Source organism: Flavobacterium subsaxonicum WB 4.1-42 = DSM 21790 (genome assembly GCF_000422725.1).
In the GTDB taxonomy this organism is placed as follows: Bacteria; Bacteroidota; Bacteroidia; order Flavobacteriales; family Flavobacteriaceae; genus Flavobacterium; species Flavobacterium subsaxonicum.
The window spans coordinates 165,230-280,572 of record NZ_KE383909.1 but is presented as its reverse complement, the minus strand read 5'-3'; the positions used below and the strand labels follow the sequence as shown (position 1 = coordinate 280,572).

Below are 115,343 nucleotides of genomic sequence, written 5' to 3'. Positions count from 1 at the left end.
CTACGCCACTGCCTCCGGATCAACGAGTTGGCTATGCAGTGGTTGGCTTAGGGCACTTATCGTTAGAAGAAATTATACCTGCCCTGGCCACCTGCAAAAAGTCGAAACTGGCAGCCCTTGTTAGCGGCAGCCCCGAAAAGCTTAAAAAAGTGGCACTGCAATATGGCGTAAAACCCAGTAGCTGTTATAGTTACCAAACATATGATGACCTGAAGAACAACCCGGAAGTCGACGTTATTTACATAGTGTTACCCAACGGTTTACATAAAGAATACGTGCTGCGCGGGGCTAAAACGGGCAAGCATATTTTATGCGAAAAGCCCATGGCCAACACCGCCGCCGAATGCCGCGAAATGATTGCGGCCTGCAACACCGCGGGCGTTAAGCTCATGGTGGCCTATCGTATTCATTACCAACCTCATAACCGCAAGTTACGGGAGATTATTCAGCAAAAAGAGCTGGGTAACACCAAGTTTATAGATGCCTCAAACTGCCAAAGCAGCGCTAACCCAGACCATTGGAGGCATAAAAAAGCCCTTGCCGGCGGCGGCGCCCTGCCCGATATTGGCCTGTACTGCCTTAATACCACCCGCTTTGTACTGGGCATGGAGCCTACAGAAGTGTTTGGTTATCAATACAGTACACCCGGCAACCCGCTATTTACAGAGGTTGAAGAGGTTATGAGCTGGCAGATGAAGTTTGACGGTGGCATAATTGCCAACTGCTCAACACATTACAATACACACGACAGCCGTTACTACCGCGTTTTGGGCGAAAAAGGCTGGGTACATATCGAAAATGCCTATGCTTATAAGGGCCAGCAAATGAGCAAGGGCTATGCCGAGGGCAAAATAACCAACAGGCAAACCCTTCAAATACCTGAAAATAACCAGTTTGCAGCAGAGATGGATCATTTTTCGGACTGTATTATCAACAATAAAAAGCCCTTTTCTACGGGTGAAGATGGCCTCCAGGACCACATAATTATGGAAGCCATTTACGAATCGGCTAAAACCGGAAGGCCTGTAAAGATCAATTCGGGTGTTAACCTTTCACGCGGCCCGGAACCCGAAATTGGCTAAAAAAGGCCTTAATATTTCACTTTTAGATTCTGAGATCGAAGATAAATAGGAGGCTGTTTCCACTCATATGTGACAATTCTCCCTATATCAAATTTATAAAAATCATCCCTTTCTATACCGATCGGTATATTTTTTAAAGCCATTTGAGTGCTTTTTAATTATATACCGATCGGTATTTTTTTTGAGTGAAAATTATGATGTTCACATATTCTTTTAAATCAAAAAATATTGTGGTCGGTCTTCCAAAAAATCTAATCCTAAAAAAAGATTGCTTCGTCGTACCTCCTCGCAAAGACGTAATCGGGTATTGTGTGTTTCAATCTTAACAGACCCTTCTTCACATACCGTCTTTGCGAGGAGGCACGACGAAGCAATCTGTTAACACTGTCTTGCCGCTTAACGACAAAATACAACTCAGTTCTGCATCCCCCTTTCCCAAAAAAAATCCTCAAAAAAAACACCCCCGCCACATTGCCAATCCAAAATTTATAATTTACTTTGCAATTCAAAGTACTTTTGTATGGAAAATTATTTAAAAGATATCCAGGACATCAAGAAGATGATGGACAAGTCTACCCAATTCCTTTCCCTTAGCGGGCTTGGGGGTATTATGGCGGGTGTTTACGCATTGGCCGGGGCGTTTGCCATCAGAGAGATCGTTGCGCGCAACAACGGCCATGTTACGCTGGCCGATAGTTCTTTTAAATTAATACTGGCCATTGCTGCGGCTATTTTGGTACTGGCCGTTACAACTGCCTTTGCCTTAACCATAAAAAAGGCAAAAAAAGAGGGCGATGCCCTGTGGAGCAATACCTCTAAAAGGTTGGCGGTTAACTTTTTAATTCCGCTTGCTACGGGTGGCGTGTTTGCAGTGCTGCTTATGCGCATCCATCATTACGGGCTAATTGCCCCTATAACCCTGATATTTTACGGCCTGGCCTGTGTTAACGCCAGCAAATATACCCTGCGCGACGTACGCTACCTGGGCCTAACCAACGTTATTATTGGCCTCGTGGCTACTTATTTTATAGGTTACGGCCTGGAGTTCTGGGCATTGGGTTTTGGCGTATGCCATATTGTGTATGGGTCGGTAATGTACTTTAAATACGACCGTAAGCAATAACCGGGTGAAAAACATACTGCAACATATCAACAAGGCTTTCGACCATCGTATCCGTTTGGGTATTATGAGCATCCTTATGGTTAACGATTATGCCGATTTTACCACCCTTAAGGAGCTGCTTGGCGTTACCGACGGTAACCTTGCCAGCCATGCCAAAGCCCTGGAGGCCGAAGCGTATATTGCTGTAGAAAAGCAGTTTATAGGCAAAAAACCCAACACGCGCTACATGGCTACCAAAGAGGGGCGCAAGGCGTTTAAAGACCATATTGATGCACTGGAAAAATTAATACAAAAAGGCTGACCCCTTTTTTTTAACCATTTACTTTGAAATGCAAAGTACTTTATAAAACTAAAACTATGAAAACACTGCAAATTACCCTAACCCACCAATTTAAACAGTACTGGCTGCTGTTTGCCCTTGCCGTTTTTTGCCTGGCATTGCTGCTGGTTCGCGCCAAAATTACCCAGGATATCTATTTCTTTTTCCTAATCTGGAATTTGTTCCTGGCCTATACCCCACTCGCACTTAGTGCTTTAATGATGCAGCGCCTTAACCTTATAGAAAAGCCCCTGTACTTTTACCCACTCCTGGCCTGCTGGCTGTTATTGCTGCCCAATGCGCCTTATTTAATAACCGATTTTATCCACCTTAAGCGCGAAGCCGGTATACCTTTTTGGTTTGATGTGCTGCTGCTTATCTCTTTTTCGGCCTGCGGGCTGCTGTTTGGCCTTGCCTCTATGAAGAACATTTACAACATCCTGGCTGTAAAATTCAGCACTAAAATTGCGAGTCTGAGCATGACGGTTACGTGTCTGCTGTGTGGCTTTGGCCTGTACCTTGGCCGGTTTTTGCGCTACAACAGCTGGGATATACTGCAACGCCCTATTGAGTTATCGACAGACATATTCTGGAGCCTTATCGCGGCCGACACCTATCGCGCCGCATGGGGCATAACCCTGGGGTTTGGCACATTTATGTTGCTGTTGTTCAGCCTGTACAACGATCCTGAAAAGTAAAAAAATTTATTAATCTACTTTGAATTTCAAAGTGAAATCTTACCTGATTATGAAAACCATGAAAGAAAAAATTGAGGCCGTTCGCATAGAATTCGAACGCAAAAGAAAAAACCTTACCGTTGCCGACCTGATTACCTACCCCGACGGTACACTGGGCAGGAACCTGGGCAACCACCTGCTTATAAACAGCTACGGCAAGGTAGTGCCCGAAAAAGAGGATATTTATAAACTGCTTATAGCCCACGGCAACTCGCTAAAGCAGGAAATTGCCGTACAGTTTTACCTTTTTGGCAACGGCTGCACCAGTCTTAACATACTGTTTTCTATGGCGGTAGGGCTAACCATGTGTCCGTTTTATGCCGGCTATTTTTATGCCCGCTATAAAGAAGGCAAAAACGCCCTGCGCTTTTATGATGTAGATCATTTTGGGCTGCTGCACCTGCCGGTAGAGCGTATTAAAGATGCTTTTTTAATACGATAACGCCATGATAACCAGACAAAAAACCAACATACCACAATGGCTTATCTCGCTGCCTGTGGTGGTGTGGACAGCCACCCTGCTATTTGGTACAACACTGTTGCTCATACTGCTTAATACCGATAAAGGCAGTCTTTTCGCGGTGCAATTTCACATCTACGTAGCTGTGGCTGTAGTGTTTAACGTAGCGGTACTGCTATTTATGCTGGCGGCGGCACTGCATCATAGCCAAAATAACAGGGTGCTGGTATCGGGCATTGTATTAATGCTAACCAATGTTCCTATTGCTTTTTTCTACCTCTTTTTACTGATGCACTTTGCACGGTTTCTTAACTAATAATCCAAAATAAACAGCAAAATGGAAGAAGTAAAAGATGATATCGAATTGTTTATAAAACAACCCGTAGTAGTGTTTAAATTGTTTTTGAAGGTTGGAACCATAGGCATGCTGCTGGCGTTAACCGGAAACATCATCGCACTATTTTTATATTCTACTTTTCTGCTCTTTGCCCTTGCAATAGTAGTAACACTAACCGTAATAATGTTGATCTGCCTGTTTATGTACACCCGGCATATAAAGCAAATACTTATAAATACGGCCATTTTATGGTTGTCCATTCCTGTAGCAATTACATATAGTTACATAATATCCTTTGTTATTTAATTGTAAAACCAACCCATTATGCATCCCACATACCATTCTCAATCCATGCAATGGCTTTTAAGGGCACCGCTAATTGTTGCCGGAGCATCTTTTGCCATAGGCACCGCATTGCTGCTGTATTTTTTATCCGACCCGCATTTCGAATCCATTATGCCCATCGGTTTATGTTTTGTAGTACTGGCTTTTTTTGTCAACTCGGTTGTGTTTACATCACTCATAATCTGCGGCTTTATATTTAAAGAATATCAAAAAGAAATTTTTACCAGGGCCGGGCTACTGTTAGTAAACATACCAATTGCTGCGCTGTATGTGTACATAGTTTTTAATTCTGACCCTTTTATATTATGAAAACCGATATCGAAATTCCCGAGGAAGATGAACAAGTTGTGGTAACGCGCCTGATGCGAATATCGTTGCTATCGTCCTTGCTATCACTTATAATTGGGTCGGTGATATTCTTTGCATATCAGGCCAGAATTATTGATGAGTGGGACATTATACTTACCTTCTTTATCTACTTTATTATCGCCTTTTTTGTGAATACCATCATCCTCATTAACCTTTTTATCGGCGCATGCCTCTTTAAAGCACACCGAACAAAACTCTTATTGCGTTGCGGCCTGTTGCTACTAAACTGCCCTATAGCTATCTACTATTTTTTAACTGTTATAAATTTTAAACCAATTTAATCATGGAAATCAACCAAAACCAAAATCCGGAACAGGAACAACCTGAATTTCAATACCCTGCGCCACCGCCCCCTCCGGGTTTTATGCAATCCAGCACTGCTAAAATTATTATGGTGGGGCTGCTTACGCTTGTGCTGCTTATTCCGCTGCAATATGTAAAGAGCCTTATTTTAGAAAGGGCTGAACGCCAGGAAAATGTGGTTAACGAAATTAACCAGAAATGGGGCGAAAGCGTTTACCTGTACGGCCCCGTTATTAAGGTGCCTTACATCACTTATACCGAAAATAAGCTTATCGACGAGAAAACCAACAAGGTTACGTACCAGCGTTCTACGGTTACAGATTATGCGTATTTCTTCCCTAACGACCTTACTATTACCGCCAATGTGCCTACAGAGCACAAAAAACGCAACAATTACGAGTCGGTTGTCTACACCGCCGCTATGGATTTTAAGGGCAATTACACCACCCCCGATTTTAGTTCGCGCAATATACCGGCCGAAAATATTAAGTGGGAAAGTGCCAGCATTGTGGTTAAAACCAACAACATTCGCAGTATAAAGGGCGCTGTTGGCATAACCCTTGGCGGGAAGCAATACACCTTTGAGCCTGCCGAAAACCCCGACGATAAAGATACCGTTGCCGCCCTGGAAACGCGCGCCATTAATTTAAGGGATGCCTTTGCCGGCGGAGCTGTAAATTTTGATTTTAAGATTCAATACAAAGGCAGCGAAGCACTTAGAATTGTGCCGATTGGTAAAAACACCCAGGCAAAAATGACGTCTAACTGGGCATCGCCAAGTTTTGAGGGCAATTTTATACCCGATGATAAAACGGTATCTACCACCGGTTTTGATGCCCAGTGGAAGATATCGCACCTAAACAGGCCGTTTGCACAGCAGCATTTTGGGGCGCTGCCCAATTTATCAGACTATAGTTTTGATGTAAAATTTCTCATACCCGTTAACCAGTACCAGCAAAACGAGCGCGCTTCTAAATACGGGTTTCTTATTATCGGACTAACATTTTTAATTTTCTTCCTGATACAGTCGGTCAGCAAAATAAGCATCCATATTTTTCAGTACACCATGATAGGCCTTGCGCTAATAATGTTCTACACCCTGCTAATTTCTATTACAGAGCACAGTAGCTTTAGGCTGGCCTATATAATTGCAGGGCTATCGGTAGTGGCCATGATAGGGCTCTACTCCATCTCAATACTCAAAAATTTTAAATTCCCCGCCTTTATTGCTACAGCCCTTAGCGGACTTTATGCCTTTATTTACGTGATTATCCAGCTCGAAAATTATGCCCTTTTAGTAGGCAGCATTGGGTTGTTCTTAATTTTAGGAGCGGTAATGTATTTCTCCCGAAAAATAGACTGGGGCAATGCGAATGCGTAGCACATTTAAAATTCAAAAATTGAAGATTGAATTGAATCCCCGCTCAACAAGCGGGGATTTTGCTTTTATATACTCATTAAAAAACCGGTAAGGTTTTCTTTTCTGGGCAGGTCTAATTTTTTACGAAGGCGGTAACGCGCCAGCTCCACCCCCCCGTCAGATATATTCATGATCTCAGCAATCTCCTTAGTGCTCATATTCATAAGCAGGTAAGTCGAAAGGTCCATTTCGCGGGGTGTTATGGTAGGATATTTCTCTTTAAGGCGTTTAAGGAAATCAAAATGCACGTTACGGATGTGCTTTTCGAGGTTGTTCCAGCTTTTATCGGTAGTAAGCTCCTTTACAATGGTTTTTTGCAGCTTGCTAAAACGTTGCTTGGCAGCTTCATCGGTAACTTCGGCATCAATATCTTTCAATCTGTGAATGATCCCGTTAAGGAGCTTGTTCTTTTTAACCACCTGCAACGAGTTGTTTACAAGCTCTTTATCTTTGGTAAGAATTTTAACCCTAAGCTGTTCGTTTTTAAGGCGTTCAATTTCTTTTTCCAGTTCGTATTGCTCCTGGCGAATTTTGGTTTCCTTTTCAAGATACAGCCTGCGCTGCTCCAACGTTTCGTAATATTTGCTTTTGCGAATCTTAGCCTGTAGCCGCCTCCGCACATAATACACCCCAAAGGCAATAAAGGCTATATATAAAAGGTAGGCAATGGGGTGGCGGTAAAACGGCGGGGCCACCTCGAACGAAACAGCCGCGGGATCTGACGCTACACCATAACTATCAATTACCTTAACCAGCATGCGGTAGCTGCCCTCGTGCAGGTTGGTATATTCTTTAACCGGCACATTGGTGGGGCTGCTCCAGTTGTCATCAAAACCTTCCAGTTTATAGCTAAAGCGAATGTTTTCGGGGTTATCATACACCGGCGACGAAAACGTGAATTTTACACCGTTAAATTTATACGGCACGCGTATGGCATCTATTTTAGCCATGTTGCCTATTACCAAGGTATCGGTACCATAGGTAAACGACCTGATAAATGCCTTTGGCTTTTGCGGATGCAGGTTTTGCATTTGCGGGTTGTAATGCACCAACCCCTCTGTTATACCTATAAATATATCGCTGTTGTCTATAGTATTAACCGACTCAAAAAAGTACACCAAATTGCCCGTAAGCGGCGAAAAAGACGACCGCACATTACGGTACGTTCCGTTGGCAGCCTTCATCAACATCCCCATAGACGATTCGCCATAAAAATAGCCAATGTTGCCTTTGTTGTCTTCAAAACAATACCTTATAGTAGGCAGCTTTTTAAAGTAGGCACTCAGTTTTTTATCTTCGGTAAAATTATCGTTCAGTGCGTTATAGGTAAAAAAACGGTTATTCGACTGAAAGTACACCACCCCGTTAATTTGCTGCACACTGGTAATGCCTTTCAGCTTTCCGTCGAGGCTATCGTAGGTAGATACGGTGTTAAAGCGGCGCAAATCGGCACTCAGCTTAAGCTTATACGCCACGTCTTTACGAAGCCACACGTTAACACCATCTGTAGTAAATTTACTGTCGGATATATTAAAGCCCTCCACCTGGTTCCTAAACTGCCAGCCGGTAGCTGTTTTCTCGAAAATGGCAAAACCATGATAGTTGGCCCCAATTAAAAAACCTGGTTTGCCCGGAAGGGTACGCACACTAAGGTAGCCCCGCTTATCGTCTAAAAATTTGCCGGCCTTGCCATTAGTAATTGTAAAGAGCCCGCGGTTGTGCGAACAAAACAATTGCCCGTCTATAACCTGCATGTTCCAGGACTGCCCCGCCGTGCCCGGCAAAAGCGTGAACGATTCTTCTTTGAAAGTCTTTTTCCAGTTATGGCTAAACACGCCCTGGTTGGTGCCTACATACAAATTATCATCGTAAATGGCCGACGCATACACTGCCCCAAGCCCGTAACTGGATTCGAGGTACGTAAACGGCGAATTCTCATTAACAAAGCAAATACCGTTATCCAGCCCCAGCCACAGGTTGTTGGTGCGGTCTACAAACGATGTTAGCGCCGTGTTATTCTGTAAGCCCTTTTTGTTATTGATGTGCTGAATAACCTTACCCGATGTATCGCAAATTATAATACCATCCAATACCGAGTTAAGCACTATAAACTTATCCATCAGTACACGGCCGCCCAACGAGTTGTTTTTCTTTACAAAATCGTTGGCCTCGCAAAGCCAAGGGGTCAGGCTGCCATTATCGTAAATGTAAAGACCCTTGTCCTGGGTTACCACTAACAGCTTATCCTGCTCAAAAGGCAACAGACCCCATACCTCGGTATTATTAAAAATTTCGGTGCCGGTAAGCTTAACCAGTTTGTTATCTCTATATTCTAACAGCCCTTCTTCAATATCCTGAAAATAGAGCCGGTTGTTAACCACGAATGAGAACTGAAAACGGTTGGGCGGCTCCAGTATGGTAATTTTTCCGTCCTTATATATATAAGTGCGATAAAACGTCTGGAAAAAAACCTCATCGCCTACAATATGCACCTTCCAAACAAAATCGATAATTTTTTTGGCATTAGGGCCAACCAGTTTAGAAAGGGAATGATAAATAAGCTTACCATTGGCATTGGTATCAAAATAGCCAAACTCGCTATAGCCACCCACAAATATTTTACCGGCACCATCTATTTTTACCGCGCGTACGGTAGCATTAGGTATGCTGTACTTGCTCCATGAGGTGCCATTAAATTGCAGCAGCCCACTTGTATTTGCAAAATACAGGTTGCCGTTTTTATCCTGGGCAATATCCCAGTTTTGAGACCCGCCCCCGTATTCGGTTTTCTTGTAATTTATAATTTTTGGCAACCCAATATCTTTTACCTGCGCCTTTAAAAATTGAGGCATCATAACAAAAAATAAAAGGGTTACAAAATGGGCAACTGTATACAACCAACTCTTCATAAAAATAGTGCTCTTTAAAAAATCTTACAAATCCAGCGACAACGTTGTATTAAACGGTAGCAATTTGCCGTTTGCTCGCGATTTTGGGCTGCTGTTTTAAGTAATTTTGCCAAATATAAGGCAAAAACAGCATTGTTAAACATATAATTTTTGTGCCAAAAACCGTTGAAATATAGGTTTTGTCGAGTAACTTAAACGTTTGATACAGAAATAGCTACAACGTTGTAATTAAAAATAGGCTATTTGTAGGGGTAAATTTATAAAATTAACATAACGGTAACAATACATTTTTTTTATATAAATTTGATAATCAGATATTTATATTATTATTGATGTGTTTTTATATAGTATTTTTTTGCGATTGATGGGTTTTTGTAGCGATTTTAAGTTGCTGATTTATAAAAAAAATAAGTAATATTGCTTATTATTAATAAATAATCAACCCAAATTTTAACGAGTATGAAATTATTAAAATTACGATTTTTTTATTTTGTCTGCCTGTTATCTACGCTCTGCGCATGGGCGCAGGATACTAACGTATCTGGTAAGGTAACAGATGAAAACGGCCTGCCCGTTCCCGGTGCCTCTGTATTAGTAAAAGGTACCTCTAACAGTGCATCATCAGACATAGATGGTAACTACCAAATTATGGCAAGCCCAAGTGCCACTTTGGTAATTAGCTATGTTGGTTATGCCAACCAGGAAATTGCAATTAATGGCCAAACGTCTATTAATGTATCCTTAGCCCCGGAGGCTAAAACATTAGAAGAAGTGGTAGTTGTAGGTTACGGCACACAAAAGAAAAGTGTGGTAACCGGTGCCATATCCAGCGTTAAATCTAAAGATCTGGAAAATTTACCGTTAACAACCGTAGGCCAGTCTTTACAAGGTAGGGCATCGGGTGTATTTGTGGCGCAAAACGCGGGTCAGCCGGGTTCTGCAGCTACTATACGTGTTAGGGGTATCACGTCTTTTAACAACAACAACCCACTTTGGGTGGTAGATGGTGTTATTGTAGACAACGGTGGTATTAACTACTTAAACCAGTCGGATATCGAGTCTATGGAAGTATTAAAAGACGCTGCTTCTCAGGCTATATACGGTGCAAGGGCTGCTGCGGGTGTAATACTTGTAACTACTAAAAAAGGTAAAGCCGGTAAATTTTCTGTAACCTATAATGGTTTTGCAGGATTTTCTCAGGCAGCAAGAAAGCTGGACCTTTTAAACGGTACACAATATGCTACACTACGTAACGAGCAGTACGCCAACGGGTTTACAGGTGGAACTTTCCAATTACCTTACCCTAACGCTGCCAATATTGGTAAAGGAACCGATTGGCAGGATGTAATTTTTAACAAAAGCGCGCAACGTACCCAGCACGAGTTTAGCGTTAGTGGCGGTAGCGAAAAATCTACATTCTATATGTCTGTAGGCCTTACCGATCAGGAAGGTATCGTTATGACCGATATTTCTAACTACCTGCGTAAAAACATCAGGATAAACTCTACGCACAAGCTAAGCAAATACTTTACAATTGGGCAAAATGTGGGTTACTCTCACGAAAAAACAGTAGGTATTGGTAATACAAACGGCGAGTTTGGTGGCCCGTTAGCTTCGGCTATCGCGTTAGACCCTGTTACTCCGCTAACAGTATCGCCTGCCGATGTGGCTAACCAGCCTAACAGCAGCGAATATGGGCAATATGCTGTTAAAGACCCTAATGGAAACTTTTACGGTATATCGAGCGCTGTAGCTAACGAAATGTCTAACCCCCTTGCCTATGCCGCAATACGCGATGGCAACTACGGCTGGGCAGATAACTTTGTGGGTAACGCTTATATAGAGGCTATGCCAATAGAAGGCCTTAAAATACGCTCTACCGTGGGCGGTAAGCTTGCTTACTGGGGTAGCGAAAGCTTTACGCCAATATCGTACCTAAACGGTATTTTAAACAATACTAAAAATAGCCTTTACAGAGAAACTAACAAAGGTTTTGGCTGGAATATAGAAAACACTATATCTTACAACAAACTAATTGGCAGCCATAACTTTACAGTGCTTTTGGGCCAGGCTGCTTATGAAGATGATATTACAAGTGGCGAAGGTGTTACGTATTTTAACCAGCCGGTTAACACGCATGCCGAGGCTTCTTTTAACTGGGCTACACCTGCCGATGATATTAATGCATGGGCAAGCACAGGTAACCGCCACGTTGTAAGCTCTTTATTTGCAAGGGCTAACTACGATTACAAAGAAAAATACCTGTTTACCGGTATTATCCGTAGAGACGGTTCTTCTCGTTTTGGTTCTAACAACAAATACGGTACTTTCCCATCATTCTCATTAGGCTGGGTTCCAACTAAAGAAGATTTCTGGAAAGAGAATACTGTTGTTAACACATTAAAATTCCGTGGAGGTTATGGTGTTGTAGGTAGCGATGCCATTCCTAACTTCGCATACCTGGCATTAGTTAGCGGTGGCCGTAACTACACACTTGGCAACCAAGGTAATGTAGTAGTAGGTTACAGCCCTAATGCTCCATCTAACCCAGACCTTAAGTGGGAAGAAACTGCACAAACCAACGTTGGTTTCGAGGCTACTTTATTTAGAGACTTAAGCTTAGAGTTCGACTGGTACAAAAAGAAAACTACAGGTATACTTCAGGGTATCCAGTTACCGGGCTATGTAGGTGCTACAGGACAGCCACAGGGTAACGTTGCCGATATGGAAAATACTGGTGTAGAGCTAAGCTTAACCTACCGCAAGCAAATTGGCGAATTTAATATTAGTGTAAGCGGTAACGCCTCTACACTTAAAAACAAGGTTACTTATGTAGGCCAGGACCGTGAGTTTAATACAGGCCCGGGCTTCCAGTCTATGGGTGCCCTAACCCGCTACGAAGTAGGCAGCGCATTTAACGAATTTTACGGTTTCCAGACTAACGGTATCTTCCAGAACCAGGCAGAGATCGATTCGTACACCAACTCGGCAGGTATTGTAATACAGCCGGATGCTGTACCGGGCGACTTTAAATGGAAAGATTTAAATGATGATGGACAGATTACAGACGACGATGACAGAAAATATCTTGGCAACCCACTACCTAACTTTACTTACGGTTTAACAATTAACCTTGAGTACCAGGGCTTCGACCTTATGGCATTTGGCCAGGGTGTATCGGGCAACAAAGTATTCCAGGGCTTACGCAGGTTAGATCTTGGTAATGCCAACTGGCAAACTAATGCCTTAGAGCGCTGGACAGGCGAAGGTACATCTAACACCTACCCAAGGCTTTCTACATCAGATAATAACAAAAACTTTACACGTATGTCTAATTTTTACCTGCAGGATGGCGACTACTTCAGGATCAAAATTATACAGTTAGGTTATTCTTTACCAGCCGACCTTATCAAACAGGTAGGTTTGTCTAAAACAAGAATTTATGTAACTACAGAAAACCTGTTTACGTTTACAAAATATACAGGATACGACCCGGAAATTGGTGGCGATGTTGGAGGTATAGACCGTGGATATTATCCTCAGGCAAAATCGTTTATGTTAGGGTGTAACTTAGCGTTCTAATTAAAAAAAAATTGAAAAATGAAAAAAATACATTTTAAACACAGCTTTCTTGCGCTATCGGTAGCCATGTTTATGGCTTCGTGCAGCGACGAATTTATAGAGGTTCAGCCTACAGGTACGTACCTTGAAGAAAACTTTTACCAAAACGAAACCCAGGCATACCAGGGGCTTGTTGCTACTTATGATATTATGAGGAAGCAGGTAGGTGGTTTCGAAAATATGGTTGCCATGTTTAATGCCGGGTCAGACGATTTTTATGCCGGTGGCGGTAGCTCTACCGATGGTGCCGGTATACAGGGTTTTTCTAACTATACCATTAACCCTACCAGCATGCCGGGCAGCTTTTGGAGCGATTATTACCAAGGCATTTTCAGGGCTAACACCCTGTTGGTAAAATTGCCTGATGTGCCTATGGACGACACTACAAGGGCTCGTTTTACAGCCGAAACAAAAGCGTTGCGTGCTTACTACTACTTTCAGTTAGTAACCATTTTTGGCGAAATTCCGTTCTATACAACCAACCTTACACAGGATCAGTTTTATGAGATCGAAAAATCGGCCCCAGCGGTTGTATATGCACAAATAGAGCAGGATTTGCTTGAGGCTATCCCGTCTTTACCTAACACGGTAGACCTTACTACAGAGGCTGGCCGTTTTACAAAAGGTTCTGCACAGGCTGTTTTAGGTAAAGTATACCTTTTTCAAGGTAAAAATGCCGAAGCTGCCGCTCAGTTTGCAGAGGTTAACGGTACACCGGGCCAAACAAGCCAGTACGGTTATAAACTGCTTGCCAACTATGCCGACCTTTGGGTAATTGACAATAAATTTAATAGTGAGTCTATTTTGGAGGCATCGCACACCAGTAAAAGTGATGTTATCTGGGATAACTGGGGTAATGGTGTAGATGAGGGCAATGCCGTAAACATTATGGTTGGCCCGCGTGGTTACAGTGCTATTGCACCTACAGCGCCTAAATACCAAACGGGTTGGGCGTTTAACCCTGTTACTACAGACCTTGCCAACTTTATGGCAGGCGACCCTCGTTTTGCTTCTACTATTGAAGATCTTGGCGCCCTTAAAGCAGCCGGTGCTATTAACTACACCCCTGCTTACATGGATACAGGTTATTTCCTTAAAAAATTCTTACCTCTTGAAGTTGATAAAACTACAGGTGGTGGTAACTGGGAGCTTAACTACAGGCAAAATGGCTATGTAATTCGTCTTGCCGATACCTACCTTATGGAGGCTGAAGCCCTTGGCGGAACCGGCGCCCGTGCACAGGCATTGCTTGATGCTGTTCGTGCCCGTGTAGGCCTGGCATCTGTACCGGTATCGCTACAGGCAATATGGGATGAGCGCAGGTTAGAGCTGGCTGGCGAAGGCCACCGCTGGAACGACCTTGTACGTACCGGAAGGGCTGCTACAGTACTTGCATCAAGAGGCTTTACCGCCGGTAAGCACGAGCATTTACCTGTACCTATTAAAGAAACAGAAAACACAAAAGTTAAACAAAACCCTGCATATAACTAATATTTTTATGAAAGTAAATACAATCTTAAAAAGTTGCTTTTTTGCTGCTGTAGTTACAGCATCGGGGTTATTTATTGGGTGTACGCCAGAAGAAGTAACTTCGGGCAACCCCTTAACCCAGCCTGCCATAGATGCTACATACTCTGCAACAACACCAGATGGTAATCATTACACTGTAGTAGGCACTACAGATGCTAACGTACAATACCACACATGGAAATGGGTAGGTGTTGGCGAATTTGCTATGGAAAATCCTGTTACTGGAGAAGTTATAGGAGATGCTACAATGAACTTTAATTTTGCAACACCAGGTACGTATACGCTACAGCACAGGGTTGTTGGTTTTATTGGTGGTACAAATAGTGTTACAGAACAAACTTTTGTTGTTACAACCTATGCTTTGGGAGATAATTTACTCTTAAGCCCTAATTTTGAAACTGCATCAGACTGGACTGTACTTAATATCTCTAACAACAATGCTGTTGTCTGGACATTTAATAATGGCAGTGCAACGGTAAGTGGTGGAGATACCAACTATAGTGGTAAAGGTATTTATCAGGCTGTAAACCTTGAGGTGGGAAAATACAAAATTGATATGCATGTAGAGGGCCCGGGCTCTACAGATACCTGGTTTGAGGTATACTTAGGTGCTGCCGTGCCTGCACAAGGTAGCGACTACGGCGATGGCGGTACTAAAATTGGCCTTAACACATGGGCTGGTTGTGGTAATACTCCATTTAACGGCCAACTTGCAGCTTTAGCCTGTTCAGGTTCAGGTTCGGATGTAGAAATTAACGAAGCGGGTACTTATTATTTCCTTGTAAAATCAGGAAGTGGTGCCGCAAATGGCGTTAATTCTATAACAATATCAAACGTGTCTCTACGCATGTACGAATAATAATTTTTGGGTTAGTTACTTATAGCCTGTATTCTTTATTGATTACAGGCTATTTTTTAAATAGCCCTCCCCTTTTATCAAAATGGCATATATCATCAATCTGTGCATCCAATACAATAATTATAATGAAGAAAAATAAAATAGCGGCCTGCCTCCTGCTGCTTTGCGGCACACTATGGGCACAACAGGGCGCAAACCAAAAAAATTACTCGGCAAAAGGCAAACAGGTAACCGTTTACACAACTGCCGATAGCATTAACCTACGCATATCTAAAACAGGCAATCTTACTTTTGCTGCATCTAAACAGCCTTTGGAAACAGAGATATCTATTTTTGTAGAGCCTCAAAAAACATTCCAGTCCATTTTAGGTATAGGCGGTGCCATTACCGATGCCAGTGCCGAAGTGTTTGCTAAGCTTACACCGGCCGATCAAAAAGAATTTTTAAATGCCTATTATGATAAAGATAAAGGCATTGGGTACTCTATTATCCGTACCAACATACACAGCTGCGATTTTAGCAGCGGCAGCTATACCTACATTAAAGAGGGCGACAAAAGCCTAAAATCGTTTACCGTAGACCACGATAAAAAATTCCGTATCCCGCTTATAAAGCAGGCTTTAAAAGCTGCCGGCAACACTACTACGGTATACGTTAGCCCGTGGAGCCCACCCGCTTTTATGAAGGATAGCAAAAACATGCTTAAAGGCGGCAAGCTGTTGCCGGAGTACTACCAAACATGGGCAGACTACTACGTTAAGTTTATTAAGGCATACGAAAAAGAAGGCATACCCGTATGGGGCCTAAGCGTGCAAAACGAGCCTATGGCCACCCAAACCTGGGAGTCGTGCATTTACACTGCCGAAGACGAGCGCGATTTTCTTAAAAACTTTCTGGGACCAACAATCAGAAAAGAGTTGGGCGACAAAAAGATTATTGTGTGGGACCATAACCGAGACCTTATGAACCAGCGTGCTAACGTAATTTTCTCTGACCCAGAAGCGGCTAAATATGCCTGGGGTATGGGTTTTCATTGGTACGAAACCTGGGCGGGCGGCAAGCCAATGTTCCAGAACGTGCAAAAAGTGGCACAGGCCTACCCTGACAAGAACCTTATGTTTACAGAGGGTTGCGTAGAGCAGTACGATGCTGCCAAACTACAGTACTGGCCAAACGGCGAGCGCTATGGCGAATCGCTTATAAACGATTTTAATAACGGTACCACCGGCTGGACCGACTGGAATGTGCTGTTAGACGAAAAAGGCGGCCCTAACCATGTTGGCAACTTTTGCTTTGCACCACTGCATGCCGATACTAAAACGGGCAAGCTTATTTACACGCCATCGTACTACTACATAGGCCACTTTTCAAAATTTGTACAGCCAGAGGCTAAACTGGTTAGCAGCGCAGTAAGCCGCAGCCAGTTGCTTAGCGCATCGTTTATAAATAAAGATGGAAAAATGGCTACTGTGGTTATGAATACAAGCGACAAAAAGGTTACCTACAACCTGATCATCGGAACCGAGAAAGTAGTAAATACCATACCGGCTCACGGCATACAAACGTTGGTTTATTAAGCCTAAAACATACTATTATGATAAAAAAATTAATCAGTGTTTTTGTTCTGGCACTTGCCCTGCCGGCTTTTAGCCAGGGGTATTTGCACCAGAGCGGACAAAATATTGTAAATGGCAATGGCGATAATGTACTGCTTCGCGGGCTTGGCCTTGGCGGCTGGATGGTACAGGAAGGCTACATGCTGCAAACCGATGGTTTTGCAGGGCCACAACACAAAATTCGCCAAAAAATAGAGGAATTAATTGGCGCACCTGCTACCGAAACTTTTTACCAGGCCTACCGCGATAACGGCATTACAGAGGCCGACATCGTTATGCTAAAGCAAATGGGTTTTAACTCGGTAAGGCTGCCAATGCATTACAACCTGTACACGCTGCCTGTAGAAAACGAACCCGTTGCGGGTCAGAATACCTGGCTTACCGAAGGTTTCGAGAGGACAGACGAACTATTGCAATGGTGTGCTAATAACCAGATGTACCTTATATTAGACATGCACGCTGCGCCGGGTGGCCAGGGTAAGGATGCTAATATATCTGATTACGATGATACTAAGCCATCATTATGGGAAAGCCCTGCCAACAAGCAAAAAATGATAGCCCTTTGGGCACAGCTGGCCGACCGTTATAAAACAAGCCCGTGGATTGGTGCGTACGATCTTATTAACGAGCCTAACTGGAACTTTACAGGCAGTAACCAAAACGGCTGCGACGAGGGCTCTAATGCGCCCCTGCGCCAGCTTATGGTAGATATTACTGCTGCCATTAGGGCGGTAGACACCAACCACATGATTATTATAGAGGGTAACTGCTGGGGTAATAATTATAATGGCATTTTTCCGCTTTGGGATAATAACATGACGGTTAGCTTCCACAAATACTGGAACAACACCAACCAGAATTCAATCCAGGGTATGCTAAACATCCGTACAGAGCAAAACGTACCGTTATGGCTGGGCGAAAGCGGCGAGAACTCTAACGTTTGGTTTAGGGATGCAATTTCGCTTGTTGAAACCAACAATATCGGCTGGTCGTTCTGGCCGGTTAAAAAGGTAGAGAGCATATCGGGCGTTACATCGGTAACAAAAAATGCCGGCTACCAGCAATTGCTTAATTACTGGAACAATGGCGGCACTGCCCCATCGGCAGCCACGGCTACAGCGGCGTTAATGCAGCTTGCAGAGAATTTTAAGAACGAGAACATTACCATAAAACAAGATGTGGTAGATGCCATGTTCAGGCAGGTGCAAACTTTGGAAACTCTTCCGTATACAACACATACCCTTCCGGGTAAAGTGTATGCTGCCGATTACGACCTTGGTACTAACGGTTATGCTTATAAAGATAATGTTGTGGGCACGTATCATGTAGATGGTGGCTCGTACACAGCATGGAACAACGGCTGGACCGGCCGTAACGATGGTGTAGACCTGCAAGCCTGTACCGATGCTGTTACTAATGGTTTACAGGTAGGCTATATAGAGGCTAACGAGTGGTTGCAGTTTACCATTCCGTCGGCAACGTTAACTGCTTACGATGTAGATATCCGCTACGCCGGCATGGGTGGCGCGCTGCATTTAGAAGATGAGAACGGCTGGATATCTGAAACGATAAACCTTCAGTCAACCGGAGATTACAATACCTGGGCTACCGTTACTTTAACCGATGTTCTGCTTAAAGCAGGCACCAACAAAGTAAGGGTTTATTTTACTCAGGGCGATTTTAACCTCAATTACTTAGACTTTAAAAACCCGTCATCTTCAACTGATGCCGTATTTAAAGTTATCGATGCCGCCACTAATATTCTTGGCGATAAAATAAATGTAACCTTCAACAAAGAGTTGCAGTCGGGCATTAATTTTTCTGAAAGTAACCTATCACTAAAAGTAAACGGTGCTGCTGTGGCAATTACTTCGACCACTATGGCTGAATCCGAAAGCACATTTACTATTACTCCTGCTACTCCAATAAACGCAGGCGATTTAGTTACACTAACTTACGCAGGCACTAATCTTCTGGCTACAGATGCTACATCTCAGGCTGCCTTTATAGATAAGCCGGTGGTTAACAGGATGGGTACTATCTATCAGATAAGCGGCGTTATACAGGCTGAAAACTTTTACGTAAACAACGGCCTTAGCCTGGAAAACACCAGCGATGTTGGTGGTGGCCAAAACATTGGCTATACCGATGCCGGCGATTACCTTGATTACCTGGTTAACGTTAACACAGCAGGCAATTACAAAATTGAGTACCGTACATCGGGCGAAAGCAAAACCGGCGGTATCAAGCTACAGCTTATTAATGCCGATACGCAGGATATTCAAACCGTTAGCATAGCCCCTACAGGTGCTTGGCAAACATGGGCAACTACAGTATCTCAGGCTGAGATGCCGGCAGGAAGGTATTACTTAAGGGTTAATATTACTGCTGATGGCTTTAACCTTAACTGGATCAAATTCACCCAAATGGCCCCGGATGATGATAATGATGGTGTTGCTAATGCTTCCGATTTATGTCCCGGCACCCCTGCTGGAGATGTGGTCGATTTTAACGGCTGTACGCTGTTTACACTGCCCGGTAGTAACTTTAGGGTATTGGCAACCGGCGAAACATGCAGAACGTCTAACAACGGCTCTATTGCAGTTACAGCAACGGCTAATCATAACTATGTGGCTACAGTTACGGGCAATGGTGTTAACCAGACGGCTAATTTTACAGCTAATACAACCTTTAGTAATTTACAGGCGGGCAACTACCAGCTTTGCATTACGCTGCCGGAAGCTCCGTCTTACAAGCAGTGCTTTGACCTGGTTGTAGATGAGCCTACAGATATCTCAGTCCTTTCAAGGATAATCCCTAATGAAAATCAGGTAGAATTAGACCTTTACGGCGATGATATTTATACCATAACGCTAAATAACGACACCTTTACCACTACCCAAAACACAATACAGCTAAGCCTTAAACCGGGCGTTAACAGTGTTGTAGTAAAGGGCCAGAACGATTGCCAGGGCATTTACACCAAAAGCTTTGCCATTGGCGAGAGCGTACAGGTGTACCCTAACCCGGTAAACGATGGTACTGTGTATGTTGCAGTTGCCGCAGCGCAGGAAAATAATGTTTATGTAGAAGTTTACAGCCTGCTGGGCAAACTGATTATTGCTAAAGAGTACAGCAGCAATCAGGAAGTTTTATCGGTAGATGTAAACGCCCTTGCAGCGGGTGTGTATGTTATGAAAATAGTTAGCGGCACTACGGCGTTTAACACTAAAATTGTAAAAGAATGAAAAAGATACTAATGGCATTAGCCTTTTCTGCCGCCATAATTGGCTGCGGAAGCGACGACAGCGGCAGCGGCGGAACCGGCAACAGCGATGCGGCAGCCCTGCTTTTCCCAGAACAGAATTCGGAGTGTACTACGGGTGTAGTGACCTCTGAAACACAAAGCACCGTTACTTTTAAGTGGGATGCAGCACCCGATACGGAGTCGTATTTTGTGTATGTAAAAAATCTGGATACCCAGGCTACGCTGCAATACAATGCGTCTACCAATACGTCTATGGCTATTACGCTTAATAAGGCTACACCGTATTCGTGGTATGTTAGTGCTAATAAGGCAGACAAATCGGTTAACAGCGAAACGTGGAAGTTTTACAATGCCGGCGATGGTGTAACCAGCTATGCTCCTTTCCCGGCCGATCTTGTTGCCCCGGCAATGAGCAGCTCGGTAGGGGGGCCATCAGTAAACCTGCAATGGGCTACTACCGATCTGGATAACGACATTGTAAACCACAAAATTTATTTAGATACCAATGCCAACCCCACTACCCTTTTGGGCACGTATACTACCCAAACCACAACGGCTACGGTAACGGCAGGCAGCACTTATTACTGGAAGGTGGTTACTACAGATGCCCTTGGTAACACAGCAACATCGCCTATATACCAGTTTAAAGTTTTATAAATTATTGAGTTAGTTAGTTTTTGTAAACAAAACGGCCCATGCAAAATGCATGGGCCGTTTTTATTTTCGGAGCTTACACTACTAAAAAATTATCTTGAATAGTTTGGCGCTTCTTTAGTAATGGTAACATCGTGCGGGTGGCTCTCTGCAATACCGCTTGATGTAAGGCGAATAAAACGGCTGGTTTCCTGCAGGGTCTCAATATCTTTAGACCCACAGTAGCCCATACCGGCGCGAAGCCCGCCTACAAACTGAAGCATGCTTTCAAAAAGCTCGCCTTTGTAAGGCACACGGCCCACAATACCTTCCGGTACCAATTTTTTAACATCATCTTCCACATCCTGGAAATAACGGTCTTTAGAGCCTTCTTTCATAGCCTCTACAGACCCCATACCTCGGTACGATTTAAATTTCCTGCCTTCAAAAATAATGGTCTCACCCGGAGACTCCATAGTACCTGCAAGTAACGATCCAAGCATTACGCTGCCTGCACCTGCTGCAAGGGCCTTAGGAATATCGCCCGTGTAACGAATACCACCATCGGCAATAACCGGTATACCGGTGCCTTTAAGGGCAGCAGCAACCTCTAATACAGCGCTAAATTGCGGGAAACCAACACCGGCAACCACACGGGTAGTACAAATAGAACCTGGGCCAATACCAACTTTAACCGCATCGGCACCGTTTTCGGCAAGGTAAAGGGCAGCTTCAGGAGTTGCAATATTACCAACTACCACATCAAGGCCGGGAAAGTTAGCCTTAACCTCTTTAAGTACTTTAACCACACCGGCAGTATGGCCGTGGGCAGTATCTATAATAACAGCATCTACACCGGCGTTTACAAGCGCTTCGGCCCTTTGCACCGCATCGGCAGTAACGCCAAGGGCAGCAGCCACGCGAAGCCTTCCAAACTTATCTTTATTGGCAATAGGCTTTTGGTTAACTTTAGTAATATCCCTAAAGGTAATAAGGCCAACCAATTTATAATCAGCATCTACAACCGGTAGTTTTTCTATTTTATTTTTTTGAAGGATACCTTCTGCCACCTCAAGGGTTGTGCCCTCTCCGGCAGTAACAAGGTTTTCGGTAGTCATTACCTCAAGTATAGAGCGGGTAAAGTTTTTCTCAAAACGAAGGTCGCGGTTGGTAACAATACCTTTAAGCGTACCGTTTTCGTCCACCACCGGTATACCGCCAATACCGTACTCTTTCATAACGCTTTTAGCATCGCCAACGTTAGCCGTAAGTGGCAACGTAACAGGGTCTATTATCATTCCACTCTCTGCCCTTTTTACCTTGCGAACTTCGTTAGCCTGCTTTTCAATGCTCATATTTTTGTGCAAAACGCCAATACCACCTTCGCGGGCCATAGCAATTGCCATAGCGCTCTCGGTAACTGTATCCATAGCGGCCGATACAATTGGAACGTTAAGTGTAATGTTTCTTGAAAATTTAGACTGTATGCTTACGTCGCGGGGTAAAACTTCAGAGTAGTTAGGAACCAGTAGAACATCATCGTAGGTAAGGCCTTCGCCGATGATTTTATCTGTATGTGCTTTCATGTTGCAATTTGTAGTTAAATTGCATGCAAATATAGTGTTTTTTAAGATACTACAAAAATCTAATTTTATAAATTATTTCTATGTTAATATAGGCATAATTTATATTAATGAAATTCCCTGAAAACCTTGGTAGCCTCGTTATAAGCGCTCTCAAAACTAAGGGAATTAAGTCCGCAATCTGCTTTGTTTGTAGTAAAGTACGATAGCATTTTCTCAGTAGGCATGTTGCCTGTAAGCTCATCTGTAGCCATTGGGCAGCCACCAAAGCCCTGTATGGCGCCATCAAAACGCCTGCACCCTGCTTTATAAGCGGCATCTATTTTTTCGAACCACCTGTCGGGCGTTGTGTGCAAATGCGCACCAAATTCTACCTGCGGGAATTTTGGTATCAGGTTAGAGAACAGGTACTCTATAACTTCGGGCGTAGAGGTACCCACCGTATCGGATAACGATAGTATCTTAACCCCCATATCGGCCAGTTTTCGGGTCCACTCGCCTACTATATCTACATTCCACGGGTCGCCATACGGGTTGCCGAACCCCATAGACAGGTAGGCCACCACCTCTTTATCGGCAGCATGGGCAATGTCTAAAATTTCCTGTAACGTAACAATAGACTGCGCAATGGTTTTGTGGGTATTACGCATCTGGAAGTTTTCGGATATCGAAAACGGATAACCTAAATATTGTATGGCAGGTTGCTTAGCTGCGGCCTCGGCGCCTTGGGTGTTGGCAATAATAGCCAGTAATTTACTCTTGGTTGTACTAAGGTCCAGGCCGGCCAGCACTTCGGCAGAATCCTGCATTTGCGGTATGGCCTTGGGCGAAACAAAACTGCCTACATCTATAGTATCAAAACCCACACGCAGTAACGACTGTATGTAGGTAATTTTGCGCTCTGTAGGTATAAATGCCTTAATGCCTTGCATGGCATCTCGGGGGCATTCTATTATTTTTATTTTTTCCATTCTTAGGTACTGAGGTACTTAGTTGCTGCGTTACTTAGAACTTTCTACTATCTAAAAGTCCAACAATCTAAAAATCCTAAAGGCCTAAGTTACTTAGAACCTAAGATCCTTTTATTAATAGCCTTAATAAGCCCCGGGCCTTCATAAATAAAGCCGGTATACAATTGTATAAGGCTTGCTCCCGCCTCCAGTTTTTCAATCGCGTCGTCGGCACTGTGTATGCCGCCCACCCCTATTATAGGAAATGCCTTATTGCTTTTTTCTGAAAGAAAACGAATAACCTCTGTACTGCGTTTAGCCAATGGCTTGCCGCTAAGGCCACCCATCTCTGCCTTATTTTCAGATTGCAGCCCTTCGCGCGATATAGTTGTGTTAGTGGCAATAACCCCAGCAATGCCGGTGGTTTTTATAATATCTATAATATCCAGCAACTGCTCATCAGTAAGGTCGGGTGCAATTTTAAGCAGTATTGGTTTTTGCTTTGGTTTGGCCGCATTTTTATCCTGCAATGTTTGCAGCAATTTAGTAAGCGGCTCTTTATCCTGCAACTCGCGCAGGTTGGGTGTATTGGGCGAACTTACATTCACCACAAAGTAATCTACATAATCGTATAATGCATCAAAACAAATTTCGTAATCGCTTACGGCATCTTCGTTAGGTGTAACCTTATTTTTGCCAATGTTACCGCCAATAAGCACATGGCCTTTGCCTTTAGGGTTGTTTTTAAGGCGCTCTACAGCATCGTGCACACCGCCGTTGTTAAAGCCCATACGGTTTATAATGGCACTGTCTTCGCGCAGCCTAAAAAGCCTTTGCTTAGGGTTGCCCTCCTGCGGTTTTGGGGTAAGCGTACCAATTTCTATAAAGCCAAAACCAAGGGCTGATAGTTCTTTGTACAATTTGGCATCTTTATCCATGCCCGCTGCAAGCCCTACCGGATTTTTAAATTTCAGTCCAAATACCTCGCGCTCCAGTCTTGGGTCGGTTACGTTGTAAACAGACTTAAGCACGCCGGGCATACCCGGTATGTTGTTTAAGAAACGTATAGACGAAAACGTAAAGTGGTGGATTTTCTCCGGATCGAATTTAAAAAGTAGCGGCCTTATGAGCGATTTGTACATAGTTGTGGTGTTGCGTAGTGCAAAAATAGAAAAATTAAAATTAATCTGCTTTTTTTATATTTTTATACAATTGCCCCCTAAAAACTTGCATATTTACTTGTGATGTGTAAATTTGGAATACCAATAAATACAAATAACGCCTTAATGAACCCCGAATTACAAAAGCTGGTAGAATATGCGCTGGCAGACGGTTATATTACCGATAAAGAAAAGCAGGTACTTATAAAAAAAGCGCAAAACCTGGGCTTTGATATAGACGAGCTGGAAATGATACTGGAGGGCAAACTGTACGAAATAAATAAGAGCAGCAGGCCAAAAGTTGACAAATGCCCCAGCTGTGGCGAAATTTTAAGCGGCCTTAGCCGCGTATGCCCATCGTGCGATTATGTGCTTTACTCTGAATCTAAAGTAGACATACAAACGCTGGACGAGATGACGCGCAGCCTGGACAGCAGCATTACGGCGTTACGATCGGTACCAAAAACAGGAGCTTCGGAAATTTTTAAATCGGTACTAAAAATTATTTTTACCGCCGGGTTATATATAATTTACAAAAAACTAATTAAAAAAGAAGCGTTGTTTGACAGGCACGCCTATATAAACGAAAGGATTATTGCCAGCACCGATAGCCAGGCTGCCACACTACGTACTAAATATGGAGACGACCAAAAAATAAATACCTACATTAATAACAAACTGGCCGAAAGGGACAGCATTATTGGTAAAAGGCAAACGGGCGATGCTGTTACTGCGGTTATGATTTTTATATTTTATGGTGCTCTTGGCTGGTGCTTTTATTATTTTGCTACCCTGCCGCCGGGGCCGCCACCACCCGAAACCCCAAAGCAGGCTACACTTCGCCATATTAATGCGGGTAGAATAAGTGAGGCAAAAAAATCATTATCTAAAGTAGAAGATGCCCTGGATAAAGGAACTTTTTTTTCCACAATACGCGATATGGAAATTGACAGCCTTACCAATGCAAAAGATTATGATGGCGCTCTTAAATTAATTGCTACCATACGTTATGATGAATATGTTTCGGGTGTTGTTGAAGGTAAAATTGATGCAGTAGTAGAAAAGCAGGTTAACGATCTTATTACAGATAAAGAATTTACCGAAGCTAAAGAAAAAGCAGGATTAGCAAGCTACTCTACTAAAGATAGATTACTTACATTGATTAAGATATCTGAATCGTCATACAAATCAGAGTTAAAGAAAGAAAAGCTTAAAAATAAAAAATCAAGGAAATAATGGGCATACTAAACTTTTTTAGCGGAAACGAAGGCGGCTTTATGGATGTTATTAGCTGCAACCAAAAAGATTACCTTGTACATAAATGGTCGCCTAACGGAGAGCCCAATACTACATCTAAAGAAAATGCCATTAGATACGGCAGTACGCTTCGCGTAAACGCCGGCGAGGCTGCCATACTTTTTTACGACCAAAAAAACGGCAATGCGTTTGATATTATAACCGGCCCTGCCGACCAGACCATTAAAACGGCCAACCTGCCCATACTTACCAACATTGTTGGTGCTGCTTATGGCGGCGATTCGCCGTTTATGGCGCAGGTGTACTTTTTTAACCTTCAGCAAAACAACCAGATAAAATTCGGCATTCCGTATTTTGATGTTTTTGATAACCGTTTCCCAGATCTGGGCGTGCCGTGCGCCGTGCGGGGGTCGTTAACATTCAATATTACCAACATTGCTAATTTTATAAAGCTGTACCGCCTGGTAAATTTTGAGCTATCTGATTTTAAAGACCAGATAGAAGACTTTTTTACCCGAAAGATTAAGAGCATTGTTTTAAATATTCCGGCGGAGACCGGCCTGCCTGTTATGCAGCTGGAGCGCAGACTGGATGATATTAACACCTACCTGCAGGCAAAACTGGCTACCGACCTTGAACTCGATTTTGGCATTAACCTTAAACGCATAGACATTAACGCCATAGAGCTGGATGATACCGATGCCAACTACAGGCAGCTTAAAGGCGCCACCGTCGACCAGCAAACGCGTTTTACAGGCGCTAAAACCGATGTAGAGATTACCAACATGGGCGACCTTGCCCGCATACAGCGCAAGGATATAGAAATGGGTGTAGAGGGTAAAAACTTTACCGTGCACCAGGTAGACCTACAGGCCGATATTTTAAAAACAGCGGCCAACAACCTTGGGGCTATGGGCAATATAAACCTGGGCAACGGCGGCGGGTTTAGTCCGTTGGGTATAGCAACCGGCATGGCCGTTGGCGGTGCAATGGGCAACCAGATGGGCGGCATGATGGGCAATATTACCAACACCCCACCACCCCCACCGGCAATAACCTGGCATATAGCTTTAAATGGGCAGCAATCGGGGCCATATACAGTAGCCCAGTTGCAGGAGTTTGCGCTGTCGGGCCAGTTTACACCAGATCATTTTGTGTGGAAACAAGGCATGCAAAACTGGGAGGCCGCATCTGCCGCGGCAGGCGTATCACAGGTTTTTGCACAGGTGCCACCGCCACCTCCGCCACCACCGGGTGCTGATGCAGCCACAGCTAAAACCTCTAAAATAAACCTGACTAAAAAACAATAAACTGTTAGCAGGCGTAAAGTTTTACTAATAACTATCAATAATGCTAAAAGAAATATTTACAGCCCTGGTTAGCCGGTATAGCGCTGATATTGTGCTTACCGAAAAACTTTGGGCTGAGATAGAAAAGGCATACTCCGGTAAAAAGCGCCATTATCATAACCTCCATCACCTGGAAAATATGTATAACGAGCTGCTGCCTTTGCAGGATAGTATTGCAGACTGGGATACCCTGTTGTTCTCGCTCTTTTACCATGATATTGTTTATAAGGCCACCAGCAAAGAAAACGAAGAAAAAAGCGCCGATGTTGCCGCGCAACGCTTAGCTGAAATTAATTATCCCGCAGAAAAAATTAACAAGTGTTACAGCCAGATCGTGGCTACCAAACTGCACGAACTAAGCCCCGATGACGACACCAACCTGTTTACCGATGCCGATCTGGCCATTTTAGGAGCCAATTGGGATACCTATTATAACTATTCAAATGCGGTTCGTAAAGAATACAGCATCTATCCTGACTTTTTATACAAACCCGGTCGCACCAAAGCATTGCAACACTTTTGATGGGCGATATCTTTAAAACCACTCATTTTAAGGGTAAATATCAAAAAGAGTCTTATACAAATCTTAAAAAAGAACTAACGTTGCTTATTTAATATTAGAATTTCTTATTTTTGGTTTTAAGCATCCCAAATACTAAATTACCTACTACTAATGAATACCGCTACAGGACATATTCCTGATCAGACAGATACCCTGCAACTTATGAAGGCGGCTTTTAACGCGCCCAATAATCGCACTACTGTTTTTACCGCCGTGAGGGATAAAAACAACAGGGTTGTTGATTTTGAATTTAGCCTGATTAGTAAAGCCAGCCTTGAATTTTTTAACGGTGCAGATTGTACAGGCAAACGATTTACAGAGCTTATACCAGACCAGTATGACCAACTGCAAAGTATGATAAAGGTTATGGAAACCGGCCAGGGCCAAAAGTGGGAACGCAGTATTAAAGACTTTAACGGCGTACAGCAATGGTATAGCGTTAGCGATGCCAAAATGGGCGAATACCTTGTGCGCGTTTGGGAAAACGTAACCGATAGGCGCCTTGCCGAAGATGATGTTAATGCCTCTATCGAAAAAAAAGCCGAAGAAAAATACCTTTCGCTTTTTAACTCTATAGACCAGGGCTTTTGTATTATAGAAATGGTTTTTGATGAAAACGACCATCCTTGCGATTATATTTTCCTGGATTACAACCCGGCTTTCGAAAATCAAACCGGCCTTAAAGATGCCCGTGGCAAAAGCATAAAAGGTATGAACCCGCTCCACGAGCAGCATTGGTTCGACCTTTACGGCGGCATTGCCAAAAACATGGAACCAAAGTATTTTGAGCAGGAGGCCGTACTTATAGACGGTTGGTATGAGGTATCTGCATTCCCTTTAACCAAAAAGCAGGACAATAAGATTGCCGTTATTTTTAACGATGTTACCCTTCGTAAAAAGGCAGAAAAAGAGCTCAACGCTTTTAATTCCCGCCTGGAGCATCAGGTAAAAGAGCGTACTGCCAAGCTTAATATGGTTAATTTGCTTTTAGAGCAAAAAAACCGGGAATTAGAAAAAAGCAATAAAGAGCTGGAATCGTTTAACTATGTTGCCAGCCACGATTTGCAGGAGCCGCTGCGTAAAATTCAGACCTTTTTAAGCATAATTGCCGATCGCAATATGGATGCAGCCACCGCAAAAGGGTATCTGTCTAAAATTAATGCATCGGCCAACCGCATGTCTAACCTTATACAAGATGTGCTTACCTACAGCCGCCTTAGCGCCGAAAGCCAGTTTAGCACCGTAGACCTTAATAATATTGTAGAGAATGTACTTACTGATTTTGAATTGGTTGTAGCCGATAAAAAAGCCGTAATTAAATGCGACATACTGCCTGCCATTAAAGCCAACCCACTGCAAATGCACCAGTTGTTTTCTAACTTAATAAGCAACTCACTAAAATACAATACCGGCCAGCCGGTTATAACCATACAAAGCCGACTGCTTACAGAAAATGATACCAAATTGGTAGAAATCACCCTGAGCGACAACGGTATAGGCTTTGACGAGCAGTACGCCGACCAGATTTTTAAGCTCTTTCAGCGCCTGCATGGCAAAAGCGAATTTAACGGCACGGGCATTGGCCTTAGCATCTGTAAAAAAATTGTAGAACACCACAAAGGCACTATTACGGCACACTCGGTTGCCGGGCAGGGAGCAACGTTTACAATACAGCTTCCCCTTTAATTATTAGGCCGGTTTTGGCATCTTCAAAATATAAATAAATCGTAAATTTGTGCTTTCATTAATTCAACAAATTAAAAATGCAGCACATAATAGACCGTTTTATCAGCTATGTTACTGTTGATACCGAATCTGACCCAAACTCTGATACTACCCCCAGCACCGCAAAACAATGGGACCTTGCCAATAAACTTGTAGACGAACTTAAAGCCATTGGCCTTGATGATGTTACTATAGACGAGAATGCCTATATTATGGCTACCCTGCCCTCTAACGTAGCGCACGATGTACCTGTTATTGGCTTTGTATCGCACTTTGATACCACACCCGATTTTACCGGCGCTAATATAAAACCCCAGATTATCGAAAATTATGATGGCGGCGATATTATACTAAATGCCGATCAAAACATTGTACTTTCTCCGGGCTATTTTAAAGACCTGCTGCAATACAAAGGCCAGACCCTTATTACTACCGATGGCACTACCCTGCTTGGTGCCGATGATAAAGCCGGTATTACCGAGATTGTTACCGCAATGGAGTACCTTATTAAGCACCCGGAAATTAAGCACGGCAAAATTCGAATTGGGTTTACACCCGATGAAGAAATTGGCCGTGGCGCACATAAATTTGATGTAGCCAAGTTTGGCGCCGATTGGGCTTACACTATGGATGGCAGCCAGATAGGCGAACTGGAGTACGAAAACTTTAATGCAGCCGGCGCTAAAATTACCATTAAAGGTAAAAGTGTACACCCGGGCTATGCTAAAGGCAAAATGATCAACTCGATGCTTATTGCCAACAAATTTATATCATCGTTACCAAAAGAAGAAGTACCTGAACATACATCGGGCTACGAAGGCTTTTTTCATGTTACGGGCATTACCGGCAGTATAGAAGAAAGTGTTGTTCAGCTTATAATACGCGACCACGATAGCAAAAAATTCGCCAAGCGTAAAAAGCTTATCAAAAAAATTACCGATAAATTAAACCGCAAGTTCGAAAAACAATTTGGCGGCGATATTATAACGGCCGAGGTTAAAGACCAGTACTATAACATGAAAGAAAAGGTAGAACCGGTTTTTCATATTATTGATATTGCAGAGCAGGCCATGAAAGACCTTGACATTAAGCCGCTTATAAAACCTATTCGTGGCGGTACCGATGGTTGCCAGCTTAGCTACATGGGTTTGCCGTGCCCCAACATTTTTGCGGGTGGGCATAACTTTCACGGCAAGTATGAGTACGTGCCTGTAGAAAGCATGAAAAAAGCTACCGATGTTATTGTACGTATTGCCGAACTTACTGCTTTGCCTAAATAAAATATGGAAGCCCCTAAAAAAACCTGGGACAAGACCAATCAGTGGGGTAATGAGCTCGAAGTTATTAAGGACATTATTAACCGGACTGAACTGGTTGAAACCACCAAATGGGGTGGAACTATCTATACCCTTAACGGCAAGAACGTTTTGGGTATAGGTGGTTTTAAAAACTTTTTTACCATTTGGTTTTTTAAGGGTGTTTTTCTAAAAGACTCCGCGAATATCTTGGTAAATGCCAACGAAGGCAACACAAAATCGTTACGCCAATGGCGCTTTGAAAGCCTTGACGAAATTAACGAAAAGCTTGTACTACAGTACATAAACGAGGCTATTGAAGTAGAAAAAGCAGGCCTTGCCATTACGCCCGAAAAAAAAGAAATTGCCATACCGCAACTACTACAGCAGCAGTTGGATTCGGATACTGATTTAGCAACGGCATTCGCAAAATTTTCGCCCTACAAGCAAAAAGAGTTTAACGAATACATTACCGAAGCCAAACAGGAAAAAACAAAGCTTGCCCGCCTTGAGAAAGTTATTCCTATGATACTGGGTGGAATTGGGCTGCACGATAAGTACAGGGGTTAACGGTATTTAGTAAGCAGTATTATAACAGTAATCAGTTTACAGTGGCAGTTAGCAACGCAATCGCATCACTATGATGGTGTTGAATGAGTTAAAAGCAAATAATAAAATACAAAAAAGCCCCATTAAAATAATGGGGCTTTTGCTTTGTGTTTGCTTGTAAGGTTATGCGGTTTTAGCTGGTGCGTTTAGCTTTTGGCTTAGCTCTAAAGATATAGCGCTACGCTCTAACTTAAGTTTACCCGCCATAGTTTCTATCACTACCGTAGTTTCGGCAAGCTCGGCAATCCTGCCGTGTATGCCGCTTTTGGTAATAATTTTATCGCCTGTTTTTAGCTCGCTTTCAAATTGTTTTTCAAGTTTAGCCCTTTTTTGCTGTGGCCTTATCATCATAAAATACATTACAACAATAATTAGCAAAAAGGGTAATAACGACTGTAACTGTCCCATTTTTTTATATAAATAAAATTAAATTAGTGTGCTGCTCCGCCACCTATTGTCATAGCGTTAGTACCAATACCTTTAGTCTCTATCTTAGCTTTAAAGTTTAGAGTTTCGGTACCTTTTTCTGTATTAAGCGTAAGGGTAACTGTTTTTTGAACATCGCCACTTTTACCTGTAGAGTCAAAAATCACCTGAACTTCGCCTGTAGCGCCCGGTTGTACAGGCTCTTTAGTGTAGCTTGGTACTGTACAGCCACAGCTTGCTTTAGCATCGCTAATAAGCAAAGGGGCAGTACCTTCGTTTTTAAATTTGTAGGTATAGTTTACTTTTTCGCCTGCGTTAATAGTACCAAAGTCGTGATCCATTGTTTCAAACTTTGCAACCGGCAGTTTGCCAGATTCAGCGTGAGCAAGCTCTGCTTTTTTAGCAGTAGCATCATCTATCCTTAAAGCGGCATTTTCTTTTTTGCATGATGCCAGTACCAAAGATGCCATTGCAAGCATGGCGATTGATTTTTTAATCATAATTTAAAATTTAAATTGTTATTACATTAAACCTCTACCGGCTTTAGAGAGCCTGTTTGTACTTTCGTAATCCTTAACCAGGTTATCCAGTATTCCGTTTATAAAAATACTGCTTTTTGGTGTCGAATATTCTTTTGCAATTTCAAGATACTCATTAATAGTAACCTTAACGGGAATAGATGGGAATTTTAAAAACTCGCAAATAGCCATTTTAAGTATTATAGTATCTATCTCTGCAATACGTTCGGTATCCCAATTTGGGGTTTTATCTATAAACTCTTTAGCCAGCTCCTGGTTATTAAGTATTGTTTTACGAAAAAGGTCGCGCACAAAATCTTTATCATCCGTATCTTTATACAACCTTGGCACAAAAAAAGCATCACGCCCTTCGGGCATTATCTGCCTTAGCTGCTTACTTATAAGTGTATTAACTACCGGAATATCGTCTACCCACGTTAGTTTATAATCTTCAAGGTATTCGTATAGCTTTTCGTTAGGGGCAATAACCTCTACAAAAAGGTCGGCAATAAACTCCCTGTCTTCCTCAAAAGTATTTTCGCGCGTTTCCATATACTTAGCATATATCTCGCTACTTTTTACAGCCTCAAGAAGTATAAGTATATAATCGTCGTTACGTTTCCAGTTGTCTATACCGCGCTCTTCGATAGCAATACTAAGCGGATTGCTTTCTTCCAGCAGGATAAGCACCTGATTGTTAATAAATTTGTTGTTGGGGTTTCGCTCTGCAGCTGTGGCAAGGTGCTTTTTTTGCGATTTTTCGATAAAACTTATCTCGCTGTTCCTTAGTTCTACCAGGGCAGATACCATGATAAGGTACAGATCGCGAATGTTTTCTATGCTGTGGAACAGGAATTTTTCTTCCTTTTCCAGGTTATCTGAATCATTTTGGTGCATGGCATAAATAGATTGCATCACCTTAACCCGAATATGTCTCCTGTTTAACATCCGCTTTTTAAGAACATTTTAAAATTAGCAAGGCGAAAGTAAAAACACTTTCGCCCTGCAAAATTAAGAATTATATTTTTTTACCCCTAATTATTTAGCGGTTTCTTTTTTCTTCTCGTCAATACGCTTTTGTGCAATTTGCATTGCAGCCTGATGTGTGGTAATGTTGTTAGCCTCAGCAAAGTGGAAAATTTCTAACGTAGTGTTGTAAATATTCTCAGTCCTTTTAAGGGCTTCCGCTTTATCATAACCTACAATCTCTGCATAAACATTAATAATACCGCCTGCATTAATTAAAAAGTCTGGAGCATAAGCAATACCTTTTTCCATAAGTATTTTACCGTGTACCTGCTCTACAGCAAGCTGGTTGTTAGCCGCACCGGCAATAACTTTAGCTTTTATTTTATTAATAGTAGCATCATTAATGGTAGCACCAAGGGCGCAAGGCGCATAAATATCTACATCGGCACTGTAAAGATCGTCGCCATTAAAAATTTTGGCACCGTATTTACCGGCAATGTATTGCATTTTTTCTTCGTTAATATCAGATATCTGCACTAACGCACCTTCTTTAGTAAGATAGTCAATAAGGGTTTCGCCAACATGGCCTGTACCCTGTACTAATATTTTTTTACCATCAAGGTTGTTAGAGCCAAACTGGTGCATAGCAGCAGCCTTCATACCCATGTACACACCATAAGCAGTAACCGGAGACGGGTTGCCCGATCCTCCACGGCTTTCAGATATACCTGTTACATAAGGAGTAACATCTCTAATAAGGTCCATATCGGCAGTTGTAGAGCCAACATCCTCTGCGGTAATGTATTTACCGCTAAGCGAATTTACAAACTGGCCAAACCTTGTAATCATTTCGGGGGTTTTGTCTTTACTGGCATCGCCAATAATAACTGCTTTACCACCGCCCAGGTTAAGGCCCGATATAGCCGATTTGTAGGTCATTCCCCTCGATAGCCTTAAAACATCGTTAAGGGCTTCCCATTCGTTAGCATAATTCCACATACGGGTACCACCAAGTGCGGGGCCCAAAACTGTGTTATGTATGCCAATTATTGCTTTTAAACCAGTATCTTTGTCATGGCAAAAAACAACCTGTTCATGATCATTAAAAGATGGCTGCCCAAATACAGGGTCAATCTTGGTAAGCTCATTAGCCTTAACAACTTCTGCTATCATAATAGTTGATTTAAATTTGAAGGATGTTCTAAAAATGTTTTACAAATTTACACATTTTATTATTCGAAGATGAATTTACGGCTTTTTTTTGCATAATATATAAAATACGAAAACGTTTTTTAGAGAGTTTGCAATACAGAATGTGCAATATTTTTAACAATTATTACCCGTTTGCTTAACACCGAAGCAATAAAAACATGAAAGAATTACAGTATTTAAATAAATATTTTGCTAAATATAAATTTCAATTTTTCTTAGGAATTTTCATTACCATCGTTGCCCAGATATTCTCGTTGTTTACACCGGGGTACATTGGCCATTCGGTATCAGAAATCGAAAAATTTAGTAACAATACCATTGGCGCTGACGCAGTTAGAAGCAGCCTTACCAACGACATTTTACTAATTGTACTTACAACGCTTGTTGGCGGCGTACTAACCTTTTTTATGAGGCAAACGCTTATTGTTATGTCGCGCCACGTAGAATTCGACCTTAAAAACGAGATATTCAGGCATTACGAAAACCTGTCGCAGGGCTTTTACAAACGCAACCGTACAGGCGACCTTATGAATCGTATTAGCGAGGATGTTAACCGTGTACGCCAGTATGTAGGCCCGGCAATTATGTATGCTTTTAACACCGTAATACGATTTGTGGTTATTATTACACAAATGATATTAATATCGCCTAAGCTTACCTTTTACACCCTTTTACCGCTACCTATATTAGCCTACAGTATTTACTGGGTTAGCAAGCAAATTAATATAAGGAGCACGCTAACACAGCAAAATTTATCGTCGCTGGCCACGTATACACAAGAGATGTTTTCGGGCATACGTGTTATTAAAGCCTACTCGTTAGAAAAACAAAAAGGCGAAGGCTTTATAGAACTTTCCCGCGACAGTGTTAAAAAGAACATGAGCCTTGCTAAAGTTAACGCCCTTTTTGGCCCGCTAATGATTTTCCTTATTGGTATTAGTAACCTGGTAGTGGTATACGTAGGTGGAAGCATGTACATTAACGGCAGTATTGCCGATATTGGTACCATTGCCCAGTTTATACTTTATATTAATATGCTTACGTGGCCGGTTGCATCTTTAGGGTGGATTAGCAGTATGGTGCAGGAAGCCGAAGCATCGCAAAAGCGTATTAATGAGTTTTTAAAAACCGAACCGGATATTAAAAACACAAACCCTAACCATTCGCCGGTTTTAGGCCACATTGCTTTTGACAATGTGTCGTTTACGTATGAAGACACTAATATAACAGCACTTAGAAATGTATCGTTTAGTGTAAACAAGGGCGAGACACTGGCTATTTTAGGCAGAACAGGGTCGGGCAAAAGCACGGTGCTATCACTTATAAGCCGATTGTATGATGCTGATGGCGGTGCTGTTAAGATTGATAACGAAAATGTAAAGGCACTAAACCTGGACGACCTGCGTGGCAGTATTGGCTTTGTGCCACAGGATGCCTTTTTGTTTAGCGACTCTATAAAAAACAACATTCGATTTGGTAAAGAAGATGCCGATGATGCCGAAGTGGTTGCCGTTGCTAAAAAAGCAGTAGTACACCATAATATAGAAACGTTTACACATCAGTACGAAACGGTGTTAGGCGAACGCGGTATTACACTTTCGGGCGGGCAAAAGCAAAGGGTATCTATTGCACGTGCGCTTATAAAAGATGCTCCTATATTATTGCTGGACGACTGCCTTTCGGCCGTTGATACCGAAACCGAAGAAGCTATACTAAATAACTTACAGGATTTTTGCAGAGATAAAACTACAATTATTGTAAGCCACAGAGTATCATCGGCTAAAAATGCCGACAGGATTATAATACTCGAAGACGGCGAAATTATTGAGCAGGGAACCCACAATGAGTTAGTAAATATGCAGGGTTATTACAAAGAATTGTACTTAAAACAACTTTCTGAAAAAGAAATGCAGTAATTTGTTGCATTGTATTGTTTTTTTTTGGATTTTTGGTATCTGCATGAACCAATAAAAAGAACACAGGTTATGAGAGAAAATGATATGCTGGAAAAGGAAGAGATCTTTTCTAAAGTTTTAAGGGCAGGACGAAGGACATACTTTTTTGATGTAAGGGCAACTAAAGCAGACGACTACTATATTACCATTACTGAAAGCAAAAAGTTTACCGAAGAAGATGGTTCTTTTCATTTTAAGAAACACAAGATCTATTTATATAAAGAAGATTTTGCCGCCTTTAGAGATATTTTAGACGAAATGACCAACTATGTTCTTAACAACAAAGGCGAAGAAGTAATTTCTGAAAGGCATCAAAAAGATTTCAGGAAACTGTTTGGCGACAGAGCCGAAGAAACGGTAACCACAGAAAGCTTTACCAACATTAATTTTGACGATATTTAATATATCTACACTATAAAACAGTAAAAAAGTCCGCAAACTATTAGTTTACGGACTTTTTTATTTTATGCTGGTTGCTACTTAACCATTTCCCTTCGCATCGTCATCGCGAGGTACGTGTATAACTGCACTTACGACTATAAACTGCAAAATACACCCTACCCTATCCTCAGTCCGTTCTCCACTTTAAAATCAGGAGCAAGCAATATAACGTCGCCCTCCTGCCCTACGGCACCAAGCACCAGGCATTCGCTCATAAACTTGCCTATTTGCTTTTTAGGAAAGTTTACCACAGCAACTATCTGCCTCCCCACCAAAACCTCTTTAGTGTAGCGTTTAGTTATCTGCGCCGATGTTTTACGTATGCCAATAGCCTCGCCAAAGTCAATGGTCAGTTGATACGCCGGTTTACGCGCCTCCGGAAAATCGTTTACTTCCAGCACCGTACCCACACGCATTTCTGTCTTTTCGAATTCTTCCCAGGTTAGCATTTCAGATTTATGATTTTAGATTTCAGATTATTCAAAACCTGAACATTGGATTTAGTAATTAATTTTAGCACTGCATTACTGAAAACTGAACACTATTCCTTCTCAAGCACCACATCTACCGGCTTGTTCATCTTGCGGCCAAATTTCATCGATGCCTGCTGGCTTTCGTTAGAGCACAGTACATACATATTATAACTGTATAAAGGCAATACAAGTGTTTTATACTTACCACCATTAGCCTTGCCGTCAATATCTTCTATTTTAAAAGAAAATTTATCGGCCTCAAAAGTATTGGCTACCGACAGAAAATAATTGTCTTTAGCATACGGAAAAAAGTAACGTTCTTTTTTAGCTACAGCACCTTCGGCAAGCGGTTTATTTTCATCATCAATAAGATAATTAAAACCAAATTTCATGGGTTGGTTGGCAAATTTAAAGCTGTAAAGGTTATTTACGTTAATAACATCATTACCCAAACTATCTACAATTGTAATCTTAAGGTTCTTAATATTTTCTTTTTTTCCGTCTTCATGAACATCCAACACCACATACGACGTAAAATCATACCCGCAATGCATGGCATTTTGCTGTGCCTTAGCCGATAAACTGATTAATAAAAACGCTATAAGGTAACGCATGTAATTTTTTTTAGCAAATATAAGCAATATTCCAATTAGCAAACCAGGCTTAAAGCAGCATGAAATATGGAAATAATTATCAAAATACTGCTGTTGATGTGTTTTTGATTAGTTAACAAAATGACGATTTGATAATTAAAACCGGTAATTTTAGATTTTCCTTAAACATATATTACTAAAATTTTTAATTATGAAAAAACACCAACCTACCTCGGGCTTTAAGGCCAATTTTTACAACCTGTCATTTTTCTTATTGCTTTTCTATGCTTCATACGGGCAAACCGTAACCCCCTGGATTACTTCGGGCGACCAGAGTAAGCTATTGCAACAACAAGCTACAGTTAGCTTTAGTGCCAACTCCGGCACCAACGCTTCTACAATTACCGTTACGCCCTCTACCACGTACCAAACCATAGACGGTTTTGGATGGACACTTACCGAAGGCAGTGCCGAGGTTATCAACTCGTTAGCAGCAACACAACAAAATAACCTGTTGCAGGAACTATTTAACCCTTCAACAGGGTTGAGTTCATCTGTAGTGCGTATTAGTATTGCCGCATCCGATCTTAGCAGTTACAGCTATAGTTACAACGAATCGTCGGGCGATACGAACATGAATAACTTTAGCCTCTCCGGCCCCGACCTTACCTACCTGGTACCTATCTTAAAAAAGGTACTGGCCATTAACCCCAACATCAAAATACTGGCAACCCCGTGGACGGCCCCGCGCTGGATGAAAACCAACAACAGCTGGGTGGGTGGCAGCCTGCAAACTACCTATTATGCAGCCTATGCACGATATTTTGTAAAATACTTTCAGGCCATGCAGGCACAGGGCATTACTATTTGGGGCATCACACCTCAAAATGAACCCGAAAACCCGTATAACGAGCCAAGCATGCTAATGAACTCGGGTCAGCAGAAAGACTTCATCAACAACCATCTGGGTCCGCAAATGGCAGCGGCAGGATTTGGGGGTATTAAAATTATTGCGTTCGACCATAATTGCGATAACACCGCTTACCCAATAGATGTGCTAAACAACAGCGGCTATGTAGATGGTGCAGCCTTTCACCTGTATGCTGGCAATATCTCGGCCATGACAACTGTTAAAAATGCAACAGGCAAAAACGTATATTTTACAGAGCAGTGGGTAGGCGGCCCGGGCAGCTTTAGTGGCGATTTTGGCTGGCACATGCAAAATATAGTGTTAGGGTCAGTCAACAATTGGGCAAAAGTAGCCTTAGAATGGAACCTTGCCAACAACCCCCAGTACGGGCCAAGAACGCCCGGCGGCTGCACTACCTGCCTTGGTGCCATAACAATTAACAACAGCACCAGCTACACCCGTAACAGCCCGTATTACATTATAGGGCAGGTATCTAAATTTGTAAAAAGCGGCGCGGTAAGAATTGGATCTAACAGCAGTAACGGCAGCATAACAGCATCGGCATTTAAAAATTCAGATGGGTCAACCATATTGGTAATCTATAATTCGGGCGGAAGCAACACCATCAAAGTAGTTTCAGGTGCCAATGCCTTTAATTATACCGTGCCTGCATCATCGGCGGTAAGCTTTAAATGGACAGACGGTTCTACCCCACCATCAGGCTTTCCGGGTTACTACAATATTGTTTCCAAACTAAGTGTAAAAGGCCTTGATGTTGCCAACAACGCCACTACAAGCGGCGCAAGCATACAACAGTGGGAACTTAGCAACGGTGGCGGCAATAACCAACGCTGGCGGTTTGAGAGCGCCGGTAATGGCCAGTATTACATAAGGGTTAAATCTACAGGTATGTATTTGGCACTTGCCAGCACCAGCACTGTCGACGGCATTAAAGTGCAGCAAAAAAGCTTTACCAACGATAATACGTCTAAATGGACGGTTGCCAGTCTTGGTAACGGTTATTACAGGATAGATAATGTGTACAGCGGAAAAGCTTTGGATGTTACCGATGTTTCTACAGCCAATGGTGCACTAATACAGGTTTGGGCTTACGGCGGTGGCGATAACCAGCAGTGGCAATTAAATCAGGTAGAAAGCACTGCTAAACTTAATTCTTTAGGTGTAGCAGAAGTTGATAGCGATATTAAAAGTATATCTGTCTACCCTAATCCTACTAACGGCATTGTTACACTTACAAGCTTAGAAGCCGGTACGTACACCCTTATTGGCCTTACCGGAAACACTATTGCAAGCGGAACTGTTACCAGCGGAGAAAACACAATAGATACCGGCAACCTTTCGTCAGGTTATTACATCATCCGTTTTGAGAATGAGAAAGGCGTAAGCAAAACCTTAAAACTACTTAAAGAATAAAGATATAATTACGAATTTAAAATTACGAATTATGATTAAACCCGATACTTTATTTAGCGTATCGGGTTTTTATATCAAAAAAAAGGCCACCCGTAATGGGCGGCCTTCTATCTTAATACTTAATTCTAAGTACTAAATACTATTTTACGTCCATCAATTCTACATCAAAAATCAGTGTAGCATCCGGTGGTATAACGCCGCCTGCACCACGAGAACCGTAGCCAAGGTGAGATGGTATAACAAAACGGGCTTTATCGCCTACTTTAAGCAGTGCAATACCTTCGTCCCATCCTTCAATAACATTACCTTTTCCTAACGGAAACTCAATAGGCTGCTTGCGTTTGTAAGACGAGTCAAATTCCTGGCCGTTTACCAATGCACCTTTATAGTGTACAGATACTGTTTTGCCTTTCTCAGCCTGTTTACCATCACCTTTCTGGATAATCTGGTAACGCAGGCCACTTTCGGTTTTCTGGAAACCTGCAGCTATTTTATCCAAAGCCTCATCAGCCTGTTTTTTAGCCTCTGCAATACGTTTTTCGCGCGATCCTTCAAAGGTGCGAAAGGCCTCGATAGCATTCCATTTCTGGGCATCTTCGCCAACGCGTATAATTTCTAACGTTTCAATTTTATCGTTCTGTTGTATTGCATCAACAACATCCTGGCCTTCAATAACTTTCCCAAACACAGTATGTTTGTTATCTAACCATGGTGTAGCCACATGCGTAATAAAAAACTGAGAACCGTTGCTACCCGGGCCAGCATTAGCCATAGATAGAACACCAGGTGTATCGTGCCTTAAGTCTGGGTGAAATTCATCATCAAACTGGTAGCCCGGTCCGCCTGTACCTTTACCTTGTGGGCAACCGCCCTGTATCATAAAATCGGCAATAACACGGTGAAAAGCAAGTCCGTCATAATATGGTTTGCCTTGTGGCTTCTCGTTATTTTCCAGGTTACCTTCGGCAAGGCCAACAAAGTTACCTACCGTTCCCGGAGTTTTATCATAAGTAAGCTCAACCAGGATAGTACCTTTGGATGTATTGAATTTTGCGTAAATTCCGTTTTCCATTGTTTTATTTGTTTTGTGAGGTGCAAATTTACGAATTAATTTTAACTCTTATAAGTCCCATTTCATAACAAAAAGGTAAATTTGAAAAGCAAAGCCAACACCATGAACCAAGAAGACAACTACCTTGATGTAAATAAAAAAGCATGGAACAGTAAAACCCAGGTGCACGCAGCATCAGATTTTTACAATGTTGCGGCCTTTCTTAATGGTAAATCATCCTTAAACACTGTAGAATTAGAGCTTTTGGGTAATGTTGCCATCAAAAAAGTGCTGCACCTGCAATGCCATTTTGGTTTAGATACACTATCGTTAGCAAGGCTTGGCGCCGATGTTACAGGGGTAGATTTTAGCGAAACAGCCATACAAAAGGCCGAAGAAATTGCAGATGAGCTACAGCTTAATGCCCGTTTTATTTGCTGCGATGTGTACAATTTGCCTAATGTACTTAATGAGCAATTTGATATTGTATTTACCAGTTACGGCACTATTGGCTGGCTGCCCGATCTGGATAAATGGGCAGGGGTTGTCTCTCACTTTTTAAAACCGGGCGGCAGGTTTGTGTTTGTCGAATTTCATCCGGTAGTATGGATGTTTGACGCCAATTTTATAAAGGTAGCTTACAATTATTTTAAAGACACCGCTATTGTTGAAACTGAAAGCGACACCTACGCCAAAACCAATGCCCCTTTACAAAACACCATGATTACCTGGAATCACAGCCTTAGCGAGGTAATGGGTTGTCTATTAAGCGCAGGCATTACTATAAGCGGTTTTAAAGAATACGATTATTCGTCGTACAACTGTTTTAACGGTACGGTAGAATATGAACCCGGCAGGTACCGCATTGCCCATTTAGATAATAAGATCCCAATGGTATATTCCGTTACTGGAACTAAAACATATTAACAGATTATTCTTATTTTTGCGTAAATATTACACACACAATGGAAAGCCTTTACGACCCTAAGGGGAATCAAAATATATTAGACCGCATAGACCAGCTAAACCCTATGACCCTTTCTCAATGGGGGGTTATGACGGTTAGCCAGATGATGCAGCACTGCCAGGAACCCATTAAAATGGCTTTTGGCATCCTTCATGTTAAACCGCACTGGAAAAGCTACTTTTTTGCAAGCTCGTACCGAAAGAAACTTAACAGCGCAAAGCTGTTTCATAAAGACCAGTCTACCATACAGGAATTTATAATTAAATACGAGCCTAAATTTGATGTAGCCAAAGACGGCTTAAAAGCCCTGGTAGCCACTTTTGCCAAAGATGGCCATGCCGCCATTAAAGCCACCCGACATCCACTTTTGGGCGAGATGACTTACGCAGAATGGGATATCCTGCAATGGAAACACCTGGATTATCATTTAAAACAGTTTGGTGTGTAATAATTTGCAAAGCAAATTATTTAATTAACAATAAACAATTGGCAACTTATTCTCGTTTTAAATTTGCAAATCTCTTATTTAAATTAGATGCTGTCTATTAACGATTGCAAATTGCTCTTTGCCTATTGCTTGTTGCCAATTAAACTTTGTAACTTTGCCACTCTGAAACTCTGAAACCCTAAAAATGCGCATTGACATAATTACCGTACTGCCAGAACTGCTTAGAAGCCCTTTTGAAGCGTCTATACTTAAACGTGCTATAGATAAAGGCATTGTACAGGTACACCTGCACAACCTTAGGGATTACAGCACCAACAAACAAAAAAACGTAGACGACTACCAGTTTGGCGGCGGCGCAGGTATGGTTATGATGATTGAACCTATCGACGCTTGTATTACTAAACTTAAAAGCGAACGCGAGTACGACGAGGTTATTTACATGACCCCCGATGGCGATACGCTTAACCAAAAAATGTCTAACAGCATGTCTTTGCTGGAAAACATAATAATTTTATGCGGCCATTATAAAGGTGTAGACCAGCGCGTGCGCGACCAATTTATTACTAAAGAAATTTCTATTGGCGATTTTGTGCTTTCGGGTGGCGAACTTGCCGCGGCTGTTGTAGCCGACTCTATTATACGACTGATACCGGGAGTGCTAAGTAACGAAACATCTGCGTTAACCGATAGTTTTCAGGATAACCTGCTGTCTCCGCCCATATACACCCGCCCTGCCGAATACAAAGGCTGGAAAGTGCCCGATGTATTGCTAAGCGGCAATTTTGCCAACATAGACAGATGGCGCGAAGACATGGCACTGGAACATACTAAAACCCGCAGGCCAGATCTACTTGAATAATGTTTCAGGTTTAAATTTGTTTCAGGTTTCAGGTTGATTACTCCGTTAGTTATTAACGTGTAAGAGTAAGCCTGCCGAGTGAAGCTTAAGGCGGCCTCATCTTTTTGCGTTAAGCAAATTATGAGAAGAGGCGTTAAAAATCATTTGTTGTTTGAAGCGAAGCAAGTTCAAATGATTTAGCCGAAGCGAAATAATTTGTAGCTAAAAAAGATGTAGCCTTGAATTTTTGTTTCTTTTGTTTCAAGACAAAAGAAAAGAGAAGACAGAAGCTCAAACAAAATGTTGCTTTTTCTTTCTAACTCTAAAATATTTTCTATATTTGCAGCCGCAATCGGGTCAACCTCTGGCGATAATCGTGGTATGTTGCTCTGATATAAACAATTAAATAAAAAATCATGTCTGATTTAGTTAAATTTGTCGAGAACGAATTTGTTGCAAAAAAAGATTTCCCTGAATTTGGTGCCGGAGATACACTAACTGTGTACTACGAAATTAAAGAGGGTGAAAAAACAAGAACCCAGTTCTTTAAAGGTGTAGTTATCCAAAAAAGAGGTGCTGGTAGTACTCAAACATTTACTATCCGTAAAATGTCTGGTGCAGTTGGTGTAGAGCGTATTTTTCCATTAAACATGCCTGCATTACAAAAAATCGAACTTAACCAAAGAGGTAAAGTTAGAAGAGCTCGTATATTCTACTTTAGAGATCTTACTGGTAAAAAAGCCAAGATCAAAGAAAAAAGAAGAAGATAGTCTTCTACAAGAAGTATATAAAAATCCTTTCCTTAACCGGAGAGGATTTTTTTTTGCCCCTACCTGCACCGCAGTGCCTCCATCCAATTTAAAATAATCATCAATTAACACTCAAAAAATTTTAGAACCGGTTATAGTTTTTAACTTTGGAAAAAACTATAATATTTACATGAACAGGAGAAAATTTTTCCGCAATGGGTCGCTTTTTACATTGGGTGCTACCCTGCTTAACCCGCTTGAAGGGTCGGCACACGTAGTGGACTTAAACACACTACACAAAAACAAAAAGGCCAAAAATATAATTTTTATGGTAAGCGATGGTATGAGTACCGGCACGCTTAACATGGCCGATTTATACCTTAACCGCAAAACCGGCAAAGGCTCTAACTGGTTACAGCTTTATAAAGACCAGCGCATTAGCCATGCCCTTATGGATACGGCTTCGGCCAGTTCTATCGTAACCGATTCATCAGCAGGAAGTTCGTCTTGGGGTGGCGGTGTACGCGTTAAAAATGGCGTACTAAACGTTGGCCCCAACGGAGAAAAATACATGCCTATATGGCAAAAGTTTAAAAAAGCCGGTAAAATGGCGGGGTGCGTTACCACCGTGCCCATTACCCACGCCACTCCCGCAGGTTTTTGCGTTACTAACGATAGCCGAAACGCCCAGGAAGATATAGCGCAGGATTATCTTAACCTTGGTTTTGATATTATGATGGGTGGTGGCGACAAGTATTTTAATGCTGAATTGCGCAAAGATAAAGCCGATATGTATGCTGCCTACAAAGCCAAAGGCTGGCAGGTGGTTAAAACAAAGCAGCAAATGCTTGCTGCCAATAACGACAAGCCTGTTCTTGGTGTTTTTGCAGAAGACGGTTTACCGTATAGCATCGACCGAAAAAACGATGCGGCATTGGAGAGCACTACCCCTACCCTTGCCGAAATGGCACAAAAAGCCATTGACCGTATGAAGGGGCATAAAAATGGTTTTGTACTGCAAATAGAAGGCGGTAAAGTAGACTGGGGTGCGCATGCTAACGATGTTGGTGCTTTATTGTACGATCAGGTGGCGTTTGATGAAGCCATTAAAGTTGCCCTTGATTTTGCCGAAAAAGATAAAGAAACGCTTGTTATTATTACTACAGATCATGGTAATGCCAATCCGGGTGTGATTTATGGCAAAGATGCCAACGATAATTTTGACAGCATTCAGAAATATACCCACACTAACGAGTGGATTCTTAACGAGATAAAGCCTGATTTTACTGTTGCCAAAGTACGCGAACTGATTGAGATGGCAAATGGCAAAACAATAGCTGAAGAGGATGCCAAAACCATTTTAACCTATTATGACGGGCTGCATAAAGAAGATGGCGGATTATATAACTACAAAAAGGTTCCGTTTAAAGCGTTTGCGCAAATTCAGCAAAAAAATAACTCTGTGGGATGGATTAGTATGGACCATAGTGCCGATTATGTTAACCTTGCTATGTTTGGCCCCGGCAGCGAATTGCTTAAGCCTTTTGTAAAAAACACCGATTTGCATTACCTAATGCTGCAAGCGGCAGAGGTTGAGAACAAGTTTTAATTCCTGCAAAACTAAAATAAATGAAGCACCTGTACATAAGGTGCTTTTTTTATATATTGTGGCCAAATTTTACCCACTTAAATGAATAAATTTTTAAAAGAACTACTTTGGTTCTGCCTGACTGTAATTATTGCAGTGGCAGCATTTTATGTATTACAAATATGCAACCTCAGCAGTTTACTAATAGCCTTTTATGATGCTGTATATGTTACTGATGCCATTGATATTATTTCAATACTAATTATAGTTTTTGGTTTTATAATCTATTTGATACGAGTGCTTTCGCTGAAATTTAAAAACAAAACCTGTAATTATATTTATATAGCTTACAATGTTTTACTGATTATAGTTATATCGGGCGCAATACACTTAAACGACAAATTATCGCTAAGTGAGGGTTGGACGATATACCCTCCGCTAAGCAGCCCTCCGCAAAAAGTTGTAGTACATAATTTTATTGCCGATCCAATATATCTAATAGCAATACAGTTTATAGTGACTGTATTATTTGCCATTACTGCTTTTAAAATAGGGGAAAAATCTAAACACATTTAAAATGAAGTATATCTACTTACTCATAACTGCTGTTCTACTTTACAGCTGTAAGCAAACACCAACGGTAGATACATCTGTCTTACAAAATGGCGACCTTATTTTCCAGACCTCAACATCGGCACAAAGTCAGGCTATACAATTGGCAACAAAGTCAAAATATTCGCATTGCGGTATTGTTTATAAAGAGGGAAACGATTATTTTGTATTTGAAGCCATACAACCTGTAACAAAAACACCCTTAAATAAATGGATTGCCCGGGGTAAGGATGCACATTACGCAATTAAACGACTAAAAGATGCTGAAAAAACACTAACAAAAGAAGTACTGCAAAAAATGAAAGCCATAGGTAAAACTTTTACGGGCAAAGACTATGATTTATATTTTGAATGGAGCAACAACCGTATTTATTGTTCTGAACTGATTTGGAAAATTTACAAAGAAGGTGCCGGCATAGAAATTGGTCATCTGCAAACGCTTAAAGAATTTGACCTCTCTAACCCCGCAGTAAGACAAAAGTTAAAAGAACGCTACGGTAATAACATTCCTAAAAACGAAAAGGTTATATCGCCGGCAGCTATGTTTAATAGTAATTTATTGATAACAGTAATGGAAAAGTAATTATGATCAGAAAAATTTTGTTAGTGCTTATAACACTATATACATTTTATATAATATGTAATGTTTTTTTCTATGATTTTACAAGTTCAACTATTCCCGGATGGCATACTACACTGTTACCGGCCTATATCTCATTGGCTATATTAGCCTTTCCCTGGCTTATTTTTATAGCAATTTGTTACGGCATCTTTTTAAGAAAGAAAGTTTTAGACAGGCGAGTAATTTTACTTTATTTAGTACTAACTCTACCTCTCCCTACGTTGGTAATCATAACTAATAATTTTGATGCGATAAATTTATCACCACAAATAGATTTAATTATTAAGCTTACAGCAATATCCATATCTTTATTTTTGATAGGGCAACTTACTTTTATATGGTATCTACTAGAAATGACTAAAAGGAAATCATAAAACCTTATAACAACTCCAGAGCTTCTCGTTTAGCAATTTCAAAATCGGCAATAATGTCGCGCAAAATATCGCCGGCAGGCTTAATATCATTAATAAGTCCGGCAATCTGGCCAATTTCCAGTTCGCCTTCTTCAAGGTCGCCTTCAAACATGCCCTTTTTAGCACGGGCACGGCCCAGGAGAGCTTTAAGAGCATCTGGCGTAGGCGACGTTGCATACAGCGCCACTACATCATGAAAAAACTTGTTTTTAATAAGCCTTACGGGGGCCAGTTCTTTTAAGGTAAGATGCGTATCGCCATCCTGCAATTCCACCACCATTTGTTTAAACTTTTCGTGCGAAGACGATTCTACCGAAGCTAAAAAACGGCTGCCTATCTGAACGCCATCGGCACCCAGAACCATTGCCGCCAACATACCCCTGCCTGTAGCAATGCCACCAGCCGCAATAAGCGGCACGGTTAGTTTTTCTTTAACCATAGGTATCAGGGTAAAGGTTGTAGTCTCCTCACGGCCGTTATGCCCACCGGCTTCAAAGCCTTCGGCAACTACGGCATCAACGCCGGCGTCCTGCGCTTTAAGGGCGAATTTTACGCTGCTAACCACATGCACTACGGTAATGCCTTTTTCTTTTAAAAAGGCTGTCCACGTTTTAGGGTTACCTGCCGATGTAAACACAATCTTAACCCCTTCTTCAACAATAATAGTAATTATCACTTCGATGTTGGGGTACAGCATAGGCACATTAACTGCAAAAGGCTTATCAGTCGCCTTTTTACATTTCCGAATGTGCTCCCTTAAAACATCGGGGTACATAGAACCTGCACCAATAATGCCCAGGCCACCTGCATTACTAACAGCACTGGCCAATTTATAGCCACTGGCCCATATCATTCCGGCTTGTATTACTGGGTATTGTATATTAAAAAGTTGGGTGATCTTGTTCATCAAAGTACTATAACTTACACTTATAATAGATTATTCCTTTATCAACCTACCTGATTGCGACTGGTTAGCCGAGCTTATCCTGTAGCTGTAAATACCACCTGATAGGTTTTGTACAGCAATTTCGGGCTTGGCAGTAGTAACGTTTTGCTCCCATACAACCTGGCCCAAATTGTTATAAAGGGTTATGGTAGCCGCTTCTATACCTTGTGGTAGCGACAGGCTAACCGTATTTTTAAACGGGTTAGGATATATAACAAACGGTTCGGCTGTTGTAAACTTATCGGTTTGCAAGGTTAAGGCAAGTGCAAAATCGGGTATGCCGTAACCATATTGGTCGTTGGGATTATTGTAACGATCCGCCGACTCTTTAATGGCCTGTAATATTTCGGCATTGCTTTTAGCAGGTGCTGCCTGCCATAAACAAGCTACAAGGCCCGCAGTTATAGGCCCAGAGAATGATGTTCCGCTGGCGGTAGTAATAGTTCCAAATATATCTGATATAGTAGCCGATTGCCCCATAGCCATTACATCGGGTTTAACCCTGCCATCGTAAGATGGGCCAATAGAACTAAAAAAAGCATACTCTTCAGACGATGTTACAGCACCCACTGCAAGGGTGTTAACGGCATCAGCCGGTACCGATATATAAGGATCTGCAGACGCACCGGAGTTTCCTGCCGATGTTACGCAAAACAAGCCACGCGTAAAAGCTATATCCAGGCCGCGGCTTATAAAGGCCGTTTGCCCGTCCATATCTTCATACGTATAGCTATAGTTTGGGTTATCGTAATCAAAATACCCTAAAGACGTGTTTATAACATCAACCCCAAGGCTGTCGGCCATTTCGGCGGCTTCTACCCAGTACGATTCTTCTACAGGGTTTTCGCTGCTAACATCTTCGGTAATAAAAAGATAGTACGACGCATCTGGCGCAGTACCAACTAATTGGCCCTCTACATAGCCACCCATGGTTGAAAGCACGTTAGTGCCGTGGCTGCCTCCGGTATAAAAATCTTCACTGCCACCCACAAAGTTATGGCCTCCTAAAACAAGGTTGTTATCATACAATCTTTGGAAAGGCCCTGCCGTATTAACTCCCGGAAAACCGGCATCTAAAATGGCAATTGTCATTCCCGCCCCGGTATACCCCTGTTGGTGTAGCAGGTGCCCGTTAAGCATTTCTATCTGCGTGCCCGATTGCCCGTAGCTAAAATTCTCTGCCACATCGGTAACATCAGAAACCTTTGCAACAGATTTTGGCTGCTGCACTTTAGCCTGCTTGTTAACATCGGTAATATTTTTGTCGGCATAATCTATACTCGCCACAAAAGAAAGATTACCGAGCGTGCTAATATTAGCTTGTGTACCGCGAACGTGCAATGCATTAAGCCATTTACTTTTAGCCATAACGGTAATGCCGCCAGATGCAGCAACATCGTCTATATATTGTTGGTGTATAGGCACATCTATAGCGTCTAAAGCAATATTGTGGGCAGCACGCCTGTCTAAGGCTTTTTGAGTAAGCATTTCGAGCGGATTGGCAAGGTAATAGGCCGTATCGGGCTTATCTGTAAAATAAACCCAGGCATCCTGCTGGGCATTGGCAATACCGGAAATTACCAGTAAAGTAAAAAGTAATATCTTTTTCATATAAGCAATTGTAATTATGCCAAATTTAAGTAATAAATAGCAATGGGATATATAGATACGTAGAAATATAAGGCAATAGTTTGATTAATTACTACAACCATATATACAAATAAGCAGTATTTTTGCACCTGTAAAAACTATACCTAAAATGCTTTACCTTGTTCTTAGCATCATTTGCAGTGTATCGGTAGGAATTATTTTTAAAACCATACGCAATCATGATACCTGCATTACACAAATTGTGCTGTTTAACTATGTATTTGCTATTATATTATGCTACCTGTTTTTTAGTCCTGATATTAACGTTGTAACAAGTACTGCACCCTGGGGCATTTACATACCTCTAATGCTTTTGCTGCCAACTATTTTTTTATTCCTAGCATCATCTGTAAGGCATGTGGGCATAGTACGTACCGATGCCGCCCAACGATTATCATTATTTATACCCATACTGGCAGCTTGGTTTATATTTAAAGAACAATTCAACACCCTAAAATTAGCTGGGCTTGCCGTTGGTTTTCCGGCGCTCATGCTTATACTTTCTAAAAAGAAAGACAAAGCCGGCAACAACTGGCTGTATCCGGCCATTGTATTAGTAGGCTTTGGCGTAATAGACGTGTTATTTAAACAAATTGCGCTTTATAAAGCCCTTCCCTACACCACGTCTCTATTTTTAGTTTTTTGTGGCGCCCTGGCTGTTATGGTGGTATTTGTGCTGTATGAGGTTATATTTTTGCGCATAAAGCTCAACATTATTAACCTGGCGTTTGGAGCGTTGGTGGGTATCTTTAATTTTGGAAATATCCTTTTTTACATGAAGGCCCATAAGGCATTTGCCGATAACCCTTCTACCGTTTTTGCCGCCATGAATATGGGGGTTATTGTACTGGGCAGCATTGCCGGGATACTTATTTTTAAAGAAAAAGTATCTAAAATTAATTACCTTGGGCTTATATTAGCGTTAGGTGCCATTGTACTTATTGCGCTTTCGCAACTCTATAAATAATAGCGTTACTATATGGCTATAAAAAAGATAACCACTTACTCTATACAAAGCCTGCAAAAGGTTTTTAACTTATCGAGTAATAAGAAGGATTTCTTTTTTGTAGAAATTGGCCGCGAGAGCCTTTTTAACCCTGAGCCGCGACGGTCTGAAACCTACTCGATAAGCTTCTTAAAAAAGGGCAGCCTTAATATACAAACCGGACTGGTAACCCAAACCATAACCGGGCCGGCAATGGTGGCCCTTGGCCCAACCGTAGTGCGAAGCTTACAGGAAGGCGACGAGCAGCCGTTTATGGATATTATTTTTTTTACAGATGATTACCTGCTTGCCAACCGCAGCAACGTTTTTTATATGATGGAGTTCGATTTTTTTGAGAATGATGAACTTCATACCTGTAGCCTAACCAACGATCAGGCACAGAAAATAGAACGCATTTACAGCCTTATAAAAGATACGCTTTCGGGCAATCATTTTCATGAGCACGAAATAATCCGCAGTTATATTTTTGTGCTGATACATGAGCTTAACTCGTTTCATAAAATTAAAAATAACGATAACACAAATTTTACAGAGCGCATGTCTCCGCTGTTAGTCAGCTTTAAAAAACTGCTGTATAACGAATACCGCAGCGAACGATCGGTTAAATTTTATGCCGATAAGCTAAACATTACCCCAAAACATTTATCTGACCTGCTTAAAAAACAAACCGGTAAAACCGCTGGCGATTGGATAGACGAAGCCATTGTTCTGGAAGCTAAAGTACTCCTGCAAAATAAGGCCCTGTCGGTTTCAGAAATCAGCGACGCGCTTAATTTCTCAGACCAGTCGGTTTTTGGCAAGTTTTTTAAAACACACACCGCCCTGACCCCGCTACAATACCGAAAAACAGCACTATAGAAATATCGACGAAAATTACCGTAATTCCGACTTTATTTTAACGTAAAATCGACGGAACTTTGTAGTGTTAAAATTGATATATGAAACCTTCAGCCATAATGGTACTGAATACATTTCCTCAACCGGGAAAAGCGCACTTAAAATCATCTGCATCACAAAACATAGTTACCAACTATAATGTTTTCGGTATGTTATTCAATTTTATGCAGGCAACATTTAAAACCTGCAATCACAGCTAACGCTGCTGCCCCACACCTTATTTTACACTTTCCAAAAATTATGCATTCCTTTTCTATCAGAAAACAGGAAGGATATTATAATTTCTTAAACCGACGAAAACATCAAAACAATCAATAACAAACGATGGATCATTTTTTTAATAAAATAACCACATTTTTAATTACAGCCTTTATGCTGTTTGCAGGTGTTACGAAAGCGCAGGACAGCACCGGCAATGCGTATGTACTTAGCATAGAGCAGGCTGTGCAACTGGCTAAGCTAAATAACGACCACGTTACAATAGCCCGCTTAAACAGCCAGGCAGCTGTAAACGAGTTAAAGGAAGTTAAAAGCCACGCCCTGCCCCACATTGTTATGCAGGCAAGTGGCAAAAGGCTAACCAACGTTACCCTTTACGAACATGGCCTTCAGGACCGCGAATCGCTGCCGCCACCACCAAGCAGCTACCAGGCTGCTGTGGGTGTAGAGGCTACGTTCAATTTATATTCAGGCGGTAAGCACGAGGCTGCCATTAAAGAGCAGGAAGCCCGTAACCGCATTGCCGATATTAATGTAGAACAGCAGCAGGGCAGCATATCGTTGCAGGTAGTGCAGCATTATTTAGAGATACTGCGACTATCTCAGCTGGACAGCCTTTACAAAGACCAGATAAACCGCGAAAAACTGCGTCTTAAAAACATCAACTCGCTTTATAAAAATGGTAAGGTTACAAGGAGCGATGTGCTGCGAGCAGAAATTAGCCTTAGCAACCAGGAGTTTGCCAAAAAAGAAAACGAGAGCGATATTGAGATTTTTCATAACCGCCTTAATATCCTAATGCACCTGCCACAGGAAACCCGTGTAACCCTTAGTGATACGGCCATCGTAAAAACACTGCCCCCGCTGGAAATTATAGAAAAATCGTCAGACAATGATGCTTATAGTGTACGATCGGTTAAAGAACAGGTAAACCTTCAGCAGAGCGTTATTAAAGGGGCTAAAAGCAATTACATGCCCACTATAGAACTGGTTACAGAGTATGGTTATAACTACCCCAACTACCTGCGCTATCCGTATGTAGACCAGTTGTATGCCGTTGGCTTTGTAGGTGTAAGGATGCAGTATAATATATCATCGTTATACCAAAACAACCATAAAGTAAGTGCCGAGCGCAACCGCCTTGAAGAAATTAAAACTTCTGAAAACGCTACACGTGATAATGTAAACCTGGAAATTACATCGCTTAAAATAAAAATTAGCGATACGCAGGAAAAAATCGCACTGGCGCAAAAAAATATCGAGCAATCTCAGGTAAACTACCGCATTGTAAGCACCAAATATTTTAACCAGTTGGCACTTTTGACCGATTTGCTTGAAGCCGACAACATTTACCTGCAATCTAAATACAAACTTATAGAGGCGCAAACCTCATTATTAGACTACTACTACCAAACTTTATACACAACCGGAAAATTATAATAACAATGAAAACACAATCTGGCAAAAAATTCAACCTGCTTTTTAACGGCGTTGTTATTGTTATAATAGCAGTTACCGCCTTTTTCTTTATAAAATACCTGGTACATTCCGGCAATTACGAAGAAACCAACGATGCCCAGGTAGAGGCATATATCAACCCTATTTCGGCACGCGTTGGCGGCTATATTAAGAGCATTAATTTTGAAGAGCATCAACTGGTAAAACTGGGCGATACCCTTATAGTTATAGACAACCGCGAGTACCTTACCAAAGTTATGGAGGCACAGGCCGCGCTGGAAGATGCACAGGCAAGGCTTATTGTTTTAAATGCCCAGATACACACCGCCCAAACGGGCACCTATGTAAATAAAGACATGATTGCAGCCGCTAAAGCCAAGTTTACCGAAAAGCAACAGGACTTAAAACGATACAAAAACCTGCTTAAAGAAGAGGCCGCTACCCTACAGGAATTTGAGCAGATGCAGGCAAAATATGATGTTGCCCAAAGCGAATACAATGCTGCCGGCAACAGCCTTAAGACCACCCACTCTAAAATCGAGGAACTACAGGCCAACCATGCCTTGTTAGAAGCCGAAATTAAACAAAAAACTGCCCAATTGGAGTTTGCTAAAATTAACTTGCAATACACTATTATTACCGCACCTTACTCGGGCAGGCTGGGCAGGAAAACCATACAGGAAGGCCAGCAAATACAGTCAGGGCAAAGTTTGGTGCCTATTATAAACGAGAACTACAAATGGGTTACAGCCAACTTTAAAGAAACCCAGATTGAGGGTATGCGCGAAGGCCAGCAAGTTGAGATTGCCATAGATGGTTTTGATGATAAAACATATCACGGTACTATCGAAGCTATTGCGGGATCTACAGGCTCTAAATTCTCGTTACTGCCTACAGATAACTCTACCGGTAATTTTGTAAAGATAACACAGCGCATACCGGTTAAAATTAAATTTACCGACACCAATATTGCCAACGTTAAGGCGGGTATGAATGTAATTGTATCGGTTAAAAAATAACCCGCCATGGATAAGAACATCTATTTTAAAGACTGGATACATAACTGGGACTGGGGTATGCGTGCTGCGCTGTTTTTAATCCTTATGTTTTCTATACTGCAATTCTCGTTGTTTTCGCTTACGCAAAATTATGTGGTATCGTACTTTGGTGCACAGCCCGAAGACGTTACTTTCTCTATACAGGTTACCTACATATCGCTGTTGTTTTTTTTACCGATACAGATACGTTTCTTAAACTATTTCAACACCCGAAAGTACCTTATTACCGTTTTATTGTGTGGTATAATCCTGAATTTAGTATTCATGAAAACCACCGATATCCATGTTTTTATACTACTGCGCTTTTTACAGGGAATTATTATAAGCCTTATGGCGGGTGCCATGCTAACGCTTATATTTACCCGCCTGCACGACCAGAAAAAGCAGGCTGTAGGCTACTCGGTTTTTTACGGTACCCTATTGGGCAGCAGCGTGGTGGCAGGCGCTCCATCGGCTTGGGTAATAGACAATATGGACTGGCGAATGATCTATTACATTGTAATTGTAATGCAGGTTATTTCTATTGTAATTGTCTTCTTTATTTTCACCAAAGAAAGGCAGCACAGGCAGGTTCCGCTTTACCAGATAGACTGGAAAGCCTATGTGGTTATGGCCTCAGGAATGCTTTGCGTGGCCTACTTTATGGTTTACGGGCCAAAGCAATATTGGTTTCAGGATAAGAGTATTACATACTGCTTTATGCTTATGGTATTTTTGCTTTTTATGTTTGTCTATAGGCAGGTAAAATCCAAAAGGCCTATTATTCATTTCAGTATTTTTAAGTCTAAAAAGTTTATAACCGGATTGTTTTTGCTCGCCTTTTTTTATGGCCTGAAAGACACCATAAACCTGGTGTACAGCTACATTAGTACCGTTACACAATGGGCTAATTACCAGTATATAGAGCTGGCATTGGTAAACATAAGCGGCATGGCGCTGGCTATGTATGCTGCATCGCAACTGGTAATGAGAAAAAAGCACAGCATCCATTTTTTTCTGGTAACAGGCTTTGGCTTTATGCTGGCTTTTAACCTTTGGATGTATTTCATCATCTCGACCGATCTGGCATTTTCAGATCTTGTAATTCCCATTTTCCTGCAAGGTGCAGCCTCCGGAATGTTATTTGTGCCCATTGCTACTTACATCCTGTCTCATGTTCCGGTAAACACCGGATTATCCGGTAGCCTTGTTGCCGGGCATGTGCGTTTTTTTACTACGCTAAACTCCTTCGCGGGCTATTATACCCTGCAATTATTTTACAACCAGCACTACAAAGAACAGTTTTTAGCCCATCTTACGCCCTACGATATGGCGTATACTAATGCTAATAACGCCACCGTACAAGCTTTTATATCCAAAGGATATAATGCCCAGGATGCCACCATTGCGGCACGCGCAAGCATCATTAAACAGGTCGGCATCCAGAGCCAGCTATTAACATCGCAAACCATATTTTTAATTGTGGCAGCAGTTTTGGCAACAATTATTGCAGTAGTTTTAATAGCTCCGTTTGTAAAACGAGTGCTTAACTGGCCAAAATTAGCATTCAAAACACACTGAAAAACAGCTAACTAAAAAATAAATAAAATTTTATTTGGAAATTAAATTTATTGTAACGTACCTTTGCTGCAAGTTCTTTAAAATTATTCTTATCCAGAAAGACCGAGGGAATTGACCCTATGACGTCTTGGCAACCTGCCCGCTAACCCGGAGTAAGGTGCCACATTCAACCTCCGCCGAAAGCGAAGGATAGATAAGTAAGAAACAGTTTATAATACATCACAATATATTATATGCCTTTCTGACTTGTCGGGAAGGCATTTTTTGTTTTTATGCACTTTCCGATGCCTGGTTTAGGATAACTTTTATCGAATAAAAGTTTAACAATTTAAATCACAAAAAGAAATGCAAGAGTCTACAAGAATCCTGAACAACCTACCTATCGATCCATTAACCGGAAGTATTTCGGTGCCAATTTACCAAACATCTACATTTGTACAAGATGCTCCCGGCGTACACAAAGGATACGATTATGCACGTAGCAACAACCCAACCCGTAAAGTATTAGAAGATACCATTGCCCAGTTAGAAAACGGCACCAACGGTTATGCTTTTGCCAGCGGCCTTGCAGCTATAGATGCTGTTATAAAACTATTATCATCTGGCGACGAAGTTATTGCTGTAGATGATATTTACGGTGGTGCTTTCCGTTTGTTTACCCATGTGTACCAAAAATTTGGCATCAACATTAAATATGTAGATACCACTAACGCACAAAACGTAGCCGACGCTGTTACAGATAAAACAAAACTTATCTGGATAGAGAGCCCTACTAACCCTACCCTTAAAATTTCTGACATTACTGCTATTGCCCAGATTGCAAAAGCTAACGATATTTTGCTTTGCGTAGACAACACTTTCGCATCGCCAATTGCACAAAAACCGCTTGACCTTGGTGCCGATATTGTGGTACACAGTGCTACCAAATACATTTCCGGCCACAGTGACCTTATTGCCGGCCTTGTGGTTACTGCTACCGAAGAGCTTGGTGCTAAAATTAAATTCATACAAAATGCTTCTGGTGCTATACTTGGGCCATTCGACAGCTGGTTGGTTATCCGTGGTATAGAAACCCTAACACTTCGTATTAAGCAACATGCCGAAAACGCTCAAAAAGTTGCTGAATACCTTCTTACAGAAAAACTGATCAAAAATGTTTACTACCCTGGCCTGCCTACACACCACAACCACGAGATTGCTAAAAAACAGCAAAAATACTTTGGCGGTGTTGTAACGTTCGACCTTGTAATAGACGATAAAGAAATAGCTTCTCAAATAGTATCAAACACAAAATTATTCAAATTGGCAGAGAGCCTTGGAGGTGTTAAAAGCCTTTGTTGCCTGCCTTGCGAAATGACCCATAAATCTATTCCGGCAGAAAAACGTTACTCAGCCGGTGTTACCGATAGCCTTATCCGCCTTTCTGTAGGCCTTGAGGATGCCGATGACCTTATTGCAGATTTACAACAGGCTATTGCTGCCGCTGTTACTGCCAATGCCGATAAAAGTTCTGTAACTGTTTAAGTAGATTTACAATGTCGAGAAAAAATTTAAATATAGGCCTCTTTGGGTTTGGTGTAGTAGGGCTTGGCCTGTATGAAGTACTGCAAAAAACACCCGCCCTTAAGGCAAACATTACCAATATTTGCGTTAAAGACAAAAATAAGGATCGCGCCATTAGCGCCGACAATTTTACCTTTGATAAGGATGATATACTAAACGACCCAAACATTAACGTGGTTGTAGAACTTATTGATGATGCCGATGCCGCTTTTGAAATAGTTTCTGCGGCACTAAAAAAAGGGAAAGCAGTAGTATCTGCCAATAAAAAAATGGTTGCAGAACACTTTACAGAGTTGCTGCAACTGCAAAAAGAATACAACGTTCCGCTATTGTACGAAGCTGCGGCCTGCGCAAGTATGCCCATTATTCGTAACCTGGAGGAGTATTATGATAACGACCTGCTGGAGTCTATAGAGGGTATTGTAAACGGTTCTACCAATTATATACTTACCAAAACTTTTGCAGAGAACCTTAGCTACGAGCAAGCCCTTAAACAGGCCCAGGACCTTGGTTTTGCCGAAAGCAACCCAATACTGGATACCGGTGGTTTTGATGCCAAATACAAGCTGCTGATACTTTTAGCACATGCCTTTGGTTATATTGCCAAGCCCGAAGACCTTTTTAATATCGGTATCAATAATATTGGCGATTTAGAGCTTAAGTATGCTAAAGAAAAAGGCCTAAAGATTAAACTGGTAGCACAGGCATATAAGGGTACCGATGGTACATTGTCGGCTTTTGTTATCCCTAAGTTTGTAACGCCAGATGACCGTTTATACCATGTAGACGATGTTTTTAACGGCATGATAACTAAAACCAGCTTTGCCGATACCCACTTTTTTGTTGGGCGTGGTGCGGGCTCGTACCCTACGGCATCGGCAGTATTGTCGGATATCTCGGCGCTAAGCTATGATTACCGTTACGAGTATAAAAAGATTTACAGGGAAGAGAATTTAAAACTTACCGATGATGTAGAGCTTAAAGTACTTCTTCGTCATAAAAAAGAAGATTCGGAGGCGTTAAAGCTTAAATTCAACACAGTTGAAGAGGCTTATACCAACCACGATTCCGGCTACCTTACCGGCAACATTACCCTTAGTAACTTAAAAGAGCTGGAGGCAGGCAACACAGGAGGCCACTCGTTTATACTTATAAGTGTGCTTTCTGAAAAAGATGCCACTACACCTGCTTTTGCCATTGCCTAATTTAAATTACGGATTTATAATTGTTTTTCAATATTCTACTAAAAACCCTCAAGGATGTGATGCTTTGAGGGTTTATTTTTTGGGTTTTATTTATAGTTGTTGCCGTTTTTGGTAAGTGTTTTTTTCCGAAATTTGTTAAGGCTTTGTATTGTAATTGTAAAGTTTTGCGCGTTATATCACTATACAGCCCATACTAAATTTTAGGAGTTTGAATCATTTATCAGTACGATTATGGCTTTTAAATACATAGAGATTGAAAGGGTTGAAAAACTTACCAAAAAAGAATTTATAGAAAATTATTATAAGCCACAAAAGCCCGTGGTTATTACCAACCAGATTGATGACTGGCCCGCTTTTACTAAATGGAATTTTGACTTTTTAAGGGAAGTTGCCGGAGATAAAACGGTACCGCTTTACGACAGCCGCAAAACAGATTATACCAAAAAAGTAAATGAGCCCGATTTTACCATGACTATGGCAGAGTACATAGATATACTGGAAAAAGGCCCAACCGACCTGCGCATTTTTTTATATAATTTAATGAAGGATGTACCTTCTATGAAACTGGATATGAAATGGCCCGATCTGGGGTTGCGCCTGCTTAAAAGCCTGCCCCTGGTATTTTTTGGAGGCCAGGATGCTAAGGTTTTTATGCATTATGATATTGACTTCCCAAACATATTCCATTTTCATTTTGAAGGAAAAAAGCAGTGTGTATTGGTAGACCCGAAAGAAACAAAATACATGTACCGCCTGCCCTACTCCTGGATTTGCAACGAAGATATTGATTTTGACAATCCGGACTTTGAAAAATTTCCTGCCCTAAAAAAAGTAACACCTTATATAACCAACCTGCAACATGGCGAAATGCTGTACATGCCCGAAGGCTGGTGGCATTACATGAAATACTTAACACCCGGATTTTCGTTAAGCCTGCGCTCTCTTGCCGGCAGGCCGGGTAACTTATTAAAAGGCCTTGCAAACGTAGCGGTTATACGTTATTACGACAACTGGATGCGCAAACGCAAAGGCCAGGCTTGGCTGGACTACAAAGATAACGAGGCCATACGCAGAACAAATGCCCTTGTAAACGCCGAACGTTAAACCCTAAAAACAACAAACCCCAAAGCAGTACTTTGGGGTTTGTGTATTATTTTTTCTTGCTCTTAGATTTAGCTTTCTTTTTAGACTGCTTTTTCTTTTTAGCTTTTTCTTTTTTCTTAGCCTTGGCTTTATCTTTAGCTTTTTGCTGTTTTGCTTTCGCTTTCTTTTTAGCTTTCGCTTTTTTGGCTTTATCTAATTCTTTTTTAGATTTCTCTTTGCCTTTTTTCTTGTCTTTTTTAGCTACCGCTTTTTCTTTATCTTTCACTTTTTTCTCTTTCTTTTTATCGGTTTTAACCTCGGCAGCAACTTCTGCTACGGGCGTTTCTTCAGTTGCAGTTTCAGCCGGAGCTTCTTCTACAGTAGGAATTTCGGTAACAGGGGCACCTTTAGGGGCAGCCGGTTTACGTGTTGTTGTTTTTGGTGCAGCAGCAGTTGTTTTAGGAGCAGCTGTCCTTGTTCTGCGTGCCGGTGCAGGTTTTTCTTCCGTTTTTTCGGTAACTTCTGCTGTAGCAGGAGTTTCAGGAGTTACAGTTTCAGAAGTAATAGCATTCTCCTGGTTTTCGGTAGTAGTTTCCGGGTCGTTCTTAATGGGCTGTTTCATTGTAATCGGTTATTTGTGTGTACTTTTTTTAGTATTAGGTACAAAATACCACCTAAAGCAATTGATACGCTTTTAGTTAGTATTAAATAATTGTAAAGTTAACGTAACCAAATGTAAGCAATAAAAACATTCGCCAATGTTAAGTTTTTAGTCAGTAAAATAGCACCTATTTATATAATTACCAACCAATTAAGGCTGTTTATAAAATTCAGAAAGCAAAAAAGCCACAGAAAAGTAATCTCCTGTGGCCTGATTTATTAATGCAACACGCTATCAGGTTGCTATTTATGATACTTTTTAACCCCCGCAAGCACAGCAACATCTATATAATTTTGGCTCGGCGGTATTGGGCAAGAGTATTTAGGGTTGTAAGCACAGTAAGGGTTGTAAGCTGTATTAAAGTCGATGGTAATAATATCGCCTTTAGGCTGAGAGAGGTCTACATAGCGGCCACCGGCATAACTGCCCTGCCCGGATGACAGATCTGTAAACGGCAAAAACAAGTGGTCTTTATATTTTTCCTCCTTAATAAGGTCCAGGTTCTGGAAAACATCCAGCTTAATGTCTTTTCCGCCAAGGTTAAAATATACTTCGCCATACTTTACATAAGGCGCGGTGCGCGATGTGGTGGTAGCCATTTTAAAAGGCTTTTCGTTAGGGGTGCGTACCAATTTGGCTGTAACACAAAAATCGGTATCTATGGCATAAAAGTCAAGGAGCTTAAAAGTTTTAAGATCCTGCGGCGTAAGCGGCGATTCTTTTGGGTCCAGATACTCGTTGTTCAGGTTCTTTTGGTACAATTCAGATGAAGCCACACTGCACTCCTGCGCACTGGCGTATAAAGACAGCCCAAGGGCTATGGCGGTAAATAATTTAGTTGTCATAAGTAAGCATGTATATCTTACAAAAATAGCAATAAGTATGGTTATACACTATATTATTAGCAGGCCGAATAACTATCTTTGCCCTAAACCATTTACCAGCAATGCTTAAACAGGCTTTTAACCGCTACATAAACAATTTTAGGGGCTTTACCCGCGAGGTTTGGATACTTACCATTGTAACCTTTATAAACAGGTCGGGCTCTATGGTGCTGCCATTCCTTTCTAAATATCTTAAAGAAAACCTGGACTTTACTTATGGGCAGGTAAGCTGGATAATAGTATCTTTTGGTTTGGGCTCTATGGCAGGCTCATGGATTGGCGGTAAATTATCAGATAAAATTGGCTTTTATAAAGTAATGGTTTTTAGCCTTTTTGCAAGCGGGCTTATGTTTTTTGTAGTACAGCAAATAACAACCTTTGCCGGGTTGTGTGTTGCTATGTTTGCCCTTTTGGCTATTGCCGATATGTTTAGGCCGGCTATGTTTGTATCCATCCGCACATACGCCAAGCCAGAGAATCGCACCCGTGCCATGACGCTGGTACGTATGGCTGTTAACCTTGGCATGTCGGCTGGGCCGGCTATAGGCGGCTTTATAATCTTAACGCTTGGCTACAAAGGTTTGTTCTGGATAGATGGCAGCTCGTGCATTATTGCCATAGTACTCTTTTTTTTATTGGTAAAAGAAAAAAAACCTACACCGGCAGGCACTACACATATAGAAACCGAAGTTGCTGCCGTTACATCGCCTTTTAAAGATGTATCGTATTTGTTGTTTTTATTTATAAGCCTGACTATTGCCATAGTATTCTTTCAGCTGTTTACATCGCTCCCGCTGTACCATAAAGAATGGTATGGGTTAACCGAAGTATACACGGGCTTGCTATTATCTTTAAACGGTATTATGATATTTTTTTTCGAAATGCCTATAGTTGGGTTTCTGGAACGTAAAAACATTCCCAAAATAAAGATCATATTATGGAGTGCCGTACTAATTTCTGTTGGCTTTTTTGTACTCCTGATAAATACGTGGGCAGGAATATTAGTTATTAGTATGTTGTTTATAACGCTGGCCGAGATGTTTTGCTTTCCGTTCTCCAATTCTTTTGCTCTTGGCCGTGCCCCTCGCGGACAGGAAGGCCGCTATATGGCGCTTTACACCATGACCTTTAGCCTCGCCCAGATAATGAGCGGTAAAATGGGTATGGATATTATTGCTGCATATGGTTATAACAATAACTGGATAGTAATGGGCTGTACTGCCCTTTTGGCTGCAGTAGCATGTATTATTTTGCACAGGCGTATGCTTAGCGGCAAGGTGTAATGCAGCCTACTCTGCATCATTAGACTAACTTTATAGTTATTTAACTATAAAAATAGTTGCGTAACTAAAAAAATAGTTTTAGCTTTGGTTTATAGAAATAAATCACGCACCACTATGCAAAAGTTAACCAACAAAGAAGAAGAAATAATGCACATTTTATGGAAGCTGGAAAAAGCTTTTGTTAAAGATGTGCTGGAAGAGGTTAAAGACGACAAACCCCACTACAACACTTTATCTACCATTATAAGAAACCTGGAAGAGAAAGGCTATGTAAGTCATAATGCTTACGGCAACACCCACCAGTACTATCCTATTATTACTAAAGAAGAATACCGCAAGGGTTTTATGAGTAATGCCATAGAAAACTATTTTGGCAACTCGTACAAAAGCATGATCTCTTTTTTTGCGAAGGAAGAAAAAATCAGCGCCGAGGAGCTTCGTGAAATTTTAGATATGATAGAAAAAAAGTAAGGGTATGGAAACTCTCATCATATATATTGCCAAAGCAAGCTTACTTATAGCCCTGTTTTTCATGGCCTATTATTTATTGCTAAAAAAAGAAACCTTCTTTAATTCTAACCGTTGGTTTTTACTTAGTGGCTTGCTTACATCTGCTTTGTTACCCCTATTTATATATACTAAGGTTATTTGGGTAGACCCTACTCCTGTAAAGGTTGTAAAAGCAATAAACACAAGTCTAGTTACAGAGGTAATTGCCTATGTGCAACCTGTAGAAGAAGCCCTAACAATCAATTGGGCATACATTGGCTTAACAATCTATATAATAGGTGTATTGTTTTTCTTAGTCCGTTTTATTGTAGACCTTTTCCGCGTTAAGCGAATGCTAACATTAGCAAATGCTGTAAAAAAAGACGGCTATACCTTGATAGATTCCACTAAAATTTTATCTCCATTTTCGTTCTTTAAGTATATTGTGTACAACTCATCACTGTTACAACCACAAGAACTGGAGAGTATTATCGCACACGAAAAAGTGCACAGCAGGCAATGGCATTCGGCAGATATGCTTATAAGTCAGCTCTTTTGTGCGGCATTTTGGTTTAACCCGGTTGTGTGGCTGTACAAAAAAGCCATATCGCAAAATCTGGAGTTTATTGCCGACGCCGAAGCTACCAAACAAGTTCCGGACAAAGTTGCTTACCAAAAAACACTTTTAAAAATTACGCTCCAGCCGGAGTGCATTGAAATCACCAATCATTTTTATCAATCATTAATCAAAAAACGAATCATTATGTTAAACAAAAAAGAGTCTAAAAAAAGCAGCTCGCTTAAGTATGTTGCTGTACTGCCTGCACTTGCAGCGTTTGTATTTGCGTTTCAGTACAAAACTGTAGCCCAGGAAAAAGATGTAGCCCTGCTGGAAACAGCCTATGTAAAACCTTCGGTCCTGGCAGACACAGCTACGGAAGAATTACCCGATGTGGTAACTATGGAGATTAACAAAGACATTACCGACCTGGATTTTAAAAAGAACCAAGCGCTGTTTAAAAAAGTATTTGATGCCGATGTTACTTTTAATAACGTTATACGTAACAGTAAAGGCGAAATAACATCTATTAATGTAACCGTTAAAGATAAGGACCATAAGGATAACTACCCTGTGCGCGAAATACTTGGCGATAATTCGACTCCAATTACTACCTTTACTTTAGGGATAGAAAAAACCGAAGGTAAAATCAGGAACAACATCTTTTTTTCTGAACATCCGTTGGCAACAATAACCTTGGCTGATACCAGTAATGAAGATGCTGCTGTTACCTACCTTAAAAAACATGAGAGCTTAAAAAGGCTTATAGTTATTAACGGTGTAATGCAGCCGGGCAGCGACATTATTATTATGGAAGGTGAAAGAATAAGCGGTATGACAGAACTTGAAGCTAACTATGCCCTTAAAAAATATGGTGATGCTGCAAAAAACGGCGCAGTAGAGCTTACCACAGTTAGCAAAACAAGTAATAATACATCTGATGAACTTATAACTACATCTACCGGCTATGCTATAAGTGTTAAAGATATTAGCTTTACTATAAAAAAAGATTCTAAAACAGAAACCTTAGACTCTTATAAAGAGGCCTTTAAGGCAGAAGGCATTAAGATGATTTATGATGGTATATTACGCAACAGCGCAGGATATATAACATCGATACATATAAAATTAACCGACCATACAAAAAATACTGCCGAAGGTACATGGGAAGTTAAAGGCACTACCGATAAGCCTATAGGAAAAATTTTTATAGGTCGAAAAAAGGGCATGTTAGTAGTATTGGAGCAAAAATAATTTACAAATAGTAATACCTATAGTTATGGAAACAGCAATAGTATATCTTGTAAAAGCATCGGCAATTATGGCCCTGTTTATAATTGCGTATCATGTTTTCCTAAAAAAAGAAACGTTTTTTAACTCCAATCGGGGGTTTCTTTTGGCGGGACTGTTTACAGCAGTGCTGCTTCCATTACTATCATATACTAAAATTATATGGGTAGCGGCTGCCGCACCGGTAGCAAGAACCCGCGCCATAGACATGAGTAAGCTTATAGCTGCTAAAAACGCGCTGTCTGTAGTAAGTGAGCCTGTACCCGAAACATTTACCATTAACTGGTGGTATGTTGTTTTAAGTATTTATGCCATAGGTGCTGCCTTCTTTTTAATACGGTTTTTAGCCGATATTATAAAAGTAAGGCGCATGCTAACCGGACAAAAGATTGCAAAAGAAAATGGGTATAAGTTTATAGATTCGGCTAAGGCAGCAGCGCCATTTTCGTTCTTTGGTTACATTGTATACAACTCATCACTGTTGCAACCACAGGAACTGGAAAGTATTATAGCGCACGAAAAAGTGCACAGCAGGCAAAAGCATTCGCTGGACATGATTATCGGCCAGCTGTTTTGCATAGCCTTCTGGTTCAATCCGTTTGTATGGATCTACAAAAAAGCTATATCGCAAAACCTCGAATTTATTGCCGATGCCGAAGCCACCAAGCAACTGGCCGACAAAACGGCCTATCAAAAAACATTATTAAAAATCACGCTCCAGCCGGAGTGTATTGCCATCACCAATCATTTTTATCAATCACTAATCAAAAAACGAATCGTTATGTTAAACAAAACACAGTCTAAAAAAAGAAATGGCTTAAAGTATGCCATTGTCTTGCCGGCCCTTGCGACGTTTATGTTTGTATTTCAGTATAAAGTTATAGCACAGGAAAAAGAGCCTTTAGTTAATGAGGCAAGTTATTCTCAAATAAATATAGAGATAACTAAAGACAGTAAAGATGCTGAACTGGAAAAACAAAAAAAGCTTTTAAAAGAACAGTTTGGTGCCGATGTTACTTTTAGCAACATTACCCGCAACAGCAAAGGCGAGATTACGGGCATTAAAGTATCGGTTAAAGAAAACGGCAGGTCGGCAGTTCAGGAAACTACAGGCAGCACACCTATTGCCCCTTTTAGTATTGAGGTAGAAAAAGATGCTAAAGGTACCAGGACAGCTATAGCAAACGGTACAGTACGTACAAAGCCAGGGCATCCGGCACCACCCGCTGTACCTGCTGCACCCGGCTTTGCCTCTCCCGCTGCACCACCGGCTCCACCAATGCCACCTGCAACACACATACAAGGTACTGGTTATATAATGGATACTGATGATGAGCAGGTTGGCACTCCGCTTAATTTTGGTAACAGCGATGCCCTTGTAATTATTAATGGTGTTCTACAGCCTAAAGCACAAACGGTTTTATTACCTGTTGGCCAGCAAATTACTGGCGTAACTACATTAGATAAAAAAGAGGCCAAAAAGAAATATGGTAAAGACGCTAAAAAAGGCGCTGTAGAAATTACAACCGCTAAAAGCACCAATGGAGTTGCCATAAACATGGACGAAGTTATGGGTTACGCCCAACAGGGCATGGATGCAGGCTTTAAAGTACTTGCCGATATTGATTTTGATAAAATACTGGGTGAAGCCTTTGCCTCTATATCTTTTGATGACCTACAGGGATTATCTGACGAGGAAATGCAATCAGTACAGGAAGAGCTTAAAAACGCACAGCTTGAAATAGAACTTGCAGGACCGGAAATACAAAGGCAGTTTGATGAACAGCGCTTATCCAGAGATGAAATGCTGGAAGCCAGAAAAGCTATTATGGAGGCCCGTAAAGAAATTATGCAGGCCAAAAAAGAAATAATGCAAGCTAAAAAAGATGCCCTTAAAGCCAAGAAAGAAGCTGTAAAAAAAGCTTAATGCTACTTATGCCTGCCAGCACAGGCCTATAAATACAATACTATTACAAGCCAAACCATGGAAAATTTATCGATATACTTTTTAAAAGCCAGCTCTCTTACAGCGTTATTTTTTATTGCCTATTATGTATTGCTGAGAAAAGAAACATTCTTTAAATCTAACCGATGGTTTTTGATTGCGGGGCTGTTTACATCTGCCCTATTACCTTTGGTAGTTTACAAAAAAATTGTTTGGATAGATCCTGCGCCACAAATGCCGCTTACGCAAATTAATGTTAGTCCGTTACAATATACGCCACAACCCATACCTGCACCGCCCTTAGAAATTAACTGGCTCTACATTGCTTTGCTGGCTTATGGCGCAGGGATACTATTTTTTGCCATCAGGTTTGCAATAGACCTTTATAAAGTTCGTAAAATACTTAATGCTAAGCCTGTTTTAAAACAAGGCGGGTTCAAGCTTATCGATTCTGTAGCTATACAATCGCCGTTTTCTTTCTTTAACTATATAGTTTACAATTCGGCCACACTTCAGTCACAGGAGCTTAACAGTATTATAAGTCACGAAAAAGTACACAGCAGCCAAAGGCATTCTTTAGATATTCTGCTTGCACAGTTGTTTTGCCTGGCTTTTTGGTTTAACCCAATTGCCTGGCTGTATAAGAGGGCCATATCTCAAAATTTAGAATTTATTGCCGATGCCGGTGCCATTACATTTATAGAAGATAAGGTGGCCTATCAAAAAACACTGCTTAAAATAACGTTAAAGCCGGAATGCATAGCAATAACCAACCATTTTTACCAATCATTAATCAAAAAACGAATTGTTATGATAAACAAACAGCAATCTCACCGCATAAATTCTTTAAAATATGGATTGGTGCTGCCCGCACTGGGAGCTTTTATATTCCTGTTTCAGATAGAAGTTATAGCTCAGGAAAAAGAGAAGTTACAAGCAACTAACAGCTATACTGTTAATTCTTCTTTTTCAGAATCTATTGAGATTACTAAAACAGACACAGACAGGCAATTACAAGCTAAAGCACAAGTGCTTATAAATGCTTTTGATAAACCTACAACTATTATAATTAGTAATGTTAAACGTAATAAAAACCAGGAAATTATAGCCATTAAAGTTGTAGGCAAATACAAAGGCCAGTCTAAAACGTACGAAGTTAGTGATGATAAACCTATAACTCCTTTTAAGGTTGAGATAGCTGGCAATGGCAATGGTGAGTTTGAACTTAATTTTATTACAACGGCAAAACAAGCCTTCTTAAATGAGCCTTCTGTAAAAGCTAAAAGTGGTACGGCAACTATTACATCGTTTAAAAATGGAGATAAAGATGCTGCACCGGCCGATGTTCTGTATATTATAGACGGCATTAAGCAAAAACCGGGTAGTGGCCTGAGTGAAATAAACCCTGATGATATTGAAAAAATTGAAGTACGAAAAGATACCGACAATATTGTTAAGCTTTATGGCGAAGATGCTAAAAACGGGGTAATACTTGTTACAACTAAAAAAAGTACGACTAAGCCATCGGGTACATTTAATGGTAACAAAAAATTTGGATCGCTTTACGATCCTCAGGCGCCTTCTATAAATATGTACACCCCGATTTCCAGAATGGCAGCTAACGGCATAGTAGAACGCAGGTATACTGTTGTAACCGATGGAAAACAAAACGACTCTGTACAGGCTTTTAAAAGCGGCGTAAAATATGTGGCTTACGCTAACAGCGAAATAGAAGACCCTGCCACTTACGTGTCTTACAATGTTTCTGCAATAAAAGGCAAAGGCACTATTTCAAGAAAAAAATATTCTGAAATGACTGCCGATGAATTAACTAAAGCTTACGAAAGCCAGGAGACGGTACTAAGGGGAATTAAAAAATTAGATAAGAAAATCAAAGCATCCGGAGATAAAGAATATTCAGATAATATGGAAGCACTTAAAAATGCCGCCCAACAGGCGCAAAAAGAAATTAGGCAGGCACAAAAAGATTTAAAAAGACGCTCTTAAATAACAGAGTATAAAGATTGAGTTAGTTACATAAAATAATAAATAACAATTTATTATGAATTTAGACTGCCCAAAAGGGCAGTCTTTTTTTTATATTTGGTATACCAAAAACTCAAGATATTATGTTTAAAATTTTAGCAAAAATAAACCATTGGGTTTTGCCCAATTACACCAAAGAGCAATTAGACCTTACTAAGGCTACAAAAATGCAGAAAGCCATAATTGCCTGGAAATATTATGTTACCACCCGTGCCGTAGGTTAATAAACCAGCGGAGCATACACCTCGTAATTGCCAATTTTTTCGCGGCCTTTTAAAAAAGATAGTTCCATTAAAAAATTGCACTGCACAATTACCCCACCCAAACGTTCTACCAATTCGCACACTGCTTTTGCCGTACCACCGGTAGCCAATACATCATCATGTATTAAAACGCGGTCTCCCGGCTTTATAGCATCGGTATGCACCTCAAGTATGTCTGTACCATATTCCAGCTCATATGTGGCCGATATAGTCTCATAAGGCAATTTTTTAGGCTTACGCACCGGTACAAACCCGGAACCAAGTTCATAAGCCAGTAAAGTGGCAAAAAAGAAGCCACGGCTCTCTGCCCCTACCACCTTATCTATTTTACGGTCGCGCAGGTTATTTATAAGCAAAGCCATACATTCGCGCACCGCCTGGGGGTTACCAAGCAATGGAGTTATATCTTTAAACACAATTCCAGGTTTCGGAAAATCCTGTACCTCACGTATATACTGATTAAGTGTCATTTTTTTGGCTTTTATTATCAATTTAGGTTTGCAAGTTAATGATTTATTTATATATTTGCACCCGCAATCAGGATGATAAAACACACTGATAACGCAAACAAAAGGCCTCGTGGCGCAACTGAATAGCGCACTTGATTACGGCTCAAGAGGTTACTGGTTTGAATCCAGTCGAGGTCACTACTCGGGACAAAGCGAAAAAATCGTCTTTTGTCCCGTTTTTTTTGTCTTTAATTCATTGTTAACCAAATAGATACAGTTCAAAATTTCGTTGACCCGAGCGGTTTGGAAAGTGCTTCCGCGAAATGTGAAATTTTCGGGATAAATTAAACCAATTAGCTCTCTGGCTTCTACAAGCGTACTGTTCTCATAAGCTGAACCTATAGATATCAGATTGTTAAGTCCCCTGCTCATTAAATCTTCGATGTCTCCTTTTTCAAAATTTGTATAGCCCAGTTGTTTTTCTATTTTGATGATAACCGAATTATAATCGGCCTTCATTAAATTATAATCCTCCACATCGATTTTTTCAGTCACAAGAAGGTTTCTGGCATTGGAAAGCTTCTTTTCATACTCGGTTATCTGGGCAAGCATCTTCTTCTTTTCGCTTGCTGCATTACCAGTATGCTCTTTATATGCTTCCAAAAGTACAGCTGAATATAATTTTTTCACTTCTGGTATTGGCCTGTAAGTGTTGAGGTGGTTAATAAACCTTTCATTAGCTATTTCTGAGTTTATTCTGTACTTGCAGCTTGCCTCACAATGATAATAGTAATAATATTTGTGGCGTCCCTTACATTTGCTACCGGTAAGCTTCCTGTCACATTGAGGGCAGAGGAAAAAGCCCCTGAGCGGAAAATTCTCAGTGGTCTGTACTTTTGGCCTGTAATTCCTTGATCTCCCCTCTAAAACGTCTTGTACCCTGTAGAACAGCCCATCACTGATTATGGCTTCGTGCTGCCCATTCACCAACATCGCATCCTCGTCCTTGTACTTTGGCACGACAATCTTTCCGCAATAAACAGGGTTTTTTATAATGATCCAGAAATTACCTTTTGTACAGGTAAGTCCCCTGTCCTTTGCCATGTGGTAAATGGACTCCGAATTAAATACCTCTTTAGCAATCTCCTCAAAGATCCATCGTACTACCTTGGCCTCGTTAGGCACTATAGCAATATGTTTTTTCCCGTCGTCGGTAATCTTGTTGTCATACCCGTAAGGTGCCATTCCCATATACCTGCCCTCTTTCTTTGCACGCCTTAACCCGTGAAATGTATTTAGGGCACGCCTGTCGTTTTCAACTTCAGGGGCGGCCAGGTAGAAGGCAAGCATCATCTTATTCTCAGGTATGGCAAGGTCAAGGGGCTGCTCAATAGCTTGGGGTTCTACGCCGAGTTTCCTGAGAAGGCTTATCATTTGGTAAGCATCTCCGGCATTCCTGCTGAACCTGTCCCACTTCATGAAAAGTACCAGATCGATCTTGTTTTTATTTTTTTAAAGGTTCACCAATAGCTTTTTCCACTGGGGCCTGTTAAATGTCTTTGCGGAATGGTCTTCATAGATGACATCCCGGATCTGGATGTCGTTAATACCACAGTATTTTCGAAGTAGTTCTTCCTGGTTCCTTTGTGAGTAGCCTTTTTCAGCCTGTTCATCGGTACTCACCCTAACGTATAAGTCTGCAATCCTTTTCATCGCTCTAAATATTTGGAAACAGCTATATTAGCGATTTTTCGCAGAATAGCCAAGACATTTATTGCCTGTTCCAGGCTTATTGATAACCCTTCCGCCTCCAGCATTCGCAAAGCATCCTGGGGGCTAATTTTTCCTATAATTTCTTCTTCTTCTTTCATGGTCAATTGCATTAAATTAAAAAAAGCCCGCTTGCGGGCTTTTGATTTACTTAAGGAAATCTATTCGGGCAGGTATATCCTGCTCGCCTGGTTTTTTTTGAGTGATGGCTCATACCGCAGATAGCCATACTCACTCAGGTCTTTGATGCATTTGCGGTAGGTTTTAGGGGCAGATAGCTTAGCGATTGACATAATGTCGGCACTATAAGCAAATACAGGATTAGAGAAGCCCCTGACTGCCCTGTAATACAGCAATGCGGCAAAAACACAGATGTGTGTGCTGCTGATACGATAATCATTGCTTATCGACGCAAAAAAGTGCAGTAAGGGCTTCTCGCTCTGCATGGCTACAAGGATTGTTTTTTAGGGCGCTGCTTTTTCTCTTTTGATTCACCCGGTCCTTCCTCAGCAGCAGCCGACTGCTGCTTTTTCGCGTCCTGGCCTTTACTTTCATTTTTTCCCTGTGACTGCTCCTGGGCTGTACCCTGCCTTGTGTCAAGTCGTTTCATGTCGGCATCGTACACGGTCAAGGTTTTGAATTGGGGTGTCGCCTCAAGGTACTGTTTAACTTCCTGTCCATCTTTTATAAAGGTGGCCGATTGAAGGTTACCCTTTTTAAGGGAGTTAATAAGGTCTTCCTTATGCGAATTATTTTCAAGTTCCTTGATAGGATGTTTTGCAAGTACTGATTCAAGATTGTAACCATAATTTTCATGGTAGTGCTTCAGGGCAAAGTTTCCTTTGCTATCGGCATCCTTAAAATCCATCTGGACCCGTCCGGAGTTTTTTCGCTGAATGGAACAACAAGATGGTCAATTTCAATATAATGTTGTTTGCTGTTTTTGCTCCCATGAAAAAAACCGCGCTTACCATTTCGTTCCTCTATCCTCAACGAGCCGGAGTGACGAAACTTAAAAAAATTAACGGTCTTCCTGCTCTTATAGTAGATGATCCATAAAATATCTTTCAGACCAACTACATCATTTTCAATTTCAACAATAGACATGTTAGTGTTATCGAGATAGTATACAATCTGGGCTGTAGGTTCCATGATTTTTTATATTTTGTTATTTATATTTAACCTAAAATTGGTACCTGTAACCAAAATCGGGCTGGAAGCCTATCTGGTCTATTTGATTTACCTGCTGTGTAACCCTGTTATAGCTTTTGGTAAAAACATTAGCGTTATTAGTAACATTTTGAAAATCTACATAAAAAGAATGGGAGCTTTTCTTCTTGCTGCTATTCAGTTTTACCGCAAATTTGATATCCATCCTAAAATAGGCATCATACTGTTCACTATACGCTTTAAGGTCATCTTTTATTTCATATCCATTGGCAATGGAGGCAGTAAGATCTACCGGGGTGTAATGGCGGCCACCGGCTGTTGTAACTTTACCATTGATGGAAAAAACGTTCTGCTTAGCTTTACCTATTTTAAATTCTTTACCACCTAAAGCATTAATTACATAGCCGTTGTTAAAAGGCGAATCCCTCTCGATGTTATCACTCCCTTTGTATTTACTTTCAAAAAAAGAAGATGTAAATAGTACATTATAACCCCTGCTAAAGAATTTTTCAAGCGTTAGCTCAATTCCCTGGTTATAGCCTTTACCTTTACTAATCAAGGACGTTTTATCAATTGAAAATCCAAAACCGGCACCTTCCGTTAATGACGAATAACTGGTTGGGGTGCTCTCTACCGCTGCTTTGTCAACCGCCTGATAGTACATCTCTACTTTGGCCCTCCATTTATCGGCAAAACGGGTGTCGTAACCTACAACATAGTGCTGGCTTCTAACCAGGTCAAGGTCTTTATTGGTCTGCACTAAAGTACCGCCTATATTTTCATTTAAAAATAACAAAGGTGCTGCCACGTTTTGGTGATGCAACCCGTAACCAATACTAAAGGAGTTTGCGTTGTTCAGGGCATAGGTCAGCGCCGCCCTCGGCTCTGCCACTACTTGCTCATTTAATGAAAAGTATTGTCCGTGAACCCCCGCATTAAGTGTTAGCTTTTCGGTTAGCCTGTACTGTGCCATGGCATAAGGCTGCAAAATCGAATAATTGCCATCGGTATCAAGCAGGTTTACATAATCCGGATAGCCATCACCGTCATTATCGGCTTGCCTGTCCCTGTCGGATAAGTTAGTGTCGAGTGAGAAAAGTTCCAAAAGCACGCCCGTCCTAAAGGTAAGCTTATTGGAAATTTTAGAGTTTAACAAGGTGGAAAACGTAAACCTGCTTTCGGTATTCTCACCATCTGCGAATCGTATTTTAGTTTGCTCCGGCGTATCTAAATTATAGTAGCGGTCTTCTTTTATGCTATTGTTTGAAGAAGAATAGCCAACAACGGTCTTTAAAACGGAGTATGAGCCAACATCTATTGTATGTTTTGCACCAAATGCACTAAACCCTGATTTTACAAACTGATCCTCGTCCCTGGTTGCAAATAAGTCATCGCCATCAAGCTCTACATCTTTGCCTATAAGGTCGATGTTTGATGTACCCAAAATTCCGAAAACCGATACATTGCCTAATTTCCCCTTGCCAAAATCCACATTAAATGAAAAGTCGCTGTAATTGGGCTGAGCCGTAGAACCTGCAAAGCCTAATGGGCCAACGATACCGTAACGGGCAGCTGCCAAAAACGAACCCCCTTTTTTTCCTAAGGGTCCTTCCGCCATTACTTCCACACCCGGGAATGCTGCAACGCCCACCGTATATTCATAATCGCTTGCGTTTCCTTTTCGCAGTCCAAGGTCGAAAACACCGCCAATGGCATTACCATATTCCGCCGGAAAGGCAGAGGTTATAAAATCAGAGTTAGCCAAAAGGTTCGGGTTTAAAGCAGAAACCGGGCTTCCGGTTGTTCCCAGTGTTGAAAAGTGGTTCGGGCTGGGTATAGGAATCCCTTCCAGGCGCCATAATAATCCCGAAGGTGAATTCCCCCGTATTACAATGTCATTCCTGCTGTCATCCGCTGTAGATACACCTGCAAAATTTGATGCCAGCCTGGCCACATCGCTACGCCCGCCGGCATAGCGGTTGACTTCTTCGGTGGAGAATTGCCTTGCCGAGACCGCAGCCATTTTATTTACGGTCCGGGCTTTATTGTTTCCGGCACTAATAACAACTTCCTGTAGTGTATTGAAACTCTCAATCAAAGCAACGGCAATAATGACGTCTTTCCCTGAAGTAACGTCGATATCAGGGACGGTGATACTCTCATATCCTAAAAAACTTACCCTTACGCTCTGCCTGCCTACCGGAATATTCGTCAATGAGAATGCGCCATTTTCATCGGTTGTACCCGCGATATTAGGATCACTTATGAGCTCAACTGTTGCCGCCGGGAGCGGTTTCTCCGACTGCTTATCGGTTAATGTTCCCCTGATTATACCTGTCTGGGCAAAGGATAGTGCATTTATCAAAAGAAATGCAATTACAAAAATGTACTTTTTCATATTGGATTGTATTATGGTTTTAAATTATTTTGGACTGGACCGTATGAATTCTCGCGGCAATTATTATCATCCAAGAGGATTTGGTTGTGTATACCAATTGAGAACATTGCAAAGATGTATCGGTTGGATCAACCTGCCGTTGATGTTTATCAATAAGTGCTTAGGAATAGATTTTTTTAAAATAGGTTCGAAATTGATAAACATCAATGAGTTTGGCAAAGAGCTGGAATAGCTTTGCCAATAATTAAAACCCTTATAAAATGAAGTATGCTAACCAGCTACAATCACATAACACAACGGCATATATTCCCCGTGTTGCTACAAGCCTGGCCATTGTATTTATGCTTTTGTCAGGGCTAAGCTATGGGCAGGGTTACATTGAGGGTGCCAACATAAGCTATGAGGTTATGCCCATAAAAATTAAGACGCCGGATGGCGAGCAGAATTTTACAGGCAGTAATTTTAAAATAGGTACAACAGTACCCATTTTTCTGGCCGAGGACAGATCAAGATACTTGTTGGTAGGGGGCAATCTTGAAGCTTTCACTTTTGCCGGCTCCCACCCTGCTTTTGAAGTATCAAGTGTTTACAGTATTTCACCAACATTAGGCTATAGTACAATGGTTAACAGCAAGTTTAACCTTACCGGGTTATTCATGCCGACAATGAATAGTGATTATAAAAATTTGAAGGGCTCTGATATTAAATTCGCCGCCATAGTAAGAGGAAGCTGGAAAGTTAACGACAATCTCACCTGGAAAGCTACATTGGGTTACAGGAGGCAATTCTATGGCCCGCAGTATGTTGCCTTGGTAGGCATGGACTGGAAGGCTACTGACAGATGGAGGATATTTGGTGACCTTCCTCATAATGTTACCGCCAGTTATGCTGTAAACGAAAAGGTGAATACCGGCTTTAATCTTTTTGTACAGAACGCTACCTACAGGCTGGATAACCAGGACCGTTATTTTGAATACAATACTGTGAATCCCGGCCTATTTGCCGAATATTATGTGTCACCACAGTGGGCCATCCGCGCAACGGCGGCTTATACCCTTATCAGGAATATGGAAATTTATAATAAGGATGACAAAGCCGACGGGTTTATAGATTTCTATGAAATGGGTGACCGGAAAGACCCCCTAAATCCGGAAGTGAGCGGCGGCCTCTCTTTTAGGGTAGGCTTAAGCTACCGGATTGTCCCGGGAAAAAAGTAACACGTCATTTAATATAATTTATAATGAGCAAACTAATGATTTGTAGGGCATTCAGCTGCCTGATGGTATTGGTAAATATATATCCTGCATTTTCTATGATGTCGAACCCTGATGTATATAAGGCGCAATGGCAATTGGCCATACTTGCGGATACCATTGCCGAAGCTGATATACGAAAGAATCATAAAACTATAAAGGAACCTGAAGATGCCCTGACGCTAAGCAGGTACATAAAGGACGGGAGGGTACATACCGTTGCTGTTCTTGAAGATGATGGTGAACGTATTATAGGAATCGACTTAAGTGAGCAATTATCGCGATACGACCGGAATTCTTTTGATGTTATTAAAGGTTTAGAGTTTAGTACCGTAGTTCGGTACATCCGGTCGGGTTCTGATAAAGTCAGTATAAAATATGATGAACTCCTGCCTTGTGTGGAGGGTAAGGAACATATTGCCATCGGTATAAACTACGCGGAACACGGAAAGGAAACAGGGCAGGTTAAGCCATTTATGTTTCCGAAATTTGTGCAGACCGACCCTGGAATCCACAAAATAGATTATCAAAAGGGATGGCTACTGGATCATGAGGTTGAGCTTGGTATTGTATTCCCGTCAGCAGTTTGTTCTTCCGCAGATCTTGGCCATATGATGATAGGATTTTTAGTGGTAAATGATTTTACGGACAGGGCTGAACTCATGCGTAAAATGGACAGCAAAAATGTAACCGGTGGCAAAGGGTTCCCTGATGCTAAAAGTAAAGTGGGTTTTCTGCCAACCGGTCCCTATATGGTTATTCCAAAAGACTGGCGGTATTTTGTAACAGAATTACAGCTGCAACTGTCGGTTAACGGAGAAATAAGGCAAAAAGGAAGTGCAAAAGATATGGTCTGGAATATTGATGAAATTATCAGGCGAACCCTCCTAGAAAGAGGTAAATATGATAGCTACTTCCAGGATAAGAAGGTTAAATTGTTTGAGGGCGACTGCATACCGCCCAACAGTATCATCATTACAGGTACACCATCAGGAGTAGTGTTTAATGCCCCAACAGGCAGCTTCATTCTTAGCAGGGTCCTAAAATACCTGTTTACCGGTAAGTTTTTCAGCAAAAAAATGCACTCGTATATAGTAGAGCAATATTTAAAGAAGGATCTAAAAAACCCTGGCTATCTTAAGCCCGGAGACCATGTTGTTAGTTCAATAAACTATCTCGGCACTATAGCAACCTGTATTGGCAAGTAGTATCGTTTTTTAATAATCGCATGTTCTTAACCGTTGGGATTGGTAAAAACTTATATATTTACCATCTAAAACAGGTTAAAATGGCTGAGTTGGGATCGATGGTAAAAATAGAGGCATTTATAAGGCAGTTTGTTCAGCCGGATGCGCTGGAGTGGAAAGCTTTCGTTGATGCAATCCAATTTAAGTCTATTGAAAAAAAGGGGTTCCTGTTAAAGGAAGGACAGGTCTGTAACTTCATTGCATTCCTAAACTCTGGTGTACTAAGGGAATATTTTTATCTAAACGATAAGGAAACTACAGTCGATTTTATGGGTGAAAACCAATTCACCAGTGACTATCAAAGTTTTATCTTAAAGACGCCTTCAGAGCAATATTTAGAAGCACTCACCGATGTGGAATTAATAATCCTGAAAAAAGAAGCGATTGATAAACTCTTCGATGAGTTTAAAATCTGGGAACGTTTCGGCAGGTTAATTATTGAACATATATTTTGCAATGCGGAACAAAAACGTAAAAAAATAATTGCTACAACCCATGAGGAGCAGTACCGTGATTTCGTGGCATCATATCCTCATATAATTCAGCAGGTGCCACAATACTACATTGCATCCTATTTAGGGTTAACTCCAGAACATCTTAGCAGGATCAGGAAGAAAATGTAATAAATGTTGTGTAGTGTGCTCTTTTAAGGACAATTAATATCCCCATCATTTTCCGCTTGTTTTAAACGATTTTCAAGACGGTGCAATGTTCTACAATTTTGAAGGTTACCTGAAAGTCTGGTGGTAAAAAACGTCATCAAGATTTACAAAAGAACGGCTATGGATATGCGCAAAAGTACACAAACAGTCCTTTACTTGACGACGCTCTTCCTCAGGGAATTATTATATAGCATTGAATAATCTACAAGCGTCCATTACTAAGCGGGGCAAGGCTAAATATCGGTCTGTACTAATAAAACGCTTATCAACCATAGTTTATTTTTGATGCCTAAACCCCACAAATTCCTAAATATTAATTACAATTTTACCCACCGTGCTCCTTTCTTCAAGAATGGTATGCGCCTGAAGAATATTGTCTACACTCAATCCGTTAAATGTTTGATTAACTGGTGACTTGACCTTTCCTTCAACTACAAATCCAATTAATTCACGGAGTATATTTCCCTGGCTTTGCTGATCTACCCCGAAAAGCGACTTTGAAAAAACCATCTCCAGGAAAATAGTTACAGATTTATTCATTAGCTGCCAAAGATTTATATCATTGTCTCCCTCAATCGTTGCCAGATAGCCATAAGGTTTTATGATTTCCGGAAGCCACGATAGTGCACTCTTAAGACCATTAACGGCAAAAACGAAATCAACTTGGCGAATACCTTCATCATTCAGTTGCTTTATTACATCATTGTGGTGATTTACAATAATATCTGCTCCAAGATCCTTGACCCAACTTTGGGATCCAGGCTTGGAAGCCGTCGCAATTATCGTCACATCGGTTTTTGCTTTTAATAACTGTATGGCCATTGACCCCACCCCCCCTGCAGCACCTAAAATTAAAACGGTCTTAACATCAGGTGGTAACTCATTGTCAATACGAAATAAGGACTGATAAGCAGTCACGGTTGCTACCGGGGCTGCCGCCGCGTGATCAAAGGGTGCAAAATCCGGTAGCTTTGCTATTGATCTATAATCTGCCGCTACAAGCTCTGCGTAGGCACCTTGCCTGGTGGTGTCGCCTAAGCCAAATACCCGGTCACCTATACCGAACCCCGTTACTTTCGTACCTACTTGCTCGATCACACCGCTAAATTCATAGCCCAAAATTCGGTACTGCCTTTTAGGTGCATCTAAAATCCTTCGAAACAGGGCCTCTCCCGGATTAACACCAAATGCTTTAACACGGACTAAAACATCGGTATCCCTTATTTTCGGTTCAGCAACTTCCTCTAACCTGATTCCGAAGTTAGCTAGGGTGTTTTTCTTATAGTAAACTAATGCTTTCATAAGTACTGTTATTTAGATTAGATTGGGTAACTTATTAAATTCAGGCCCGATAAGGCTGTACCCACATCAGTTATACGGCCCGCCTGTTCCAAATTGCCAAGGTCAACCACCTCAAATCCCAAATCTGTTATTATTTTACCAACAGTTTCATTGGCAGATGGGTGATCCCCCGAAATAAAGCTGACCCGTTTACCATTGTCCACTTTTGGATCTGCCTCGATCCACTTTCCATACAAATGGTTAAACGCTTTGACGATTTTAGAATCAGGTAGTAGTTCTGCAACGACAACGCCCGTTGGCTTTTCCAATTTTGGGGAATTCCCATCCTTCGAGAAGTAATTGCTCACATCGATAAGTATTTTTCCTTCAAGCAGTCTTTTTAGTTTATTTAAGACATCAGGTATATCCCACCACATCACAGCTAAAATAATTATATCCGCACTACAGGCATCTTCAGTAGTACCAGCTAACGCGAGCGTTCCGAGTTCTTTCACGAGGGGCTGTAAGGATTCAATTCCCCTGGAATTGGAAAGGATAACAGGATAACCTGCATCTATCAGTTTCTTTGCAAGTGCCTTGCCAATATGCCCTGCACCAATGATTCCTATTTTCATATATTTTAAACTTTACAAGTTGATAAACTAAAGCGAAGTGACTGAGAGGAAAATTCTCAGACACTTCGCTTATTGTTATAGGACACTCTTCTATGCCAACGTTGACGATATGTACTCTTTGAACGTTTGTGACTTTCTACCTAATAACTGCTCCAGGTCGCCGGATTGCTGTTCGAATTCGCCTTCTTCGATTGCTACTACCCAACTCGTTATAAATTCAGCAACATGTTTCGGTGGCCCCTGTGCAACAATCGAATCAATATAGTCTTCTGGTGTTATAGTGGTAAATTCAACAGGTTGCCTTTTCAATTCCGATAGGATTTTTGCAATGTCAGAAAACGAAATGGAATCGCTTCCCCCTAGTGAGTAGGTCTTATTTTCGTGTCCCTGCGTGGATAGTATTTCAGCGTAGGCTTCAGAAACTTCATTTCTAGTTGCCGGTGCCATTTTTCCGTTATTTGCCGGTACTTTAATGCCAGTTTCATAAGGATTGGAGCCATAGTAGAATGATAAAAGATCCATAAAAGGCGGATTATACAAGATGGTATAATCAAGCCCGGATGATTTTAGTACCTGTTCCGTAAAAAGGTCTGATTCCGTAATTTCAGGCATAATACGTCCTGAACCTTCTTTACGCATAATTGACATATAAACTATGTGCTTAACACCAGCCTGGCGGGCGGCGGTAATTGCGTTATAATGTTGGGTGAACCGGTCTGTAAAAGCGACAGAACTAACTAGCAATACTTTGTCAACACCTTCAAACGCCTGTACTAATGAATCATAATCAAAATAATCACCGATACGAACCTCAATACCTTTAGCAACAAGGTCTTCAATTGCTTCTTTTTTACGGGAAAGTCCGATAATCTGGTTTGCAGGAACGCCTTTTTTTAATAAATGTTCGACTGTTCCTTTTCCAACTACACCTGTTACCCCTGTTACTAAAATCTTTGTCATAATGTAATATTCTTTTTTTGTTTATAAATGATTAAATTTGCTTTTTAAATGCAAGTAAAAAATACGATCAACACTTTTAATTTGCAAGTGTAAAAATATAATATTACTTTCAATAAGCAAGTAAAAAATATGAAATTATGAAATCAAGTGAAAATCGTTCCGGTTGCCCAATTAGTTCATCATTGGATATTTTCGGTGACCGATGGTCGTTATTAATTGTACGGGATTTGATGCTGTATAAAACACGTACTTATGGAGATTTTACAAAGTCAGAAGAGAAAATCGCAACGAATATATTGGCTAATAGGTTACAGATCTTGGAGGATAAAGGAATTATCAGTAAATTACCCTACCCTGACAATAAAGTTAAAGGGCTTTATAAGCTCAGTCCAAAAGGAATTGAATTAATACCTGCTCTGATAGAAATAGCCCTTTGGGGAGATAAAAATTTATCCAAACCTGATGTACGGTCACCTTATCTGAAAGAAGTAAAAAAGAACAAGTCTAAATTTCTAAAAAATGTTATGGAGAAGCTCTCAGCTGATGATGAGGTTAATGTTGATTAATAAACAGTCAAGAGCCGATCGAAAAATTTTGTTATAGTCAAATTCCATTCGGTTTCTTTTTAGCTGCAGTTTTCATATCAAAACATAAAATGCATTTTGACTAATCAGCATCAGTGTTTTCATTACAATGCGATTTTGTTAGCAAATACCTCATTTTCAGAATTGCTTCAAAACATCGCTTATAAATTGCCTCTTTATCGAGTATGGTAAGCATGACTAATTTAACCCGCACTTCTGCAACACAATTTATGATATACGGTTCCTGCATGTAAGAGAGCGAATTATCAAAACTGTACTCTGTTGTCAAGTTAAAATCTGCCAATTCAAGTGCCCTCTGCGATATTTTCGGATACAAGCAGACTGTTTACAATTAAAACAAATAAAGATCGTGCGGCATGTATTTTACAAATGTTTAACTGTACAGAGTCTCTGTACAAGACAATTTATTACTAATTTGTAAACATAACACAAGATTAGAAAATTCAAATACATAATTGCATCGCTGTAACATATGAAAGTACCTCTTTCAAATTAATTCCTCTCACTTTCCGCTTCTGCGCGGAGGCAGATTTGATCCTGCTCAGTTCTGTTTGGGCTATATGCTTTTTATTTACTGATCGAGGTACTGGATTTCCTGGCCCTGCTCCATTCTAAGAGCATGACTACAGTGCTACTTACACTATTGTGCATGTTGCCTACTTTATTGTTGAGATGGTTGTTTGCCTGGGGCTGTGCTTATGGATAGCGATTTATAAATCCAAACGAACCGACAACTATATCTTGCCCGAGATTATTCTTGCTGGCATTACTTTGTTCAGGAAAATGATTGTATATTACCTCTACCATTACTCCGAACCAACCTATCATTTTGTGCCTTACATCTATAAGCTCGCCAATCCACTTAGCAATTTCTTCCGGTTTACTTTTATATACCTACAGATAATAATCGATCTAATTGCAAGCATTACCTGTTTAAGGGCTTCTTCAATGAGACGGAAATTACAAATTGAAAAATCACAAATCGATACATAGGTCTGGCATAATTTATATAAATGTTTGTTAATTAGGCTGCATGCTACTACATCGATATATTTCACAATCCTTTAAGTCTTTATATTTGAGTAACGATACTATCTTACAAGTAAAAATATATCATCAACGATAAAATGTCCAAGGAAATAAAAGCGATACAGTGTCCTAAGTGCGGTTCTACACAGAAAGTGGAGATCAGGGCAGATTATTACACATGCACAAATTGCGATACCTAATATTTTCTGCGCGATGATGATATAACCATTACCCATAACGTAAACTATAATACTGTCAACACCGGACACGCTCCGGTCAAAAAAACTGCAGCTGTAATAGGCATTGTGTTTTTATTTATTATTATAGGCTCTTTGCTGACCTTCTGGTTAACAGGCAGTTCAATAGAAAAGTTCGGTACGATAATAGTTACCGAAAAACCAGACACTGAGTATAGATGGAGGGATCACGATGTTGTGGAATTATTATAGCGGCTTTGATTTCCGCAGGTCTATCAATCAAACAGCACTATGATGCAAAAAGCGTCAGAACATAAAGCGGATTCTTTAAATATTGAATTTAAGGCAGCTAATAATAGGATAATTAAATTATATGAAGAAACCATTGATAAATTAACGGGTGGAAAATCATATGCATGTTTTATTGCAGAGAGTATTTCAGAGAACTTGACCGGAGCGTTTTTATAGACTATCATTGGAGAAGGTGAGCATAATTTAAGAGATGTTCGTGGAACTATTTTAGATTAACAAATTATGTGTGTGCCTGGGCAAGAATCTAAAATTGGAGATTTAATTTTTGGGAGAACACGATTCGAGTTTGGCAGCGTCTCTGCGCCTGGGTATCTTCGATGCGAGATTGGTATAGATTCAAAAATATGAAGCGACTTGAATTTGTTATTGAAATTTCCGCTGAAACCCTAAGACAAAAATGGAGGTGTGGACTGGAGTAATACCAATCCTTACAAACCGCTGGAATAACCAAAACCACAGCTTTAGGCTGGAGTTAATTTTTTAAGCGAATTTGCGTATCTCCAAATATTAAAATCTCATTTTTAAAATTATAAAGTTCCTTCGCCAATTTATTCTTCCCTCTAGTATTAGTTAAAAGTAATTTGTATACTTCTTTATTTGTTTGCACTTTGATTAAATTTACTAAATTTTCGAGCGTATAACTATATAGATAAGATTGTAAAACACTAATCTTTATTATTCTAACAACAATGCCTTTAAAAATTGCAACTTCCATCTTAGATAGATCTTTGTCAAAATCGAAGTCAGTTTGAATATCTCCAAAACCTATAAATGCTCTTGCACCTTGCGCAACTGAAGCTTCACCTATTGAATTTTTAATGACATTTGAATTACAAGACAATGAAAAAACAATCTTATTCTTAAATATTGCCGCGTTTTCTTTACCAATGAAATTTTTTCTATTATAGTATTTTTTTTCTTCTAAAAGTAAAATTGGGTTCACAAATAAATTGTCTCCCTCATCCCCACACGATCCAAATAACTCATCACTTCTTCCATGCCCTAAGAATAATATTAGCTTATCTTCAAGTGGCTCTATAGCGGCAATACAATCATCATGTGATCTGTCATTTAATTTAAGATTTATATAGTAAAACTTATCTCCTAAATTAATTTTCAAATGATTGATAATTCGTCTTAAAAAAAACGTAGTTCTATCATGGGGATAGATACATATGATATCACTTTTATGCAGTTTCATCATCTACCAAAATTGAAAAGGCGAATTCTATAAAATGTTTTCTAAATTCTTGGCTCGATAAAGTATTTGCTTCTATTTCCTGAGCAATCTGTCCCAAAGTGTAATCTTTATAAGCCGGAAAGATTGCAATAATTTGTCTTTCTGAAAATCGATGCAGCCATTCTGTAATTACTATATCAAAATTATACGCCGGTTCTTGCCTAATATGCTTTATTATCTCATTTTCATAACCCTCACGTTTTATAAAATTGAACTTGCCTTTAACAAGCTGATGAATTTTATCTTGCATTTCTTCCAGCTTTCCGGTTTGAATTATGCTTTCAATGGCTTTTTCAATTCCTGCAGAATAAATAATTATCTCTTTATTTATTTTGTATCCAAGCTTTCTTACAACTATACCAACCTGAAAGCCATTAAGTACATCTTCAACAAGATTGTAATCAATAGCGATAGTGTTTGCTCTCATAAAAAAAGGAACCGTTTTTATCTCATCTTCTATTTTCCGCATGTCTACTCGAGGCACATCACTACCTTCATCCATAGATTGGAATTTATTCTCACTCGGGTTTATTTGAACATAATTAAAATTTATACCATGGTCAACTTTTAAAGTTCGTTTGATAGATCTTAAATTTCTTGACTGGTCACGTTCATCTATAAGAATACAGTACTTATCTATCATCTTGAAAAATCGATTAAAAATGTAGCGCCCTTTAAGTTCACCTTATTCCCAACAAAACTAATCTTAGCCCCCATACGGTTCAAAATTTCCTCGACAACATACAGACCAAGACCAGTTCCATTTGAAAGACCAGTTTCTTTAAATTTGAAAATTTTAGTGGGATCAAGAATATATTTATCTGAGAGCCCTGCACCATCGTCACAAAATTCAATCTGAAAAAGTTTGTTATTGACCGTATTTGTTTTAATTAAAATATTTTTGGCACCCCACTTGAACGCATTATCCTCAAGGTTGTCAATCACTATTGCGAGTTCTATTTTACTCAATTTGACATTAAATATTCCACCAGTGTGCTGATATTTAAACTTAATTCTTCTTGAATTCGAAATCTCATGATAATTTGCAATATAGCCTTCTAAAAAACTATTTAGCTCTACGTGCTGAGCATCACTTTCAGACAAATCTACATGAGTAATTATATTAGCAGCCTTGATTGCTTTATTGGAATGAAATAGAATAAAGGAAAGATCTCTAATTAAGTCATCATTTTTATATGTAGGATCCTTTATATCCTGAATAATATTTTCAACCGCTTTGGTTATTGCAATGTTGTTATTTTTAATATGGTGGATTAAAGCATCTGCATCAGGTGCTAATTGCTTTTTATAAAATTCTGTTTTTATCTTTTCCGTTTGCAATTCCGATTCTGCAACAATCCTAAGAGTTTCTTCTTTCTTTAATTCCTCTCTGTCTTTGTCAGCATCAGCTTTAATTTCTTTAACTACTTTCTGTATTTTTCGAGCTTCAATGACAATTTCCTCATTACCTGACTGAGCTGCTACACGAGAAATGTTTTTTACAATTTTATCAACACTACTATCCTGCTTGGAGGTAATAATATTTAAAAAATCTTTATCATATTCTATTTCTAAAATCCCCTTTTTATTAATAAATCCAGTAATTAATTCAAGAATTTGAATTTTTACATCTTTTGCCCATAATTCAGGAGTCATTTCACCCTGTTGATTTATACGCTCATCTCCCCATTTTATGATATCAACGACATAGTTTTCCAATCTCCTAAGAACAAAATCTTTGAAAAATCTAACTAAACTATCATAAGTTTTTGTTTTTACTAAACCTCCGTCGCGACTTGTAGTTTCTTTTAATTCCCTTTGTTCACCATTAATTTCGATTCGGCCAATTAGGTCACGTGCTCCTAAAAATCTATTCCTTCCTTGGCTTTTTCTTAAGTCAATAGCCAAAGAGTCATCACCAGGCTCACCATAAGGATAAATTCTAAAGCCATTTTTATACATGAAAACAGACCCGTAACTTTTTGGGGCAATACCCATAAGACGTGTAAAACTGTATTTAGCGGACCGGTTAAGCTGGAAAAGATAAAAAGACATTGCTTTCAATTCAGGATAAGGATTTATTTCTTTTACATAATAAATCATATCTCCGCGATCTTGAAGTGTCGTTTCGAAGGTTTTACCGTCTTCACTTATTTGAACTAGCAAATTGGAGCTTTTTATCTCAAGAGTCTCAAATATTGAATTTTTAACTTCTCCGTTAATTTTATCGAGTTGATTCTCTTCATATCTATCATCGGTAGCTTCATCATCAGCAACAATTTTTATCGAAAACCTTTCACTGTCATTATTTTGATTAGGATTAATTAACTTTGACAAAGAGCGTTTTAATCTTTGCAATTTTTTCCTATTCCAATCTTCTCGAAGCCCAGAAATTTCTAGTACTGTACCATGACGTATCCCATATTCATGTTTAAGAATAGTTTGACGGGAGACCGGAATATTTATAAACATTTCTTCATCTACTCCTTCAAAATCTTCCCAGTTGATATTCAATTGTTCAATTTCGGCATTTTTCTTATCCTTAATTGTGGTAAGTTTTAGATGTTTGCCTAATCTGTCACATGAAAATCGGCCAACACCCTTTGCTCCAGCGAACAGACGATTAACCTTTATCTTATCACGATAATCTTCATTTTCTATTCCAAGACGCTTAGCCGAATATGCCACAAACAGCCATTTATTTGATATGTCGTCAGATGTCATTCCCTTGCCGTTATCTTTTATGATAATTTTCGCAAAATCCTTTTCGCTTTTGTTATTCTCGAAAATCACCTCGACGTTCGTTGCATTAGCATCAAAAGAATTTTTGACCAGTTCAAATATGGCCACAAATTCATCTGTAATAAGTTCGCGGCCAATAAGGTCTTTAAGGGCAGCACTTATTTTAAAGGTTTCATCTGCCATTTAATATCTGTTTAAGGGCCAGGCCTGCCTGCTCTCCAAATAATGGAGGTATGGCATTGCCAACCTGGGTGTAACGGGGCACTTCTACCTTACGTAATATGCCGCCGGTGGTGTACTTATCTTTAAACTCAAACCAGTCTGGAAAGGTCTGTATTCGGGCATATTCCCTAACGCTTAGTATCCTAGGCTCAGAGAAATGTACATAGTCATCAGGATGTGAGGTTAGTGTTGGGGCTGGTTTGGCAGCATCTAGCATAAACAAACCGCGCTTTTTCACATTAAAGAGTTCTTTATCCGCATCACTTAACTTTTTACCCTTAGGGGCAGCGTCTAAAAGATTTTGGAACATTTGCACAGTTCCTGCGCTGTGATGGGCAAACCTGTGGCTATCTGGAATTTCCTGAGTAGTTTTAGATCGCATCAGCTTTTGATAAGGGCTCTGCACTTTGCTATATACTGACGACAGGAATCCTTTGGAATCTGGACTTTGCACAGTGCCATTTTTTTCCAGCAGGTCTGAAATTGCGTCTTTAAGATTTGCTGTCAAGCCAAGGCCTTTATTTATTAAAAATTCTTTGCGATGGGTTTTGATCAACTCAAAAAAATCTTCAGGTGTATGATGTAAGCTTTGGAAAATGTCTTTACGAATACCTACTAATATAAATCGAGTCCTTTTTTGAGGCACACCAAATTGGGAGAAGTCTATTAGCTGACCGCAGACCTCATAACCTTCAAAATCTTTGCCTGAACGCCTCAACTTTGCTTGTACAAATTCAGAGTATTTAATGCCCTTACTCTTATTTTTATCGAACCTTTGCGTAAATCCTTTTACGTTTTCAAAAAATATAATTTTGGGCTGTACCAGGCGAATAAATTGTATGTATGAGCTAATGAGTGCATTTCTATGATCGCTTTCTTCCCTCCTGCCTGCAGTAGAAAAGCCCTGGCAGGGCGGCCCTCCGGCTACCATGTCTACGGTACCGCGTAATCCTTTTAATTGCTGCTGATTATTTTTAAGCAACGAATTAATATCATGATTCTTAGTCTCAAGCCAGTCTGGCCAATTGAAATGCCCAAGATTATCTATTAAATTATGCTTTAAGGTTTTAAAGGCAAAGGGGCTTTTTTCTATTGCAAATAGCCCTTGCCATTCTGATTGATTAAGACCCAGGGATAATCCGCCGCATCCGGCGAACAGGTCTATATAAGTATTTATTACTGGCATATTTTAGTTTGTAGTATTAGGAGCTGACGTATATCTACATTTAATGCTTTTGCTATTTGTGAAAGTATCTCAAGTGATGGCTGTCTGTAATTATTACACCACTGAGAAACAGTAGTTTCGTTTTAATTTATAGCTTTCGAAAGCCATTTATTTTTTATTTTTATTTCTGCTAATAAAACTTTATTCTATTTAAATCCTACATAACTTTACGCCAAGTTATTTGTGTATTAAGCAAATATATGTAAAAGTTTAACAATTTTAACGGGCGGCAAATACTTAGTGCTGTAAAACAGGTAGAAATACCTATCATTAGGTATAAAAAATCCTCCTGAGAGGGATTACGGTTCCTGCCCGTAGCCTTTAACTGTAGCTTCTATCAGGGCCCTGAATTCTTTTTCTCTATCTGCCGGCATCCGGCGAACGACAACTACACTAACCGCATTTTTAAGTGGTTTTTTTCGATTATTATTGCCTCATGAATTTATAGAATCGCTTTCCAATTAAATCGCTTATTCCTCCAAACTCAGCATTGCCTCCTTAATAACATCGATATAGCCATAAGCCATCTCCCGAATGATGTTGCTGTAATGCCTCCAGATGATTTTATTATACACCGGATGCGATCTCTTTTTGTGCCTGGCCATGCCGGCGCTTATAAACTTCATGTCTACAAAGCGGTGCTTTAGCTTCTGCACATATCCAAGGGCGCTCTCACTGGGTGTAAAATGCCGGCCGGTAAACCAGTCGGCAGACGTCCAAAAAATGTATTATTCTCACTATCATTTTAACGTTTGACCGGGAAGTATATCGGACGGATCTGAGCCACACCCGCATGATTTATATATAAGTGTCATGGATTTCACACAATTCAAAGGTACTAAAATGCACAAAATCCTCAACTAGACAAAATAAACCACTAACTTTAAAAACGTATAGAAAATGTCTTAATAAACTCCGTTAAAGTAGGCCAATTTCTTTAAATCCTGCATAAAATGGTTTGGAATTTGTATACTTGGGGTCACACTTAAAAAAGTGTTAAATCAAAAGATTTAGCACTTTTTTGTTTTCATAATCTTACAGAAATTTCGAATTACAAGATTTTTTATAAGTTTATACTTATGGTTTGGATGTCCTGACTAATTACCCCAACAAGATTAAACCATTTATATTAATAAATAAGTAGGTGTTTTTACGAAGTGATATAGAATAAAAAACTCTCAGCAGTGCTGAGAGTTTCGTATGAAGGTTTTTGGAATTAAATGGAGTTTTTTTTAGGAAGGGATTCGAACCTATCTCTGTATACTGGATATTTACTGGCCTTTTAAATTTTAACTCAATGTGTGCCACGAATATGCCACAGTTAAAATGTAACATATCCTAAAATTTGTTAATCTGCAAAACCTGATTTAAAGAACATTATAATTCAATTCTATAGCAAATATAATGCAACTGGAATTGCCAACAAAACAACCCGGTTTTATAATATTGTCACACTGCCATCACTAAACAAAGGCAAGTAGTTGCCAACATTGGTTCAAACAAAGAGTATAGCTTTGGCAGCGTTGGTATACCAATCCCTTAAGAGGCCAGAAGCAAATTACCACCCATTGCGTGCACGAGCCAAGAGGCTCGTGCACGCAGGAAAAATTGACGTACCAATAGCATGTTCAATTTGACAACTTAACTGTGTCATTTTATGAATGCAAGCACGACCTTAAATTATACGCCCAATTTTTCATTACATAAAAAACTAATCATTAACAGATAAAATTTTTTATAGTTAAATCTTCTCATAATATTGATTCAAATCAACATAAAGATTAATTTTTAAATTCCCAAAAAAATATAACCTATCAATTGAAGTTGTAAAGCCATTATCGCCATATTTATCTTTATATGACAATGCAATACGTGTTCCATTAAAACCATAAAATAATTTATATTCCCCATCCCCATAATATCCACTCCTAAAATGATTATTATCATAGAGAATTAAAGTATCTGCAATATGAGGATTTTCCCCTATAAATGTATTCCCATAATTTTTATTCACATATTTACCGATAATCATACTTTTGGTGGAAAATTTATTATACACGTAAACAACCGTGAAAACTATTACTAAACAAATAATCGTTTTATTTCGAATTTCTTTTTTCATTTCTTTTTTATATTACTTTCTACTCCTCATGAAGATATAAGTTTGATAAGTAGTTGACATGCTATCATCAATTTCTTGATAACCTTTTAAATTCCAAACTCTCCTTAAACCTCTACTGTGATTACTAACTGGTAGGTGATAATAGAAGGATGTCCTAGATTTGGTATCTTGAACGATCGTGAAAACCTGATCTCCAAGAGTATAAAAGCTGGCATTAAAACTTCCCATCATTTGCAATTGCCCATTATTTAATGCTGCCAAAATATTGTCGACAAGTGGAGTAAAATTAATCTCAAATCCACCTTTACTTTTCCCAGAGGAAACAAAACCTCTAAATGTATCTCCTAATTTATAAAAGAACTGTAGATCTTTAATACTTGAGTGTGATCCTTCAAAAATACTTCTTTCAGGGCCAGTACCGCTAAGCCATTCTTCAGTTATATCCTTCCAATTTATATTATTTCCGCGCTGATTTCCTGAAAGAGTTTCCCTACCATTTTTAATAGTATTCCAATTACCTTTTCTGTCCGTAACATACGTAATTTGATTACCATTTTCATCGTAAGTGTTTGTATGATAAAAATCAACTCCAATTTCATCTCCTTTAGTAGAAATTTTTTGCCATTTACCATTTTCATCCTTTTCATATTCTCCATCTATCATACCTGTAGGGTCTGTTCTGTTAATGGGATTGTTTGAACAGTAATGATATGGAGTTTTATTTGATTGACTTTCCGCCAACGGGTCCACACTCAACCAAATACTTGATTTAGGATCGTAATAACGTGCCCCATAATAATACAAGCCTGTTTCATCATCAAGCTCCTTACCGTTAAATTTGTAGGGGCTCTCGTAGTCTTCGGATAAGCCATGCTGCTCTGCCATGGTCTCACCAAAGGGCAAATTTACAAAATATTGGTATGGCCTGCCGTTAGCATCAGATAAAAATGAACTGGTACCCAAATGGTCCGGATGGAAAAAGTAAATGCTATTGTATGGAAACAGCGTTGGCAATGTTGGTGTACCAGGATCTGTAGGTGGTGCCGCGGCGGTACTGCCATCCAAATTTAACTTACCCGATGCTTCTTTCTTACTTTGGGCTGCACTAATCTCAGAATCATCATTAGCTTCATCATCATTTGTTGCCGGCTGGTATTCTTTAAATGCCGGTACACTAAGTTTAGCTTCTGCCAATATTTGCGTAAGGTCTTGTATTTGCAGCTGACGCAGCTTATCATCATCAAATTCAGTTTCTTCCTTACTATCAAGATTTGGCGTTACCTGTTTACCCGTTGTGGCTGTTTTCTCAAAATAGCCTGCCGTTTGCTCGCCTATACGGCTTACTACCCTTTGGCTGCCTGCATAGTAATGCTTGCTATATTCTCCACTACCTTTTACCACTACATAGGCACTCGGGTAGGTGGTGTATGTATCAAAGCTTACACTTCCCCCTGTCATGGTGCCATTTTCGTAAACCGCTTCTGTACCAGAGCTGGCTTTTAAAATACGCTCGCCACCCGCATCATAAATATAATGCTGCATTTGCAGAGCATCGGCCACCACTCGAAGGCGGTTGCTTTCGTCCCAATAAAAATTACGGGTACTTAGGCTTGTGCTGCCGCTTGTGTTGGTTTTTTTAAGCATATTACCGTTGGCATCGTAGGTATAATTCTCGGCTATTGTCGTACCGCTTTTTGTGGCTTTTTGCAGCTTGTGTGTACCACTTACATACGTGTATATATTATTATAGGTATTTGCCGCAAAGGATTGTCCATTTTTTAAATGACTTTGCTGTTTGGTAGCTATGCCATGGGTTGTATTATACGTCATGGCCAGTGTATAACTTGCATTAGCATCGTTATTATTGGCTGTTTGTCCAGAATGGCCTGTAAAGCTGCCCTGCGAACTTGTTAACCTGTTTAAATTATCGTAGGTATAGGTGTTAGTAGTACTGCCTCCTAACTGATTTAAACTGTTATAGGTTGCCGCATTATTAACACTCGTTACGTTGCCCACCCTATCGTAAGTATACGTATTGTCGAACATTTTTGTATTTGCCATGGCAGTCATTGTTTGTAGCCTACGCATAGGCTCATCGTAAGTATATGTTGTATATGTACCATTACCATATAATAAAGATGTGCGTTGCTCGTAATGGTCGTATTTAATTTCTTTAATGTACGAATAATTTTGCCCCTGTATTTTTCCTATCATGCTAAAAAGGTTACCCCCTAAATCGTAAGCATAATTTACTATTTCTCCATCCGGATATTGCATAGAACGCACCCTGTTCCAGCTATCATAAGTAAAATAAGTATCAAAGGTTCGGGTAGGTATATTAGGCCCCACAACAGTTCTGGTATTGTGTATTATCTCTCCCATATTGCCGTATTCAAAAAGCTGCTGCCCTGTGGCATCGGTTTGAGATACCAGCCTGTTCTTGTTATTACCCGTTGTACCGTAGGTATAATTAACGGTTGCAATATTTGCCGTGGTTCCTGTAGCAGGATAAAGTATTTGCGTTGGGCGGTTATAAAAGTAATTATATTTAATAAACCTGTCGGCTACCGGTATAGCCGTATTGGCAGCCAGCTTTGCTGTCTGAATTTTTGTTAGGTTACCTGCCTTGTCATACGTATATTTAGTAATACCATTATCTAAATGAGTAAGCTGTGTTTTTCTTCCTAAAAGATCATATAGGTACGACGTTGTAACGTTTGCTGCATCTTTGTACGATACCAGCTCGCCAATAGAATTATAGGTCAATAATGTATTTAAATCAGTAGAGCCGCTTGTACCTGCTAAAACATTATTTGTTTTAGTAGTTCTGCCGTTAACGTCTGTATACACCTCATTAATAACATTTGCTGTATTAGTCTGGCTTACTGTAGATTTTGTTTTGTGCAAGCCTGTACTGGCATCTACACTAAACTCGGTTGTTGCAATATTGCCATCGGGGTCGGTTGTTTTTACTACCCTGTCGGTTTCATCATACTTTACAGATGAATGGTTTGGCGAAGCATACTCGTTCACTATAAAGTTTGTTGTTGCAAGCTTTGCTTCGTAATAAGGATGGTACTGTATTATTGCACGTCCAAAATCATCATAATAGGCTTTACCTGAAACAGACATAGATTCCGATGTTAACATTATGTCTTTTTTAACCTGTATTACACGGGCTAAACCATCTATAAACGTATAAGTCTGAATGTCGTTAGTAGGGTTTTGAACATCGTAATGCGATGTTACCGCTACAGGTGTAAAATTAGCCTGGGTTATGGATACTACACCACTTAGGTTTGCATACTTAGGATAGTACTGCATTTTTATTGTATAGGCAGCACCGCTGGCTGCTTCTTTAGGGCCTTTAACCGTTAAAAGCCTGCCGTTGGTATCGTAAGTCCTCACAACAATATTGCCAGCGTTGTCCGTTTCGGTAAGTAATTTATCGTATTTAGCGTCGTAAGTTGATGATGAAGTATTTCCATAAGAATCTGAAACACTTACCAGATATTTATTTAGCGCAGCATCATAAACGTATTGGTACACCATAGATTGCGCCGGCGAACTATCATTTGGAGGCAGGGTAACACTTGCCAGGTTGCCATATACATCATAAGTCATTTGTGTTATAGCTGTTACCGTGGTTCCAGATATTAGTGCCGCTATACTGCCTATTGTACCTGTATTTTCATTAAGTATTGTGGTTGTCCTCCTGCGTTTTAAAACGCTACTATTATCCTTAACCCTTATCTCTTTAGGTATAGCAATAAGGTTGCGGGTTAACATAGTAGCTGTAGCCGTATGATAATCTATTTCTGTAGTATAATTATCTGTAGTAACAGTTGGATTACCCAAATAAAGGTATTTGGTTACCCTGCCCAGGTTATCATACTGCAATTGTGTTGTGGTAACCAATGGTGTTGTACCCAACTCATATATATAGCTATTGGTTTCTGTTAGTAATGCTATAGCACTTTTACGCCCTTCGGTACCACCGGTGTCAAATGTAAGGGGCACAACAGTAGTAAGGTCTATTACGCTACCATTCATTTGCTTTATAGCATATGTATTTACCGTCTTAGAAAAAACAGCATTCTCATCGTTACCCTTAAGCACGTATGATTCTTTTAAAAGGCCGTTTAAGTAATAACTTTGGTTGTAATACTTAGCCACATTTGTGCGGTAAACACCGGGACCATCTATACTTGCAAGTGAATTATTATGAAGAGTCTTTACAGTCTCAAACCCATAGAACGAACGTTCCCTACGATCATAGTAACCGTTCTCATAAGCGAAGCTGGTTACATAACTGTCAGCCCCATCGTTTACCTTATTGTAACCATCTGCTACCACAACATTTTTCATGACCCATTTGGTATTGGGGTTACCATAGGTTTTGGCGCTTGCCTCGTAATCTAAAGTAAATTTACCACCAATTGGGTTGGTTACATCTTTAAGCATGTTGGTACGCCCAATAGCCGAGTAGTTTACATTTACAGCACCATCATCACTATAAGTCATAAAATCGACAAAGCCATCTCCATTTAAATCTTTAAATATTTTTTTGGTTTGCCCCAGGTTGATATTCGAAAAGGCATCAAAAGTAAGGCCACCCTTAATCCAAACTAATGGCGCAAAATAACAACATACTGGAAATCCATAAAAAGCACCAATATTACCGTTAATTGCCAATGCATGGCTACGGGAATCCGATGATAAATTTGGCGATGTGCCAACAGCGGTAAGTGCTACATTACTACCAAAACCAACACCTGTATTATACTTCACATTATTTCCTTCAATCCTGTCTACAAGGCCATCACCATTTATATCGGCAAAAGTTACATCACTATCACCTCCGTTAACACTATAGCCAACAGTTACGCTTCCGCTAATAATACCACTGGGAATAAGGTTGCCACCATACGTAAAACCGCCGCTTGTGCCGTTAGGTACAGGCGATGTGACCTCACCATCTAATTGATTAAAGCCGTAAATATTGTCGTTAGGGTTATCTATGTCGTTATTAGCACCATTAAAAACATTTTGGCCCTTATTTAACTCAACAATATATCCTGATGTTATTTTACTTACCCTGTCTGGCAGGCCATCACCATTCATATCCATCCAGTAGGCAGTTACCTTATCCTGTCCATCAAGGTTATTATCTATACCTATCCTGGCAGAATACGCTCCGTAAGAAGCACTTGCCGATGCTGCCATTTTTACGCCACCACCACTTGTAGTGTGCGCAGATACAGTAGCAGAACCGTTTAAAGATGTAGATGTAGTGGCCGTTTCTGTAACTGAGCTGCTTACACTATTACCATTGTGAACAACGTCATCATATACACCGTCCGCTTCTTTTTGAGACGGATTTAAAAATGTACGTGAAAGGGCCGAGCCTGAATAATCAGATAATTTTTGGACAACATGCCCGGACAATGTATTGCCCGATGACGTTAAGAGCCCACCTGTCCTGCTGGTTTTTTGTAAAGCATCCGATGTTAAAATATCCGGGTAACCATCGCCATTAATATCTGCAAAATCAGTAATGGTATTACTATAAGAACTTTGGCTGGTGCTATGCCCAATGGGCCCCCAGGCTATATTATTGCTCCTATTAGAGTTTTTATGTATTTTAGTAATGGCCGTCATACCGGTTGTAGCATTAGCTGCTAAGGGTTCCGGTTCATCGGTTTCGCCCAGTGGCGCGTAATTTAGCCCGCTGCCACCTGATGATGAGCCGCCACTGGAGTCTATTTCCTCAACGCTGCCTGCCCTGACAAAAATAGATGAAGAATATTGACTGTTATAGAAGCCGCTCCATTTATCATTAAATAAATTGCCATCAGGAATGTAGGGCTCCATAGCCAACAAGGGCAGGTCAAACTGAAAATCAGTTGTTAAGCCCTGGATATTGTTAATTAGCCCATCAGTATCAAAACTCTCAAAATTTGTACCTTCTTCAGGTATATTTAAGGCATTTTCCAGTTCGTCTTCCATACACTCCTGGTAATTTTCTGCTGCGGCGCAGCCTGTTACTAAAAGCGGGCTGCTTATAGCACTAATACTTGCAAACGGTGCTGCAACAATAGATTCACTGATAAGTTTACCACCTGTTCCTACAGGAGTATTATTGTCGGTATCATAATGGTCGTTATATAAAAATTGCCCCCAGTTATTTAATAGTGGTCCTAAATATTTATAATCATCATAGTAAACTGATACAGCTGCGGTTTTGTTAGTATTTGAAGGACTTGAAGCATAGCCAACGATAGCCGTTCTATAAGTCACTGCCTGCTGATATTTTTTAAATACTTCAATATTAGATTCTTGGACATAATACTCAAATTTGTATTCTGCTTGTAAATTGACACTGCAACTTGAGCATAAAACAATAGGAGTAGTATTAGAAAGGCTAATCTCTCCATCTTCTATGATAACTTCTCTTTTACCAATCACATTACCCGAAGCATTTTTTACAGCGAACAAAAATGAAGCATTATCATTCGGGGTTATATAGCCTCCAGTAATTTCTATATTAGGTTTAACGTTATAAGCTTGGTTTGCCGCAACAGTAGACCAGGTAGGAAATGTCGGGTCTGTTGCCGCAGGCATTAATTTGTAGTTACCTTTATAGTCTTCAGTCCTGTAAATACTGTGTTTGGGTACACCGTAAGACTCGAAAGACTCTGCTCCGCTATTAGATGCTGCAGAGTAAATTACCTTTGGCCTCCACCAGCCAATTAATCCAGCTAAGTAATATGCAGTGCCACTTGTAATTACATTGGTGTCAGACCATACCTCGAACCGGAATGAAGTACCTTCGGCAACACTAATATTACTTAGTGAAGTTATAGGACTAATTGTAGTAGGTGTATATTGTGGGCATACACCTATGCTCAGGTTACTTTCCGGAGGATAAATTAAATTTTCGGTTATATTGCCCTGTGCATCAACCGTTTTTTTATATATACGGTAACGGACTTCATCCACGTTAAAAGTTGTCTGAAAACTGTTCCATGTGATATTTACCGTTCCGTTTGCCGGAATTTCTACCGACACATCTTTAGAAGCTATAAAGCTGTTACTGTAGTTTTCTACACCCTGATTAGGAAATGGTGATGGATAGGGTGTATCTATTGCAAGATATTCTATATAATGGTCAGCATCAAATTTTGGGTTTGAGCCCGAGGCATTTTTATGAAACCTGAAATAAATTTTTTCGCCCTGGTTAACTTTTAATGGCACTTGCTGCGGATCGCAATTAACGCCATTTAATGTAATAGTATTATCCAGTACGGTGGAAATTACCTGCGAAAAAACTTCGCAGCTATGCCCTTCAAACTGCTTTTGTATTGAAAATAGTGCCTGCCCAGGGCCCAGGTTGGTTATTTTATTTTTTATTTGAATTTTCCCTGAAGTTGGCGCTATCCATACTCTTACAACATCGTAATCATCATTAAAATCCTGTTGCTGGCTATCTTCTTCCTGTTCTTCGGGGGTAGGTTGGGGTTCGCCAACAGGCCCAACACCTGTAATTACCATATTAGGCGTTACATTACTGGCTGTTGTAAAAGTGGGCTCGTTAGTAGTAAGGTCTATATGGTTAAAGTGTACAATACCATTTACTACTATATCCAGCAACCCATCGTTATTGGCATCTGTAGCATATACTTTTGTTTCGGTTTTTGTTTTTGTACGTTGTTTACCTGCAAAAAATTTCAGAAATGAAACATCCCACGACTCGCCAAAAACAGTTTTAGTGTACGATTTGCTTGAGGAGTAATCGCTAATATTATGTATCGATTTAGACTCTGTGGCAAACGAATTTACTAAATAGTCGCCAGTTCCGGATAAATTTACCAGGCCCGGATAGTACTTTAACCCGTCTGAACTTTTATACACTATGTCATCAATGCCATCCCCGTCAATATCTGCAAGGGTAACTTTACCCTTAGTCTTAACGGTACTCTCTCCAAATGGGGCGCCAACCAAAAGTGTTCCATTAATTTTGGAGCTATATACTCCCGGTCTAACTTCTACACCTACTGTAGGCTTAACAGAGAAACCTGTTTCTATACTTTGCGAAGTATTAATTTTTGAGGCTTTAAGCAAATCATCATCCCCCAGGCCTAAAGCGTAATCCGCATTTACAGAGGGCAGTGTTATAGGTACAGCTGCCCTGAACAAATTACCATTATTGCCATTTACTATATCATTATAATAAGAAAACGTATGTTTGTAAAACTCTACACCACTCCCATTTTGTTCTGCTACAGAAGTTAAAATTGTTTTATTAAAATGTCCCGCACCGTATAAAAATGCATAATTTCTTACAACTGTACTTTGATATTTAATCGCTATTTTAGTTAACAAATTTGGATTGGCAAGCCTAACACCTAAACGGGCATCAACAGTAACATCTGGCCTAACCGTGCTATTTCGGGTAAAAACTGCACTATACATGTAATTAACATCATTGTATCCTGAATATTGGATATTATCAAGATAAAAAGCTTTACTTCCAGCCAAAGTAGGATAAGCAGTTGCTGTAGCAGTAAATACCGGAGCTGTATAAGTGTATTTCATAGTATTGCCAAACACATCTTCTACCATGTATAATGCCCAGTGCACTACCCTTCCTGCTTCATCTTTTATTACAGCGTTTCCTGTGTTAATATCTCCTTCTGCCTTACCACCATACCAGCTTATAGTACCATCGGTACCCGTTACTTTCCAATAATAGTTAGTAGGGTTTGCACCAAGCCTTTCAATCTTTGCAAAGCTTCCTTCCCTTCTCGATGTAAATAGTTTAGCACCACTGGTATTCCTGGCTTGTGGGGTTGTAGAATACGCGGTACCCTGATGGCGGTGCGGCAGGTATCCGTTAGGATACATCAACTGGCCGCCATTTAAAGAATATATCTCGCTTTCGTTAACAGGGTCGTGCAGCGGCACACCCCAGCGGGTGTCTATGGTAATAGCGGGAGCACTGATATCCCACCCTAAACCAAGCCAGCCATTGTTGCCATTACTATTATAGGTAAGCGTAAGGTCGGGCTGAATGCCGTTCCTGCCTGATGGTATTTTTATTGGGTACGATATGTTGGCGTCACCCGTTTGTGATGCCTGTGGCGGACTTATTAATGTCATCTCAGCAGATGGATCTGCAGCCTTGATATCACTCATCATCGTTGGCATAAAAGCAGTTGCTTCAGGGCTTTCCGGCGACTGGATAATACCATTTATATAATCTGTAAAATGGGTGGTTTGAGACGTTATTGTGTGGTTTTTAACATCTTCACCCTCTTTTTTAACCTCTTTCCATTGTTTGGTTTGCGTATCAAAAAAGTAGGTTTTTATATCCCGGGCAGTATATCCCGTAGGTAATAATAACGTATCATAAGCAAGTGTTATATTTACCGGCTTAGCAAAGGTAGTACCATCGGGCAGAAAACGGTATGCTTTGCCGCCTTTAGTAACATTGGTAACCCCAGATTCCATTGGGGCTACATCAATAGGCCTTAACCTTGTAATTGATATCTGGTTGTCCTGTATTAGTGCACTATCGCTTATAGCTATTGATGCGCCGTATATCTCTAATGACCCCGCAGTTTTAGCTGCGAAAAATTTATTGGCCTGTATCTGCTTCTTTTCGATTGAAAACAGATGGTCTGCCTCAAGCATTGTATCCAGCATAATTAGCTCCTGCCCTAAAAAGCCGGTATTGTCTGTTGCCTGTATAGCAACTATTTTACTACGCTTTATATCTTCTGTAAGGGTAATAAACCCTTCAAATTCTCCATTGTTAACTTCAATAGCCTGGCTACCCGCAAAAACTTTAAGGTTCTGTCCGGCCTGCCTTACAAAGCCCTTAATATATACTCTATTTTCTTTTGTAAGAGTAACGGCCTCATTATCTACTACCAGCAAGTTGTTGGCGCTGCCTTTTTCAATAACTATATTAAGGTTCTTTACCTTGTATTGGTAACCTGCCCCTTCCGGTATGGTAAACAGTACTGTATTATTACCCTGCTTTAACCAGGCGGCATCCAACTCTTCTTTTTGAGCCGACCAGCCTTTTTGATTTTTAACCAGATAACCACCGGTAGAAAAACGCTGGTTGATGCTTCTTGCCACACTGCTGTGAGCGCTTACTCCGTATACATCGTATGTTAGATATGCCCGCGACCCTTCTGGAATAAAAGGTATGTTTAATTTAAAAAGGTTATCCGAAGGGTTATCAATTGGTTTATCTTCAGAAACCCCTATAATACCTTCATCTATATCGGCAGTTGCGATTACCCTGCCTGCAGTGTTAACATATTTACCAGGAAAATGCAGGGGTGCCTTTGCCGGCTTTACATTAACTAATGCGCCTGTAGTAATACCCAAATTTTGCATGCCCGCGGCACTATCTGTAAGATTATTACTTTTATTTAAGTAAGAACCCTGATAAGTAAGTCCTTGTTGTTTGTTAAGGTAAGCATTTATAATTCCTTGTGCAGGAGCTACAAATGTGCTATGCAACATAGCTATTAATACAACGTGATGTATAATCCCAACAAAACGCTTGTTAGGTTTTAAATGGCTATTTATATGGCCCATAATACGGTAGGTATTTATATATTGTAAATGGCGGAAATTAATGGATGATAAGTTTGGCTACCTGCGGTATGCCATTTATGGTAATGGTTAACAGGTAAGTGCCCGATGTAATTAATGTATCACTATAAGTATATTCTTTAATTGTACCAAGGTCTTTATCTGCATAAAGCTTACCTTCGACAGAATTTATCCGAAGGTTAACCCGCGATTCTTTCTCGAGGTTAAACTGTACATTAAAGGGCTGCGAGCTTTTAGCCGGGTTAGGATAAATCCTCCACCCTGAGATAAGGTTGTTAGGGTTAACAGTAAAAGAAAATTCCCTGCTGCATCCGCTATCAGTAGCCACAGTTAGGGTATAGCTATCTGCCTCAGTGGCGGTAAAATTCTTGGTTGCTGCTACTATCCTTCCATTTTGCCTCCACTCATAGCTATTTATTTTTTGCTGTTCCTGGTTATATTCCGGTACAATTTGCACCTGGTTAACGGCATCAAGTTGCCATACCGGGCTTAACGACATTTTAATACCATCAGGTGCATTAATTATAGTTGTGCTGCTTTTTGTAATAGTATTGCTATCAGTTACATTTATTGTGTAGCTGCCCTGTATTAAGTTTTTTATTAAATACTTTACATCGCTGGTAACATATTTTTGACTACCTGCACCCGAATGCAGAACTATTGTATACGGTGTTTTACCGCCAGACATAACTAAGGCTATACTACCGGGATTATCAAAGCTGCAATTGGATATTGCATCATGTGTAAAAAAGAAATCCGGGCCTTTAATAAATGTGAACAGGTCAGATCCGTTACCATCGTTATCCCAAACTATATTGTCAAAATAAATATATTCGGCATCTTCCGATGATTGCTTAGTATTTATTGCCTGGGTATAGTCAAACTTAGTGCCCGGCTCTTGATTGACAGCAAGCCAAAGGACCATTCCCGGTTCGCTAACAAGGCCTATTTCTTTTTTATTTATTCGTATTTGGGTTAAAATACTGTCATGGATGGCTTCTTTTGCAACCTGCATTTTCCAGGTACGCTTCATGATCTGCAGGCCTTTATTTTTGTTGTCGGCTGTAAATTGAGTACCTCCATCGTTATCCCCCCATAAAAGAAAAGTTTTATCCTTAAATGTATTTTTATTTGTGGCGTTAGTGGTGTCTACACTACCTAATCCGATGTATATCCCATCTTTTTGTGCGTTGCCCGATTGTTTTTGATAAAGGTTAAGCGCATCATCACGGCCAATGCCTGTTACCCTGCCATTGTAGATTTTATTCTTTTTAAAACTCCATATCGTGTCATTTTGCGAATTAGTGTAGTTAAACTCCCCCACAATTGACAGTCCGTATTTTATAGAAAGGTACGTTTCAACCTGCATGCGTTCTATAGCCGTGAGGATCCTTGGGTAGTAAATAACTTCCATCAATTGCTGGTTGCCTGCCGTATCTCCCTTATAAAAATCTTCTATCGTTATGATATTATTTTTTTTGCCTTCGCGGTGTATCGATGATAAATAACTAATGATGATGCCTTTTTTTGAATCTACCTTTTTATATGTCAGTTCGTTATCGGTCAATACCTCTTTATTGGTTACCAATATCTTGCTTTTGCCTTTTTTTAGGGATACTATCAAATTTTCATCGTCGGTATCAGATTTAAAAACCGCAAAAAAAGAATATTGGTTGGTAACAACATTTTTAAAAGTGCTTACCGTTAAATCGGACGCGTTTAATACCGGATTAAAATTAAAATTAGCAGCAGATAAATTTTCTACCCCCATTTTTCCTTTTTTACCCTTCGAAGCTTTAATAACAGAAGACTCAAGCCATAAACTATGTCCGGCTACATTACCCGGAATTTGTGCATAATTGGACAAGATGGTAAACATAGCAATGGTAACTAAATATTTTTTTAGCATGTATTTGGGGGAATATAATTATAGTAATTAAAACTTCAGGCGATGGGGATAGCCCTTTGTTTAAGGGCGCAAACATAGACTTAAAAAATTAACATTTCATTAAGTTAAAATGTTAAAGAAATGTTAAGTGCGGAAAGTCCGTAAAATTGATACCATATGTTTATAAAACCCTGATAAAAATTAGTTTATGAATTTTTAACGCTTACTTTTGCGCGTTAATTTAACTATAACTGATTGCAACCGCAATGAAAAAAATAGGATTTAGGCGTTATGTAGCAGTACTATTATTTTTGTGTACGATATCGCAAAATAGTACCGCACAGATTTTTTATCAGGACTTCGGTACAGTTCCGTTCATGACATCGGCCTATAATGGCACCCCGCTCATTTTAGACACTAATATTTTATCGTATCCCCTTCAAAATAGCATGAGTTGGTGGACCAGTAATAATGGAGCCAGTGGACAGGCAGCACAAATTAATACGTCACAGGGTGGTACTGTAATAGCATTATTTCCCGAGGTGGCACCTGGCTATGAAATGCAAATTACCGACTTTAGCTTTTGGATAAAGCGCACCGGAAATGCCCCCGTAAACTGGGAAATTTCTATAGATGGTGTGCCTTTTGGAAGCGGTACGATATCTTCAATAGGTACAGTTGTACCTATTACCCCTATTACGCCTTCTTTATCGGGGCTTACCGGAACTTTTGGCATTATAATAACTACAACAGGTGCAACGGGTGTAGGGACATTGTTGTTAGACAACCTGGCATTTTACGGCAGTGTAACGCCTTTATGCAGCACGGCAGTAATAACGTCTGTATCTCCACCCGAAGCCCCGGAAAACACCGTAATAACAGTTTATGGAACCGGGTTTACAGAAGCCACGGCTATAACTTTTGAAGAAGTACCGGCTGATTTTACGATAATATCTGATACCGAAATATATGCTACTGTACCTTTAGGCACCTTTGGCGGAAGTGATATTTATGTAATAGCAAATGACGGCTGCCAAACGGTAGCTGAAGATATTTTTGACCCCCTTGTTTCGCACTGCGGGAATGATGAGATCTATATTTCTGAAATTTACAGCGGCTACCAAAACGGCAATAGCGCCATAGAATTATACAACCCTACAGATGAGAATGTTTTTTTTGATGGTAGCTATGTATTAGAGCGCTATAATAATATTGGCGATACTACTCCTGCAAATTCATTTGTAATGGATAGTTATATTGCCCCACACCAAACACGCCTTATTAAAACTGGTATTAATTATGCCTGCAATATTACCCCGCAGGGATTTTTCAGCTTTTTTAATATGGGCCCCGATGATAACGACCAATTTAAAATAAAAAAGAACGGTGTTGTTATAGATAATATTCAGGTGCCGTTCGGGCAGGGAGTTACACCTGTTTACCAGGGCTACTCGTTAATTCGAAAACCCGATGCTATTGCCCCTTCATCAAACTTTAACAGTGCCGACTGGAATGCTTACAGCGACGAAACCTGTACCAACCTTGGCATACATAGCGAAATTGTACCTGTTGTACCCAGTATAACGCAGCCGCAGCCTATTACCGTATGCGAAGGTACACCTGCCGTTTTTACTGCCCAGGCAGATGGAAACGCAAGTTACACCTATCAATGGAAAATTCTTAGCAGCACAAACTCCTGGACCGATGTTACTAACGATGGCAACTATACGGGAGCCACTACCGGTACACTTACCGTTTTAAACCCCGATCAAAGTTTTAACAACAACCAATATTATTGCGCAATAACCTCTGCCGTATGTAACGTGGTAACCAATGCTGTAATGCTAAATATTTATGGAGCTGATGTTATTACTGCAAACATTGTACAACCGGGCTGTACCGCATTAACAGGCTCTATTACAATAACATCGCCACTTAACCCTGCCTACACCTATAGCGTTAACGGGCAACCATTTCAAGCCTCTCCCGCTTTTGAAAACCTCGCTCCAGGTCCTTATACCATTACTTTGAATAATAATACAGGATGTAGTCCTGCAACCCAAAATTTTACAATTGTTGAGGCTACCGTTCCGCCACAACCCTTTGGTACACCAGTACAGCCCCAATGTAGCAATGAGACTGGCAGCATGGTAGTAAATGCGCCACTGGGGATAAATTATACCTACAGTATTAATAACAGCCCTTATCAATCTCAGGCCAGCTTTACTAACCTGCCTGCCGGCGAGTATATAATTACTGTAAAAAATGCTGAGGGCTGTACCGATGCCAGCCAAAGCTATACCATTTCCAGTCCGGCGGCAGTGCCCATACCGGTAGCACAAATTACACAACCCACCTGTAGCACCCCGGCCAGCCTAACAATTACGTACCCGATTGAAACCGGGTATACTTACAGCATTAATAATATGCCTTTTCAGGCATCGCCCCTGTTTAACAATCTTACACCAAACACCTATAATGTTGTAATTAAAAATGCGCAAGGATGTATTTCTGCACAAGTCCCATATACCATTACGGCCCCTATAGCCCCTGCGGTACCAACGATACAGATTACACAACCGGATTGCGATACCTTAATGGGAAGCATCAATGTAACGTCTCCGGTTGGGCCGGAATATAATTATAGCATAAATGGATCTGCGCTTCAAACCGCTACAACATTTAATAACTTATCGCCAGGAAATTATACAATTACGGTTACTGATGCACAGGGCTGTACGGCCACTTCCTCAATGTACGCCTTACTCATTCCTGCAGCGCCACAAACAGCTGTAACACAAATTATTCAGCCCTTATGTGGCAGTAACCAGGGCAGTATTATTATTACTGCGCCCTTAGGGCCGGAATATACCTATAGCATAGACGGGCAGCCTTATCAAGCTACTACGACGTTTAATAGCCTTAGTCCCGGCGATTACACTGTTACTGTTAAAAACAGCAACAATTGCACTTCCCAAAGTGCGCTTTTAACCATCAATATGATAGCTTCTGTACCTTTGCCAATTGCCTCAGTACAACAACCTACCTGTATTGATCCTGCAGGTAGCATAACTGCCACTTATCCCGTAGGACCTGAGTATACCTATAGCCTTAATGGTTCGACCTACCAAGCATCGCCCATTTTTAATAACCTTTTACAGGGTACTTACAGTATTACCGTTAAAAATTTAAATAGTTGTACCGCCACCACGCAGGACCTGATAATTTTAGATGTAGCACCGCCTCAACAACCCAATGTACAAATTATACAGCCCGATTGCAATACTACCCTTGGGAGTATTGTTGTAAACAGCCCGTTGGGTACCGGCTACACCTATAGCCTTGATAACATAGTTTTTCAAAGCAGCCCGGCCTTTACAGACCTATCTGCAGCTAACTATACCGTAACCGTTAGAACTATAGACGGATGCACATCAACAGGAAATAGCATAATTATAAACAACGCGCCCGTCCAGGCAATACCACCTTCAACTATAACCGGGCCCAATGGGTTATGTACAGGCGGTACGTTGCAACTCGAAAACACTACTACAGGCGGCCAGTGGAGCAGTAATAATACGGCTATAGCACAGGTAGATGCCAATGGGGTTGTTACAGGCTATAGTCCCGGAAATGTAATTATAACCTATACAACCGGTACTGTATGTACTGCTAATGCGCAAAAAGCCATTACCGTGTACAGCCTGCCAAGCCCCCATCTAAACACTTTGTATTACCTGTGTTTTAATGAAAGCGACAATACCTATTATCCTATAGAACTTACCAGTGGGCTAACTACCAACGCATACAGTTTTGAATGGTTTAAAAATAACTCGTTAATTAATATAGCAAACGGTTTTTTAACTACCAATCAGCCCGGAGAGTATAAATTAATTGCTACCCATCTGCTTTCAGGGTGCAGCACTACGCTAACTACAGTGGTAAAAACATCGCCTGCGCCCAATGCAAGTGTTACAATTGGGACTGATTTTAATGACAGGCAGACCATTACTGTACATACCGGGCCAGGGCAATTTGAATACAGCCTTGATGGGAGTGTATATCAGGACGAGCCTGTATTTAACAATGTTACTGAAGGAAAACACATTGTAAAAGTTAGGGATACCAATGGATGCGGGGCCATAGAGCTTGAGGTTTTTGTAATTAATTACCCCCGCTACTTTACACCTAATGGCGATAATGTTGCCGATACATGGAACCTAAAAGGATTAAGCAACCAACACAATATAATTGTTTATATATTTGACCGCTACAGTAAATTAATTACAACCATAAAACCTTATGGAGCCGGATGGGATGGTACTTTTAACGGTAAGCCCTGCCCATCATCCGACTATTGGTTTACCGTAGTTTACAAGTCATCTGACGGGAGCTCCAAACAATTCAAATCTCATTTTTCTTTGTTACGATAATTTAAAATAACATCCGTATGCAGTGGTGTTATTTGCCTTTTGAGCAGAGTAAGAGATTGCAACCCAGATACAATGAGTTGCATATAATTTCGTAGCACATTTTTATTTTTTTTGTGCGTTGATTATGCCAAATAAAGTTTGTGAGTATTAGCAAATTTTAATGGTATTTGCATAGAAATAAAAAACCTGCAAATTGACAATTTGCAGGTTTTAAGGCATTTAAGATATATTTTAAAAACAGTATCAATTTCAGAAGCACTAACGGGAGAATTTTCGAACCTTTCATAGATGATTTGAAGAAGCTAACCTTAAATATTAAGTAAATAAATTATTTTTCAATTTCCTCCCACTAGGCTGAAACGCACTCCAGTCTGGCAGTTAATAATAATATTGATGTTTTCACAGAAATTAAAAAAACTAATAATCAATTACTTATTTACATCGATCTGCAAGCAATTAGCTAAAATTGATTGATAGTAAGTAGGGTGACTAATTTATACATGTACACCATATAATAATACAACATTATTATGGCCAGACCGCTCCTAGAAATACAGGATATCTTCAAGATGTTAATTAAAAACCGGTTATCTAAGCAATCATCAAGCTCCGGTCCCCTTTATTAGTAAACTTAATAATCTTGGAATTACTGAACAGCCGTATAACAACCTTCGCAAACAAACCAATTCCCGTAAAGAAGATATAAATGGCCATGAAGCATAAAAATCAAAACTTTTTTGCTATTTCAAGTAGCGGGATTTACATGGTCGACGTAATGATACTTAAAAAGTATTGTGTAATGGCGACCCATAATATAAGACCTATTGCAAAATCCAAACTTTCTTAGGCATAACATTTACAATCCTTTTGAAACGCGAATCTGGAGTCTCCTTAATATTACTGCTTTAATGTGATAAAAAAATATACAAACGCTTTTATAGTTCCCAACTATTTATAGTTTTGCAGAAGAATCAGGCGGCCTTATCTCCCACTTCCTAATGAATCACACAAACTATCTTATATGACGTTAAAAACTACTCAGAACTTTTTTTTAGTAATAATCTTTTTAGCATCAGCATCGTCGCTAAAGGCACAGAAGTATGGTGATGTTAAAGCAAAATACAGCGATAAACCATTGCTCTTTATGGAAAACAGGGGGCAAATTGTCGATCGCAATGGCGGATCACATCCTGAGGTACTTTTCTCGGCGGCGGGTAGTGGTACCAGAATTTGGCTGAAAGCCACTGGAATTGATTATCAATTCAATAAAAAGTCGTACCGGTTCACTGGAAGTCAGGCAGATATTAATGAAATTCCTCTTTCCGCGGCATCGCAAAAATTCTCTGTTGCATTGCAAAACAGTAATCCAAATCCCGTTGTAATAACAGAAAATCAGTCGGATTACATTGAGAACTACTATCTTCCGCATTGTCCACAGGGCATTCTCGGTGTTAAAAGCTACAATAAAATAGTCTTTAAAGCGGTATATCCAAAAATTGACTGGGTAGTTTACAGCAATGGCGCTTTTATGGAATACGATTTTATTGTGCACCCGGGGGGGGGATCCTTCGCAAATTAAAATAAAAATAAAGGATGCCGATAAGATTACCATAAGCAATAGCGAGCTGCACATGAAAACAAAACTAGGTGAAGTTAGCGAGAAGGCTCCTGTAAGCTTTGATTCTAAAGGCAATACCATTGCCACATCGTTTGTGATACATAAAGACGGCTCGCTGGGATTTGCAGCAAATTTCCCTAAAAAGTCAGGTTATACGATCGATCCTCAGGTTATATGGTCCAGTTACTATGGCGGCAGCCAGTACGACATGGCATCATCCTGCACCACGGATGCTTCCGGTAATCTTTATGTTTCCGGTTCTACGGAAAGTTCCTTCCTGGGAATCGCCGGCTATGATGACTCCTACAATTCAGGTATGGATGCCTTTTTAGTAAAGCTTGACGCTGCAGGAGTTCCACAATGGGCCACCTACTACGGTGGTAGCGGGGTAGATGTCGGTGCAGCATCCGATATTGATAGCCAGGGTAACGTTTACCTAACTGGCCATACCAGCAGCGTTAGCGGTATTGCTTATGAAGGGTATCAGGATACGAAAGCAAGCAGCGGCACGGGCACTGATGCGTTTGTTGTTAAATTTAGCAGTGCCGGGGCACGAATATGGGGCACTTATTTTGGTGGCCCCGGGTCAGATTCGGCGACGAATATCAAGGTGAATTCATCCGACGAGCTGTACATAGTGGGTGAGACAGCCAGTACCGCCGATATTACATCATCGGGCTACCAGAGTACGTACGGAGGAGGAAGCGCAGATGCTTACCTTGTAAAATTTAATGCGCAGGGCGGTTATATCTGGGGCACCTACTTTGGAGGCATTGGTTTAGAAGACTACCCGGATATGGATCTGGACAGCAATGGCAACATCTACCTATCAGGTACAACAACAAGCGCTGGCCTGGTATCACTGGGTTTTGATACTACATTAACCAGCGGCACTTCGGATGCATTCTTAGTTAAATTTAGCCCTTCCGGAAATCATCTTTGGTCTACCTACTACGGAGGAAACGGTTATGATTCTGGCTTCACCTGTGTTGTAGATCCATCTGACAATATCTATCTTGGGGGTAAAGCAGGCGCATCATCCTTAAATCTTGCCTTCAATGGTTTTCAAAGTGCTAGTAACGGCGGAGCAGATGCATTTCTGGTAAAATTTGACAGTAGTGGCCTGCGATTATGGAGTACCTATTACGGAGGACAATTTGACGAACATGCTTTTGACAGTACTGTAGATACAAATGGCAATGTATATATAATCGGGGATACACAAAGCCCTACAGGCATTGCAGCCAATGGATTTGACAACACACTATCTTTATCGGGCGATATCAACATTGTAAAATTTGACCCATCAGGCTTTAGAATATGGGGATCGTATTACGGCGATGGGGGTGATGAATATCCCGGTGGCTGTGCAACGGATAGTAATGGAAACCTCTATATTGTAGGAAGGACCAACCTTAATGATGGGTTTATATCGGGGGGATATGATACGGAGTATGCTGCCCTTAATGACATGCTGCTGGTTAAGATTGACGGTTCCGGCGGATGTGACACCCCGGCACCACAGGCTCAGGCTGAACAATTTCTTTGTACAGGTACAACTTTAGCAGCATTAGACATCGAAGGTACAGGGCTTAAATTCTATACAACTTTATACGGGGGAACACCATTACTAACTACTACATTCCCCCCAGCAGGTATATATTACGTATCACAAACAATTGATGATTGTGAAGGTCCGAGAACGGCGATAGCTGTAACTCCAACTACTACCCCTGCTCCCACCTCCAGTGCGCAAACACTATGCGGGGGATCAAAAATTGAAGATTTAGTAGCTACAGGCAGCAATCATAACTGGTATACCGATCCGATTGCTGGATCAGCTCTGGATTCAGAAGCCCTGCTTGCATCAGGAATATACTATGTTTCACAAACAATGAATGGTTGCGAGTCAACAAGGACAGCGGTGAACGTTATTGTAAATACAACACCCATACCTACCGCACTATCGCAAAGCTTTTGTGGTAGTGCAACAGTAGCTAATTTAACGGCTACCGGTACCGACCTTAAATGGTATACAGTTTTAACAGGCGGAGCGGCTTTAGCTTCTAATGCTGTGTTATCATCCGGAACATATTACTTATCACAAACTTTAAGTACATGTGAAAGCCTGAGGGTAGCTGTAGCGGTAATTGTCACTACGGCACCAATCGCACCTGCTATACAAAACTTTTGCAGCAGTGCTAACATCGCCGACCTTAATGCAACAGGTACCAGTCTTACATGGTATACAACGGCCACAGGGGGACCGGCACTCACTTCCGGCACATTACTTACCAATAGTACGTATTATGTGTCGCAAACTTTTGGAGAATGTGAAAGCCCAAGGGCTGCAGTTGCAGTTATTATAAGCCAGCCTATAACACCGGCGTTTACCACCGTAGCGCCAATCTGCTCGGGGAGTAACCTGACAGCATTGCCGTTAACATCGAGCAACGGTATTACCGGTACGTGGGCACCTGCCTTAAACAACACAGCAACCGCTACCTATACTTTTACACCTGCTCAGGGGCAGTGTGCTACCACTACTACAATGACCATTACGGTAGATCAGCTTTTGACACCTGTGTTTACTGCTGTAGCGCCAATCTGTTCAGGCAGCACAATAGCAGCACTACCATTAACGTCCAACAACGGTATTACCGGTAGCTGGTCGCCTGCCTTAAACAACGCAGCTACCACAACATACACCTTTACACCCGATCAGGGACAATGTGCTGCAACAACAACAATGACTATTCCGGTAGATCAGCCCTTGACACCTGTGTTTACTGTTGTAGCGCCAATCTGTTCAGGCAGTACAATAGCAGCATTGCCGTTAACATCGAACAACGGTATTAGCGGTACGTGGGCACCTGCCTTAAACAACACAGCAACCACTACCTATACTTTTACACCTGCTCAGGGACAATGTGCTACCACTACTACAATGACCATTACGGTAGATCAGCCTTTGACACCTGTGTTTACTGTTGTAGCGCCAATCTGTTCAGGCAGTACAGTAGCAGCATTGCCGTTAACATCGAACAACGGTATTAGCGGTACGTGGGCACCTGCCTTAAACAACACGGCAACTACCACCTATACTTTTACACCGGCTCCAGGGCAGTGTGCTACAGCCACCACAATGACCATTACGATAGTTCAGTCTATAATACCTCAATTTACTTCAGTTGCTCCAATCTGTTCAGGAAGTATACTAACAGCATTGCCCGTAACATCTAACAATGGTATTACCGGTATCTGGTCGCCTGCTTTAAACAACACTGCTACCACTACCTACACCTTTATGCCAGCTCCTGGGCAATGTGCCACTACTACTACAATGACCATTACAGTAGATCAGCCTTTGAACCCTCTGTTTAATGCTGTAGCACCAGTCTGCTACGGAACTACAATAACACCCCTGCCTTTAACATCGAACAATGGTGTTAACGGTACTTGGTCGCCTGCTTTAAATAGCGCAGCTACCACTACTTACACCTTTACGCCGGATCCGGGGCAATGTGCTGCAAATACCACACTGACTATTGGAGTTCATTTGCCGATAACTCCTATATTCACGTCTATAGCGCCAATCTGCTCAGGAAGTGAAATAACAACTTTACCATCTATTTCAAACAATGGTATTGCCGGTGCATGGTCTCCTGCTTTAAACAATACAGCTACCACTACCTACACCTTTACCCCGGCTCAGGGAGAGTGTGCTACAATAAGTACAATGACTATCGTGGTATACACAACCGACGCAACAATCACGGTGGGCGGCGCTACAATAATAGTATCACAAAGCGGAGCATCCTACCAGTGGGTAGACTGCGAAAACTCCAATGCATTTATTCCGGGAGCCGACGACCAAAGTTTTACGGCCACCGAAAATGGCCAGTATGCTGTTATTATTGACTACAACGGCTGCAGCACTTTAAGTGAATGCGTAACTATCAGTTCACTTACTGTAAATGAAATTGAAACGCAAAGTGGATTGAAGCTTTATCCGATACCGACAGCCTTTCTGCTTAGTATTTCAACAGACGAAACAATTAAAGCCATAGAGATTACAGACATGTTTGGAAAAAAGATTAAAATTAACAACTTTGCCGGTAACAGGATTGATGTGAGTTTTTTACAGGAAGGGGTTTATTTCGCAGAAATAAAAACTGATAATACTACGTATTTTAAAAAGTTTGTAAAGCACAATTTATAACACTCAGCATTACTGCTCAATAGCCTGCTCTTCACCAGTGAGCGGGCTATTTTGTCTATAAGCGTAATCTTGTATACGTTAATGCAGTCGTAAGGTTTTGAGAAGAGATTCGAACCTCATCTGGTAAATCCCGCACCATCACTCGTTTCTTGTGCTTTAAAACTTCGATTGCCACGAAATTGCCACAAATCTTATTAAAATGTGGCTAAACACTTTTGCAGAGGGGAAGGCAGTCGAACCCATATTGATCACATTCCCAAAAAAATGATATCATGTCATGACATATATAAATGCCATGGATTTGCCACAGCTTACAAGCATAAAACTGTATAAAATCCTCAACTAGACAAAATAAACCACTAACTTTGAAAACCTATAAAAATTGTCTTAATAAACTCCGTTAAAGTAGGCTAATTTCTTTAAATCCTGCATAAAATGGTTTGGAATTTGTCCAGTTGAGGTCACACACAAAAAGCTCCAAATTTTTAAATTTGGAGCTTTTTTTATTTGTAAATCCTTCAAAGACAAACCATACATATTTCTTATCGAATTTGGATATTGAATAATTGATCACCATATTAAAGATTAAAATACTTATTAACAGCAGTTAATCAAAAAAAAGGAATCAATTAATCATTCCGAATCCATCTCACCAACGTGTGAATGCAGGTGCAGACAACTAAATTCTGTAACTTAATAAAAACAAAAAGATCTTAAAACCTGCTATTTGATAAGATGATTCGGAAAATCCTCAACCCTCTCGCAGCATACCTGCTCCATAACCTGCTGTAATTGTATTTTAAGTAGTGATATAGCATGATTGCCACCTTGGTTGCCCAATGCAGCTACACTATACATAAAGGTGCGCCCCAAAAACGTAAAATCGGCACCACTGGCAAGGGTGCGCGCCACATCTACACCGGAGCGGATGCCGCTATCCATCATTACTTTTATTTGGCCTTTGTATTTTTCTACAATAGGATGTAATGATGCTATGGCACTCTGCCCGGCATCAAGCTGCCTGCCGCCGTGGTTAGATACTATAACCCCATCAAAACCAAGGCGTATGGCCATTTCTACATCTTCTTCGCTGGCTACGCCTTTAAGCACCAGCTTGCCTTTCCACTTATCCCTTATGGGTGCAATGCGCTCTTCGTTTAACCTGCCCGAAAATGTTTTGTTCATAAACTGGCCCAACTGCGCCATGTTCAGGTCTTTTGGCATGTAAGGCTTAAGGGTTTCAAAAGCGGGTTGCCCATGCACAAGCGTTTTAAGTGCCCATTCGGGCCTGCCCATTATTTGCAGTATGTTTCTAAGGGTCAT

General features: G+C 40.6%; 87 protein-coding genes, 1 tRNA gene, 2 pseudogenes and 1 riboswitch (1 of these 91 cut by a window edge). Of the genes and pseudogenes, 53 read left to right on the top strand and 37 right to left on the bottom strand.

Features of this window, described 5'->3' with window-relative positions; translation table 11 throughout:
- From G509_RS0111705 to G509_RS0111675, 6 genes are all read left to right on the top strand, one after another.
- Positions 1-1,082, top strand: partial view of a Gfo/Idh/MocA family protein gene (locus G509_RS0111705; RefSeq protein WP_051200174.1) — the 3' portion only. The gene continues 262 nt to the left of window position 1, outside the view; the window shows 1,082 of its 1,344 coding nt (coding positions 263-1,344); its start codon lies beyond the left edge, outside the window; the stop codon is at positions 1,080-1,082.
- Positions 1,083-1,602: 520 nt separating this feature from the next.
- Complete coding sequence (locus G509_RS0111695) at positions 1,603-2,205, top strand: hypothetical protein (protein ID WP_026991699.1); 603 nt, start codon at positions 1,603-1,605, stop codon at positions 2,203-2,205.
- A 4-nt stretch (positions 2,206-2,209) separates the two neighbouring features.
- Positions 2,210-2,506, top strand: a complete 297-nt coding sequence (locus G509_RS0111690; protein ID WP_026991698.1) for a winged helix-turn-helix domain-containing protein — start codon at positions 2,210-2,212, stop codon at positions 2,504-2,506.
- Between the two features lie 56 nt (positions 2,507-2,562).
- Positions 2,563-3,222 carry a DUF1361 domain-containing protein gene (locus tag G509_RS21985; protein ID WP_051200172.1) on the top strand — a complete coding sequence of 220 codons (660 nt, stop codon included), beginning with the start codon at positions 2,563-2,565 and terminating at the stop codon, positions 3,220-3,222.
- A 58-nt stretch (positions 3,223-3,280) separates the two neighbouring features.
- The gene (locus G509_RS0111680) at positions 3,281-3,703 is read left to right on the top strand and encodes a hypothetical protein (protein ID WP_131450717.1); all 423 of its coding nucleotides are present in this window, start codon (positions 3,281-3,283) and stop codon (positions 3,701-3,703) included.
- Positions 3,704-3,707: 4 nt separating this feature from the next.
- On the top strand, positions 3,708-4,037 hold the full coding sequence (locus G509_RS0111675; protein WP_026991696.1) for a hypothetical protein: 330 nt from the start codon (positions 3,708-3,710) through the stop codon (positions 4,035-4,037).
- Here the strand turns inward: G509_RS0111675 and G509_RS23645 are convergent.
- The gene (locus G509_RS23645) at positions 4,034-4,318 is read right to left on the bottom strand and encodes a hypothetical protein (protein WP_026991695.1); all 285 of its coding nucleotides are present in this window, start codon (positions 4,316-4,318) and stop codon (positions 4,034-4,036) included. The genes G509_RS0111675 and G509_RS23645 overlap by 4 nt on opposite strands.
- A gap of 64 nt (positions 4,319-4,382) precedes the next feature.
- Here G509_RS23645 and G509_RS0111665 point away from each other — a divergent pair, with 64 nt between their 5' ends.
- Positions 4,383-4,712: a hypothetical protein gene (locus tag G509_RS0111665; protein WP_131450719.1), complete on the top strand. Its 330-nt coding sequence runs from the start codon at positions 4,383-4,385 to the stop codon at positions 4,710-4,712.
- Between the two features lie 343 nt (positions 4,713-5,055).
- A complete protein-coding gene (creD, locus tag G509_RS0111655; protein WP_081663293.1) occupies positions 5,056-6,456 on the top strand; it encodes a cell envelope integrity protein CreD in 1,401 nt (466 codons plus the stop codon).
- 65 nt (positions 6,457-6,521) lie between these two features.
- On the opposite strand, the gene G509_RS0111650 is transcribed toward creD, so the two are convergent.
- Positions 6,522-9,404: a triple tyrosine motif-containing protein gene (locus G509_RS0111650; RefSeq protein WP_026991691.1), complete on the bottom strand. Its 2,883-nt coding sequence runs from the start codon at positions 9,402-9,404 to the stop codon at positions 6,522-6,524.
- A gap of 459 nt (positions 9,405-9,863) precedes the next feature.
- On the opposite strand from G509_RS0111650, the gene G509_RS0111645 reads away from it, so the two are divergent.
- From G509_RS0111645 to G509_RS0111620, 6 genes are all read left to right on the top strand, one after another.
- Complete coding sequence (locus G509_RS0111645) at positions 9,864-12,986, top strand: SusC/RagA family TonB-linked outer membrane protein (protein ID WP_026991690.1); 3,123 nt, start codon at positions 9,864-9,866, stop codon at positions 12,984-12,986.
- Between the two features lie 18 nt (positions 12,987-13,004).
- Positions 13,005-14,516, top strand: coding sequence for a RagB/SusD family nutrient uptake outer membrane protein (locus tag G509_RS0111640; RefSeq protein WP_026991689.1), 1,512 nt, complete (start codon positions 13,005-13,007; stop codon positions 14,514-14,516).
- Positions 14,517-14,523: 7 nt separating this feature from the next.
- Positions 14,524-15,414, top strand: coding sequence for a hypothetical protein (locus tag G509_RS0111635; protein ID WP_026991688.1), 891 nt, complete (start codon positions 14,524-14,526; stop codon positions 15,412-15,414).
- Positions 15,415-15,539: 125 nt separating this feature from the next.
- The gene (locus G509_RS0111630) at positions 15,540-16,991 is read left to right on the top strand and encodes a glycoside hydrolase family 30 protein (RefSeq protein ID WP_026991687.1); all 1,452 of its coding nucleotides are present in this window, start codon (positions 15,540-15,542) and stop codon (positions 16,989-16,991) included.
- 17 nt (positions 16,992-17,008) lie between these two features.
- A complete protein-coding gene (locus G509_RS23105) occupies positions 17,009-20,278 on the top strand; it encodes a carbohydrate-binding protein (RefSeq protein WP_081663292.1) in 3,270 nt (1,089 codons plus the stop codon).
- Entirely contained in the window at positions 20,275-20,955 is a 681-nt protein-coding gene (locus G509_RS0111620) for a hypothetical protein (RefSeq protein WP_026991685.1), read from the top strand. The genes G509_RS23105 and G509_RS0111620 overlap by 4 nt, the downstream gene beginning before the upstream one ends.
- Before the next feature lie 89 nt (positions 20,956-21,044).
- Here G509_RS0111620 and guaB read toward each other — a convergent pair whose 3' ends face one another.
- From guaB to G509_RS0111600, 3 genes are all read right to left on the bottom strand, one after another.
- Positions 21,045-22,517 carry an IMP dehydrogenase gene (gene guaB / locus G509_RS0111615; RefSeq protein ID WP_026991684.1) on the bottom strand — a complete coding sequence of 491 codons (1,473 nt, stop codon included), beginning with the start codon at positions 22,515-22,517 and terminating at the stop codon, positions 21,045-21,047.
- Positions 22,518-22,621: 104 nt separating this feature from the next.
- Positions 22,622-23,485 (bottom strand): hydroxymethylglutaryl-CoA lyase, encoded by an 864-nt coding sequence (locus G509_RS0111605; protein WP_026991683.1) that lies wholly within the window; start codon positions 23,483-23,485, stop codon positions 22,622-22,624.
- An 89-nt stretch (positions 23,486-23,574) separates the two neighbouring features.
- A complete protein-coding gene (locus tag G509_RS0111600; RefSeq protein WP_026991682.1) occupies positions 23,575-24,606 on the bottom strand; it encodes a quinone-dependent dihydroorotate dehydrogenase in 1,032 nt (343 codons plus the stop codon).
- Between the two features lie 144 nt (positions 24,607-24,750).
- Between G509_RS0111600 and G509_RS0111595 the strand changes: the two genes are divergently transcribed.
- From G509_RS0111595 to G509_RS0111570, 6 genes are all read left to right on the top strand, one after another.
- Complete coding sequence (locus G509_RS0111595; protein WP_026991681.1) at positions 24,751-25,860, top strand: zinc ribbon domain-containing protein; 1,110 nt, start codon at positions 24,751-24,753, stop codon at positions 25,858-25,860.
- Complete coding sequence (locus tag G509_RS0111590) at positions 25,860-27,191, top strand: SPFH domain-containing protein (RefSeq protein WP_026991680.1); 1,332 nt, start codon at positions 25,860-25,862, stop codon at positions 27,189-27,191. The genes G509_RS0111595 and G509_RS0111590 overlap by 1 nt, the downstream gene beginning before the upstream one ends.
- A 40-nt stretch (positions 27,192-27,231) precedes the next feature.
- Positions 27,232-27,753, top strand: a complete 522-nt coding sequence (locus G509_RS21980; protein WP_242604865.1) for an HD domain-containing protein — start codon at positions 27,232-27,234, stop codon at positions 27,751-27,753.
- A 150-nt stretch (positions 27,754-27,903) separates the two neighbouring features.
- Positions 27,904-29,478, top strand: coding sequence for a PAS domain-containing sensor histidine kinase (locus G509_RS22910; protein WP_051200170.1), 1,575 nt, complete (start codon positions 27,904-27,906; stop codon positions 29,476-29,478).
- Positions 29,479-29,555: 77 nt separating this feature from the next.
- Positions 29,556-30,797 (top strand): peptidase T, encoded by a 1,242-nt coding sequence (gene pepT / locus G509_RS0111575; RefSeq protein WP_026991679.1) that lies wholly within the window; start codon positions 29,556-29,558, stop codon positions 30,795-30,797.
- Positions 30,798-30,800: 3 nt separating this feature from the next.
- Entirely contained in the window at positions 30,801-31,382 is a 582-nt protein-coding gene (locus G509_RS0111570) for a YdeI/OmpD-associated family protein (protein WP_026991678.1), read from the top strand.
- 162 nt (positions 31,383-31,544) lie between these two features.
- Here the strand turns inward: G509_RS0111570 and yajC are convergent, their stop codons facing one another.
- From yajC to G509_RS0111550, 4 genes are all read right to left on the bottom strand, one after another.
- Positions 31,545-31,829: a preprotein translocase subunit YajC gene (gene yajC / locus G509_RS0111565; protein ID WP_026991677.1), complete on the bottom strand. Its 285-nt coding sequence runs from the start codon at positions 31,827-31,829 to the stop codon at positions 31,545-31,547.
- Between the two features lie 23 nt (positions 31,830-31,852).
- Entirely contained in the window at positions 31,853-32,347 is a 495-nt protein-coding gene (locus tag G509_RS0111560; RefSeq protein ID WP_026991676.1) for a DUF1573 domain-containing protein, read from the bottom strand.
- A 21-nt stretch (positions 32,348-32,368) separates the two neighbouring features.
- On the bottom strand, positions 32,369-33,280 hold the full coding sequence (gene nusB / locus G509_RS0111555; protein ID WP_026991675.1) for a transcription antitermination factor NusB: 912 nt from the start codon (positions 33,278-33,280) through the stop codon (positions 32,369-32,371).
- Between the two features lie 123 nt (positions 33,281-33,403).
- The gene (locus G509_RS0111550) at positions 33,404-34,507 is read right to left on the bottom strand and encodes a Glu/Leu/Phe/Val dehydrogenase dimerization domain-containing protein (protein WP_026991674.1); all 1,104 of its coding nucleotides are present in this window, start codon (positions 34,505-34,507) and stop codon (positions 33,404-33,406) included.
- A gap of 197 nt (positions 34,508-34,704) precedes the next feature.
- On the opposite strand from G509_RS0111550, the gene G509_RS0111545 reads away from it, so the two are divergent.
- Together G509_RS0111545 and G509_RS0111540 are read left to right on the top strand one after the other, a co-directional pair.
- On the top strand, positions 34,705-36,462 hold the full coding sequence (locus tag G509_RS0111545) for an ABC transporter ATP-binding protein (RefSeq protein WP_026991673.1): 1,758 nt from the start codon (positions 34,705-34,707) through the stop codon (positions 36,460-36,462).
- A gap of 69 nt (positions 36,463-36,531) precedes the next feature.
- Positions 36,532-36,903: a PUR family DNA/RNA-binding protein gene (locus tag G509_RS0111540; protein WP_026991672.1), complete on the top strand. Its 372-nt coding sequence runs from the start codon at positions 36,532-36,534 to the stop codon at positions 36,901-36,903.
- A gap of 155 nt (positions 36,904-37,058) precedes the next feature.
- Here G509_RS0111540 and G509_RS0111535 read toward each other — a convergent pair whose 3' ends face one another.
- Both G509_RS0111535 and G509_RS0111530 read right to left on the bottom strand, forming a co-directional pair.
- Complete coding sequence (locus G509_RS0111535; RefSeq protein ID WP_026991671.1) at positions 37,059-37,391, bottom strand: tRNA-binding protein; 333 nt, start codon at positions 37,389-37,391, stop codon at positions 37,059-37,061.
- 92 nt (positions 37,392-37,483) lie between these two features.
- Positions 37,484-38,029, bottom strand: coding sequence for a hypothetical protein (locus G509_RS0111530; protein ID WP_131450720.1), 546 nt, complete (start codon positions 38,027-38,029; stop codon positions 37,484-37,486).
- Positions 38,030-38,219: 190 nt separating this feature from the next.
- Here G509_RS0111530 and G509_RS21970 point away from each other — a divergent pair, with 190 nt between their 5' ends.
- Positions 38,220-40,352, top strand: a complete 2,133-nt coding sequence (locus G509_RS21970; protein ID WP_051200168.1) for an RICIN domain-containing protein — start codon at positions 38,220-38,222, stop codon at positions 40,350-40,352.
- Positions 40,353-40,491: 139 nt separating this feature from the next.
- On the opposite strand, the gene G509_RS0111515 is transcribed toward G509_RS21970, so the two are convergent.
- Entirely contained in the window at positions 40,492-41,424 is a 933-nt protein-coding gene (locus G509_RS0111515; protein WP_026991669.1) for a peptidylprolyl isomerase, read from the bottom strand.
- A gap of 102 nt (positions 41,425-41,526) precedes the next feature.
- Between G509_RS0111515 and G509_RS0111510 the strand changes: the two genes are divergently transcribed.
- From G509_RS0111510 to G509_RS0111475, 7 genes are all read left to right on the top strand, one after another.
- Complete coding sequence (locus G509_RS0111510; RefSeq protein WP_026991668.1) at positions 41,527-42,330, top strand: class I SAM-dependent methyltransferase; 804 nt, start codon at positions 41,527-41,529, stop codon at positions 42,328-42,330.
- Between the two features lie 38 nt (positions 42,331-42,368).
- Positions 42,369-42,818 carry a DUF1569 domain-containing protein gene (locus G509_RS0111505; protein WP_026991667.1) on the top strand — a complete coding sequence of 150 codons (450 nt, stop codon included), beginning with the start codon at positions 42,369-42,371 and terminating at the stop codon, positions 42,816-42,818.
- A 184-nt stretch (positions 42,819-43,002) separates the two neighbouring features.
- A complete protein-coding gene (trmD, locus tag G509_RS0111500) occupies positions 43,003-43,677 on the top strand; it encodes a tRNA (guanosine(37)-N1)-methyltransferase TrmD (RefSeq protein ID WP_026991666.1) in 675 nt (224 codons plus the stop codon).
- Between the two features lie 395 nt (positions 43,678-44,072).
- Positions 44,073-44,426 (top strand): 50S ribosomal protein L19, encoded by a 354-nt coding sequence (gene rplS / locus G509_RS0111495; RefSeq protein WP_026991665.1) that lies wholly within the window; start codon positions 44,073-44,075, stop codon positions 44,424-44,426.
- 169 nt (positions 44,427-44,595) lie between these two features.
- The gene (locus tag G509_RS0111490) at positions 44,596-46,014 is read left to right on the top strand and encodes an alkaline phosphatase (protein WP_026991664.1); all 1,419 of its coding nucleotides are present in this window, start codon (positions 44,596-44,598) and stop codon (positions 46,012-46,014) included.
- Between the two features lie 81 nt (positions 46,015-46,095).
- Entirely contained in the window at positions 46,096-46,569 is a 474-nt protein-coding gene (locus tag G509_RS0111480; protein WP_026991663.1) for a hypothetical protein, read from the top strand.
- 1 nt (position 46,570) lies between these two features.
- Positions 46,571-47,188, top strand: a complete 618-nt coding sequence (locus tag G509_RS0111475) for a YiiX family permuted papain-like enzyme (RefSeq protein WP_026991662.1) — start codon at positions 46,571-46,573, stop codon at positions 47,186-47,188.
- A 417-nt stretch (positions 47,189-47,605) separates the two neighbouring features.
- On the opposite strand, the gene G509_RS0111465 is transcribed toward G509_RS0111475, so the two are convergent.
- Both G509_RS0111465 and G509_RS0111460 read right to left on the bottom strand, forming a co-directional pair.
- Positions 47,606-48,547 carry an NAD(P)H-dependent flavin oxidoreductase gene (locus G509_RS0111465; RefSeq protein ID WP_035738900.1) on the bottom strand — a complete coding sequence of 314 codons (942 nt, stop codon included), beginning with the start codon at positions 48,545-48,547 and terminating at the stop codon, positions 47,606-47,608.
- 30 nt (positions 48,548-48,577) lie between these two features.
- Positions 48,578-50,197, bottom strand: a complete 1,620-nt coding sequence (locus G509_RS0111460) for a S8 family serine peptidase (protein ID WP_026991659.1) — start codon at positions 50,195-50,197, stop codon at positions 48,578-48,580.
- A gap of 148 nt (positions 50,198-50,345) precedes the next feature.
- On the opposite strand from G509_RS0111460, the gene G509_RS0111455 reads away from it, so the two are divergent.
- The 8 genes from G509_RS0111455 to G509_RS0111415 all read left to right on the top strand — a co-directional run bounded on the left by G509_RS0111455 (position 50,346) and on the right by G509_RS0111415 (position 60,306).
- Positions 50,346-51,203, top strand: a complete 858-nt coding sequence (locus tag G509_RS0111455; protein ID WP_026991658.1) for a DMT family transporter — start codon at positions 50,346-50,348, stop codon at positions 51,201-51,203.
- Positions 51,204-51,215: 12 nt separating this feature from the next.
- Entirely contained in the window at positions 51,216-52,100 is an 885-nt protein-coding gene (locus G509_RS0111450; RefSeq protein ID WP_026991657.1) for a helix-turn-helix domain-containing protein, read from the top strand.
- A gap of 363 nt (positions 52,101-52,463) precedes the next feature.
- Entirely contained in the window at positions 52,464-53,798 is a 1,335-nt protein-coding gene (locus G509_RS21965) for a TolC family protein (protein WP_051200167.1), read from the top strand.
- A gap of 5 nt (positions 53,799-53,803) precedes the next feature.
- The gene (locus tag G509_RS0111435) at positions 53,804-54,835 is read left to right on the top strand and encodes an HlyD family secretion protein (RefSeq protein WP_026991656.1); all 1,032 of its coding nucleotides are present in this window, start codon (positions 53,804-53,806) and stop codon (positions 54,833-54,835) included.
- Positions 54,836-54,841: 6 nt separating this feature from the next.
- Entirely contained in the window at positions 54,842-56,434 is a 1,593-nt protein-coding gene (locus G509_RS0111430; RefSeq protein ID WP_026991655.1) for an MFS transporter, read from the top strand.
- Positions 56,435-56,520: 86 nt separating this feature from the next.
- Positions 56,521-56,634: riboswitch (SAM riboswitch) on the top strand.
- A gap of 145 nt (positions 56,635-56,779) precedes the next feature.
- Positions 56,780-57,958 carry a trans-sulfuration enzyme family protein gene (locus G509_RS0111425; RefSeq protein WP_026991654.1) on the top strand — a complete coding sequence of 393 codons (1,179 nt, stop codon included), beginning with the start codon at positions 56,780-56,782 and terminating at the stop codon, positions 57,956-57,958.
- Positions 57,959-57,969: 11 nt separating this feature from the next.
- Positions 57,970-59,202: a homoserine dehydrogenase gene (locus G509_RS0111420; protein WP_026991653.1), complete on the top strand. Its 1,233-nt coding sequence runs from the start codon at positions 57,970-57,972 to the stop codon at positions 59,200-59,202.
- Positions 59,203-59,433: 231 nt separating this feature from the next.
- The gene (locus tag G509_RS0111415; RefSeq protein ID WP_026991652.1) at positions 59,434-60,306 is read left to right on the top strand and encodes a cupin-like domain-containing protein; all 873 of its coding nucleotides are present in this window, start codon (positions 59,434-59,436) and stop codon (positions 60,304-60,306) included.
- Positions 60,307-60,352: 46 nt separating this feature from the next.
- Here G509_RS0111415 and G509_RS0111410 read toward each other — a convergent pair whose 3' ends face one another.
- Positions 60,353-60,907 carry a hypothetical protein gene (locus G509_RS0111410; protein ID WP_051200164.1) on the bottom strand — a complete coding sequence of 185 codons (555 nt, stop codon included), beginning with the start codon at positions 60,905-60,907 and terminating at the stop codon, positions 60,353-60,355.
- A gap of 281 nt (positions 60,908-61,188) precedes the next feature.
- On the bottom strand, positions 61,189-61,791 hold the full coding sequence (locus G509_RS21960; RefSeq protein ID WP_035738899.1) for a DUF1684 domain-containing protein: 603 nt from the start codon (positions 61,789-61,791) through the stop codon (positions 61,189-61,191).
- A gap of 101 nt (positions 61,792-61,892) precedes the next feature.
- Here G509_RS21960 and G509_RS0111400 point away from each other — a divergent pair, with 101 nt between their 5' ends.
- The 6 genes from G509_RS0111400 to G509_RS0111375 all read left to right on the top strand — a co-directional run bounded on the left by G509_RS0111400 (position 61,893) and on the right by G509_RS0111375 (position 69,666).
- Entirely contained in the window at positions 61,893-63,113 is a 1,221-nt protein-coding gene (locus G509_RS0111400; protein ID WP_026991650.1) for an MFS transporter, read from the top strand.
- 114 nt (positions 63,114-63,227) lie between these two features.
- Positions 63,228-63,584, top strand: coding sequence for a BlaI/MecI/CopY family transcriptional regulator (locus G509_RS0111395; protein WP_026991649.1), 357 nt, complete (start codon positions 63,228-63,230; stop codon positions 63,582-63,584).
- Between the two features lie 4 nt (positions 63,585-63,588).
- The gene (locus tag G509_RS22905; protein WP_051200162.1) at positions 63,589-65,415 is read left to right on the top strand and encodes a M56 family metallopeptidase; all 1,827 of its coding nucleotides are present in this window, start codon (positions 63,589-63,591) and stop codon (positions 65,413-65,415) included.
- A 25-nt stretch (positions 65,416-65,440) separates the two neighbouring features.
- On the top strand, positions 65,441-67,378 hold the full coding sequence (locus G509_RS22900) for a M56 family metallopeptidase (RefSeq protein ID WP_051200160.1): 1,938 nt from the start codon (positions 65,441-65,443) through the stop codon (positions 67,376-67,378).
- 57 nt (positions 67,379-67,435) lie between these two features.
- Entirely contained in the window at positions 67,436-69,403 is a 1,968-nt protein-coding gene (locus G509_RS22895; protein ID WP_051200158.1) for a M56 family metallopeptidase, read from the top strand.
- 122 nt (positions 69,404-69,525) lie between these two features.
- Complete coding sequence (locus tag G509_RS0111375) at positions 69,526-69,666, top strand: hypothetical protein (protein WP_026991648.1); 141 nt, start codon at positions 69,526-69,528, stop codon at positions 69,664-69,666.
- Here G509_RS0111375 and G509_RS0111370 read toward each other — a convergent pair.
- Positions 69,663-70,175: an adenine phosphoribosyltransferase gene (locus G509_RS0111370; RefSeq protein ID WP_026991647.1), complete on the bottom strand. Its 513-nt coding sequence runs from the start codon at positions 70,173-70,175 to the stop codon at positions 69,663-69,665. The genes G509_RS0111375 and G509_RS0111370 overlap by 4 nt on opposite strands.
- 103 nt (positions 70,176-70,278) lie before the next feature.
- Here G509_RS0111370 and G509_RS0111365 point away from each other — a divergent pair.
- Positions 70,279-70,352, top strand: a tRNA-Arg gene (locus G509_RS0111365).
- On the opposite strand, the gene G509_RS21940 is transcribed toward G509_RS0111365, so the two are convergent.
- From G509_RS21940 to G509_RS0111330, 7 genes and pseudogenes are all read right to left on the bottom strand, one after another.
- On the bottom strand, positions 70,353-71,399 hold the full coding sequence (locus G509_RS21940; protein WP_242604867.1) for a recombinase family protein: 1,047 nt from the start codon (positions 71,397-71,399) through the stop codon (positions 70,353-70,355).
- A gap of 66 nt (positions 71,400-71,465) precedes the next feature.
- Positions 71,466-71,867: pseudogene (locus G509_RS23740) on the bottom strand (recombinase family protein); the annotation flags it as partial.
- Positions 71,864-72,025, bottom strand: coding sequence for a hypothetical protein (locus G509_RS23365; RefSeq protein ID WP_154657773.1), 162 nt, complete (start codon positions 72,023-72,025; stop codon positions 71,864-71,866). The gene G509_RS23365 and the pseudogene G509_RS23740, both read right to left, overlap by 4 nt.
- A 60-nt stretch (positions 72,026-72,085) precedes the next feature.
- Positions 72,086-72,370 (bottom strand): hypothetical protein, encoded by a 285-nt coding sequence (locus tag G509_RS0111345; RefSeq protein WP_026991644.1) that lies wholly within the window; start codon positions 72,368-72,370, stop codon positions 72,086-72,088.
- Positions 72,371-72,372: 2 nt separating this feature from the next.
- A complete protein-coding gene (locus G509_RS21935; RefSeq protein WP_051200156.1) occupies positions 72,373-72,792 on the bottom strand; it encodes a hypothetical protein in 420 nt (139 codons plus the stop codon).
- Positions 72,750-73,076 (bottom strand): hypothetical protein, encoded by a 327-nt coding sequence (locus G509_RS23360; RefSeq protein ID WP_154657772.1) that lies wholly within the window; start codon positions 73,074-73,076, stop codon positions 72,750-72,752. Before G509_RS23360 ends, G509_RS21935 begins: the two co-directional genes overlap by 43 nt.
- Before the next feature lie 31 nt (positions 73,077-73,107).
- Entirely contained in the window at positions 73,108-75,492 is a 2,385-nt protein-coding gene (locus G509_RS0111330; RefSeq protein WP_026991643.1) for a TonB-dependent receptor, read from the bottom strand.
- A 260-nt stretch (positions 75,493-75,752) separates the two neighbouring features.
- Between G509_RS0111330 and G509_RS0111320 the strand changes: the two genes are divergently transcribed.
- From G509_RS0111320 to G509_RS0111310, 3 genes are all read left to right on the top strand, one after another.
- A complete protein-coding gene (locus tag G509_RS0111320) occupies positions 75,753-76,709 on the top strand; it encodes a DUF6268 family outer membrane beta-barrel protein (protein WP_026991641.1) in 957 nt (318 codons plus the stop codon).
- A 23-nt stretch (positions 76,710-76,732) separates the two neighbouring features.
- On the top strand, positions 76,733-77,953 hold the full coding sequence (locus G509_RS21930; protein ID WP_081663291.1) for a fumarylacetoacetate hydrolase family protein: 1,221 nt from the start codon (positions 76,733-76,735) through the stop codon (positions 77,951-77,953).
- An 80-nt stretch (positions 77,954-78,033) separates the two neighbouring features.
- Positions 78,034-78,615: a Crp/Fnr family transcriptional regulator gene (locus G509_RS0111310; protein WP_026991640.1), complete on the top strand. Its 582-nt coding sequence runs from the start codon at positions 78,034-78,036 to the stop codon at positions 78,613-78,615.
- 345 nt (positions 78,616-78,960) lie between these two features.
- On the opposite strand, the gene G509_RS0111305 is transcribed toward G509_RS0111310, so the two are convergent.
- The 3 genes from G509_RS0111305 to G509_RS0111295 form a co-directional block, all read right to left on the bottom strand.
- Positions 78,961-79,956 carry an alcohol dehydrogenase catalytic domain-containing protein gene (locus G509_RS0111305; RefSeq protein WP_026991639.1) on the bottom strand — a complete coding sequence of 332 codons (996 nt, stop codon included), beginning with the start codon at positions 79,954-79,956 and terminating at the stop codon, positions 78,961-78,963.
- Positions 79,957-79,973: 17 nt separating this feature from the next.
- On the bottom strand, positions 79,974-80,570 hold the full coding sequence (locus G509_RS0111300) for an NADPH-dependent F420 reductase (RefSeq protein WP_026991638.1): 597 nt from the start codon (positions 80,568-80,570) through the stop codon (positions 79,974-79,976).
- A gap of 90 nt (positions 80,571-80,660) precedes the next feature.
- On the bottom strand, positions 80,661-81,530 hold the full coding sequence (locus tag G509_RS0111295; protein ID WP_026991637.1) for an SDR family oxidoreductase: 870 nt from the start codon (positions 81,528-81,530) through the stop codon (positions 80,661-80,663).
- Positions 81,531-81,667: 137 nt separating this feature from the next.
- Here G509_RS0111295 and G509_RS0111290 point away from each other — a divergent pair, with 137 nt between their 5' ends.
- Both G509_RS0111290 and G509_RS23355 read left to right on the top strand, forming a co-directional pair.
- Entirely contained in the window at positions 81,668-82,096 is a 429-nt protein-coding gene (locus tag G509_RS0111290) for a winged helix-turn-helix transcriptional regulator (RefSeq protein ID WP_026991636.1), read from the top strand.
- A 1,556-nt stretch (positions 82,097-83,652) separates the two neighbouring features.
- Entirely contained in the window at positions 83,653-83,829 is a 177-nt protein-coding gene (locus G509_RS23355) for a hypothetical protein (protein WP_154657771.1), read from the top strand.
- A 316-nt stretch (positions 83,830-84,145) separates the two neighbouring features.
- Here the strand turns inward: G509_RS23355 and G509_RS0111270 are convergent, their stop codons facing one another.
- The 9 genes and pseudogenes from G509_RS0111270 to G509_RS0111230 form a co-directional block, all read right to left on the bottom strand.
- Entirely contained in the window at positions 84,146-84,877 is a 732-nt protein-coding gene (locus G509_RS0111270; protein ID WP_026991634.1) for a hypothetical protein, read from the bottom strand.
- Positions 84,861-85,556 carry a hypothetical protein gene (locus G509_RS0111265; protein WP_026991633.1) on the bottom strand — a complete coding sequence of 232 codons (696 nt, stop codon included), beginning with the start codon at positions 85,554-85,556 and terminating at the stop codon, positions 84,861-84,863. Before G509_RS0111265 ends, G509_RS0111270 begins: the two co-directional genes overlap by 17 nt.
- A complete protein-coding gene (locus tag G509_RS21925; protein WP_051200150.1) occupies positions 85,553-87,838 on the bottom strand; it encodes a sensor histidine kinase in 2,286 nt (761 codons plus the stop codon). The genes G509_RS0111265 and G509_RS21925 overlap by 4 nt, the downstream gene beginning before the upstream one ends.
- Positions 87,828-89,063 (bottom strand): DNA cytosine methyltransferase, encoded by a 1,236-nt coding sequence (locus tag G509_RS0111255; RefSeq protein ID WP_026991632.1) that lies wholly within the window; start codon positions 89,061-89,063, stop codon positions 87,828-87,830. The genes G509_RS21925 and G509_RS0111255 overlap by 11 nt, the downstream gene beginning before the upstream one ends.
- Positions 89,054-89,170 (bottom strand): annotated as a pseudogene (locus tag G509_RS23735) (helix-turn-helix domain-containing protein); the annotation flags it as partial. The gene G509_RS0111255 and the pseudogene G509_RS23735, both read right to left, overlap by 10 nt.
- A 402-nt stretch (positions 89,171-89,572) precedes the next feature.
- Positions 89,573-89,728 (bottom strand): hypothetical protein, encoded by a 156-nt coding sequence (locus G509_RS23350; protein ID WP_154657770.1) that lies wholly within the window; start codon positions 89,726-89,728, stop codon positions 89,573-89,575.
- 1,115 nt (positions 89,729-90,843) lie between these two features.
- Positions 90,844-91,224 carry a hypothetical protein gene (locus tag G509_RS0111240; protein ID WP_131450721.1) on the bottom strand — a complete coding sequence of 127 codons (381 nt, stop codon included), beginning with the start codon at positions 91,222-91,224 and terminating at the stop codon, positions 90,844-90,846.
- 12 nt (positions 91,225-91,236) lie between these two features.
- Positions 91,237-101,766, bottom strand: coding sequence for a SpvB/TcaC N-terminal domain-containing protein (locus G509_RS0111235; protein ID WP_211219581.1), 10,530 nt, complete (start codon positions 101,764-101,766; stop codon positions 91,237-91,239).
- 112 nt (positions 101,767-101,878) lie between these two features.
- Positions 101,879-103,768 carry a DUF8202 domain-containing protein gene (locus G509_RS0111230; protein WP_026991628.1) on the bottom strand — a complete coding sequence of 630 codons (1,890 nt, stop codon included), beginning with the start codon at positions 103,766-103,768 and terminating at the stop codon, positions 101,879-101,881.
- Between the two features lie 245 nt (positions 103,769-104,013).
- Here G509_RS0111230 and G509_RS0111225 point away from each other — a divergent pair, with 245 nt between their 5' ends.
- From G509_RS0111225 to G509_RS22885, 3 genes are all read left to right on the top strand, one after another.
- On the top strand, positions 104,014-108,180 hold the full coding sequence (locus G509_RS0111225) for a T9SS type B sorting domain-containing protein (protein ID WP_026991627.1): 4,167 nt from the start codon (positions 104,014-104,016) through the stop codon (positions 108,178-108,180).
- 1,021 nt (positions 108,181-109,201) lie between these two features.
- Entirely contained in the window at positions 109,202-109,759 is a 558-nt protein-coding gene (locus G509_RS0111220; RefSeq protein WP_026991626.1) for a DUF7948 domain-containing protein, read from the top strand.
- A complete protein-coding gene (locus G509_RS22885; protein ID WP_081663290.1) occupies positions 109,698-114,020 on the top strand; it encodes an SBBP repeat-containing protein in 4,323 nt (1,440 codons plus the stop codon). Before G509_RS0111220 ends, G509_RS22885 begins: the two co-directional genes overlap by 62 nt.
- 723 nt (positions 114,021-114,743) lie before the next feature.
- Here G509_RS22885 and G509_RS0111205 read toward each other — a convergent pair.
- On the bottom strand, positions 114,744-115,343 hold a 600-nt coding region (locus G509_RS0111205; protein ID WP_026991625.1), incomplete at its 5' end, for an alpha-hydroxy acid oxidase.

Coding starts and splice junctions, on each gene's coding strand:
- G509_RS23645 (WP_026991695.1), bottom strand. CDS start 4,318: ATGGACAACCATAAAATGGCCGTATTTATAAGTATTTGCTTTATATGC.
- G509_RS0111635 (WP_026991688.1), top strand. CDS start 14,524: ATGAAAGTAAATACAATCTTAAAAAGTTGCTTTTTTGCTGCTGTAGTT.
- G509_RS0111465 (WP_035738900.1), bottom strand. CDS start 48,547: ATGAACAAGATCACCCAACTTTTTAATATACAATACCCAGTAATACAA.
- G509_RS22905 (WP_051200162.1), top strand. CDS start 63,589: ATGGAAACTCTCATCATATATATTGCCAAAGCAAGCTTACTTATAGCC.
- G509_RS22885 (WP_081663290.1), top strand. CDS start 109,698: ATGGCGCTTTTATGGAATACGATTTTATTGTGCACCCGGGGGGGGGAT.
- G509_RS0111410 (WP_051200164.1), bottom strand. CDS start 60,907: ATGAAACAGCCCATTAAGAACGACCCGGAAACTACTACCGAAAACCAG.
- G509_RS23350 (WP_154657770.1), bottom strand. CDS start 89,728: ATGAAGTTTATAAGCGCCGGCATGGCCAGGCACAAAAAGAGATCGCAT.
- yajC (WP_026991677.1), bottom strand. CDS start 31,829: ATGGGACAGTTACAGTCGTTATTACCCTTTTTGCTAATTATTGTTGTA.
- G509_RS21985 (WP_051200172.1), top strand. CDS start 2,563: ATGAAAACACTGCAAATTACCCTAACCCACCAATTTAAACAGTACTGG.
- G509_RS0111235 (WP_211219581.1), bottom strand. CDS start 101,766: ATGTTGCATAGCACATTTGTAGCTCCTGCACAAGGAATTATAAATGCT.
- G509_RS0111640 (WP_026991689.1), top strand. CDS start 13,005: ATGAAAAAAATACATTTTAAACACAGCTTTCTTGCGCTATCGGTAGCC.
- G509_RS21925 (WP_051200150.1), bottom strand. CDS start 87,838: ATGGCAGATGAAACCTTTAAAATAAGTGCTGCCCTTAAAGACCTTATT.
- G509_RS0111290 (WP_026991636.1), top strand. CDS start 81,668: ATGAAATCAAGTGAAAATCGTTCCGGTTGCCCAATTAGTTCATCATTG.
- G509_RS0111420 (WP_026991653.1), top strand. CDS start 57,970: ATGTCGAGAAAAAATTTAAATATAGGCCTCTTTGGGTTTGGTGTAGTA.
- G509_RS21980 (WP_242604865.1), top strand. CDS start 27,232: ATGCTAAAAGAAATATTTACAGCCCTGGTTAGCCGGTATAGCGCTGAT.
- nusB (WP_026991675.1), bottom strand. CDS start 33,280: ATGCAATCTATTTATGCCATGCACCAAAATGATTCAGATAACCTGGAA.
- trmD (WP_026991666.1), top strand. CDS start 43,003: ATGCGCATTGACATAATTACCGTACTGCCAGAACTGCTTAGAAGCCCT.
- G509_RS0111430 (WP_026991655.1), top strand. CDS start 54,842: ATGGATAAGAACATCTATTTTAAAGACTGGATACATAACTGGGACTGG.
- G509_RS0111270 (WP_026991634.1), bottom strand. CDS start 84,877: ATGATGAAACTGCATAAAAGTGATATCATATGTATCTATCCCCATGAT.
- G509_RS23355 (WP_154657771.1), top strand. CDS start 83,653: ATGATGCAAAAAGCGTCAGAACATAAAGCGGATTCTTTAAATATTGAA.
- G509_RS0111425 (WP_026991654.1), top strand. CDS start 56,780: ATGCAAGAGTCTACAAGAATCCTGAACAACCTACCTATCGATCCATTA.
- G509_RS0111490 (WP_026991664.1), top strand. CDS start 44,596: ATGAACAGGAGAAAATTTTTCCGCAATGGGTCGCTTTTTACATTGGGT.
- rplS (WP_026991665.1), top strand. CDS start 44,073: ATGTCTGATTTAGTTAAATTTGTCGAGAACGAATTTGTTGCAAAAAAA.
- G509_RS21935 (WP_051200156.1), bottom strand. CDS start 72,792: ATGGATTTTAAGGATGCCGATAGCAAAGGAAACTTTGCCCTGAAGCAC.
- pepT (WP_026991679.1), top strand. CDS start 29,556: ATGCAGCACATAATAGACCGTTTTATCAGCTATGTTACTGTTGATACC.
- G509_RS0111450 (WP_026991657.1), top strand. CDS start 51,216: ATGGCTATAAAAAAGATAACCACTTACTCTATACAAAGCCTGCAAAAG.
- G509_RS0111570 (WP_026991678.1), top strand. CDS start 30,801: ATGGAAGCCCCTAAAAAAACCTGGGACAAGACCAATCAGTGGGGTAAT.
- G509_RS0111590 (WP_026991680.1), top strand. CDS start 25,860: ATGGGCATACTAAACTTTTTTAGCGGAAACGAAGGCGGCTTTATGGAT.
- G509_RS0111620 (WP_026991685.1), top strand. CDS start 20,275: ATGAAAAAGATACTAATGGCATTAGCCTTTTCTGCCGCCATAATTGGC.
- G509_RS0111665 (WP_131450719.1), top strand. CDS start 4,383: ATGCATCCCACATACCATTCTCAATCCATGCAATGGCTTTTAAGGGCA.
- G509_RS0111535 (WP_026991671.1), bottom strand. CDS start 37,391: ATGCTAACCTGGGAAGAATTCGAAAAGACAGAAATGCGTGTGGGTACG.
- G509_RS0111680 (WP_131450717.1), top strand. CDS start 3,281: ATGAAAGAAAAAATTGAGGCCGTTCGCATAGAATTCGAACGCAAAAGA.
- G509_RS0111240 (WP_131450721.1), bottom strand. CDS start 91,224: ATGAAAAAAGAAATTCGAAATAAAACGATTATTTGTTTAGTAATAGTT.
- G509_RS0111630 (WP_026991687.1), top strand. CDS start 15,540: ATGAAGAAAAATAAAATAGCGGCCTGCCTCCTGCTGCTTTGCGGCACA.
- G509_RS0111600 (WP_026991682.1), bottom strand. CDS start 24,606: ATGTACAAATCGCTCATAAGGCCGCTACTTTTTAAATTCGATCCGGAG.
- G509_RS0111550 (WP_026991674.1), bottom strand. CDS start 34,507: ATGATAGCAGAAGTTGTTAAGGCTAATGAGCTTACCAAGATTGACCCT.
- G509_RS23360 (WP_154657772.1), bottom strand. CDS start 73,076: ATGGAACCTACAGCCCAGATTGTATACTATCTCGATAACACTAACATG.
- G509_RS21970 (WP_051200168.1), top strand. CDS start 38,220: ATGAAAAAACACCAACCTACCTCGGGCTTTAAGGCCAATTTTTACAAC.
- G509_RS0111545 (WP_026991673.1), top strand. CDS start 34,705: ATGAAAGAATTACAGTATTTAAATAAATATTTTGCTAAATATAAATTT.
- G509_RS22900 (WP_051200160.1), top strand. CDS start 65,441: ATGGAAACAGCAATAGTATATCTTGTAAAAGCATCGGCAATTATGGCC.
- G509_RS0111295 (WP_026991637.1), bottom strand. CDS start 81,530: ATGACAAAGATTTTAGTAACAGGGGTAACAGGTGTAGTTGGAAAAGGA.
- G509_RS0111255 (WP_026991632.1), bottom strand. CDS start 89,063: ATGCCAGTAATAAATACTTATATAGACCTGTTCGCCGGATGCGGCGGA.
- G509_RS0111510 (WP_026991668.1), top strand. CDS start 41,527: ATGAACCAAGAAGACAACTACCTTGATGTAAATAAAAAAGCATGGAAC.
- G509_RS0111230 (WP_026991628.1), bottom strand. CDS start 103,768: ATGCTAAAAAAATATTTAGTTACCATTGCTATGTTTACCATCTTGTCC.
- G509_RS21940 (WP_242604867.1), bottom strand. CDS start 71,399: ATGGCACCTTACGGGTATGACAACAAGATTACCGACGACGGGAAAAAA.
- G509_RS0111320 (WP_026991641.1), top strand. CDS start 75,753: ATGAAGTATGCTAACCAGCTACAATCACATAACACAACGGCATATATT.
- G509_RS0111605 (WP_026991683.1), bottom strand. CDS start 23,485: ATGGAAAAAATAAAAATAATAGAATGCCCCCGAGATGCCATGCAAGGC.
- G509_RS0111505 (WP_026991667.1), top strand. CDS start 42,369: ATGGAAAGCCTTTACGACCCTAAGGGGAATCAAAATATATTAGACCGC.
- G509_RS23365 (WP_154657773.1), bottom strand. CDS start 72,025: ATGAAAGAAGAAGAAGAAATTATAGGAAAAATTAGCCCCCAGGATGCT.
- G509_RS0111415 (WP_026991652.1), top strand. CDS start 59,434: ATGGCTTTTAAATACATAGAGATTGAAAGGGTTGAAAAACTTACCAAA.
- G509_RS0111675 (WP_026991696.1), top strand. CDS start 3,708: ATGATAACCAGACAAAAAACCAACATACCACAATGGCTTATCTCGCTG.
- G509_RS0111455 (WP_026991658.1), top strand. CDS start 50,346: ATGCTTTACCTTGTTCTTAGCATCATTTGCAGTGTATCGGTAGGAATT.
- G509_RS0111310 (WP_026991640.1), top strand. CDS start 78,034: ATGGCTGAGTTGGGATCGATGGTAAAAATAGAGGCATTTATAAGGCAG.
- G509_RS0111370 (WP_026991647.1), bottom strand. CDS start 70,175: ATGACACTTAATCAGTATATACGTGAGGTACAGGATTTTCCGAAACCT.
- G509_RS0111330 (WP_026991643.1), bottom strand. CDS start 75,492: ATGAAAAAGTACATTTTTGTAATTGCATTTCTTTTGATAAATGCACTA.
- G509_RS22895 (WP_051200158.1), top strand. CDS start 67,436: ATGGAAAATTTATCGATATACTTTTTAAAAGCCAGCTCTCTTACAGCG.
- G509_RS21960 (WP_035738899.1), bottom strand. CDS start 61,791: ATGACAACTAAATTATTTACCGCCATAGCCCTTGGGCTGTCTTTATAC.
- G509_RS22910 (WP_051200170.1), top strand. CDS start 27,904: ATGAATACCGCTACAGGACATATTCCTGATCAGACAGATACCCTGCAA.
- G509_RS0111375 (WP_026991648.1), top strand. CDS start 69,526: ATGTTTAAAATTTTAGCAAAAATAAACCATTGGGTTTTGCCCAATTAC.
- G509_RS0111650 (WP_026991691.1), bottom strand. CDS start 9,404: ATGAAGAGTTGGTTGTATACAGTTGCCCATTTTGTAACCCTTTTATTT.
- G509_RS21930 (WP_081663291.1), top strand. CDS start 76,733: ATGAGCAAACTAATGATTTGTAGGGCATTCAGCTGCCTGATGGTATTG.
- G509_RS0111595 (WP_026991681.1), top strand. CDS start 24,751: ATGAACCCCGAATTACAAAAGCTGGTAGAATATGCGCTGGCAGACGGT.
- G509_RS23105 (WP_081663292.1), top strand. CDS start 17,009: ATGATAAAAAAATTAATCAGTGTTTTTGTTCTGGCACTTGCCCTGCCG.
- G509_RS0111645 (WP_026991690.1), top strand. CDS start 9,864: ATGAAATTATTAAAATTACGATTTTTTTATTTTGTCTGCCTGTTATCT.
- G509_RS0111345 (WP_026991644.1), bottom strand. CDS start 72,370: ATGCAGAGCGAGAAGCCCTTACTGCACTTTTTTGCGTCGATAAGCAAT.
- guaB (WP_026991684.1), bottom strand. CDS start 22,517: ATGAAAGCACATACAGATAAAATCATCGGCGAAGGCCTTACCTACGAT.
- G509_RS21965 (WP_051200167.1), top strand. CDS start 52,464: ATGGATCATTTTTTTAATAAAATAACCACATTTTTAATTACAGCCTTT.
- G509_RS0111435 (WP_026991656.1), top strand. CDS start 53,804: ATGAAAACACAATCTGGCAAAAAATTCAACCTGCTTTTTAACGGCGTT.
- G509_RS0111695 (WP_026991699.1), top strand. CDS start 1,603: ATGGAAAATTATTTAAAAGATATCCAGGACATCAAGAAGATGATGGAC.
- G509_RS0111220 (WP_026991626.1), top strand. CDS start 109,202: ATGACGTTAAAAACTACTCAGAACTTTTTTTTAGTAATAATCTTTTTA.
- G509_RS0111530 (WP_131450720.1), bottom strand. CDS start 38,029: ATGCGTTACCTTATAGCGTTTTTATTAATCAGTTTATCGGCTAAGGCA.
- G509_RS0111515 (WP_026991669.1), bottom strand. CDS start 41,424: ATGGAAAACGGAATTTACGCAAAATTCAATACATCCAAAGGTACTATC.
- G509_RS0111400 (WP_026991650.1), top strand. CDS start 61,893: ATGCTTAAACAGGCTTTTAACCGCTACATAAACAATTTTAGGGGCTTT.
- creD (WP_081663293.1), top strand. CDS start 5,056: ATGGAAATCAACCAAAACCAAAATCCGGAACAGGAACAACCTGAATTT.
- G509_RS0111225 (WP_026991627.1), top strand. CDS start 104,014: ATGAAAAAAATAGGATTTAGGCGTTATGTAGCAGTACTATTATTTTTG.
- G509_RS0111480 (WP_026991663.1), top strand. CDS start 46,096: ATGAATAAATTTTTAAAAGAACTACTTTGGTTCTGCCTGACTGTAATT.
- G509_RS0111305 (WP_026991639.1), bottom strand. CDS start 79,956: ATGAAAGCATTAGTTTACTATAAGAAAAACACCCTAGCTAACTTCGGA.
- G509_RS0111265 (WP_026991633.1), bottom strand. CDS start 85,556: ATGATAGATAAGTACTGTATTCTTATAGATGAACGTGACCAGTCAAGA.
- G509_RS0111560 (WP_026991676.1), bottom strand. CDS start 32,347: ATGATTAAAAAATCAATCGCCATGCTTGCAATGGCATCTTTGGTACTG.
- G509_RS0111300 (WP_026991638.1), bottom strand. CDS start 80,570: ATGAAAATAGGAATCATTGGTGCAGGGCATATTGGCAAGGCACTTGCA.
- G509_RS0111395 (WP_026991649.1), top strand. CDS start 63,228: ATGCAAAAGTTAACCAACAAAGAAGAAGAAATAATGCACATTTTATGG.
- G509_RS0111475 (WP_026991662.1), top strand. CDS start 46,571: ATGAAGTATATCTACTTACTCATAACTGCTGTTCTACTTTACAGCTGT.
- G509_RS0111540 (WP_026991672.1), top strand. CDS start 36,532: ATGAGAGAAAATGATATGCTGGAAAAGGAAGAGATCTTTTCTAAAGTT.
- G509_RS0111460 (WP_026991659.1), bottom strand. CDS start 50,197: ATGAAAAAGATATTACTTTTTACTTTACTGGTAATTTCCGGTATTGCC.